Here is a 114511-nt window from a genome sequence, read left to right on the forward strand (position 1 = left end):
GGAGTGGCAGACGCCGCAGTAGAGGATTTCGATGGCGACATCATCGGCCCGTGGGCTGCGACGTTCGAACTTCATCGGGGCGAGGGGAGTGGTGGCCGATTGGGCCGCATAGCCGATGGCGGTGTACATGTGAAACCTCGCAAAAGCAGTGACAGGTGAGGCGGCGCATTTTGGGCGCCGTGCGCCGGTCCGGCCATGACGATTCCTCCGGGTCTCATGCCTAATCCTCCGGCATGCAGGTTTGATCGGTCGCATAGGCAAAAGGATCTGCGATGATGCTTTCATCCCTTTTTCCATGAATTTTGTGAAGACACTTTCGATGCAATTGACCCGTCACCTTGATGCCAATGCCAGGCTGGTTTCACTGATTGAACCGCTGGCACTGCGCGACGGTTTCTCCCGGACCGGACTGCCGGGTGTGCGGGTGTTGCGCGCCAGTTGCGACGTCGCCCGTGGCCCGCACATTTATGAGCCGAGTCTGATGATCATCGCCCAGGGCAGCAAACTGGCGTTCCTTGGGCCTCGGACGATGGAATACGGTGCCGGGCACTATTTGATTCAGGCGCTGCCGGTGCCTTTTGAATGTGAAACCTTCGCCTTGCCGGATGCGCCGTTGCTAGGGGTGTCGGTGGCGATTGATCGGGTGTTGCTGGGCGAGTTGGTGCTGGCGATGGGACTCGCGCCGGGGCGGCATATTCCGGCGCAGACGCCAGAGTCGATGACGTCGGTGGTGCTCGACGATGACATGCGCGGTTGTGTCGAACGGCTGCTGAGCTGTCTGCACGATCCGCTGGAATGCCAGATTCTCGGGCCGGCACGGGTGCGTGAATTGTTGTTCGTCGCATTGCGGGGGCCGCAGGCCGATGTGTTGCGGGCGTTGGTCGAGCAGCAGGGGCAATTTGCGAGGGTGGCGGCGTCGATCAGCCATCTGCATGCGCATTACACCGAGCCATTGAATGTCGAGACGCTGGCCAGTTGCGCGAACATGAGCGTTTCGACGTTTCACGAACACTTCAAACGCAGCACGTTGTTGTCGCCGGTGCAGTATCTCAAGCGCTTGCGGTTGTTGAAGGCGCAGACGTTGTTGGTGGCGGAGGGGTTGGGTGTGGCGCAGGTGGCGCATCGGGTGGGGTATCAGAGTACTTCGCAGTTCAGCCGCGAGTACAAACGTTATTTCGAGCGCAGCCCGGGGGACGAGCGCGTAGCCTGAGTTGCCACAGTGCCTGAGGGAGCGGGTTTCGTGGTGATGCAAATATTGCGGGCAAAAAAAAGGCCCCCATTTCGGGAGCCTCGATGTTCAGCGGTTCGGCTTACATATTCGGGTAAGTCGGGCCGCCAGCGCCTTCCGGCGTGACCCAGGTGATGTTCTGCGCAGGGTCCTTGATGTCACAGGTCTTGCAGTGCACGCAGTTCTGGGCGTTGATCTGGAAGCGTTTCTCGCCGTCTTCCTTGGTGATCACTTCGTAGACGCCGGCCGGGCAGTAGCGCTGCGCCGGTTCGTCGTACAACGGCAGGTTTTTGCTGATCGGGATGCTCGGGTCGGTCAGCTTCAGGTGGCACGGCTGTTCTTCTTCGTGGTTGGTACCGGAGATGAACACCGAACTGAGTTTGTCGAAGCTGAGTTTGCCGTCGGGTTTCGGGTAGTCGATCTTCTTGCAGTCGGCGGCGAGCTTGAGGCAGGCGTAGTCCGGCTTGGTGTCGTGCAGAGTGAACGGCAGTTTGCCGCCGAAGATGTTCTGGTCCAGCCAGTTGAAACCACCGCCGACAATGGCGCCGAACTTGTGAATCGCCGGGCCGAAGTTACGGCTGGCAAACAGTTCGTCGTACAGCCAGCTCTTCTTGAACGCGTCGACGTAAGTGCTCAGCTCTTCGGTGCCATCCTTTTCGGCGAACAGCGCGTCGGCCACCGATTCGGCGGCGAGCATGCCGGACTTCATCGCGGTGTGACTGCCCTTGATCTTGGCGAAGTTCAGGGTGCCGAGGTCGCAACCGATCAGCGCGCCACCCTTGAAGACCATCTTCGGCAGCGAATTCAAGCCGCCCTTGCAAATGGCACGAGCGCCGTAGCTGATGCGCTTGCCGCCTTCCAGGTACTGAGCCAGCACCGGGTGATGCTTGAGGCGCTGGAACTCGTCGAACGGCGACAGGTAGGTGTTGCTGTAGGACAGGTCGACGATCAGACCGACTACAACCTGGTTGTTTTCCAGGTGATAGAGGAACGAGCCGCCGGTGTTCTCGGTGCCCATGATGTCCAGCGGCCAACCAGCGGTGTGTACCACCAGGCCTGGCTGGTGTTTGGCCGGGTCGATTTCCCAGATTTCCTTGAGGCCGATGCCGTAGTGCTGGGCGTCGGCATCGCTGTCGAGGTTGTAGCGTTTGATCAGTTGCTTGCCGATGTGGCCACGGCAACCTTCGGCGAACAGCGTGTATTTGCCACGCAGTTCCATGCCGGGGGTGTACAGGCCTTCTTTCGCGTTGCCTTCGCGGTCAACGCCCAGATCACCGGTGATGATCCCGCGGACCACGCCTTGTTCGTCGATCAGCGCTTCTTGAGCTGCGAAGCCCGGGTAGATTTCCACACCCAGGTTCTCGGCCTGCTGAGCCAGCCAGCGGCACAGGTTGCCGAGGGAAATAATATAGTTGCCTTCGTTGTGCATGGTCTTGGGCACAAAGAAGTCGGGGATTTTTTGCGCGCTTTCGGCGTTTTTCAGCACGAAAATGTCATCGCGGGTCACCGGCGTGTGCAGCGGGGCGCCGAGTTCTTTCCAGTCCGGGAACAATTCGTTCAGAGCGCGGGGTTCGAATACGGCACCGGAAAGGATGTGTGCGCCGACTTCAGAGCCTTTTTCGACCACGCAGACGCTGATTTCCTTACCGGCTTCGGCGGCCTTCTGCTTCAGACGGCAGGCGGCGGACAGGCCAGCGGGGCCGGCACCGACGATGACCACGTCGAATTCCATGTATTCGCGTTCCACAGGCTATCTCCTACTCAAGGCTCAACAGTTTTTTTTCTAATTTGGAGGTTCGATGTCGCATCCGCTATTGCCTTTACGTTAACGTCAAAGGGAATATTGGAAAACCCACCTTTCTCTCTAGGGGGCGCATTATATCTACACCACTCCGAGCGTCCAATACAAACGTTTGTTTGAATTGGCTCCAGCCCAGAGAAATCAAAGAAGCGCGGCTTATGAGTGACCATTTTGCCGTATTGACCGGAATAGGCGTTCCGGTCAATATACGGGCGGTTTTGCGCTCGCCGTAGGCAGACTGGCGGTTTCAAGAGCACCTCTAAAGACAGGGCGTAGGCAATACAAGGTGATGCGCAGCGCAGGCCTGGCGCGCAGTTTACACAGCGTGAAGATCAATGACTTATCGGTCACTACTGACGAACGGTCATCGCACTCCACTTCGTGAAATCACCCCGACACAAGCCGGCGTTTTTAGAGGTGCCCTTTTAGCCCGATGAGCATCAACCGCCAGGTTCGCCTAGGCGACTTTCTTTTCACCGGAGAGTAACGAGGAATCCATGAAGGTTCTTGTAGCTGTCAAACGCGTTGTGGATTACAACGTCAAGGTTCGCGTCAAGGCGGACAATTCCGGCGTAGACCTCGCCAACGTCAAGATGTCGATGAACCCGTTCTGCGAAATCGCAGTGGAAGAAGCCGTACGCCTTAAAGAGAAAGGTGTTGCGACTGAAATCGTCGTCGTCTCCATCGGCCCGACCACCGCTCAAGAGCAACTGCGCACTGCGCTGGCTCTGGGTGCCGACCGCGCCATCCTCGTCGAATCCGCTGAAGATCTGACTTCCCTCGCCGTGGCCAAGCTGCTCAAGGCCGTGGTTGACAAGGAACAGCCTCAACTGGTGATCCTGGGCAAACAGGCCATCGACAGCGACAACAACCAGACCGGCCAGATGCTCGCGGCACTGAGCGGCTACGGTCAGGGCACTTTCGCCTCGAAAGTCGAAGTCTCTGGCGACAGCGTTGCCGTGACCCGCGAAATCGACGGCGGCGCGCAGACCGTTTCCCTGAAACTGCCAGCGATCGTCACCACTGACCTGCGTTTGAACGAGCCGCGTTATGCGTCCCTGCCAAACATCATGAAAGCCAAGAAGAAGCCTCTCGAAGTGCTGACTCCGGACGCTTTGGGCGTTTCCACCGCCTCCACCAACAAGACTCTGAAAGTCGAAGCGCCGGCTGCACGCAGCGCGGGCATCAAGGTCAAGTCGGTGGCTGAACTGGTCGAGAAACTGAAAAACGAAGCGAAGGTAATCTGATCATGACTATCTTGGTAATCGCCGAACACGACAACAAAGTGCTGGCCCCGGCCACACTGAACACCGTGGCTGCCGCTGCCAAAATCGGTGGCGACATCCACGTACTGGTCGCAGGCCAAGGCGCTGGCGCCGTGGCTGAAGCCGCTGCGAAAATCGCAGGTGTGAGCAAAGTCCTGAACGCTGACAATGCCGCTTACGCGCATCAGCTGCCGGAAAACGTCGCGCCACTGGTTGCCGAGCTTGGCGCTGGCTACAGCCATATCCTGGCTGCTGCCACCTCCAACGGCAAAAACATCCTGCCGCGCGTTGCCGCGCAGTTGGATGTTGATCAGATCTCCGAAATCATCTCGGTAGAAAGCGCTGACACCTTCAAGCGTCCGATCTACGCCGGTAACGCCATCGCTACCGTACAGTCGACCGCTGCGATCAAAGTGATCACCGTGCGTGCGACCGGTTTCGATCCGGTGGCTGCTGAAGGTGGTTCTGCGGCTGTTGAAGCCGTGGCTGCCGCGCACAACGCCGGTACTTCCAGCTTCGTCAACGAAGAACTGGCCAAGTCCGATCGTCCCGAACTGACCGCTGCCAAGATCGTCGTTTCCGGCGGCCGCGGCATGCAGAACGGCGACAACTTCAAACACCTGTACGCCCTGGCCGACAAGCTGGGCGCTGCCGTCGGTGCTTCGCGCGCTGCGGTCGACGCAGGTTTCGTACCGAACGATATGCAGGTCGGTCAGACCGGCAAGATCGTTGCGCCACAGCTGTACATTGCCGTCGGTATTTCCGGCGCGATCCAGCACCTGGCCGGCATGAAAGATTCCAAAGTGATCGTTGCGATCAACAAGGACGAGGAAGCGCCGATCTTCCAGGTGGCCGATTATGGTCTCGTGGCGGATCTGTTCGAAGCGGTGCCTGAGCTGGAGAAGCTGGTCTAATCCGGCAGCTTCACTTATAAAGAGCCCGACCTTTTGGTCGGGCTTTTTTTTGTCTCGCAATTGAGTGGGAGTGTTTTGCCATGGAACTGCGCCGCAGGTTGCACTGCTCGCTATTGTTGGGACTGGCGCTGTTGCCGGGATTGGTGGCGGCCGCCGGCAAGTGCGAACGTCTCGTCGTCACCGGCAGCCCGGATGCGCCGCCGTACCTGTGGCAAGACCCGCAGAACCCCAAGCAATTGATGGGGGCCAGTGCTGATCTTTTGCAGCAAGTGGCCAAAGAGCTGGGCATCAAAGTCCAATTGCTCTACGCCGGCAAGCGCTCGCAAGCCCTGGATGAAGTGCGCAGCGGTCGTATGGACCTGCTCGCGGATGCTCCGCTGACCTTCAATGAGCTCGAAAACCTCGACTACATCTATCCGCCGCTGCTGGAAAACGACTATCTGGTGTGGACGCGCAAAGGCTCGACCTTGTTTTACAACGCAGCGCAGGACCTGCACGGGCATACCGGTGGCTTGTCGGAAAAGTCTCGAATGAGCGAGGCATTCGTTACTTTCGCCGAGCAGCAATTGACCCTGACCCGGACAGCAAACCTCACCCAGGCCTTTCAGAAATTGCTTCTGGGTGAAGTCGAATATGTACTCGCCGGTCGCTACTCGGGCATGGCAGCCGCACAGGCATTGGGCATGGCCAATGACCTGTTGGCCTTCGAGCAACCGATCGATCGACCGGGGCTGTTCCTCGCGGTTTCCCACAACTCGGCGTGCAACGATCCGTGGTTGCGCGGACAGTTGGCCAAAAAGATGACAGAATTGCCCGCGTCCGGACTGACGGAAGCTGCGCTGCAACGCAATATCGAGCGTTGGAAGGCGCAGCAGCAACAGCCGCAACAACCTGTCAGTACCCCAAAACAGTAGGGATTCTTAGTGAGTATTCGACCTCTTTTCGCGGCTGTGGCCGTTCTGGCCATGGCCGGTTGCGCGACCGATCCGGCACCCAATGAACAAATGCGCCTGACCGAGCAGGCCATCACTCAAGCCAAGGCTGTCGGTGCCACTGGCGATGACGTGCCGGAAATGAAACTGGCCGAAACCAAATACAACCGGGCAAAGGGCAACATGGCTGATGAGTCCTACCGGAACGCGCGCATGCGTGCCGAGCAGGCCGAACTGGATGCTCGCCTGGCGGAAGCCAAAGTGCTGACCCAGAAGAGTGAAGAACAGTTGAATGTGCTCAACACCCGCATCGTCCGTCTGCGCAAGCAACTGGGAGATGCCCAATGAGCCTCAACTCCAGAGTTCTCGGCGGTTTCATTCTTGCCGGTTGCGCCAGTCTTTACGGTTGTGCGGGTCAACATAGCGAATCCGCTCTGCAAGGGGCCAGCGCCGACTTCCAGAAGGTCAAGGAAGATTCCAACGTGCTGCGCATCGCGCCGAAAGACGTGATCCGCGCCGGTGAATCGCTGGCCCGCGCCGATCGCCTGTCGACTTATTGGGGCAGCGGGGCGGATGTGGTCCATTACGCCTATCTCAGCCAGCGCTACAGTGAAATCGCCCGCGAGCACACCAATCAGGTGCTCAACGAGGAGCGTGCGGCCAAGCTCGAACTGGAGCGTCAGCGCCTGCAACTGGCCTTGCGCGAATCCAAACTGCTCAGCGTGCAGCAGCAGGGCAAGTGGCTTGAAGAACAAATAGTCGCGCTGGCGACCACGCAGACCGACCGTGGTCTGGTGATGACGCTCGGTGATGTGCTGTTCGACACTGGGGAAGCCGAGCTGAAAAACTCGGCCAACCGTGTTGTGTTGAAAATTGTCCAGTTCCTGCAACTCAACCCGAAACGCGTGGTGCGCATCGAGGGTTATGCCGACAGCACCGGTGGTAAGCAGGAAAACCTCAAACTGTCCCGCGACCGTGCGCAGTCCGTTGCCGATGTGCTGACGGGTCTGGGCATCGACGAAAAACGCATTCAGGTCGAAGGTTACGGCGACGAATACCCTGTAGACGCCAACGCTTCCGAGCGTGGGCGGGCACAGAACCGTCGTGTGGAAATTGTCTTCTCCGACGAAACAGGCCAGCTCGGCGCTGCCCGCTGAGGGCGGCGTCACTGGAAAGCCCGGGCTGTCAGGCAGCACCGGGCTTTTTTACGTCTGTCGAATAGCTCGCAAATCAATACAGTTGAGGCAGACACTGCACTGTATGGTCGACTAGAGTGACAACTGTCCCAGTACACTTCTAAACTGTTCCGGTATTGTTTCACACAAGAATAAAATGCCCGTGAAATCGAGTGCTGCGTCATGACCAATCTCTTGCTCTACCAACGTATTGCTCAGCAACTGGCCGAAGACATCCGCCGTGGGGTCTATCAACCGGGGGAGCGCGTGCCTTCGGTGCGCAAGATGAGTTCGCAACTCAACGTCAGCCATGCGACGGTGTTGCAGGCGTACGCCAACCTTGAAGATCAGGGGCTGATTCGCGCACGGCCCCAGTCCGGATATTACGTGCACCAGACCCCGGCGCTGACGGCCCCGACGCCCGACATCGCCCGCGTCGAACGGCCAGGTCTGGTGACTCGCAGCAGCATCATTCAACAAGTTCTGGTCGAGTCCCGCCGTGAAGGCGTATTCCCGTTGGGTGCCGCGGTGCCCAGTGTCGATTACTTGCCGGTGCGCGCACTTCATCAGCAATTGGCCAAGGTCACCCGGTTTCACAGTCCACGGGCGTTCAGCTACATGTTCAGCCCCGGTTTCGAACCGCTGCGCCGGCAGGTAGCGATCCGCATGCGCGATGCCGGTGTGGTGGTTGATCCCTCTGAAGTGGTGATCACCCATGGTTGTGTCGATGCCCTGCAGATGTCGTTGCGGGTGCTGACCCGACCAGGCGATCTGATCGCCGCCGAGTCGCCGACTTACTACGGCCTGCTGCAGTTGGCTGACCTGCTGGGTCTGAAGGTCATCGAAATTCCCAGCGATCCAGCCACTGGCATGAGCCTGGAGGCCCTGCAGTTGGCGGCCAACCAATGGTCGATCAAGGCGTTGGTGCTGACCACACGTCTGAGCAATCCGTTGGGCGGCACCATGCCTGAAGAGCGGCAGAAACAACTGCTGCGTCTGGCTTCGGATTTCGATATCCAGATCGTCGAAGACGATATTTATGGCGAGTTGATGTTCGAACAGGGTCGCACCAAGGCGCTCAAGGCTTATGACCGATTGGATCGGGTGATTTACTGCTCGAGTTTCTCCAAGACCTTGTCGCCCGGAGTACGCATCGGTTGGATGATCGCTGGCAAGTATCAGCAGGAAATTCAGCGTTTGCAGACCTTCAGCACCCATTCGGCGTGCAGTGTCACGCAGATGGGGATTGCGGCTTATCTGGAGAATGGCGGTTATGACCGGCATTTACGGTACATCCGCCAGGAATACCGAAAAAATCTCAGTGCTTTTCAACTGGCGGTGCAGCAGTACTTCCCCGAAGGTACGCAAATGAGCCGGCCCACGGGCGGTTTCATTCTGTGGGTGAGCCTGCCAGGCAGGGTCAATACTCAGGAGTTGCATGTTCGTGCGCTGCAACAGGGCATCAGCATCGCCCCCGGGCTGATCTTCAGTAATACCGAGCAGTTCAACCACTGCATCCGCCTGAACTGTGGCACCCCGTGGAACCGCGAGGCGGAGAGGGCGTTGATGACGCTGGGACTGCTGGCGACCCAACTGTGTCAGGAAACGGCTGGCGGATTTTGAGCCAGTGGCGGGTCAAACTTGTCTTGTGACGTCCAACAAGCGAGCATATGGCCCTCTGCCGTTAGCGTCGTTGGGTCCATGAAAGCGTTTCTTCCTGCCATGTGGGTTTTGCTGTGTTTGCTGATGATCGGTCATGCACCTGGTGTCTTGGCGGGCGCAACTTCAGAAAAACCAGCGGCTAGGAGCACAGTGAAAAAGCCGCCAGTAGTGAAAAAGGCAGTGCCTGCCGAGCACTCCCGGCAGAAAACCGTGAAAAAACGCACACCTGTGGCTTCCAGGTCGAAATCCTCCAGTGAGGTGGCTAAAACCAAGCTGCCGCCGGCAACACTGGACTTGAGCTTGCCCAAGGAGATGGTCCAGGAATTGAAGCCGAAGGGAACCGTTTCGCTGCCGAAGCACGAGGGCATCCTGCCGCAGTTTTTTGGCGAGAAAACCAGCGGCTTCCAGCTCAATGGCCGTTTGCTCAGCAACGAAATGCAGTTGCAACTGCGTAACGAAGAGCGCCGGGATATTGATGGCGCGGCGCTGGATTTCGAATTCAAGCAGTAAATACAACCCGTCTGTGACCCGCGAAGCAGGCGCTTTGTCGCAGACTGGTCAGTCACATTCACTTATCCGTAAAAACCCCGGTTCAGGGAATTTGAAACAGCCGTTTTAGCGGTTACTCTGTCCGCGTCCCTTTTACACATTGCCCGTCGCGAGGACTTGTTCGTCATGAAATGCCGTGAAGGCTGTGGCGCTTGCTGCATTGCCCCCTCCATCAGTTCGGCGATTCCCGGCATGCCTGATGGCAAACCTGCCGGCGAACGTTGCGTGCAACTCTCGGTCGAAAACCTGTGCAACATTTTCGGCCGTCCAGAGCGCCCGGCGGTCTGTTCCGGTTTCGCCGCCGATATCGAAGTCTGTGGCCGCAGCCAGGAAGAAGCGATCAGGTTGATCGGTTGGTGGGAGCAAATGACGGCGGCTTGATGTGTCAAACGAACGGAACTTCAACAATAAGGAATAAGACTATGGGTTCGCTGCATCGTATCGCTGTGTTGTGTGGTTTGACTGCCGTGCTGGTGACGTCGGTCGCGCAGGCTGAAGACTGGAAGGTCGCCAAGAACGAGGATGGCATCAAGGTTTCCCTGAGCGAAGTGCCGGGTTCGGACTACAAGTCCTATCAGGGCGTTGCTCTGATGAAGACCACCGTTGCCAAACTGCGTGCATTGCAGGAGGACGTTTCCGGCGCCTGCGCCTGGATTCACGAATGCAAGACCCAGAAACTGCTCAAGCACGAAGGTGATCAGAGCTGGACTTACACCCAGTTCAATACGCCTTGGCCGGTCACTCCGCGTGATTCGGTGCTGCACATCACGACCGTTGAAGGCGCCGACGGCAGCCTGACCCGTAACATGGAAGGTGTGCCGAAGTATGTTCCGGAGGAAAAAGGTTTTGTCCGGGTGGCTCAGGTCAAAGGCTTCTGGAAGTTTGTGCCAAAAGGCGATCAGGTCGAAGTGACCTATCAAGTGCACACCGAGCCAGGCGGCAGCGTGCCGGCGATGGTTGCCAACAAGTTTGTCGTTGATGCTCCGTTCAAGACCCTGAAAGCCCTGAAAGAGCTCGCCGAGAAGTAAACGCCCCGGATTCAGCAAAACGCCCCGATTGATTCGGGGCGTTTTGTTTTATGACTTTTTGTGTTTCCAGATAGGCGTTGAACGAAATTTTCACAAAGCGTTCAAGACAATTCGCCCGCGCTGTTTCCACGCTGTCCCTGTCTGCCGCCGCTTTGAATGAAAGTGTCTGGTGGCGGGGCACTAATCAATGGCAATGGTGCCGGTGATCGTGCAACATTTGCGCACCGCGCACGCCCCGGGGTCTGGAATGACCAATAGAGGGCATGGCGCCGCTGTATTTTGCAACTTCAACTTCCAATGGGTCCTAAAACGACATGGCAATCCCGGACGCCCTGAATCAGCAGCGAGCTTCTGCTCGTCTACTGCAACCGACCGTCAAATCGCATCTGGCCTACACGCTGCTTTGTGCGCTGGTCATGATGGTGATGTTTTCCGTGCTGCGCCTCGCGCTGCTGGTCTACAACCGCGAAATGATCCTCGATACCCCGGTTTCGACGTTCCTTGAAGCTTTCGTCAATGGGTTGCGTTTCGACTTGCGCCTGGTGGTCTACGTTTGCGTTCCGCTGGTACTGGCGCTGTTCAGTGCCCGGGCCATGGCGGCGCGCGGATTTTTCCGTCTGTGGCTGACCCTCGCTTCGAGCATCGCCCTGTTCCTCGGTCTGATGGAGATGGACTTCTACCGTGAGTTTCACCAGCGCCTTAACGGTCTGGTGTTCCAATACGTGAAAGAAGACCCGAAAACCGTGATGAGCATGCTCTGGTACGGTTTTCCGGTGGTTCGCTATTTGCTGGCGTGGGGCGTCGGCACCGTGATCCTGACGCTGGCGTTCAAAGGCGCCGACCGAGCCACGCGCCCGCGCGGGCCTTTCAGTGGTGGCAGTGTCAGCACGCGTCAGGTCGCGCCGTGGTATACGCGCCTTGCGGTGTTCGTGGTCTGTCTGCTGATTTGCGTGGTGGCCGCCCGTGGCACTCTGCGTCAGGGCCCGCCGCTGCGTTGGGGTGACGTCTACACCACCAATTCGAACTTCGCCAACCAGCTCGGCCTCAACGGCACGTTGTCGCTGATCGCGGCGGCGAAGGATCGGATGGGCGAGGATCGCAACAACATCTGGAAAGCCACGCTGCCACAAGAGCAAGCGCAGAAAGTCGTGCGTGAGATGCTGGTCATGCCGGACGACAAACTGGTCGATGCCGATATCGCTGCCGTGCGCCGTGACTACATGCCGCCGGCGGACAAGACCCTGCCGATCAAAAACGTTGTCGTGATCCTGATGGAAAGCATGGCCGGTCACTCGGTCGGCGCGTTGGGCGCACCGGGCAACATCACGCCATACCTCGACAAACTGTCGAAGGAAGGTCTGCTGTTCGATCGCTTCTTCTCCAACGGCACGCACACCCATCAGGGCATGTTTGCCACCATGGCCTGCTTCCCGAACCTGCCGGGTTTCGAATACTTGATGCAGACCCCGGAAGGCAGCCACAAACTGTCCGGCCTGCCGCAGTTGCTCAGTGCACGCAAATTTGACGATGTTTACGTCTATAACGGCGACTTCGCCTGGGACAACCAGTCGGGATTCTTCAGCAACCAGGGCATGACCAACTTCGTTGGCCGTAACGACTTCGTCAACCCGGTGTTCTCCGATCCGACGTGGGGCGTGTCCGATCAGGACATGTTTGACCGTGGTCTGCAGGAGCTCAAGGCCCGCGAAAACGGCAAGCCGTTCTACGCATTGCTGCAAACCCTGTCCAACCACACGCCTTACGCCTTGCCGACACCGTTGCCGGTTGAGCGCGTCACCGATCGGGGTTCGCTGAACGAGCATTTGACCGCCATGCGTTACTCCGACTGGGCACTGGGCCAGTTCTTCGAGAAAGCGCGCAAAGAGCCGTACTTCAAGGAAACCCTGTTCGTTATCGTCGGCGACCACGGTTTCGGTAACGAGCGTCAGATTACCGAAATGGACTTGGGCCGCTTCTATGTACCGATGCTGATGATCGCCCCGGGCATCCAGGAGAAGTTTGGTACGCGTGACCACACCGTGGGTACGCAGATTGACATCGTGCCGACCATCATGGGGCGTCTGGGTGGCGAAGTGCGCCATCAGTGCTGGGGCCGTGACTTGCTCAACCTGCCGGAAGGCGACACCGGTTTTGGTGTGATCAAGCCGTCGGGCAGCGAGCAGACCACTGCCATCGTCACGGCTGACCAGGTTCTGGTGCTGCCGAAAGAGAAAGAAATGGCGCCGAAAATCTATCAGTACCATTTGGGCGCCAACCCGGGTGGGGAGATCATTGCGAATGCTCCGCGCACTGCCGAGTTGAAACTCAAACTTGAGGCGTTCCTGCAAACGGCGACCAAGAGCCTGATGGAAAACACCGCCGGTGTGGTCAGCGGCAAACCAGACTGATGCCCGCGCAATAAAACGCCACACAAAAAAAAAAGAGGCCCTGAAAAGGGCCTCTTTTTTTTACGCTTGAATCGTTATATCCGACCGAGTAACAACAGTACCAACAGCACGACCAGCACAACGCCGATAATGCCGGATGGACCGTAACCCCAACTTCTGGAGTGCGGGAAGACCGGCAGGCCACCGATCAGCAACAGGACCAGGATAATGATAAGAATTGTGCCCATGTCGATTTCCTTGTTGATAACGTTCGAGAAGTCTTGGTGTTCTGGTCGACTGGAGACTCAGTAATTCCAGGCGGCTTATAAATTCCGACTGGTGCGAATGAAAGAAGATTCAATGTTTTTTTAATGTATTTGGATCGCTTGCTTATTTCCTTTTCCCCTTGCGAAAGTTCAGAACTTAGTCCCTCCCAACGAATCAAACGCGCCACGGTTTTTCCCTACCATTCAGCAATCTGATGGAGCGAGGCTGGCGGCACATCCTTCGCTACACTGCGCGCATCTTCCCCGGAACAACAAGGCTGTCTGCTATGCAAAATCGCATGATGATCACTGGCGCGGGCTCAGGCTTAGGTCGCGAAATCGCGCTGCGCTGGGCGCGTGAAGGCTGGCAACTGGCCTTGTCCGATGTCAGCGAACCCGGCCTGCAAGAAACCCTGAAACAGGTGCGCGAGGCCGGCGGCGACGGTTTTATTCAGCGCTGCGATGTGCGTGATTACAGCCAGCTCACCGCGTTTGCTCAGGCGTGCGAAGAGAAACTCGGCGGCATCGACATCATCGTCAATAACGCCGGTGTGGCCTCGGGTGGGTTCTTCAGCGAATTGTCGCTGGAGGACTGGGACTGGCAGATCGCAATCAACCTGATGGGCGTGGTCAAGGGCTGCAAGGCGTTTCTGCCGTTGCTTGAGCAAAGCAAGGGCAAAATCATCAACATCGCCTCCATGGCGGCGTTGATGCAAGGCCCGGCCATGAGCAACTACAACGTGGCCAAGGCCGGCGTGGTGGCGTTGTCGGAAAGCCTGTTGATTGAACTGGCGCAACAGGAAGTCGGTGTGCATGTCGTCTGCCCGTCATTCTTCCAGACCAACTTGCTTGATTCCTTCCGTGGGCCGACCCCGGCGATGAAAGCGCAGGTTGGCAAGTTGCTGGAAAGTTCGCCGATCAGCGCAGCGGACATCGCTGACTACATCTATCAACAAGTGGCCGCAGGCGAGTTCATGATCCTGCCTCACGAACAGGGCCGGATGGCCTGGGCGATCAAGCAGAAGAACCCGCAACTGCTCTACAACGAAATGATCACCATGGCCGACAAAATGCGCGCCAAGGCCAAGCAGAACAACGGGTGAAACTTGCCTGAAGGGGGGACGCGTCGTTAGGGTGGCGGCAATGGTCATCCTGTCGAGACGCGTCAATGCTCAATTACTTGTGGTTCTTGCTCGCGGCGCTGTTTGAAATCGCCGGTTGTTTCGCCTTCTTCATGTGGCTGCGTCAAGGCAAAAGCGCTCTGTGGGTGATCCCGGCGCTGCTCAGTCTGACGCTGTTCGCCCTGTTGTTGACCCGTGTCGAAGCGGCCTATGCCGGTCGCGCCTATGCCGCTTATGGCGGGATCTACATTGTGGCTTCGATTGGCTGGCTGGCCGTGGTGGAGCGGGTTCGTCCACTGGGTTCGGACTGGATTGGTGTGGCGTTGTGTGTGATCGGTGCGAGCGTGATTCTATTCGGGCCGCGGTTTTCTGCCGCTTGAACGGATGGTTTTGTGGGAAGTATCTGACAGCCCTGCGCTTGAGGGGGTGTAGGGCAAGACTGATTTGCCGATCATGCATTGTGGGGCGCAGGCAAGCCGCGCATCTTCAGCGTTCGCTAACCCTGAAGGACGAATCTCATGCTTGTACTCAGCCGTGTCGTCGGTGAGTTGATCTCAATCGGTGACGACATTTCCCTGCGCGTTCTGTCCGTGAACGGTTCCAGTGTGCGCTTTGGCGTCGAGGCGCCGCAGAACGTCAATGTGCACCGCGCGGAGGTCTACGAACGGATCCAGCGTCAGCAGGCCAGGCAAAAGGCCCGCTGAGGGTTTCAGTCGAACAGGTGCTTGGGCACGTCGTGCTTGAGCATCAACTGGCACTGCTCGCTTTCCGGATCGAAGACGATCAGCGCCTGGCCTTTGGTCAACGCCTGACGCACACGCAGCACACGGGTTTCCAGCGGCGTGTCGTCGCCATTGTCGGTACCGTCGCGGGTTACGAAATCCTCGATCAGGCGAGTGAGGGTGTCGACTTCAAGAGCGTCGTAGGGGATGAGCATGGGCACCTCGGCTAAATCAATGTCGGGATGCTACGGCGATTGATGTTTGGCTGCCAGTTTTGTGTTGCCTGCGCCGGCCCTTCGTGAGCAAGTCCGCCCCCAGAGTGAAACGTATTCCAACGGTGGGAGCGGTCCGGGCACCATGGATTTAACTGTCCGAACGTTGCCCTACCAGACTGTCCACCGACGGCACGCGCGTATCACTCTCCATTTGCGTTTCATGCTCGATCTGATGACTGAAGCGATCAAGCGACGCATTGGCCGGCGCCGCATCGCTGGCGAACACCGGAGGACTCAGAATGTAAGCCCCCAGCAGCCGACTAAGTGCCGCCAGACTGTCGATGTGCGTGCGCTCATAACCGTGCGTCGCATCGCAGCCAAAGGCGAGCAGGGCGGTCCGGATGTCATGGCCGGCGGTCACCGCCGAATGCGCGTCGCTGAAGTAATAGCGGAACAGGTCACGGCGCACCGGCAACTCGTTTTCGCTGGCCAGACGCAGCAAATGTCGTGACAGGTGATAGTCGTAAGGCCCGCCGGAATCCTGCATCGCCACACTCACTGCGTGCTCGCTGGAGTGCTGCCCCGGCGCGACCGGCGCAATGTCGATGCCGACGAATTCGCTGACGTCCCACGGCAATGCCGCCGCTGCGCCGCTGCCGGTCTCTTCGGTAATGGTGAACAGCGGGTGACAGTCGATCATCAGTTCCTGGCCGCTGTCGACGATGGCTTTGAGTGACGCCAGCAACGCCGCAACCCCCGCTTTGTCATCCAGGTGACGAGCGCTGATATGGCCGCTTTCGGTGAATTCCGGCAGCGGATCGAACGCCACCACGTCGCCGACGCAGATGCCCAGCGATTCGCAGTCAGCCTTGGTCGCGCAATAGGCGTCCAGACGCAACTCCACATGATCCCAACTGATGGGCATCTCATCCACGGCCGTGTTGAACGCGTGCCCGGAGGCCATCAGCGGCAACACGCTGCCGCGAATCACGCCGTTGTCGGTAAACAGACTGACGCGACTGCCTTCGGCGAAACGGCTAGACCAGCAACCGACCGGGGCAAGGGTCAGGCGGCCGTTGTCTTTGACGGCGCGCACAGCGGCGCCGATGGTGTCCAGGTGCGCCGAGACCGCGCGGTCAGGGCTGTTTTTCTTGCCCTTGAGCGTCGCGCGGATGGTGCCACGACGGGTCATCTCGAAGGGAATGCCGAGTTCCTCCAGACGTTCGGCGACGTACCGCACGATGGTGTCGGTGAACCCTGTTGGGCTGGGAATGGCAAGCATTTCCAGCAGGACTTTTTGCAGGTAGTTGAGGTCTGGTTCGGGAATTTGGAGGGTCATGGAAACTCCTGATGGGTTGAGCACATCGATGGTTTCGATGAGGAGAATTTGGGCTGCCTGATCTGGCCTGATCGCTGGCAGGCCAGATCCCACAGGTTGTGAGATGACCACAAAACCTGCGGGAGCGGGCTTGCTCGCGAACGCGTCAGTCGAGGCGCCGTATCATTACGAGTTGGCCGGCTGACTGTGCGGAAACAGCAAATCGACAAACCGCTCGGCTGTCGGTTGCGGCTCATGGTTGGCCAATCCGGCACGCTCGTTGGCTTCGATAAACACATACTCCGGCTGATCCGCCGCCGGCACCATCAGATCGAGGCCGACCATCGGAATGTCCAGTGCCCGCGCTGCGCGTACCGCTGCATCGACCAGCGTCGGATGCAGAATCGCCGTGACGTCTTCCAGCGTGCCACCGGTGTGCAGATTGGCCGTACGCCGCACAAACAGCGACTCGCCCGCCGCCAGGATGCTGCTGTAGTCATAACCGGCCGCGTGCAAGGTGCGCTGGGTTTCGTGGTCCAGCGGGATTTTGCTTTCGCCGCTGGTGGCCGCCTGCCGGCGCCGACTCTGGGCTTCGATCAGCGCGCCAATCGAGTGATGGCCATCACCGACCACCTCGGCCGGACGACGAATCGCCGCCGCGACGACTTCAAAACCGATCACCACAATCCGCAGATCCAACCCTTCGTGAAAGCTTTCCAGAAGCACCCGGCTATCAAACTGTTTCGCCGCTTCGATGGCCTGCTGCACCTCTTCAATGCTCTGCAAATCCACCGCCACACCTTGGCCCTGTTCACCATCAAGCGGCTTGACCACTACCCGCTGGTGCTCATCGAGAAACGCCAGGTTGTCGTCGGCGTTGCCCGCCAATTGTTGCGAAGGCAGGTTGAGCCCCGCCGCCTTCAACACTTTGTGGGTCAGGCTTTTGTCCTGGCACAGGCTCATGCTGATGGCGCTGGTCAGGTCGCTCAACGATTCGCGACAACGCACGCGGCGCCCGCCGTGACTGAGGGTGAACAGTCCGGCATCGGCGTCGTCCACCTGCACATCGATGCCGCGACGGTGCGCCTCCTCGACAATGATCCGCGCATACGGATTGAACTGCGCTTCAGGCCCAGGTCCCAGGAACAGCGGCTGATTGATGCCGTTCTTGCGCTTGATGGCGAAGGTGGAGAGATTGCGAAAACCGAGTTTGGCGTAGAGGCTTTTTGCCTGACGGTTGTCATGCAGCACCGACAGGTCCAGATAGCTCAGGCCGCGACTCATGAAGTGTTCGATCAAGTGCCGCACCAGCACTTCGCCGACGCCGGGGCGCGAGCATTGCGGATCCACCGCCAGGCACCACAGGCTGCTACCGTTTTCCGGGTCCTTGAACGCTTTGTGATGGTTCAGGCCCATGACGCTGCCGATCACGGCGCCGCTGTCTTCATCCTCGGCCAGCCAGTAAACCGGGCCGCCCTGATGATGCGGGGTTAGCCGTTGGGCATCGATCGGCAACATGCCGCGCGCCTGGTATAGCTGATTGATCGCCTGCCAGTCTGCCTCGCTTTGCGCGCGACGAATGCGGAAACCACGAAACACGCGGGTCGCTTGGCGGTAGTCGCTGAACCACAGGCGCAAGGTGTCGGAAGGGTCGAGAAACAACTGCGTCGGTTCGAGGCCGAGGATCTGTTGCGGTGCGGCAACATACAGCGCGATATCTCGCTCGCCTTGTTGCTCGTTGAGCAGCTCCTGAGCCAGCGTTGCCGAGTCAGGAAAGGTGTGGCCGATCAGCAACCGGCCCCAGCCGCAATGCACCGCAATCGGATCGGCGGCCAGTTCGCTGCCGTCCTCGGCCAGCCGCGCCTGCAAACGTTCATAGGACGGAGTCTGACCGCGCAACAGGCGCTGGCTGTAAGCCGTGGCGTGGGGTTTCATCGATCAGATTCCTTGTTCACTGAGCCACAGGTTCAGGGCCGCCAGTTGCCACAGCTTCGAACCACGCAACGGCGTCAGTTGGCCTTGTGGGTCAGTCAGCAATTTGTCGAGCATGGCCGGGTTGAACAGACCGCGATCCTGACTCGGATCAAGCAACAGTTCACGCACCCAGTTCAACGTGTCGCCTTGCAAATGCTTGAGGCCCGGCACCGGGAAGTAGCCTTTTTTGCGGTCGATCACTTCACTCGGGATGACCCGGCGTGCCGCTTCCTTGAGCACTTGTTTGCCACCGTCAGGCAGCTTGAACTGGCCGGGAACCCGCGCCGACAGTTCGACCAGTCGATAATCGAGAAACGGCGTTCGCGCCTCCAGACCCCAGGCCATGGTCATGTTGTCGACGCGTTTGACCGGGTCGTCCACCAGCATCACCGTGCTGTCCAGACGCAGGGCTTTGTCCACGGCGGCATCGGCACCGGGTTGTGCAAAATGTTCTTTCACGAAGTCACCGGCAGCGTCGTTGGCGGTCAGCCATTTCGGTTGCACGGTGGCGGCGTAGTCGTCGTAGCTGCGGTCGAAAAACGCCTCGCGATAGGCCGCGTAAGGATCGGCCGCACCGTCCACTTGCGGGTACCAGTGATAACCGGCGAACAACTCGTCGGCACCCTGGCCGCTCTGCACAACCTTGCAGTGCTTGGCCACTTCACGCGACAGCAGATAGAACGCGATGCAGTCGTGGCTGACCATCGGTTCGCTCATGGCGCGAAACGCCGCAGGCAATTGTTCGATGATCTCTTTTTCGTCGATACGCAACTGATGGTGCTGAGTGCCGTAGTGTCTGGCGATCAGATCCGAATACTGAAACTCATCCCCGCGCTCTCCACCGGCATCCTGAAAACCGATGGAGAAGGTCGACAGGTTCTCCACGCCCACTTCACGCAACAGACCGACGAGCATGCTCGAATCAACGCCGCCGGACAGCAGCACGCCGACATCCACCGCCGCACGTTGGCGGATCGCCACGGCGTCGCGGGTGCTGTCGAGTACGCGATCGGTCCAGTCTTCGAGGGTGAGGTTTTTCTCGTCCTCGTGTGGGCCGTAGGGCAAGGTCCACCAGGTTTTCTGTTCGGTGCTGCCATCGGCTTCAACGCGCATCCAGGTGGCGGGCGGCAGTTTTTCGATGCCGGCCAGCAGGGTACGTGGGGCCGGTACCACGGCGTGGAAATTCAGGTAGTGGTTGAGCGCCACCGGATCGAGAATCGGGTTGATGTCGCCGCCCTTGAGTAGCGCCGGCAAGGCCGAGGCAAAGCGCAGGCGCTGACCGGTGCGCGACAGGTACAACGGCTTTACGCCGAGACGGTCACGGGCGATGAACAAGCGCTGTGCATCGCGCTCCCAAATGGCGAAGGCAAACATGCCGTTGAGTTTGGGCAGCAGCGCTTCTCCCCAGGCGTGATAGCCCTTGAGCAGCACTTCGGTGTCGCCACCGGAATAGAAGGCATAGCCCAGCGCTTCGAGTTCGGCCCGCAGTTCGGGGAAGTTGTAGATTGCGCCGTTGAAGGCCAGAGACAGGCCTAATTGGCTGTCGATCATCGGCTGCGCCGAGCCGTCCGAAAGGTCCATGATTTTCAGGCGACGATGGCCCAGGGCAATCGGCCCTTGTGCGTGGAAGCCCCACGCGTCGGGGCCACGAGGGGCCAGGTGATGGGTGATTCGCTCAATGGCTGCAAGGTCTGCAGGTTGATGATCAAAGCGTAACTCGCCAGCTAATCCGCACATAAAGTCCTTACCGGTTTTTCCGTTGGGGAGGGGTCAAGCAGTACTACTCAATAAAACAGGGTACTCGGAAACTGACCCCCCTCGTTAAGTGGAGTTTTAGAACGATAAGTTATAAGGCTGATTTTGACGCTATCGCTGCCGCGTAATAGGCGGGCGTTGATTCTTCGCCGCTTGCGGATAATTGGACGGATTTTCGACAATTTTTTTTGAATAATTGTCAGTCGGCGTCCACCGGCAAGCCGTGTTGTTCGGCATCAGGCGGGGACAATCGCTTTTTCAGATCCAGCAGCCGTGACAGGGCGTTGTACTTCTCGATGGCGGTCCAGCTTCCCAGACCGGCGAACACGGAGGCCAGCAATTCATCCGTGGCGTAAGTGCGCAAGCGCTTGCTGAAATCATGGGTTGGGCTGACGGATAGTCGTCCTTTCTCAGGCAGGGTATGCGCTTTGCGCCTATTGGCGTAGGCGGGTTCGTTGACATTGGCGAGCGGCACCGCAATGTCCCTGGCATCCGCGGACAATTTATCCAGATAGCGATCAAAGAAATGTTTGTACAGCCCTTTCTTTAGCGGGATAAACGTTATGTCGTTGACAAACGAAATGCTATTCAGGTCCATTGCCTCTATTTCATTTTTTTCGGTATTGGTTAGTTGAGAGACGAGGCGTGTCCGGAATTCTTTATTGGTCAGGAAGTTGATGGAGAATCGGTATTTTGTCTGGTCTTCGTTGTCGTCCTGGTAAAAGCCGTCACCCGGGTCGTTGGGTATGTATACGATGTTATGGTCTATTGGTGATTGATCGGTCCGACGGCAGGTGATCAGAACGGCATCTGTGGTGTACTTGCCAAATAACTGTATCGAATGCAGTTTTATTTTACCGTTATTGATGTTGTCGCCAGTGTAAATATCCCTGTTGCCTTTTGTCAGACTCAGCACGGTGAGAAGCCGGTTCAAAGGGAAGTCGGTTTTTTTAAAGTATTTCTCATAGGCGCTGAGTTTCATGTTGAATTTGTGCAGGCGTGTGCCGATCAGCTCAATGTTTGAAACTTTAAACGTTCTGGCGATATGTTTCTGGTATTGGCCTCCCAGATCCAGATTGCGACTTAGAGCCGCAAACTCTTGTGCCGATACCCTGATCGCGTCAGGGTCGTCAACGGTTGACTGGCCAAGGATGTCCAAAATCTCGCTGTCATTCGAGAAGTAACCGGGAGCCGCTTCTTCGTCGGTGAAGTTCAGCATCGCCGCCTGCAGCAGGGTACAGGTATATGACTCACCGTCCGCAGAGTTTGCAGGCGTGAGTCTGATGTTGTCGTTGATGCCGAATCGTGTCCCATGGGTTTGTAGCAGTTCACTGCGAAGTTCGCGTCTGCAGAAACTTTCCGGTGTCTCCAGCTTGCCTGCCAATTCATCAATATAAGTCTGGTAGGGCAGCGCTTCATCGAGCGTTGCGCGCAAGGCGGCCAGCCTCGTGGGATCTTCTTTTGCCATACCGTGGGTAATGAAACGTTGCACGGCAGTTGCCTTGTCCTCAATCTGGACGGCATCGGAAATGTTTGCGCTGGCATCAACGTCCGATACCGTGGTGGGCGAGTTGTTTGTTGGTAAAGTCATGCGGGAAGTCCCTTTCGTAAATGAGATGTCATGTTAGGTGAGTTTGTCGTGATGAAAACAGTTTTATTATTGAATGGTTTTGGGTGTGTTTTCGGTTGGTATTTGAATGTTTGATATACATATGTATTGCACGATTTTGTGTGGTCTGTGTTTGCTGTAATGTGATTAACCTGCGTCGGAGTCTTCTGTTTTAATTCCAAGTGGATGTGGATAAGGTTAACGCTCAAGCCTGCAATAAAGGACTATTGCCGATGACCACCACACAGAATAAATCCGCACCGCGTGCGCCGACTCAGAATGAAGTGCTCAGCGTTTTGCTGGAAGCCACAGGAGACCTGGACAACGCCGAGGCGCTGCACAAGAGCCTGCCCGCAATGCTGCTTAACAGTGCGACCAGCACGCTGGTCGCGCTCGATCAAACCGCGCGAGACCTGCTCACGATCCAACTCAAGGTCGAGAAGGATCTGCTCAAGCTCAAACCTCTGAATGCCTTTTGTATTGCTGAGTTGACCCGCGCGCTGAAAGCCAAGTGGCCGGCGGTCTTCGATGTTGAAAAAGATCTGCTGAGTTTGCCGGGGGTTGAGTGTGGTTGCTCGCCAGCCTCGACCGACCCAGAGGGCATTCAAACCTTTCCACATGCCACGCAGACATTGCTGCAAGCGGCGATGCAGAATTTCACCGAAGACGAGGAAACCGACAACTACCCCGAAGGCAGTCAGGTGCGGGTGAGCAGCGTACCGTCGGGCGTGGCCGGATTGACGCCGGCGTCGTTCGCCAAATTCTGTCGCGAACTGGATCTGGGCAAGCGCTATCAGGCGCATTTTCAGCAGGTGTTCGGCCTGGTGGACGACGCCGGTAAAGTGACGGCCACCCGTCCGATGACCCGCGACATCGCTGCGATGAAGAAACTTCTGCTGCAACTGGACATGTATCTGGCCGCAATCAGCCAGCACATCACACCGGCTGGCCTGCAGATCGTGCAGAGGCTGATCGCCGCTGACGACGTGGTCTCGGCGAAAACCCTGCACTACAGCAATCGTCCATTAATGATGCACGGCATCGAGGTGCTCGACAGTTGCATCTGGGGGGTTGTGGTGTTTGCAGTCCGGTCGATCGAGTTATACCCAAACGAATGGTGTCTGGTGTACATGGCTAACGAGCCCGAGAGGCCGCTGTATGAGTACTCGAGTTTCACTGCGTTCAAGCAATACCTCACGCAAAAGCTGAGTGACAAGCGCTACCAGGACTACTTCGCCAACAGCATTGATGAAGATGACAAGGCAGACTTCTTCAAGACCTTCGCCGACACCGCCGATTTGGGCCACATCAGGCAGTTGCCCATTGCAGTGCCGCTGTTCGAGTTCATGGTGCAAAGCCATGTCGGCAAGATGCAGATCGACGCCCGCAAACTCGCCGTGCCGACGGCCGATATTGATGAGGATGTGCGACGCAAGCGCTTGCTGGGTTTTCTGGAACTGGGTGTGAGCATTGCGACGGTGGCGGGTTTCTTCGTGCCGGTTGTCGGTCAGTTGATGATGGGTGTCGCGGTTGGCCAACTTCTGGCGCAAGTGTATGAGGGGGTCGAGGACTGGCAGCGGGGCGACCAGCAGGAGGCGCTGTCGCATCTGCTCAGCGTGGCGCAAGACATTGCGCTGATGGGCGTGTTCGCGGGTGGACAGAAGGCGGTGGGCACGCTGGGACGCAAGCTGGTTCGGGCCCATCCGGAGTTTTTCGGGCAGTTCACCGCGATTCTGGATTCGGCCGGTAAACCGCGCCTTTGGAAGCCAGATCTCACCCCGTATGAACATCGGCTGCCAGCCGGTATCACGATGGCCGATGACTCCGTCGAGTTGCATCCGCTCAAGGAAAAAACCGTCGGCCGGGTCGACTATGGGATGTTCTCCGGGTCACTCGATCCGGACACGAAGGTCTGGCATCTGGATCATCCCGAGCGCCCGAACGCCTATGCTCCCGGGCTTGAGCAACACGTCGAGGGCGGCTGGCGACTGGCGGCTGAGGATGCCGAAACGTGGAATAGCGCTCCCTACACCCTCAAGCGTATCGATCCGCGTCTGAGTGAGTTCCCGGATACGGATCTGGACATGATTCGCCGAATCAGTGAGATCTCCCACGATCAATTGCACCGGGTTTTTAACGATAATCTGGCCTTGCCTGCCCGGTTACGCGACACCGTGGAACGCCTGCGGATCGAGCGCCAGTCAAGCCAACTCATCACTGAGCTTGAGCGTGGGGAAGTTCACGCAGGTCAACCTTCGCAGGAACAACTGCACGGCTTGCCGCAGTTGTCAGGCTGGCCGACAGGCCGGTACATCGAGGTCAGCGATAGCGAAGGAGACGTCACGGCAACCTATCCCGCGACCAACACCCGCGTCCCTGCGCTCAGTGTGCAGGTCACGCAAGAGCAATTGGCCGCAGGGCAGTTGTTGCAGTCGGTGATCGATGGCCTGTCCCTGCGCGAGGTTGAAGCCATGCTGGGGGGCAAGGTCAGTGCCGGCTCGCAAAAGCCAGCGTTGGCGAAGAAACTGGGAGCCTTGTTCAGGGCTGAGCGTCGATCGGTTTTCGATCGTATGTATCAACGCTACGACCAGAGTGAGGCTGACGAGGTCAAGACATTACGCAGCGTGTTCGCCGACATTCCTGCGCGTTATGCTCAGCGCCTGATTGACCAGGCGCCGAGTGTCGAGCGTCTGCATTTGCGCTCAACCGGGCGCGTGCCTTTGCGCCTGGCGCAGAGAGTCCGCAAGGCCTCTGCCGCCGTGCGCCTTGACCGTGCCCTGAGCGGTTTGCTCGTGTCGCAGGTCGCCAATGCCGATAGTGAAAAACTGGCGATCCAGTTACTGCCCCGTTTGAGTGGCTGGGACCCGAATCTGCGCCTGACGTTGCGGGACAAGACGCTGAACGGGCCTGTACTGGAAGCCGTAGGTAACGAAGCGGCGACGCCTTTGAAGACCTGCACACTGGTCAAGTCCAGTGGCGGCTACGAAGCCTTCACTGGCGACGGTAAATCCCTGGGGCGTGTGGCGTCGGAGCCAGACAACCTGTATGCCGCGATCCTCAAGGCACTGCCGTCGGCTCAGCGTACAACCGCAGGTTTTGCTGACCCGGTGATCGCCGACAGTGCCCGATTGCGCAGCCAGTTACTGAACATTGCGCTGGACGAACGTGAGGCCAGTGCCCGGGTATTGACCACCGGCAAGTTCGAGCCGCTGGTCTCCGACCCCCCCTGCATTCAGGGCGATCATGCAATGCCTGAATCACCTCATCCACGCGCGTTATTACGTAAGGTGAGAAGGCTCTATCCCGGCTTTACCGAGGCGCAGGCCAGTGAGTTCATTGATCGGTCGGGCAATGATCCGCTGACCCGCGCTACACGGGTGAAAGGTTTGCGCCGTGATCTGGAGCAACTGCGCAAGGTGCTCGAAGTCTGGACGCAGGATCAGGCAGGCATGACGTTGATGGGGGAGGATTTGCGTGAAGTGCGGCACAGCCGCAAGACGGCGGCAGAGATGATCGAGGATGGGTTTCGGCGGCTTTTTCTGGCCACCGATGAAAGCGGAAAATCGATCTGTGTATTGAATCTTGACGGGATGCGGGTGGGGACGTTGCCCACGCTCCCGCCGGGGTTGAACTTCGATCATATCCAGCAGTTGTCGCTCAAGAACATGGAGCAGGGCGACGACCTGGTTTATTTCCTCAAGTCATTCAAGCACGCCGAGTCTGTGGACCTCGACGGCAACGCACTCACGCGCCTGCCTGAGGTGTTGTCGCACATGCCTGATCTGACCCGGGTGAGTCTGGCGGGTAACCGGATCAAACTGACCGAACATACACTGGTGAAGCTTGCCAACCTGCGCACACTGCACTCCCTGAATCTGAACAGTAACCCGCTGGGGGCGACCCCGGAGGTGGGCAAGATGTTTGATTTGCGTTCCCTGTGTCTGCGCGACACCCGCGTCACCGAGTTGCCCAAAGGTCTTGAACGCCTGCCACATCTGGATTGGGTCGATCTGCGTGAAAATCAGATCAAGCAGCTACCGGATTGGTTATTCAAGACCTCGCGACGTTTCAGCGAGGCGCTGGACCTGCGCGGTAATCCCTTGTCGTTAGCCAGCAGGACTCACCTGGCGGACTATCGAAACAATGTGGGTGTCGGTATGGGCTATCTGGAGAACGATAACGCGCGTCTCGATGAACAGAAGGCGCGCTCGCTGTGGTTCGAGGGCGGCGCCGGAGGGGACTGGGCCCAGCGTGACCGGATCTGGACCTTATTCAAGGAGGATCCCCGGGCCGAGGGCCTGTTTCATTTACTGGCGGAGCTGGGCAATACCGCCGACTCCGAAAAAGTCGCCAAAGACACCTGTCGACGTGTCTGGGCAGTGCTTGAAGCCGCCGAAACCGATGCAATCCTGAGTGAGCAAGTGTTCGACCTGGCCGCCAACCCGATCAATTGCACGGACAGCGCAGCCGTCAACTTCAGCCAGCTCGAACTCGCTGTGGAAGTCAACAAGATCACCAGGCTTGCCGGTGGCCGAGTGACCTCTGTACACCCGTTGCTCAAACTTGGTCGAGGCCTGTTTCGGCTGGACAAGCTGGATCAGATTGCCCGTGAGCATGCGCTTAACGATACCAGTGCTGATCCGCTGGAGGTGAACCTGGCTTATCGCATCGGACTGGCCGAAGAGTTCGATCTGCCGGGACAGCCGCGTCATATGCGTTTTGCCATCCTAGGCGGGGTGACCGAAGCCAATCTGGAGACTGCCAGGAACAGGATCAGTGTCGCTGAGCTGTCGTCCGAATGGCTGACGTTCCTGCTGCGTCAGCCGTTCTGGTGCGAGTACTTGAAGCGCACGTATCCCAGGCAATTCGCGAGCCTGGAGGAAACCTTTCCGGCGCGGCTGGACGCGGTGTTCGAACAGGCGAGCAAACTCTCCACGGCCGATTACCTGAACCAGATGGACGTCATCAGGCTCGAACGGGAGCAGGCCGAAGAGGCTGTGCTCAAGCGCCTGACGGGAGAGGCCATTCGCTTGGGGGATCTGGGCCTCTGCGCAATGCCCGATGCTTGAGGTCTATTTGCCGCGAATCAGTTGGCGCAATACGAAACGGTTGGGGTGACAGGCCTCGGCCACGCTTCTTGGCAAGGGCAACGGTTCGTCGTTCAGCCAGGCGGCGAGCAGTTCGCCAGACAGCGGCGCGGTGATCAGACCGCGTGAACCGTGGCCGCTGTTGACGTATAGACCGTCGAGCCACGGGCAGGCGATGTCCGGTACTTGCCGGGCATCCTTGCTCAGCGCCGCGTACGCGTGAATGAACGCCGCGCGGTCGGCGAGCGGGCCGACAATCGGCAGGTAGTCGGGACTGGTGCAGCGCAAGGCGGCGCGGCCTTGAAGGGTTTCGACCGCCTGTTCGCTGATGTGCAGGCGAGAGACCAGATCGCTGGAAATCTCTTCTAGCATCGCCAGATTGCCTTGGTGTTCGGCGGTGGTCGGGGTCAGGTCGTCGCTGTTGAAATCGAAGCTGGCACCGAGGGTGTGTTCACCCCGTCGCGCGGGGGCGACGTAGCCTTCGGCACACACCACCGTCGTCAACGCCTGGCTTTGTTCAGTCTGCGCCAGGCGGGTGATCTGCCCGCGAATGCGCTTGAGTGGCAGCTCGGCGCTTTGCGCAAAACGCTTGATCTCGGCAGCACCGGCCAATACCACGACAGGCGCGCTGGCAAGCAAGCGGTCGCCGTCGAAGGCTTGCCACTGATCATCGACCTTGCGCAGTTCCAGCGCCTCACGGTGGCTGAGCAGTTCGATGTTCGGTTGTGTGGCCTGCGCCTGGCACAGCGCGGGCGGATGCACCCAGCCACCCTCGGGGTAGTACAAACCGCCGTGGTCCAGGCCGACACCGGCGCGGGCCTGCGCCTCGGGCTGATCGAGCCACTGCAACAGATCCTCCGGGAACGCCGCGGCCAACTGCGCGTGGCGCTCGGCTTCCTTGGCATTGAACGCCAGTTGCAGCACGCCGCAATCGTCCCAGTCGGTGCCCCGTTGCAGGCTTTCGAGCAGGCGTCGGGTGTAACCGAAGCCGCTGATGATCAGTTGCGATAACGCCGTGCCATGGGCCGACAGTTTCAGATACAGCACGCCTTGCGGATTGCCCGAGGCTTCTTGTGCCACGGCCTCGTGGCGCTCCAGCAAACTCACTTTCCAGCCGCGTGACGCGAGGCTCGCCGCGGAGGCACAACCGGCAAGGCCTGCGCCGATCACCAGTGCCCGACGTTCACCGGACGTGGGGGCGGGGCGCGCGAACCAGGGTTTTTCCGGGGCAGGCGGGGCCACCTCCGACGGCCAGCCGAGGAACTCGCCGCGCAGGATTTCCCATTTGTGCCCGATGCCCGGCGTGCGCTTCATTTTGAAGCCGGCGGCGTTGAGCAAACGCCGCACCCAACCGGTGCTGGTGAACGTGCTGATGGTCGAGCCTGGCGCCGCCAGCCGAGCCAGTTCAGCGAACAGTTCGGCGGTCCACATCTGCGGGTTTTTCGCCGGGGCGAATCCGTCGAGAAACCACGCATCGATCCGAGCGTCCAGTTGCGGCAATTGCTCCAGCGCATCGCCGATCAGCAGCGTCAATGTCACTCGGCCATTGGCCAGTGTGATGCGCTGGAAGCCCTGATGGATCGCCACGTAATGGGTCAGCAATTGATCAGCCAGCGGCTTGAGTTCTGGCCACAACGCCAGGGCGCGTTTCAGATCGGCCGGGCTCAACGGGTATTTTTCGACGCTGACAAAATGCAGTCGGGCACCGACAGGGGCGTGTTGCTCGAACAACTGCCAGGCGCAGAGAAAATTCAGCCCGGTGCCGAAGCCCGTTTCACCGATGGCCAGATGTCCATGTGCTGGCAACGCAGTAAAACGTTCGGCCAGACGGTTCTGTTCGAGGAACACATAGCGGGTTTCATCCAGACCTGACTGGTCGGAAAAATACACGTCATCAAACACTCGCGAACGCGGGCGTCCCTGTTCATCCCAGTCGAGTTGGGCGTGGGGCAATACGGCTTTCATGGCAGGCTCGGCAACGACAAGGTCGCCATTCTAGCCGATCGCGCGCAGGGTGCTTGATCCGTGGCAAGGCTTGGCGCCGACGACTCGATGACAATCCGCCGCCCGCGGGAATTTCTGCGCCGTCCTTGTGCCCAATCCGCTAGTCTTGCTCAATCCTGGAAGGAGCTGTCCTATGTTCGAATCCGCTGAAATCGGTCACGCCGTCGACAAAGAAACCTATGAGGCCGCCGTCCCGGCGCTGCGCGAAGCGTTGCTCGATGCCCAGTTCGAGTTGCAGCAGCAAAAGCGTTTCCCGGTGATTGTCTTGATCAACGGCATCGAAGGCGCGGGCAAGGGCGAGACGGTCAAGTTGCTCAACGAATGGATGGATCCACGGCTGATCGAGGTGCGTACGTTCGATCAGCAGACCGATGAAGAGCTGGCCCGACCTCCGGCGTGGCGTTACTGGCGGATGCTGCCGGCCAAGGGGCGGATGGGGATTTTCTTCGGTAACTGGTACAGCCAGATGTTGCAGGGACGGGTGCATGGCCTGTTCAAGAACCCGCGTCTGGATCAGGCGATCGGCGCCGCCGAGCGTCTGGAAAAAATGCTCTGCGATGAAGGCGCGCTGATCTTCAAGTTCTGGTTTCACCTGTCCAAGAAGCAGATGAAGGCGCGGCTCAAAGCCTTGGCCGACGACCCGTTGCACAGTTGGCGGATCAGCCCGCTGGACTGGCAGCAATCGCAAACCTACGACAAGTTCGTCAAATACGGCGAGCGCATATTGCGCCGTACCAGTCGCGACTACGCGCCATGGCATGTCATCGAAGGCATGGACGCCAACTATCGCAGTCTGGCGGTTGGCAATATTCTGCTTGAGGGGCTGCAAAACGCGTTGAAGCGTTCGCAGATTCATGCCCAGGAGGTCAACGCAGCGCCGCTGGGCGCCCCCGTCGATCATAAGGGTTTGCTCGACAGCCTCGATCTTACCCAGCGTCTGGAAAAGGAAGATTACGAGGAGCAACTGATCACCGAACAGGCGCGGCTGTCCGGGCTGATGCGTGACAAGCGTATGCGCCGCCATGCGCTGGTGGCCGTGTTCGAAGGCAACGATGCCGCGGGCAAGGGCGGGGCGATTCGGCGGGTCGCGGCAGCGCTTGATCCACGCCAGTACAACATCGTGCCGATTGCCGCACCGAGCGAAGAGGAGCGGGCGCAACCTTATTTGTGGCGTTTCTGGCGGCATTTGCCGGCGCGCGGCAAGTTCACCGTGTTCGACCGTTCCTGGTACGGCCGGGTGCTGGTGGAGCGCATCGAAGGTTTTTGTACCCCGGCCGACTGGCTGCGTGCTTACGGTGAAATCAATGACTTTGAAGAGCAGATCGCCGATGCCGGGGTGATCGTGGTCAAGTTCTGGCTGGCCATCGACAAGGACACGCAAATGGAGCGCTTCCAGGCGCGGGAAGCGATCCCGTTCAAGCGCTTCAAAATCACCGAAGACGACTGGCGCAACCGCGACAAGTGGGACGAGTACCGCACCGCAGTCGGTGACATGGTTGATCGCACCAGTACCGAGATCTCCCCATGGACGCTGGTCGAGGCCAACGACAAACGTTGGGCGCGGATCAAAGTATTGCGCACCATCAACCGTGCGCTGGAAGAAGCGTTCGAGAAATCCGACAAACACGCGAAAAAGCACAAGGACTGAGCCAATAGATCCGCATACGCGAGGTGAATGATTGTCGCGGTCGTTGATGCGGTGGACTTATGCTCAGGTCCACTCTCAACCGACCACAACAATGAGGTATGCCATGCGTGAAGTGGTGATCGTCGACAGCGTCCGGACTGGCCTGGCCAAATCCTTTCGCGGCAAGTTCAACCAGACCCGCCCCGATGACATGGCGGCCCATTGCGTCAACGCATTGCTGACGCGTAACGACGTCGACCCGGCCAGTGTCGAGGATTGCATCGTCGGCGCCGGCTCCAACGAAGGTGCCCAGGGTTACAACATCGGCCGCAACGTAGCGGTGCTCTCGCGTCTGGGCACTGGCACCGCCGGCATGACCCTCAATCGTTTCTGCTCCTCCGGGTTGCAGGCGATTGCAATGGCTGCCAACCAGATCGCTTCAGGTTGCAGCGACATCATCGTTGCCGGCGGCGTCGAGTCGATCAGCCTGACGATGAAAAGCGTCAACACCGATCACCTGATCAACCCGTTGCTCAAGCAACAAACGCCGGGCATCTATTACACGATGGGTCAGACCGCTGAGGTGGTGGCACGGCGGTATGGTGTCAGCCGTGAAGCGCAGGATCGCTATGCCCTGCAAAGCCAGTTGCGCACCGCGCAGGCTCAGGCGGCCGGGCTGTTCGACGATGAAATCGTACCGATGTCGGTCAAGTATCGCGTCGAAGACAAGAACAGCGGTGATGTGCAGATCCTCGATGGCATCGTGGATCGTGACGATTGCAACCGCCCCGACACCACCTATGAAAGCCTAGCGGGCCTCAAGCCTGTGTTTGCCGAAGACGGTTCGGTGACGGCGGGCAACTCGTCGCAACTGTCCGACGGTGCCTCGATGACGCTGGTGATGAGTCTGGAAAAAGCCCTGCAACTGGGGCTCAAGCCGAAAGCGTTTTTCCGTGGCTTCACCGTGGCCGGTTGCGAGCCCGACGAGATGGGCATTGGCCCGGTGTTCTCGGTGCCCAAACTGCTCAAAGCCAAGGGCTTGCAGGTGGCTGATATCGATTTGTGGGAACTCAACGAGGCGTTTGCGTCGCAATGCCTGTACAGCCGTGACCGGCTGGAAATCGACAACGAGAAATACAACGTCAATGGCGGCTCGATTTCCATTGGTCACCCGTTCGGCATGACCGGGTCACGGCAGGTCGGCCACCTGGTGCGTGAGTTGCAGCGGCGTGACCTGCGTTACGGCATCGTCACCATGTGCGTGGGCGGCGGGATGGGCGCGACGGGGTTGTTTGAGGCGGTGCGTTAAGACAGTTAGAGGGTGTTCACCACACAACCCTGTGGCAGGCTTGCTCGCGAATGACGTGACTCGGTTTATGTGTCTCAGCTCATAAGCTGCATTCGCGCAATGTAAGCCTGTATTTCTTTGTCTATCTGTTCAGTGCTCTCGAACGGCCCCTCAAGGGTATTTTCCCGAGTGCTGAAGAACAGTTCACCGTTGACCCGACACACCCGGTCGCTGCGAAAGTGTGTGGCAGGGGCGGGGTCTTGCCTACGCATGCCCAACATGACGGGGCTCCTTGAGGGTTCTTGTCGGCCAAGTGATTCAAAAAGCTTATGCCTGAATCACTTGGGCCGCCCGCTCAGCCGATCAACGGGGGCGCGTCAATTTATTACGGCGACCTGCACAGTTTTATTCGCGCCCAGGCCCCAACTGTCCCTGTGTCGCCGTCGGTGGCGCGCCTAGAATGAGGACTCTCGTCAGCAGGCCTTGAGGTTCGCATGCACATTTCATCCGGTCGCTGGGTTTACGGTTTATGCCTGGCGCTGCTGACTGCGTTTCTATGGGGCATCCTGCCGATCAAACTCAAACAGGTGTTGCAGGTGATGGACCCGATCACCGTGACCTGGTTTCGCTTGCTGGTGTCCGGCGGGTGTCTGTTCATTTATCTGGCCTCGGTCAAGCGGCTGCCGAGCCGCAAGGTGCTGGGCCCCAAGGGTGGCTGGTTGGTGCTCATGGCGGTACTGGGGCTGGTGGGTAACTACGTGTTGTACCTGACGGGGCTGAATCTGCTCAGTCCCGGCACGGCGCAACTGGTGGTGCAGATGGGGCCGATCATGCTGCTGATCGCCAGTCTGTTTGTGTTCAAGGAACGCTTCAGCATCGGCCAGGGGATGGGGCTGGCGGTGTTGCTGATCGGTTTTGTGTTGTTCTTCAATCAGCGATTGGCCGAACTGCTGACCTCGCTATCGGACTACACCGCTGGCGTATTGGCGGTGTTGCTGGCGTCGACCGTCTGGACTTTTTACGCGTTGGGCCAGAAGCAATTGCTGACGGTGTGGAATTCGCTGCAGGTCATGATGGTGATTTATCTGTTCTGCGCGTTGCTGCTCACCCCTTGGGTGCATCCGCTCGAGGCGCTGCAACTGAGCCCGGTGCAGCGCTGGTTATTGCTGGCGTGCTGCATGAACACGCTGATCGCTTATGGCGCGTTCGCTGAAGCGCTGGCGCACTGGGAGGCGTCGCGGGTCAGTGCGACGTTGGCGATTACACCGCTGGTGACGTTCGGGGCGGTCGCGATAGCGGCCGGGATATGGCCGCAGTATGTGCATGCCGAGCAGATCAATGCCCTGGGCTATGGCGGGGCGGTGCTGGTCGTGCTCGGTTCGGCGCTGGTGGCGTTGGGGCCTTCATTGATTGCCGGGTTCAAGGCACGGCGGATGAAGATGGCAGCCAGCTAAACGGCGTCATCGTTCTTCGCGAGCCAGCCGGCTCCCACAAGGAAATGCATTCCAATGTGGGAGTGGGCTGGCTCGCGAAGCTTATTTTTCAAACGCTACAAGGCTTAGCCCTTGGCCCCCGCCTCGATCATGTTTTCCGGCCGCACCCACGCATCGAACTCTTCATCCGTCAGATAACCCAGCGCCAGCGCCGCTTCACGCAGGGTCAGTCCCTCGTTGTAGGCCTTCTTGGCGATTTCCGCCGACTTGTCGTAACCGATGTGCGGGTTAAGCGCGGTCACCAGCATCAGCCCCCGTTCCAGATGTCTGGCCATGACCTCGGCATCCGGCTCGAGCCCGGCAATGCAATGCTGCTGGAAGTTGCTGCAGCCATCGCCCAGCAGGCGGATCGATTGCAGCAGGTTGTGGATGATCACCGGTTTGAACACGTTCAGTTGCAAGTGGCCCTGGCTGGCGGCAATGCCGATCGTCACGTCGTTGCCCAATACCTGACAGGCGAGCATCGACAACGCCTCGCACTGGGTCGGGTTAACTTTGCCGGGCATGATCGAACTGCCCGGTTCGTTGGCAGGCAAGCGCACTTCAGCCAAACCGGCACGCGGCCCTGAGCCCAGCAGACGCAGGTCATTGGCGATTTTCATCAGCGCCACGGCGAGGGTTTTCAGCGCGCCGGAAAGGCTGGTCAGTGGTTCGTGGCCAGCAAGGGCGGCAAACTTGTTTGGCGCGGTGACGAAAGGCAGACCGGACAGCGCCGCCAGTTCTGCCGCAATCGCCTCGCCAAAACCATGGGGTGAGTTGAGCCCGGTACCCACCGCAGTGCCGCCTTGCGCCAGCTCGCACACTGCCGGCAGCGCGGCGCGGATCGCCCGTTCGGCGTAATCCAATTGCGCGATAAAACCGGACAACTCCTGGCCGAAGGTGATCGGCGTGGCATCCATCATGTGCGTGCGGCCGGTTTTCACCAATTTCATGTGCCGCGCCGACAGTTCCGCAAGGCCGCCGGACAGCTCGGCAATCGCCGGCAGCAATTGCTCCTGCACGGCCTTCACCGTGGCGATGCTCATGGCGGTGGGGAAGCAGTCGTTGGAGCTTTGCGAGCGATTGACGTGATCGTTGGGGTGCACCGGCGTTTTGCCGCCGCGCGGGTTGCCAGCCAGTTCGTTGGCGCGACCGGCGATCACCTCGTTGACGTTCATGTTGCTCTGGGTGCCGCTGCCGGTCTGCCAGACCACCAAAGGAAACTGGTCATCATGCTGGCCGTCGAGCACTTCGTCGGCGGCTTGCTCAATCAAACGGGCGATGTCGGCGGGCAGGTCGCCGTTGCGGTCGTTGACGCGGGCGGCGGCTTTCTTGATCAGGGCCAGAGCGTGCAGCACTGGTAGCGGCATGCGTTCCTGACCGATGGCGAAGTTGATCAGCGAGCGTTGCGTTTGAGCACCCCAGTAGGCGTCGTCCGGGACTTCGATCTGGCCCAGGCTGTCGGTTTCGATACGGCTCATCATGCACACTCCTGTTGGTCTGTTTGCGCAGTTTAGGCTGGCTTCGGCCCCGGTGGTTCCCTCGAACCGATTGTTGACCGGTAAAACCCGGTCAATCCAGTGTGGCAAGGGCCTGGGGGTTGAGCCGCAGCGATTGTTAGGCGCAGAATGAGCGCCCTTGGGGTTTTACCTCGCTTAGCTGAAAAGGAAACTCGATGACTCGTCTTCGTGCCATCTGTACCGCGGTAGCACTGGTTTGCGCCAGCGGCCAGGTGCTTGCCGATACCGCCAGCCACAACGCCAGTGCCGAAGCTTTCCTGACCCTGGCGCACGCTGACAAACTGGGCACTCCGGTTTACATGCAGGTTCAGCAGATGTTCGCCCAGCGCTTTGAACAGACCAAGGCCCCGGAATCCAAGAAAGCCACGCTGGAAACCTACCAGGCCAAGGCCAACGCCGCCCTGGATCAAGCCATTGGCTGGAAAAAGCTCAAGCCGGACATGGTCAAGCTCTACACCAGCAACTTCAGCGAATCCGAGCTCAAAGACCTGGTAGCGTTCTATCAGTCGCCGCTGGGCAAGAAAGTCCTGGAAAAAATGCCGCAACTGACCCAGCAATCGGCCCAGATGACTCAGGCCAAACTGGAAAGCGCAGTGCCTGTCGTCAACAAACTGCTGGAAGACATGACCAGCGAGCTGGCACCGAAAGGCGCTGCTCCGGCCAAGAAAAAGCCGTAAGCGGAGTTCGCGATGACCATGCAACAACGCATCGAATCAACGCTGGGCCTGTTACAGCCTGAGCATCTGCAAGTACTGGATGAAAGCCACATGCACAGTCGCGGGTTGCAGACCCACTTCAAGGCTGTGGTGGTCAGTGCGCAGTTCGAAGGCCTGAACCGGGTCAAGCGCCACCAGAAAATCTACGGCACGCTCGGCGAGTTGATGGGCGAGTTCCATGCGTTGGCGCTGCACACCTATACCCCACAGGAATGGGCAGAGATTGGCGCCGCCCCGGCGTCGCCGACCTGTGCTGGAGGAGGGTAGCTATACGCTTCAAGCAGCAAGCTGCAAGTTAACGGCGCCTTGTTCATGGCTGGCCGCTTGAAGCTAGCCGCTCGAAGCTGCTTTTTTGCTAGAATCCGCAACGCGCCGCTCACCCGGCGCGTTTTTTTTCGCATCCGGTTCACCCTTTGCGAGGGTAGCCACCTGGAGAAATACCCATGACACAACCGATTGTCGTGGCGGCACTGTATAAGTTCGTCACCCTCGAAGATTACGTCAACCTGCGCGAGCCACTGCTGCAAGCGATGGTCGACAACGGCATCAAAGGCACACTGTTGATCGCCGAAGAAGGCATCAACGGCACGGTTTCCGGTACTCGCGAAGGCATCGACGGCCTGCTCGCCTGGCTCAAGAATGACCCGCGCATGATCGACATCGATCATAAAGAATCGTACTGCGACGAGCAGCCGTTCTACCGTACCAAGGTCAAGCTCAAGAAAGAGATCGTCACCCTCGGTGTCGAAGGCGTCGACCCGAACAAAAAAGTCGGTACTTACGTTGATCCGCAAGACTGGAACGCGTTGATCAGCGACCCTGAAGTGCTGTTGATCGACACGCGCAACGATTACGAAGTGTCGATCGGCACCTTCGAAGGTGCCATCGATCCGAAAACCACCAGTTTTCGCGAATTCCCCGACTACATCAAAGAACACTTCGACCCGGCCGTACACAAGAAGGTCGCGATGTTCTGCACCGGCGGTATCCGCTGCGAGAAAGCCTCGAGCTACATGCTCGGCGAAGGTTTCGAAGAGGTTTACCACCTCAAGGGCGGCATTTTGAAGTACCTCGAAGAGGTGCCGCAGGAAGAAACCAAGTGGCAGGGCGACTGCTTTGTATTCGACAACCGTGTGACCGTGCGTCACGACCTCAGCGAAGGCGACTACGATCAATGTCATGCCTGCCGCACCCCGGTCAGCGTTGAAGATCGCGCCAGCGAGCATTACGTCGCCGGCGTCAGTTGCCCGCATTGCTGGGACAAGCTGAGCGAGAAAACCCGCCGCAGCGCCATCGATCGGCAGAAGCAGATCGAACTGGCCAAGGCCCGCAACCAGCCGCACCCGATCGGCTACAACTACAAGCAAGCATCCACCGAGGCTTAACCATGTCTGCGCGCCTGCTCTACGTGATGGATCCGATGTGTTCCTGGTGCTGGGGGTTTGCCCCGGTGGCCAAGGCTCTGGTCGAGCAGGCCCAGGCGGCCGGGGTGGAGTTGCACCTTGTCGTTGGCGGGTTGCGTACCGGCAGCGGTTCGGCGCTGGAGCCGACCACTCGACGCTACATTCTCGAGCATTGGCAGGCAGTGACCGAGGCCACCGGCCAGCCATTCAAGTTTGAAGGCGCGTTGCCCGATGGTTTTGTCTACGACACCGAGCCTGCCTGCCGTGCGATCGTCACCGCACGCAGCCTGGCGCCGGATTGTGCGTGGACATTGGTCGGACTGATTCAGCAGGCGTTTTACACCGAAGGCCGCGACGTCACCCAAGCCAGCGTGCTGGTGGAACTGGCCGAGCAGGCTGGCGTGCCACGGATCGAATTTGCCGCACTGTTTGATCGCGCCGATCAGCACGAAGCCACGGCGGCGGATTTCAATTGGGTGCAGGATCTGGGCATCGCCGGGTTCCCGACGTTGCTGGCCGAACGCAATGGCCAACTGGCGCTGCTGACCAATGGCTATCAACCGCTCAGCGAGCTGTCGCCGTTGCTCGGTCGCTGGCTGGAGCGCGCAGCCTGTGCCTGACCTGGCCGATGACACGCCAGCCGTAAAGCGTGTCGACCGGCTGAGCTGGGCAGAAGTCCGGCGCTTGGCACTGCATCATAAAAAATCCCTGTGGATCGCCAACGGCGTGGCCGTGCTGGCGACGCTGTGCAGCGTGCCGATTCCATTATTGCTGCCCTTGCTGGTGGACGAAGTGCTGCTCGGCCACGGCGACGCCGCGCTGAAAGTCATGAATCAGGTGCTGCCGTCGATGTGGCAGCAAGCGGCGGGCTACATCGGCCTGATGCTGGTGGTCACGCTGACCCTGCGCTGCAGCGCCCTGTGTTTTGGCGTGTTGCAGGCGCGACTCTTCGCGCGTCTGGCCAAAGACATCGTCTACCGCATCCGTGTGCGGCTGATCGAACGCCTCAAACGCATTTCCCTCGGCGAATACGAAAGCCTGGGCAGCGGGACCGTGACCACGCACCTGGTCACCGATCTGGACACCCTCGACAAGTTTGTGGGCGAAACCCTCAGCCGTTTTCTGGTGGCGATGCTGACTCTGGTTGGCACAGCAAGCATTCTGATGTGGATGCACTGGAAACTGGCGCTGCTGATTCTGTTGTTCAACCCGCTGGTGATCTACGCCACGGTGCAGTTGGGCAAGCGGGTCAAACACCTGAAAAAACTCGAGAACGACAGCACCGCGCGCTTCACTCAGGCGCTGAGCGAAACCCTCGATTCGATCCAGGAAGTGCGAGCGGGTAACCGTCAGGGCTATTTCCTCGGGCGGTTGGATCTGCGGGCACAGGAAGTGCGTAACTACGCGGTCAATTCGCAGTGGAAAACCGACGCGTCCAACCGCGCCAGTGGCTTGCTGTTCCAGTTCGGCATCGACATCTTCCGCGCGGCGGCGATGCTCACCGTGTTGTTTTCCGATCTGTCGATTGGCCAGATGCTCGCGGTGTTCAGTTACCTGTGGTTCATGATTGGCCCGGTCGAACAGTTGTTGAATCTGCAATACGCCTACTACGCGGCGGGCGGTGCGCTGGCGCGGGTCAACGAATTGCTGGCGCGTGCCGATGAGCCACAATATCCGGGGGGTGTCGACCCGTTCAAAGGGCGCGAAACCGTCGGTATTGAAGTGCAGGGCCTGTGTTTCGGTTACGGCGATGAGCTGGTGCTGGATCAGATGAACCTGTCTATCGCGCCCGGCGAAAAAGTCGCGATTGTTGGCGCCAGTGGCGGTGGCAAAAGTACCTTGGTGCAATTGCTGTTGGGGTTGTACACGCCGCTCGCGGGCACCGTCCGTTTCGGTGGGTCGACCCAGCAGGAGATCGGTCTGGAGATCGTTCGGGAAAACGTTGCGGTGGTGTTGCAGCATCCGGCGCTGTTCAACGACACCGTGCGCGCCAACCTGACCATGGGGCGCACACGCAGTGACGAAGCCTGTTGGCAGGCGCTGGAAATCGCCCAGCTCGAACCCGTCATCCGTGCCTTGCCGGACGGCCTCGACAGCATCGTCGGGCGCTCCGGCGTGCGCCTGTCCGGCGGGCAGCGTCAGCGTCTGGCGATTGCGCGGATGATCCTGGCCGAGCCCAAAGTGGTGATCCTCGACGAAGCCACCTCGGCCCTCGATGCCGCCACCGAATACAACCTGCATGAAGCCATGGCGCGGTTCCTCAATGGTCGCACCACACTGATCATTGCCCACCGCTTGTCGGCGGTAAAACAGGCGGATCGGGTGGTGGTGTTCGATGGCGGACAAGTGGCCGAAGACGGCGATCATCAGCAGTTAATTGCCGATGGCGGGCTGTATGCCAAACTGTATGGCCACTTGCAGCAGATATAGTGCTCTTGAGTTTTTTGCGCGTTTGTGTGCTTAGTGTTTGAATTGCTTAAAATAAAAAACACCAAAACGCGTTGACAGGCAGCAGGTTGCGCAATCGGCAGTGAAGACGGCCGAGCAGTCGCTTCGACATGCCGAAAATTAGCCTAGGCTGAGCTGTCAGGAGCGGTATTTCCCGGTGTATATCTGGCAGTGCTTGCGCAAGGGACCTCATGAATCAGAAGCGGACTCTCGGAACGCCACGGTTGTTGGGCATCGTCTGGCCATTCATTGCTGTCGTGTTGTTTCAGGCTTTATTGGGAGGGATGAGTCTTTACGTGCTGTCGGCCGTTCGCGGTTATGTCGCGGGTGAGAGCCTCTGGTCCAAGGGGCAGAAAGACGCCATTTACTACCTCAATCTGTACGCCGACAGTCGTGACGAAACGATTTTTCTCAAGTACAAAAAGGCGATTGCCGTTCCTCAGGGCGGCCATGAGCTGCGCCTGGCACTGGATCACCAACCGCCGGACCTGACCGCTGCACGCGAAGGCATTCTCAAGGGCGGCAACCACCCGGACGACGTCCCCAGCCTGATCTGGCTGTACCTCAACTTCCGCCATTTCAGTTATCTGGAAACCGCAATCGACCGCTGGACGGTGGGTGACGCTTATCTGGTCGAACTCAATGACGTGGCGCGCGAAATGCACCAGAGCATCTTGCAGAACACTGCCAGCAGTGCCGATATCCGGCGCTGGAAGACGCGGATTCTGGCGATCAACGATGGCGTGACCCCGGCGGCGAAAGCGTTCAGTGATGCCCTGGGTGAAGGCTCGCGGATGATCTTGCGCCTGCTCTTGTTCACCAACCTGGCCACGGCGCTGGGGCTTATCGTGCTGGCTTTATGGCGCACGCACAAACTGCTCAAACAACGCCATGCTTTTGCCCAGGCCCTTCAGTTGGAGAAGGATCGGGCGCATGTCACGCTGCAGTCGATTGGCGATGGCGTCATCACCACCGACGTTTCCGGCGCCATCGATTACATGAACCCCGCCGCCGAAGCCATGACCCACTGGAAGGCCGAGCAGGCAGCCGGTCTGCCGCTGGCGGCGCTGTTCAACTTGCTTGACGACAATGCCCAGGCCGAAGGCCTGACCCTGATCGAACATATTCTTAGTGGCCATCTCAGTGGCGGCAGTGAACACTCCAAACTGATTCAGCGCCTGGATGGCAGCACGCTGTCGGTGACGCTGGTCGGTGCGCCGATTCGCAATGCCGGGAACGTCAGCGGTACCGTGCTGGTGCTGCACGACATGACCCAGGAACGGCAATACATCGCCAATCTTTCGTGGCAGGCCACCCATGATGCGCTGACCGGGCTGGCGAACCGCCGTGAGTTCGAATATCGCTTGGAGCAAGCGCTGCATAACCTTTCGCGCCAGTCCGGGCGGCATGCGCTGATGTTCCTCGATCTGGATCAGTTCAAGTTGGTCAACGACACCTGCGGCCATGCCGCGGGTGATGAACTGTTGCGGCACATTTGCACCTTGCTGCAATCGGGGCTGCGTGAGGGCGACACCCTGGCGCGGCTCGGAGGTGACGAGTTCGGCATTCTGTTGGAAAACTGCGCGCCGCAAGCGGCGGAGAAAATTGCCGAGGCGCTGCGCCAGACCGTGCAGAACCTGCATTTTGTCTGGAAAGGGCGGCCATTCCTGACCACGGTGAGTATCGGCCTGGTGCATGTCGTGCAAACCCCGGCGACGCTGGAAGCTTCGCTGCGTGCTGCTGATATGGCCTGTTACATGGCCAAGGAAAAGGGCCGCAACCGTGTGCAGGTCTACCACGCTGACGATTCCGAACTGTCGCTGCGCTTTGGTGAAATGGCCTGGGTCCAGCGTCTGCACATGGCGCTGGAAGAGAACCGTTTTTGTCTTTACGCCCAGGAAATCTCACCGCTCAAGCCGAGTGACGGCAAGGGTGGGCACATTGAAATCCTGCTGCGTCTGCATGACGAGGCCGGACGGATGATTCTGCCGGACAGTTTCATTCCCGCCGCCGAACGTTATGGCTTGATGAGCCAGTTGGATCGCTGGGTCGTGCAAAACGTATTTAAGGTAATTGCTCAATGTATTGCACAAGAGCATAAAGGCCCATTAGCGATGTGTGCGATTAATCTGTCAGGTATTACTATAGGAGATGACGCGTTTTTGCACTTTCTGCGCGAACAGTTTGTTAACTATTCGATACCGCCTGAAATGATTTGTTTTGAAATTACTGAAACCAGTGCAATTTCAAACTTGGGCAGTGCAATTAGATTTATTAATGAACTCAAAGGCTTGGGTTGTTATTTCTCGTTGGACGACTTTTGTGCCGGAATGTCTTCATTCGCTTATCTGAAACATTTGCCTGTAGACTTCCTGAAGATCGACGGGAGTTTCGTAAAAGATATGCTGGACGACCCGATTAACCGAGCAATGGTCGAAGTGATCAATCACATCGGGCATGTCATGGGTAAGCAGACAATTGCCGAGTTTGTTGAAACAACCCAGATCGAGCAGGCATTGCTTGAAATTGGAGTGGATTACGCTCAGGGTTATGTCATCGAACGACCGCAATTGTTTACCTGTGACAGTTTGCAAAGTCGGCCCGCCAGACCGCAGCCGTTGTTGTTCAAAGCGCCTGGCACGTTCCGTTGAAGTCTCTCGCCGATCCTTACAATCACAAATCAAAAGGAGCCGAACAGTGATCGACACATTCAACCGAGCCGGACCGCTCATGGAAGCTGCAAGTTATCCAGGCTGGGCACAACAGCTGATTGAGGATTGCAGCGAGAGCAAGCGCCGGGTTGTCGAACATGAGTTGTACCTGCGCATGCGTGATAACAAGCTCAGCGCCAAAACCATGCGCCAGTACCTGATCGGGGGTTGGCCGGTGGTTGAGCAATTCGCTCTTTACATGGCGCAGAACCTGACCAAGACCAAATTCGCCCGTCACCCCGGTGAAGACATGGCGCGGCGCTGGCTGATGCGCAATATCCGCGTCGAGCTGAATCACGCCGATTACTGGGTGCACTGGAGTCGTGCGCACGGTGTGAGCCTGGAAGATCTGCAGGCCCAGCATGTGCCGCCCGAGCTGCACGCCTTGAGTCATTGGTGCTGGCACACCAGTTCGGCGGACTCGCTGATCGTGGCTATCGCGGCCACCAACTATGCAATCGAGGGCGCGACCGGGGAGTGGTCGGCACTGGTTTGTTCTACTGGCGTGTATGCCGCTGCATTCCCGGAGGAAGATCGAAAGCGGGCGATGAAGTGGTTGAAGATGCACGCGCAGTATGACGATGCCCACCCTTGGGAGGCGCTGGAAATCATTTGCACCCTGGCCGGCATGAATCCGAGCAAGGCCCTGCAGGTCGAGTTGCGTCAGGCGATCTGCAAGAGCTACGACTACATGTATCTGTTTTTGGAGCGTTGCATGCAGCTCGAAACATCCGAGCGTTTGTTGGTGCGCGAACGCAGGGCAGTAGTCGAAAGCTGATGTAACTGTGGGAGCGGGCTTGCTCGCGAAAGCGGTGTCGCAGTCTAGCAACTGCTGACTGACACACCCTGTTCGCGAGCAAGCCCGCTCCCACACTGTTTGGTCGTTCGGTAGAGCTAACCCGCCATTGCCAATCGATTCCGGCCTTCACGCTTGGCCACATACAACGCACTGTCAGCGCGACGCAGTAGGCTTTCTGCCGATTCACCCGGCAGCAGGGTCGAGCAACCCAGGCTCACCGTCAGCTCGATCAACTGGCCGTCAGCGTAATATTCATTAGCCTGTGCGGCGTAGCGCAAACGCTCACCGACCAGAGCAGCCGCTTCCCGGCTGGTGTTGGACAGCAGGATCAGGAACTCTTCCCCGCCATAACGAAACACCATGTCGACGTTGCGCAATTGACCTTTGATTGAGGCGGCAACGGCTTTGAGTACGTCATCGCCAGCGCTATGCCCGTGACTGTCGTTGACCCGCTTGAAATGGTCGATATCCAGCATCAATACCGACAATGGTTGCAGATGGCGACGTGACATCTCGATTTCGCGTTGCAGGGTCTGGTCCATCGCAATACGGTTGCCGGCACCGGTGAGGGAGTCGCGCAGTGCGCTCTGGGTCGCCGCGCGGTATAACAGGGCGTTGCGCATCGGATACAGCAGCGACGACAGCAGCGATTCAAGATGCCCCTGCTCCTGATCGTTGAAGCGCTGATTACGGCGGAATACCAGTTCACCCATGTGCTCGCCTTCGTGGCTGAGGCTGTAGCTGACCGAGTGATGGCCTCGGGCGCCGAACTCCAGGCGCAGGTCACTGCCCTGATGCGTGTAGCTCAAGGCATCCAGTGGTACAAGGCGCTGAGCCTCGCGAAAGAACAGACCGAGAATGCGTTGCGGTTCAAGACTGGTTTGCAGTTGCAGGCTCAGTTGCTGGCGCAATTGCGCAAGACTGGCGGGCCGCTCCAGAAGAGGCGGCTGCTGACCGAAACCCAGGCGCTGCAATTTGGCACTGTCGAAGTCAATTGCATTGGTCTGGGAAGGTGATTTCATATGGCGTGAGCCCCTAAGCAGTAAGTCTGTCTTACAGGCTGGGTGAGAGCGGCTATGGGCTGCGTGTCGTACTGATCCATCAGTCCCGTAGGACATTTGGTGTAAGTCTAGTCTGCCTGATGACGATTAGTGAGCTATCGAATCAGGTCTTGCCCCATTGCCTTCACACGGCATGCTTTGAGGAAAATTAGAGCGAAAGTCGTGCCATTCAGTTCGGTTTTATTTAAAGCTATACGAATCAATAGCTTGGCTTTTCGGAAGACTAAGGTGTGCTGGATATTTGACTGTATTTTGACGGCCAATAACGGTTAATGCATGCCGCGACGGAAATCCGCCACGGCTACAAATGCGACGTATGGCATTACTGCGCGTTGAATGCCTGACCGTTGATGCCGGTGCTGTCCGGGCCCATCAGGTACAGGTAGACCGGCATGATTTCCTCGGGCGTCGGATTGTTCAGCGGATTTTCCCCCGGATAGGCTTGCGCGCGCATGCTGGTGCGAGTGCCGCCCGGGTTGATGCTGTTGGAGCGCACTGGCGCCACGCCGTCGACTTCATCGGCCAGGGTTTGCATCAGGCCTTCGGTGGCGAATTTCGAAACGCCATAGGCCCCCCAATAAGCACGGCCCTTGCGTCCGACGCTGCTCGAAGTGAACACCACCGAAGCATCCTGCGACAGCTTGAGCAGCGGCAGCAATGTGCTGGTCAACATGAACATGGCGTTGACGTTGACCTGCATGACACGCATGAAGTTTTCGCCGGACAACTGCTCGATGGGCGTGCGCGGGCCGATGATCGAGGCGTTATGCAGCAGGCCGTCGAGGTGGCCGAATTCAGCCTCGATCATTGCGGCCAGTTCATCGTACTGATGCGGCAGGGCGGTCTCGAGATTGAACGGAATCACCGCCGGCTGGGGGTGCCCGGCGGCTTCGATTTCGTCGTAGACCTGTGTCAGATGGGCTTCAGTCTTGCCCAGCAGCAAAACGGTTGCGCCATGGGCAGCGTAGGTTTTCGCGGCAGCCGCGCCGATGCCACGACCGGCACCGGTGACCAGAATGACCCGGTCCTTGAGCAATTCGGGACGAGCTGTGTAATCAAACATAAAAAACCTCATCAAGAGTCAGATCATTCCCACGCTCCGCATGGGAAAGCAGCCAATGACGCTCTGCGTCAAGTCTCAGCAACTGCAGAGCGCGCTATCGAGCACCTTGCGCAACTCCAGAGGATGATCCACCACCACATCCGCGCCCCAATGCCGCGGGTTGTCGTCGGGATGGATGTAGCCAAACGTCACCGCGCAAGTCTTGGTGCCAGCGTCGCGCCCGGATTCGATATCGCGCAGATCATCGCCCACAAACAAAACCGTCGACGGATCCAGATCAAGCATCTTGCACGCCAGGATCAGCGGCTCCGGATCCGGCTTGCTGTTTTTGACATGATCCGGGCAGATCAGCAGCGCCGAACGCTCGGCCAGTCCCAACTGCTGCATGATCGGCTCGGCGAAGCGCAGCGGCTTGTTGGTCACCACGCCCCAGATCAAGTTGGCCTTTTCGATATCAGCCAGCAGTTCGGCCATGCCGTCGAACAGCTTGCTGTGCACCGCGCAGCCGACGAGGTAGCGCTCGAGGAATTCCAGGCGCAACTCTTCAAACCCCGGCGATTCCGGGTCCATCGAAAACGTCACCGCAACCATGGCTTTGGCGCCGCCGGAGATCTCGTCGCGAATGTGCTTGTCGTTGATTGGCGGCAAGCCACGATCCGCGCGCATCGCCTGGCAGATGGCGATGAAGTCCGGTGCGGTGTCGAGCAGGGTGCCGTCCATGTCGAAAAGGACTGCTCTGATGACCATCGGCTTATTCCTCGCGCAGGGTCTGGATCATGTAGTTGACGTCAACGTCGTTGGCCAGCTTGTAGTGCTTGGTCAGCGGGTTGTAAGTCAGGCCGATGATGTCCTTGACGGTCAGGCCGGCCATGCGGCTCCAGGCGCCAAGCTCGGACGGGCGGATGAATTTCTTGAAGTCGTGGGTGCCACGCGGCAGCAACTTCATGATGTATTCGGCGCCGATGATGGCGAACAGGTAGGCCTTCGGGTTGCGGTTGATGGTCGAGAAGAACACCTGACCGCCGGGCTTGACCATGCGGAAGCAGGCGCGAATGACCGACGATGGATCCGGCACATGTTCGAGCATTTCCAGGCAGGTGACCACGTCGAACTGCTCGGGCATTTCTTCGGCCAGAGCTTCGGCGGTGATCTGGCGGTAATCGACGCTGACGCCGGATTCCAGTTGATGCAATTGCGCGACCGCCAGAGGCGCTTCGCCCATGTCGATGCCCATTACGGTGGCACCGCGTTGGGCCATGGCTTCGCTGAGGATGCCGCCGCCGCAACCGACGTCGAGCACTTTCTTGCCGGCCAGGTTGACCCGTTCGTCAATCCAGTTGACCCGCAGCGGGTTGATGTCGTGCAGCGGTTTGAATTCGCTTTCACGGTCCCACCAGCGATGGGCCAGGGCTTCGAATTTGGCGATTTCGGCGTGGTCGACGTTGCTCATGTTCCATTCCTCTAAAACTTGAAAAAGGTTGTAGCTGCGCAGGTTATGCGCAGTGTTTACGATTCGGTGTGGCCGCTGATGCGTTGGCCCCAGGCACGGGCGGTGGCGCCCAGTTGTGCCTCATCCAGGCGTGTCAGGCGCCGGTCGTCGAGCAGTTGCTTGCCGTCAACCCACAGGTGTTTCACGCAGTCGCGGCCGGTGGCATATATAAGCTGCGAAACCGGGTCATAGACTGGTTGCTGCGCCAGGCCCGACAGGTCGAAGGCGACGATGTCGGCGGCTTTGCCGATTTCCAGCGAGCCGACTTGCGCTTCGATCCCCAGCGCTCGGGCACCATTGAGCGTGGCCATGCGCAGGGCGCGGTGGGCGTCCAGCGCGGTGGCAGAGCCGGCGACGGCCTTGGCCAGCAGCGCGGCAGTGCGGGTTTCACCCAGCAGGTCGAGATCATTGTTGCTCGCCGCACCGTCAGTGCCGACAGCCACGTTCACACCCGCCTGCCACAATCGCTCGATCGGGCAAAAACCGCTGGCCAGTTTGAGGTTCGATTCGGGGCAGTGGATCACGCTGGTGTTGCTTTCTACCAGTAACGCCAGATCGTCATCGCTGATCTGGGTCATGTGTACGGCCTGGAAGCGCGGGCCAAGCAGGCCCAGGCGGCCGAGGCGGGCCAGTGGCCGCTCGCCGCGTTGTTCGACAGCTTGCTGCACTTCGAAGGCGGTTTCGTGGACGTGCATGTGGATCGATGCATCCAGTTCCTCGGCAATCACGCGGATCTTCTCGAGGTTCTCGTCGCTGACGGTATAGGGTGCATGGGGGCCGAAGGTGATCTTGATCCGTTCGTGGTGCTTCAGATCACCGAACAACTCGACGCCCTGACGAATGGCTTCATCAGCGTTGCTGGCGCCGGGTATCGGGAAGTCGAGGACAGGAATCGCGATCTGCGCGCGAATGCCGCTGTTGTGCACGCACTCGCTGGCAACTTTCGGGAAAAAATACATGTCCGAGAAACAGGTGATGCCGCCCTTGATCTGTTCGGCGATGGCCAGATCAGTACCGTCTCGGACAAAATCTTCATCGACCCATTTGGCTTCGGCTGGCCAGATGTGATTTTCCAGCCAGGTCATCAGCGGCAAGTCATCGGCCAGACCGCGGAACAGTGTCATTGCGGCGTGGCCGTGAGCATTGATCAGACCGGGGCTGAGCAGCATGTCCGGCAATTCGCGGATTTGTGTGGCGTTACACTTCAATGCTTCGGCGCGCGGGCCGATAAACACGATGCGACCGTCGCGGATGCCCAGACCGTGCTCCTTGAGCACAACGCCTGCAGGTTCGACGGGTACCAGCCAGGTCGGCAGCAATAGTAAGTCGAGCGCAATGGCAGGTTTCGGCATCGAGGGTCGGTTCCAGTGCTTTTGTAAAGGATGGCGAAGTATACCCGAGCGTCTTCGCGGGGGGATCGCTATAATCGGCGGCTTTTGTTCATGAGTGCGGGGTTAGGGATGCGCGATCGACTGTTGGCTGCGGAGAAAGTGAAGGCCATCGATTGGCGAGACGGCGCGCTCCACCTGCTGGATCAGCGTATTTTACCGTTCGAGGAAACCTGGATCGCCTGCACCAGCGCCGCCGGCGTGTCCGAGGCGATTCGCTCAATGGTGGTGCGTGGCGCGCCAGCCATCGGCATCAGTGCCGCCTATGGCATCGTGCTCGCGGCTCGTGCGCGGATTGTCGAGGGTGGCGATTGGCGTGCGGTGCTGGAAGAGGACTTCGCGCTGTTGGCCGGCTCTCGTCCGACCGCGGTCAACCTGTTCTGGGCGCTGGGCCGCATGCGTGATCGGCTTGAGCGCCTGAAAGACAATGCCGATCCGCTGGCGGCACTGGAAGCCGAGGCGATCTCAATTCATGAAAGTGACCGCGAAGCCAACCTGACCATGGCGCAACTGGGTGTCGACCTGATTCGTAAGCATCAGGGCAATGCTCAGGCGATTCTGACCCACTGCAACACTGGCGCGCTGGCGACGGGCGGATTCGGTACAGCGCTGGGTGTCATTCGTGCGGCGTTCCTTGAAGGTATGGTTGAGCGCGTTTACGCCGACGAAACCCGCCCGTGGCTGCAAGGCTCGCGCCTGACGGCCTGGGAGTTGGTCAATGAAGGTATCCCGGTGACCCTTAATGCCGACTCTGCCGCCGCACACATCATGAAAACCAAAGGTGTGACCTGGGTAATCGTCGGTGCTGACCGGATCACCGCCAACGGCGACGTGGCGAACAAGATCGGCACCTATCAACTGGCGGTCAATGCGATGCACCACGGCGTGCGTTTCATGGTCGTGGCGCCGAGTTCGACCATCGACATGAACCTGGCCAGTGGTGATGACATCCCGATTGAGGAACGTGACGGCGCCGAGTTGCTGGAGGTGGGCGGCAAGCGTGTCGGCGCAGATGTCGAGGCGTTCAATCCGGTGTTTGACGTGACGCCGGCGGATCTGATCGACGCGATCGTTACCGAGAAGGGCATCGTCGAGCGTCCGGATACCGCGAAAATGGCCCAGTTGATGTGTCGCAAGCGCCTGCATTAACGGGCTGTTGTGCCTCAAAGGTCCCCATCGCTGGCTTGTCAGCGATGGGGCCTTAAAAGTCAATAAACATACGTAAACAAGCCTCCGATTCTGCATTCGAAGAGGCTCTAAGCGTCTCTCGTCCCCCTTTCAGGCGATTACCGGCCAACTAACTATGCTCCATGCGCTTGTGGGGGATAGGTGCGTGGCGGCGATTGTGGTAGCATCCGGCGTTTTCCGAGGCAGTCCCACGGGGTTGTCTTCACTGCGCAAATCCAGGGTCCAACTTGTTGATTTGTCGTAAGTCGGCGCATGGCACTCAGCCTGCATCGACGAGCTTCGTGATCCCTATGGATATGACGAGGTTTCACCAGAAAAAGGAATCAGGCTTCTCATGGGCGAACTGGCCAAAGAAATCCTCCCGGTCAATATCGAAGACGAGCTGAAACAGTCCTACCTCGATTACGCGATGAGCGTGATCGTCGGCCGTGCACTGCCGGATGCGCGCGATGGCTTGAAGCCCGTGCACCGTCGCGTGCTGTTCGCGATGAGCGAGCTGGGCAACGACTTCAACAAGCCGTACAAGAAATCTGCCCGTGTTGTCGGTGACGTGATCGGTAAGTATCACCCGCACGGTGATACAGCGGTCTACGACACCATCGTCCGTATGGCGCAGCCATTCTCGCTGCGTTATCTGCTGGTCGACGGTCAGGGCAACTTCGGTTCGGTGGACGGCGACAACGCCGCGGCCATGCGATACACCGAAGTGCGCATGACCAAGCTGGCGCACGAGCTGCTGGCTGACCTGCACAAGGAAACCGTCGACTGGGTGCCGAACTACGACGGCACCGAAATGATCCCGGCGGTCATGCCGACCCGTATTCCCAACCTGCTGGTCAACGGTTCCAGCGGTATTGCCGTGGGCATGGCGACCAACATCCCGCCGCACAACCTCGGTGAAGTCATCGACGGTTGCCTGGCACTCATCGACAATCCCGAGCTGACTGTCGACGAGCTGATGCAATACATTCCCGGTCCGGACTTCCCGACCGCCGCGATCATCAACGGTCGCGCCGGTATCATCGAAGCCTACCGCACCGGTCGCGGGCGCATTTACATGCGTGCGCGTTCGATCGTTGAAGACATCGACAAGGTCGGTGGCCGTCAGCAGATCGTCATCACCGAACTCCCTTACCAGTTGAACAAGGCGCGTCTGATCGAGAAGATCGCCGAGCTGGTAAAAGAGAAGAAACTCGAAGGCATCACCGAACTGCGCGACGAGTCCGACAAGGACGGTATGCGCGTCGTGATCGAACTGCGTCGCGGCGAAGTGCCAGAGGTGATCCTCAACAACCTCTACGCCCAGACCCAACTGCAATCGGTGTTCGGCATCAACATCGTTGCGCTGATCGACGGCCGTCCGCGGATCCTCAACCTCAAGGATCTGCTGGAAGCCTTCGTTCGTCACCGTCGCGAAGTCGTCACCCGTCGCACCGTGTTCGAACTGCGTAAAGCCCGCGAGCGTGGTCACATCCTTGAAGGTCAGGCCGTTGCCCTGTCGAACATCGACCCGGTGATCGCCCTGATCAAGGCGTCGCCAACGCCGTCGGAAGCCAAGGAAGCGCTGATCAGCACGCCTTGGGAATCCTCGGCGGTGGTGGCGATGGTTGAGCGTGCCGGTGCCGATTCGTGCCGTCCGGAAAACCTTGATCCGCAATACGGTCTGCGCGAGGGCAAGTACTTCCTGTCGCCAGAACAGGCGCAAGCCATTCTGGAACTGCGTCTGCACCGCCTGACCGGCCTGGAACACGAAAAGCTGCTGGCCGAGTATCAAGAGATCCTCAACCAGATCGGCGAGCTGATCCGCATCCTCAACAGTGCCGTGCGCCTGATGGAAGTGATCCGCGAAGAGCTGGAAGTGATCCGTGCCGAATACGGCGATCAGCGTCGCACCGAGATTCTCGATGCACGCCTCGACCTGACTCTGGGCGACATGATCCCGGAAGAAGAGCGCGTTGTGACCATTTCCCACGGTGGCTACGCCAAGACCCAGCCGCTGGCTGCGTACCAGGCTCAGCGTCGTGGCGGTAAAGGCAAATCGGCGACTGGCGTCAAGGATGAGGACTACATTGCTCACCTGCTGGTTGCCAACAGTCACTCCACGCTCTTGCTGTTCTCCAGCAAAGGCAAGGTGTACTGGCTGAAGACTTACGAAATTCCTGAGGCATCGCGTGCCGCGCGGGGTCGTCCGCTGGTCAATCTGCTGCCGCTGGAAGCCGATGAAACCATCACCACGATGCTGCAGATCGACCTCGAAGCCCTGCAAAAACGCGCCGGTGCTGACGATGAAGATGATGCCGACGATGTGATCATCGAAGGCGAAGTGGTTGAAGCTGAAGAAGCTGCCGAACTGGAAGAAATCGACGGCGAAACGGCCGAACTGGTCGCTGAGCCGACTGGCGAATTCATCTTCATGGCCACGGCTTCCGGTACCGTCAAGAAGACGCCGCTGGCACGCTTCGCCCGTCCGCGCTCCAATGGTTTGATCGCCCTGAAGCTGAAGGAAGGTGACACGTTGATCGCGGCTGCCATCACCGATGGCGCGAAAGAAATCATGCTGTTCTCCGACGCTGGCAAGGTGATTCGTTTCGCTGAAGCCGCCGTGCGTGAGATGGGTCGTGGCGCTCGCGGTATCCGCGGCATGCGGATCCTCAAGGATCAGAAGCTGATCTCCATGCTGATTCCTGAGTCGGGCGCGCAGATTCTGACCGCTTCCGAGCGTGGTTTCGGCAAGCGCACCGCGCTGAGCAAATTCCCTCGCCGTGGTCGCGGTGGTCAGGGTGTGATTGCAATGGTCACCAAAGAGCGCAACGGCAAGCTCGTCGGTGCAATCCAGGTTCAGGAAGGCGAGGAAATCATGCTGATTTCCGATCAGGGCACGCTGGTGCGGACCCGCGTTGATGAAGTCTCCAGCCTGGGTCGCAACACCCAAGGGGTGACCCTGATCAAGCTGGCCACCGATGAAACGCTGGTCGGTCTGGAGCGGGTTCAGGAGCCGTCGGAAGTCGAGGGCGAAGAGCTTGAAGGTGAAGAAGGGCTGGTGTCCGGCGCGGAGGTCGTGATCGACGACGCTGTTGAAGATCAGCAACTCGACGCCGCAGCTGACGAAGAACCGCAGGAATAAGCGGACAAGCGAGGGGGCGGATGAGAATTCGCCCCCTTGTTATTTGTCCGGTATGAAAGTTTCAGAATGATCGAATTATTGTGTATCACCAAGTCAGAGCGAGATTGGATGTGAGCAAGCGAGCCTATAACTTCTGCGCCGGCCCTGCGGCGCTTCCTGAAGCTGTCCTGAAACGCGCTCAAGGTGAGCTCCTTGACTGGCACGGCAAGGGGCTGTCGGTCATGGAAATGAGCCATCGCAGCGATGAGTTCGTGTCCATTGCCAATCAGGCCGAGCAGGATCTGCGTGACCTGCTGAATATCCCTTCGAACTACAAAGTGCTGTTTCTGCAAGGTGGCGCGAGCCAGCAGTTTGCGCAGATTCCCCTGAACCTGCTGCCGGAAAATGGCTCGGCCGACTATATCGATACCGGTATCTGGTCGCAGAAAGCCATCGAAGAAGCCTCGCGCTACGGTCACGTCAACGTCGCCGCTACCGCCAAGCCTTACGATTATTTCGCCATTCCGGGCCAGAACGAGTGGAATCTGTCCAAGGACGCCGCTTACGTTCACTACGCGCCGAACGAAACCATTGGCGGTCTGGAATTCCAGTGGATCCCGGAAACCGGCGACGTGCCGTTGGTGGCCGACATGTCTTCGGACATCCTTTCGCGTCCGGTCGATATTTCGCGTTTCGGCATGATCTACGCCGGTGCGCAGAAGAACATCGGTCCGAGCGGCATCGTGGTCAACATCATCCGCGAAGACTTGCTGGGCAAGGCGCGCTCGCTGTGCCCGACCATGCTCAACTACAAAGTCGCGGCCGATAACGGCTCGATGTACAACACCCCGCCGACTCTGGCCTGGTACTTGTCTGGTCTGGTATTCCAGTGGCTGAAAGAGCAGGGCGGCGTTGAAGCCATCGCCAGGCTGAACGATGTCAAGCAGCGCACGCTGTACGACTTCATCGACGCCAGCGGCCTCTACAGCAACCCGATCAACAAATCGGATCGCTCGTGGATGAACGTGCCATTCCGTCTCGCTGATGACCGTCTGGACAAGCCGTTCCTGGCTGGCGCTGATGAGCGCGGCTTGCTCAACCTCAAGGGCCACCGCTCTGTGGGCGGTATGCGCGCCTCCATCTACAACGCCGTCGACATCACCGCCGTCAATGCGCTGGTGGCCTACATGGCTGAATTCGAGAAGGAACACGGCTGATGTCCGAGCAAGAACTCAAGGCACTGCGCGTTCGCATTGACGCTCTGGACACCAAAGTCCTCGAGCTGATCAGTGAGCGTGCGCGTTGCGCCCAGGAAGTCGCGCGAGTAAAGATGGCCTCGCTGGCCGAAGGCGAAGTGCCGGTGTTCTATCGTCCTGAGCGCGAAGCTCAGGTGCTCAAGCGTGTGATGGAGCGCAATCAAGGGCCGTTGGGCAACGAAGAGATGGCGCGGTTGTTCCGCGAAATCATGTCCTCGTGCCTGGCATTGGAGCAGCCACTGAAAGTGGCCTACCTCGGCCCTGAAGGCACCTTCACCCAAGCGGCGGCCATGAAGCACTTCGGTCACGCGGTGATCAGCAAGCCGATGGCGGCGATTGACGAAGTGTTTCGCGAAGTGGCCGCCGGTGCGGTGAACTTTGGCGTGGTGCCGGTGGAAAACTCCACCGAAGGCGCGGTCAACCACACGCTGGACAGCTTCCTCGAGCACGACATGGTCATCTGTGGCGAAGTCGAGCTGCGCATTCACCATCATCTGCTGGTCGGTGAAAACACCAAGACCGACAGCATCAGCCGCATCTATTCCCACGCGCAGTCGCTGGCCCAGTGCCGCAAGTGGCTGGACGCGCACTACCCGAATGTCGAGCGCGTGGCGGTGTCCAGCAACGCAGAAGCGGCCAAACGGGTTAAAGGTGAATGGAACTCGGCGGCGATTGCCGGTGATATGGCGGCTGGGCTCTATGGTCTGACCCGTCTGGCCGAGAAAATCGAGGATCGCCCGGACAACTCCACGCGCTTCCTGATGATCGGTAACCAGGAAGTGCCGCCGACTGGTGACGACAAGACGTCGATCATTGTGTCCATGAGCAACAAGCCTGGCGCGCTGCACGAGCTGCTGGTGCCGTTCCATGACAACGGCATTGACCTGACGCGCATTGAAACCCGTCCATCGCGCAGCGGCAAATGGACCTATGTGTTCTTTATCGACTTCGTCGGCCACCACCGTGATCCGTTGGTCAAAGGTGTACTGGAAAAGATCAGTCAGGAAGCGGTAGCACTCAAGGTGCTGGGTTCCTACCCGAAAGCAGTTCTCTAAGGGCGGTAGCAAATGAGTGGCAACTTCCTCGCTCTGGCACAGCCGGGCGTGCAACAACTCTCGCCGTACGTTCCGGGCAAGCCTGTGGACGAACTGGCGCGCGAGCTGGGTCTGGATCCGGCGAAAATCGTCAAACTGGCCAGCAACGAAAACCCGCTGGGCGCCAGTCCGAAAGCCTTGGCGGCCATCCGCGAAGAGCTGGCTGAGCTGACCCGTTACCCGGACGGCAACGGGTTTGCGTTGAAATCCCTGCTGGCCGAGCAGTGTCGTGTCGAGCTGAACCAGGTCACTCTGGGCAACGGCTCCAACGATATTCTCGAATTGGTCGCGCGCGCGTACCTGGCGCCGGGCCTTAACGCCGTGTTCAGCGAGCATGCTTTTGCGGTGTACCCGATTGCGACTCAGGCTGTTGGCGCTCAGGCCAAAGTAGTCCCGGCCAAGGATTGGGGGCATGACCTGCCTGCGATGCTCGCGGCCATTGATGCCAATACCCGTGTCGTGTTTATCGCCAACCCGAACAACCCGACCGGTACCTGGTTCGGCGCAGAGGCGCTGGACGAGTTCCTGCAGGACGTTCCGGAGCATGTGCTGGTGGTGCTCGATGAGGCTTATATCGAATACGCCGAAGGCAGTGATCTGCCGGACGGTCTGGATTTTCTCGCGGCTTACCCCAATCTGCTGGTTTCGCGTACTTTCTCCAAGGCCTATGGTCTGGCGGCGTTGCGTCTTGGCTACGGCCTGTCCACCCCGGTGGTGGCGGATGTGCTGAACCGTGTGCGCCAACCCTTCAACGTTAACAGCCTGGCCTTGGCTGCAGCCTGTGCAGCGCTGAAGGATGAGGAGTATCTGGCGCAAAGCCGTCAGCTCAATGAGGCCGGCATGCAACAACTGCAAGCAGGTTTTCGTGAGTTGGGTTTGCGCTGGATCGAATCCAAAGGCAACTTCATTTGCGTCGACCTCGGTCAGGTAGCTGCTCCGATATTTCAGGGCTTGCTGCGCGAAGGCGTGATCGTGCGTCCGGTGGCCAACTACGGCATGCCGAATCACCTGCGGGTGACCATCGGTCTGCCGGCGGAAAACAGTCGCTTGCTCGAAGCGCTGCGCAAGGTTCTGGCTCGTGGGTGATGTCACTGCGTTGCAATCTGCTGCACCTATGATCGGTCGCCTGGTGGTGGTCGGACTGGGGTTGATCGGTGGTTCATTTGCCAAAGGCTTGCGTGAAAGCGGTATCTGCCGCGAGGTGGTCGGGGTCGATCTCGACCCGCAATCGCGCAAGCTCGCGGTCGAGTTGGGTGTGGTTGATCGCTGCGAAGATGACTTGGTAGCGGCATGCCGTGGCGCTGACGTGATTCAATTGGCGGTGCCGATTCTGGCCATGGAGAAAGTGCTGGCTCGTCTGGCAGGCATGGATCTGGGGCAGGCGATCCTGACAGATGTCGGTAGCGCCAAGGGCAACGTGGTGCGTGCGGCGACCGAAGCATTCGGCGGCATGCCGGCGCGTTTCGTGCCGGGGCACCCGATTGCCGGCTCCGAGCAGAGCGGGGTGGAGGCTTCCAACGCTGGATTGTTCCGTCGTCACAAAGTAATTCTGACGCCGCTTGAGCAAACCGACCCGGCCGCGCTGGCTGTTGTTGATCGTCTATGGCGTGAATTGGGTGCCGACGTCGAGCACATGCAAGTCGAGCGCCACGACGAAGTATTGGCCGCAACCAGTCATTTGCCGCACTTGCTGGCCTTCGGTTTGGTCGATTCGTTGGCCAAGCGCAATGAAAACCTTGAGATCTTCCGTTACGCTGCGGGCGGTTTCCGCGATTTCACAAGAATCGCCGGAAGCGACCCGGTGATGTGGCACGACATCTTCCTCGCCAATCGCGAGGCTGTCCTGCGCACACTCGATACATTTCGCAGCGACCTCGACGCCTTGCGCGACGCGGTCGATGCAGGGGATGGGCACCAATTGTTGGGCGTTTTCACACGCGCCCGGGTTGCCCGCGAGCATTTCAGTAAAATCCTGGCCCGCAGGGCCTATGTGGACGCTATGAATTCCAACGATCTGATCTTCCTGGCTCAACCTGGTGGCCGCCTGTCCGGTCGGATTCGCGTACCGGGTGACAAATCGATTTCCCACCGTTCGATCATGCTCGGTTCGCTGGCCGAAGGCGTCACCGAAGTCGAAGGCTTCCTCGAGGGCGAAGACGCCCTGGCGACCTTGCAGGCATTCCGCGATATGGGTGTGGTCATTGAAGGCCCGCACCACGGTCGCGTGACCATTCACGGTGTCGGCCTGCACGGCCTGAAACCTGCGCCGGGCCCGATCTATCTGGGTAACTCCGGCACGTCGATGCGTCTGCTGTCCGGCCTGCTGGCCGCGCAGAACTTCGACAGCATCCTGACGGGCGATGCTTCGCTGTCCAAGCGTCCGATGAATCGCGTGGCCAATCCGCTGCGTGAAATGGGCGCTGTGATCGAAACTGCTGCCGAAGGTCGTCCACCAATGACCATTCGTGGCGGGCACAAGCTCAAAGGCCTGACCTACACCATGCCGATGGCCAGCGCTCAGGTGAAGTCCTGCCTGCTGCTGGCGGGTCTGTACGCTGAAGGCAAGACCACCGTCACCGAGCCTGCTCCGACCCGTGACCATACCGAGCGTATGTTGCGCGGTTTCGGTTACTCGGTGTCCGTGGATGGCGCTACGGCTTCGGTCGAGTCCGGCGGCAAACTCACCGCGACTCACATTGAAGTGCCGGGCGACATTTCGTCGTCGGCGTTCTTCCTGGTCGCGGCATCGATCGCTGAAGGTTCGGAGCTGGTGCTCGAGCACGTCGGTATCAACCCGACCCGCACTGGCGTGATCGACATCCTGCGCCTGATGGGGGCGGACATCACCCTGGAAAACCAGCGTGAAGTCGGCGGAGAGCCAGTGGCTGACCTGCGCGTGCGAGCAGCTAAACTCAAAGGTATCGATATTCCTGAAGAGCTGGTTCCGCTGGCCATCGACGAATTCCCGGTGCTGTTCGTGGCGGCGGCGTGTGCCGAAGGCCGTACCGTGCTGACCGGTGCCGAAGAGCTGCGCGTCAAGGAGTCGGATCGCATTCAAGTGATGGCGGACGGCTTGCTGGCACTGGGCGTCAAGTGCCAGCCAACACCGGACGGCATCATCATCGACGGTGGCCAGATTGGCGGCGGCGAAGTGCATGGCCACGGCGATCACCGTATCGCCATGGCTTTCAGTGTGGCCTCCCTGCGCGCCACTGCACCGATCCGCATCCATGATTGCGCCAACGTCGCGACGTCGTTCCCGAACTTCCTCGCGCTGTGCGGGCAGGTCGGTATTCGTGTGGCACAAGAGGCTCAGTCGTGAAAAACATTGCACCGGTCATCACCATCGATGGGCCAAGCGGCTCGGGCAAGGGCACGGTCGCCGGGATTCTGGCCAAGCGTCTGGGCTGGAACCTGCTGGATTCCGGTGCGCTGTATCGCCTGCTGGCGTTCGCGGCACACAACCATGGTGTAGACCTGACCAATGAGGAGCTGCTGAAGAAGCTCGCCGCTCATCTGGATGTGCAATTCATCGCAGCGACCGACGGTCAGTTGCAGCGCATCATTCTGGAAGGTGACGAAGTCAGCGATGTCATCCGCACTGAAAGCGTCGGTTCCGGCGCCTCTCAGGTGGCGGCATTGCCGGCTGTGCGCGAGGCGCTGCTGCAGCGCCAGCGTGCTTTTCAGGAGGCGCCGGGGCTGGTGGCCGATGGTCGCGACATGGGCACGGTCGTTTTTCCAAGTGCGCCGCTGAAGATTTTCCTGACCGCCAGTGCCGAGGAGCGGGCGCGCCGCCGATATTTGCAGTTGAAGGGCAAAGTCGAGGGTGTTAGTCTGTCGAGTCTGCTAGATGAGATCCGTGCACGCGACGAGCGTGATACCCAGCGAGCGGTAGCCCCGCTAAAACCGGCGGCTGACGCAATACAGCTGGATTCCACGGAGTTGTCCATCGATCAGGTGCTTGAACGCATCATGAGCGAGATCGCCATTCGCGATATCGCCGGGTGACCAAGAAGGTTGCAGGGGACCAGTCATAGTCCTGCGGCGCTTCTTCTATATGAAACTAACCCACACCGTCTGGGGTGTGGAGATGGGCGTATCCTTCGCCCTCATTTACAGGAATTAAAATGAGCGAAAGCTTTGCGGAACTCTTTGAAGAAAGCCTAAAAACCCTGAACCTTCAGGCAGGCTCCATCATCACCGGTGTTATCGTTGATATCGATTACCAAGCTCGCTGGGTAACCGTTCACGCTGGCCTGAAGTCTGAAGCACTCATCCCGCTTGAGCAGTTCTACAACGACGCTGGCGATCTGACTATCAATGTCGGTGACGAAGTTCACGTTGCGCTGGACTCGGTTGAAGACGGTTTCGGTGAAACCAAGCTGTCCCGTGAAAAAGCCAAGCGCGCTGAATGCTGGATCGTTCTGGAAGCAGCCTTCGCAGCTGAGGAAGTGGTCAAGGGCGTTATCAACGGTAAGGTTAAAGGCGGCTTCACTGTCGACGTTAACGGCATCCGTGCGTTCCTGCCAGGTTCCCTGGTTGACGTCCGTCCAGTGCGCGACACCACGCACCTGGAAGGCAAAGAGCTGGAATTCAAGGTCATCAAGCTGGACCAGAAGCGCAACAACGTTGTCGTTTCCCGTCGCAGCGTCCTGGAAGCCGAGAACTCCGCCGAGCGTGAAGCTCTGCTGGAATCCCTGCAGGAAGGCCAGCAAGTCAAAGGTATCGTCAAAAACCTCACCGATTACGGCGCATTCGTCGATCTGGGTGGCGTGGACGGCCTGCTGCACATCACCGACATGGCTTGGAAGCGCATCAAGCATCCTTCCGAGATCGTCAACGTTGGTGACGAAATCGACGTTAAGGTTCTGAAATACGATCGCGAACGCAACCGTGTTTCCCTGGGCCTGAAGCAACTGGGCGAAGATCCATGGGTTGCTATCAAAGCCCGTTACCCAGAAAGCACTCGCGTTACCGCTCGTGTAACCAACCTGACCGACTACGGCTGCTTCGCTGAGCTGGAAGAAGGCGTTGAAGGTCTGGTACACGTTTCGGAAATGGACTGGACCAACAAAAACATCCACCCTTCGAAAGTCGTACAAGTCGGCGACGAAGTGGAAGTTATGGTTCTGGACATCGACGAAGAGCGTCGTCGTATCTCCCTGGGCATCAAGCAGTGCAAATCTAACCCATGGGAAGATTTCTCTGGCCAGTTCAACAAGGGCGATAAAATCTCCGGCACCATCAAGTCGATCACCGATTTCGGTATCTTCATTGGTCTGGACGGCGGCATCGACGGTCTGGTTCATCTGTCCGACATCTCCTGGAACGAAGTGGGCGAAGAAGCCGTACGTCGTTTCAAGAAGGGCGACGAACTGGACACCGTTATCCTGTCGGTTGACCCAGAGCGCGAGCGTATCTCCCTGGGTATCAAGCAACTGGAAAGCGATCCGTTCTCCGAGTACGTCTCGGTTAACGACAAAGGCGCAATCGTTACTGGCACCGTGAAAGAAGTTGACGCCAAAGGCGCCATCATCGTTCTGGCTGACGACATCGAAGCGACCCTGAAAGCCTCCGAAATCAGCCGTGACCGCGTTGAAGACGCGCGCAACGTGCTGAAAGAAGGCCAGGAAGTTGAAGCCAAGATCATCAGCGTTGACCGCAAGAGCCGCGTAATCCAGCTCTCGATCAAGTCGAAAGACGACGCTGAAGAGAAAGAAGCAATCCAGAGCCTGAAAGAGACTCCGGAAGCTGCTACCGGCGAAACCACCATGGCGGCACTGCTGCGCCAGGCAATGGCCAAACAGAACTAAGTTCTGCTTGATCATTAAAAAGGGCGACTTCGGTCGCCCTTTTTTGTGCCTGCGATTTGATGAGTCCTGGTTTTCTTCTGCGCGAATCAGTGCTGCCTGTGAAACCAATCCAATCGCCTGATTGTCTGTTTCTTTAATGGGATCAATCGCCTATTCGCGACTAAGCTTGGTCTTAAGCGTGTAGTAGTCGGGCGTTGCCTGGCATAAGGAAGTGGATGAACAAGTTTATTGTCCTCATAGCGGTACTGGTTTTTGCAGGCTGTACTACAAATGCCAAGACCCATGCGGTGCGTGGTGTCAGCGGCATTGAAGTTGATTGCTCTGGGCTGGGCTCTGGCTGGGAGAGGTGTCAAAAGCGAGCGGCGAAGGAGTGTAAGGGGGCGGGTTACAAGGTGATCACTCGATCTGATGATGCCAAAGACGAAGATGAGTTTCCGTTTGGTTTCAATCCTGCTGGGTACGTGACCCGGACCATGCTGGTGATATGCCGTTGAGCGTGGGGTGATCCTGGCGAGTGAGTTTATGCCCTGAAAGCGGGCGTTTCAGCGCTGAAGAAGATATGTCAATCCCTGGGCTGTTCAAAATCTTCCGGGCATGCTAAAACCTTTCAAGCGCTGATCTAGCTGCTTGAAAAAGAAGGGAAAAATATGACGAAGTCGGAGTTGATCGAACGAATTGTCACCCATCAAGGGCTGCTCTCATCCAAGGATGTGGAGTTGGCCATCAAGACCATGCTTGAACAAATGTCCCAATGTCTGGCCACTGGTGATCGCATCGAGATCCGTGGGTTCGGCAGCTTCTCCCTGCACTACCGTGCGCCGCGCGTTGGTCGCAATCCAAAGACCGGCCAGTCTGTAAGTCTGGATGGAAAATTCGTTCCGCATTTCAAGCCGGGTAAAGAATTGCGTGATCGAGTGAACGAGGAAGAGGAGGAGGGGGTTTGACAGTCGCTATCTCTCAAGGAGTTACTCATGCGTAACCTCAAGCGCATACTTCTTGGCGTTTTTATTCTTTTGCTGGTGTTGGTGATTCTGGCGTTTGTTCTGGAAAATCAGCAATCGGTGTCGTTATTGTTTCTAGGCTTTTCCGGGCCTCAATTGCCGGTCTCGCTGGTAGTGGTTTTGGCATTGCTCATCGGTATGTTGATTGGCCCGATACTAGGCTGGTTTCTGGGACGTTCGTCCAAGGCGGCACGCAAGCGAATTGTCTGAAAACGACAGGTGCATGGCATCTGTCGAAATTGCGCCTCAGCCTGTCTATATCCATTAGTAAAACGTTCATTAAGCTGTAAAATGCAGCCCTTGTTCGATAGTGGCACATTCCCACATCGATTCAGACTGACTCTGACAGAAGCCACAGGTTTTGATGGCTTCTGCATTCATGGATTAGGCGGTGATCGTTGGTGTCACTGTCCGCAGCTCAAGGGTATGGTTTCGCGTGAAAATTCTAGTTACCGGCGGCGCCGGGTTCATTGGCTCGGCAGTGATTCGCCATATTATCTCCAATACCGCCGATTCTGTCGTTAACGTCGACAAACTGACTTACGCCGGTAACCTCGAGTCCTTGGCTGAAGTCAGTCAGGATTCGCGTTATGCGTTTGAGCGAGTTGATATCTGTGATCGTGATCAGGTCGACCGTGTTCTGCGTGAGCACCAACCAGATGCAATCATGCATCTGGCCGCAGAGTCCCATGTTGATCGTTCGATCTCTGGTCCGTCCGAGTTCATTCAGACCAATATCATAGGCACTTACACTCTGCTCGAAGCGGCGCGTCATTACTGGGCGGCGCTTGATGACAGCCGTAAGGCCAAATTCCGGTTTCACCACATTTCGACTGACGAAGTGTATGGCGATCTGGAAGGTCCGGAAGACCTGTTTACCGAAACCACACCGTATCAGCCAAGCTCGCCTTACTCGGCCAGTAAAGCCAGTTCCGATCATCTGGTTCGTGCCTGGGCTCGTACCTACGGTCTGCCGACGCTGGTCACCAACTGCTCGAACAACTACGGCCCTTGCCACTTCCCCGAGAAGTTGATCCCGCTGATCATCCTCAATGCTCTGGAAGGCAAGCCGCTGCCGGTCTATGGCAAAGGCAATCAGGTTCGCGACTGGCTGTTTGTCGAAGACCACGCCCGCGCACTGTATAAAGTCGTGACCGAGGGTGTTATCGGCGAGACCTACAACATCGGTGGGCACAACGAGAAACAAAACATCGAAGTGGTGAATACCCTCTGCGCACTTCTGGATGAGCTGCGTCCTGACTCCGCCCATCGTCCGCATGCAAGCCTGATCACCTATGTACAGGATCGCCCGGGCCATGATCAGCGCTACGCGATCGATGCCAGCAAGATCCAGCGCGAGTTGGGCTGGACCCCAGAGGAAACCTTCGAGACGGGTATTCGCAAGACTGTCGAGTGGTACCTCAGCAACTCTGAATGGGTTGCTCATGTGAAGAGCGGCAGTTACCAGCAGTGGATCGACCAAAACTACACCGGTCGTTCGGATAAGGCATGAAGATTCTCCTGCTGGGAAAAAACGGCCAGGTCGGCTGGGAGCTGCAGCGCTCCCTTGCACCGCTAGGGGAATTGGTTGCCCTCGATCGGCACCTAGTCGATGGTTTGAGTGGTGATCTGTCTGACCTCGATGCACTGCGCGCCACGATCCGCAAAGTAAGGCCCGACGTTATCGTCAACGCTGCGGCCTACACGGCGGTCGATAAAGCCGAGTCCGAAACCGAACTGGCTGACCGTGTAAACAGTGAGGCCAGTCGAGTCATGGCGCAGGAGGCCGCATCCCTGGATGCCTGGCTGATTCACTATTCGACCGATTACGTATTCAGCGGCGAAGGCTCGACGCCTTGGCAAGAGTCGGATGCTGTCGCTCCGGTGAACCATTACGGCGCCAGCAAGCTGGCAGGTGAGCAGGCAATTGCAGCCTCGGGCTGTAAGCATCTGATCTTTCGTACCAGTTGGGTCTATGGCGCTCGTGGCAACAACTTTGCCAAAACCATGTTACGCCTGGCCAAGGATCGTGAATCACTGGGCGTCATTGCCGATCAGGTAGGTGCCCCGACGGGTGCGGATCTCATTGCTGATGTTACTGCTCTGGCGATCCAGCAGGTCGTGCATCGCCCGGCACTTTCGGGCATCTACCATCTGGCGGCTGCCGGCGAAGTGTCATGGCACGGATACGCGAGCCTGGTGATCAGTTTTGCCAAAGCTCATGGTGAACAGCTTGCTGTCACGGCAGTCAATCCGATTGATACCACTGCCTATCCAACTCCGGCGCGCCGCCCGTTGAATTCACGTTTGAAAACACAGAAGCTGCGCGACAATTTTTCTCTACACTTGCCGGATTGGCAAAGTGGTGTAACCCGAATGCTTAGGGAAGTTCTGAATAAATGACCACGACAAATCGTAAAGGCATCATTCTCGCCGGTGGCTCGGGCACGCGCCTGCACCCGTTGACCCTTGGCGTCTCGAAGCAGATGTTGCCGATCTACGACAAGCCGATGATCTTTTATCCGCTGTCGGTTTTGATGCTGGCTGGGATGCGCGAAATTCTGATTATTTCCACCCCGGAAGATTTGCCTTGTTTCCGCAAGTTGCTGGGCGACGGCAGCGTTTATGGCATCAAGCTCAGTTACGCCGAGCAGCCGAGCCCAGATGGTCTGGCGCAAGCCTTTATCATCGGCGAAGAGTTCATTGGTAAGGATCCGTGCTGTCTGATCTTGGGTGACAACATCTTCTACGGTCAGCACTTCTCCGACAATCTGCGCGCAGCGACTGTACAGGAGCAAGGTGCCACGGTATTTGGCTACCACGTTTCCGATCCCGAACGTTTCGGCGTGGTTGAGTTCGATGCCACGGGCCGGGCGCTAAGCATTGAAGAGAAGCCGCTGAAGCCGAAGTCCAACTATGCGGTGACCGGGTTGTATTTCTATGACAACCAAGTGGTCGATATTGCCAAGAGCATCAAGCCTTCACCACGCGGCGAACTGGAAATCACTGATGTCAATCAGGCTTACCTGGCGCAGAAGTCGTTGAATGTTGAAATGCTTGGGCGTGGATTCGCCTGGCTCGATACCGGCACCCACGATTCCCTGCTGGAAGCCAGTCACTTCGTGCACACCATTGAGCAGCGTCAAGGCTTGAAAGTCGCATGCCTGGAAGAAATCGCCTTCAATAACGGCTGGATTGACGCCAAGCAGTTGGCAAAACAGGCCGAAAGCCTTAAGAAAACCGGCTATGGACAGTATTTGCAGAAACTCCTTGATTCCAGCACTCGCTGAAAACCCGTTGTCTCGCTCACTTTGTCAGAACCGTGCAAGCAGGAATGGAATGCCAGTAACAACTCCTCAGGTTGCGGTTTTGCTGGCTGCCTACAACGGAATGCAGTGGATCGAAGAGCAATTGGCTTCGATCCTCGGACAATCGATGGTGCAGGTCACCGTTCATATCAGTGTTGATGCCTCCACCGATGGTACGGAAGCTTGGTGCACGGATTTTGCAGCCAGGCATTCGAATGTCTTCCTTTTGCCCTCGGGTACTCGCTTCGGCGGAGCATCGCGCAACTTTTTTCGCCTGATCCGCGATGTCGATTTGCAGGCCTATGATTACGTCTCCTTTGCCGATCAGGACGATGTCTGGCATCAGGACAAACTGCAGCGCGCGATCACTTCTATTCGCGAGCGGGGAGTCGATGCGTGTTCCAGTAACGTGACTGCGTTCTGGGAGTGCGGCAGGACTCAACTGCTGAACAAGGCGCAACCGCAGACAAGCTGGGATTTCCTGTTTGAGGCTGCTGGCCCCGGCTGTACCTACGTGCTGAGTAGGGCTTTGGTGCAAGCGATGAAACAGTCGATGTTGGCTCAATGGGGAAACCTGCAAAATGTCAGCCTGCACGATTGGTACTGTTATGCCTTCGCTCGCAGCCATGGTTTTCGTTGGTATATCGATCCGCGCCCTTCGATGGATTATCGGCAGCACGAAAGTAATCAGGTCGGGGCGAACACAGGCCTCAGCCCGATGATTGCCCGCTATAAAACCATTCACGATGGCTGGTGGTTTAACCAGGTGGCGTTAATCGCGCGTCTGACGGGGCAGGCTGGTGATCCCTTCGTCGGGTCCTGGCTTGCGTTGCGTCGCTGGCAATTGATCAAACTTTCGTTTTCCGCTTGGCGCTGTCGGCGCCGAGTCAGAGATCGTGTCTTGTTTTTCCTGATCTGCTGGGCGACTGCCTTTGTCGGGAAGTCTGCCCAATGAATGTGCCAAAAGTATGGATCACCGGGGCGAGCGGTTTTGTCGGTGAGGCGCTGGTCTTGCGTTTGCTGCTTGGGCGAAAGTTTGCACCTGTAGCTGCTGTACGGAGCGCCACTCGACTTCTGGGATTGTGTCCTGTTGCCCGTTTTGAATTGGGAACAAACTCGGCCTTGCAGTTGGCTGGCGTGCAGATTGTCGTGCACGCGGCGGCCCGGGTGCATGTCATGCGCGAGACGGCGCAGGACGCTCTGGCCGAATTTCGTCGTGTGAATGTCGACGGCACATTGCAGTTGGCTCGCTCGGCTGCACAGGTCGGGGTCAAGCGCTTCGTTTTCATCAGCTCAATTAAGGTCAATGGCGAAAGCACGCCTTTCGGGCGTCCTTTTACGGCGCATGACGTACCGGCACCACAAGATCCTTACGGGATCTCCAAGCACGAAGCGGAGCAGGCGCTGCGCTTGCTTGGCAGTGAAACAGGCATGGAAATCGTGATTATTCGCCCGCCGCTGGTTTATGGGCCGGGCGTAAAGGCCAACTTTCTTAGCCTGCTCAAATGGCTGGAAAAAGGTGTGGTGTTGCCGTTGGGCGCCATTCGCAACCAGCGCAGCATGGTCGCAATCGGCAACCTCGTCGATTTGATCGAAACCTGTCTGGAACATCCGGCAGCGGCAGGGCAAACCTTTCTGGTCAGCGACGGCGATGATCTGTCGACACCTCGCTTGCTGCGTCGTTTGGCCTCGGCGCTGGGGAAAAAAGCGCGGTTGCTGCCCGTTCCTTCGAAACTGCTGCTGATCTGTGCGGCTGTTGCCGGTAAGCGCGCGGTGGCTCAGCGAGTCTGTGAGTCGTTGCAGGTCGATATCAGCAAAAACCGCGAAGTGCTGGGTTGGGTTCCTCCGATTGATGTAGACACCGCCATGCGTCGTACCGCAGGCCATTTTCTGGATACGCAAAAATCATGATTGCTGGTGGGTTGCTTCTTACCGTTTTTCTGTTGTCCTGGGCTTTGACTTGGGGGGGGCGTCACTACGCGCTCTCCAAAAGCTTGATGGATATTCCCAATGAGCGCAGTTCGCACTCGGTGCCAACGCCTCGCGGTGGCGGTGTGGCGATCGTTATCGGTTTTTTGTTGGCCCTGCCTGTTTTGGGTTGGCTTGGGCTGATGGATCGCTCTGCACTGTTCGCGCTGTCTGGCAGCGGAATGTTGGTGGCGCTGATCGGATTTGCCGATGATCACGGGCACATCGCCGCGAGATGGCGTCTGCTGGGGCATTTCGCTGCGGCCATTTGGGCGTTGTTCTGGTTGGATGGGCTGGCCCCGATTGCCCTGTTCAATGGCACCCTTGATCTTGGCTGGCTGGGTCATGCGCTTGCGGCGGTGTATCTGGTATGGATGCTCAATCTTTATAATTTTATGGACGGCATTGACGGGTTGGCGAGCGCTGAAGCTCTCTGTGCCTGCCTGGGCATCACGCTGATTTACTTGTTGGTGCGTCAGATTGAGCCTGTCTGGGGCGTGTTGGCGCTGAGTGCTGCGGTTGGCGGTTTCCTTTGCTGGAACTATCCCCCGGCACGAATCTTCATGGGTGACGCCGGCAGCGGTTTTCTGGGTATTGCGTTGGGCATTCTGTCGCTGGACGCGGCGACCCATTCACCAAAGCTGTTGTGGAGTTGGGTCATTCTCCTTGGCGCGTTTGTGGTTGATGCAACGTGGACACTGTGCCGGCGACTGCTCAACGGTGAAAAGGTCTATCAGGCCCATCGCAGTCACGCTTATCAGTACGCATCGCGACAATTCAAAAGCCACAAGGCTGTCACGCTCGCGGTGGTCGGTTTGAATCTTTTCTGGTTATTGCCTTGGGCCGCCGTGGTTGCCTTGGGCGTTGTACCGGGAGTCGTCGGACTGATCGTCGCTTATGTTCCGTTGCTCTGGCTGGCCGCGAGGTTCAAGGCCGGTACCCGGGAAGCGCCGCCAATCCCTTGAGGCTTGGCCAAGCGTGGGAGGCGGTATCGGATAATGCTATGATTCGCGACCCCGCGCGCGCGTTACGCGTCGGGAGCGAAGTTGTCGGGCATCGTGAATGTCGATGTCTGAATCCGCATCCGGTGTCTTTCGTAGCAACCCGGTCAATTTTATTGTGATCAGTTCAATCAGCGTTGGAGCGCTATTACATGCAGCATAGGGATAACAATTTAAACCTGCTTCGGCTGATTGCTGCGCTGATGGTTCTTTACGCTCACTCGTTTGCTTTTTATGGCAATCCACCAGCCGGCTTCCTGGGATTGACCTCCTATGGAGGGCTAGGTATCGATATCTTCTTCATCATCAGCGGTTATCTGATCGTCAAGAGCTGGGATTTCACTCCCTCAGCTGCCAACTTTCTGATCAAGCGGTCCTTGAGGATTTTTCCAGCGCTGATCGTGGTTGTTCTGATCTGTATGTTTATTCTTGGGCCGATGTTTACGACTTTGACGGTAAGCGATTACTTTGCGCATCCGCAATTCTGGCCTTATCTGAAAAATATCATCTTGAGCCCGGTGTTCTATCTGCCCGGTGTGCTTGAGCATGCCAGGGTGGCCAACGCTGTCAACGGTTCGTTGTGGAGCCTGCCCGTCGAATTCTTTATGTACCTTGTGGTCATTGGGCTGGGGCTGCTCTTTCGGAGTGGGCGCTGGGTCTATGCCGCCGCGGCGGCATTTTTCGCTCTGACGGTGATTTTCTGGTGTTGGCGCGATGCTCCTGTGACGGTTGTTTATGGCACTGATGTGCGACAAATTTTCCTTACAGGCATCTACTTCATGATTGGCGCCTGCTTCGCGAAATGGCGGCTCGAACGCTGGTTCAGTCTGTCGGGTGTTTGCGTATTGATTGTCGCAACTATCCTGGTGGTTCCATACGCACCGATTTCCAAAGTAGTGTTGTGGTTCACCTTGCCTTATGTCGTTCTTGCCTACGGTCTGTCCAGTAGTCGCTTGGGGCGTTGGATCAATCGTGTCGGTGACTGTTCCTACGGTGTTTACATCTATGCCTTTCCGGTGCAGCAGTTTGTTCTGCTCAAGTTTCCGGAAATCTCGTACCCGGTATACCTGTTCGTCACGATTGCTATCACGCTGGTGCTCGGATATGCGTCCTGGCATCTGGTCGAAAAACGTGTGCTGAAGTACAAACCCAAGGATAAGTCCAAGGCTCAGGCTAGCATCGAAGAAGCCAAACCAGTGTTTGTGTCTGAAGCTAGTGAACGTCTCAAGTCGATGAGCCCGGATCGTTAAATGGAATTCATGATGTCGTGCGGTGGTTTTAAAGCGGTGGTGAATGTGGTTGTGATTTTTGGAGATATGCGATGAGTTGGCTCAGGGGAATGCTGGCGGATCGCAGGATTCTGTTGAGTCTGGTTTCAAATGATCTTCGAGCCCGTTATTTGACCAACTATCTTGGTTTTCTGTGGGTCTTTATCCAGCCTTGCGCAACCACATTGATTTTATGGTTCGTATTTCAGTTCGGCTTCAAAGCGGCGCCTCACGGGGACTTTCCCTTCGTTCTGTGGCTGGTTTGTGGGCTGGTGCCGTGGTTCTTCACGGTTGAGGCACTTAACTCAGGCTGCACGGCGGTCAAGGAAAACAGCTTTTTGGTGAAGAAGATCGTCTTCAAGGTTTCCTTGTTGCCACTGGTCAAGCTCACCTCGGCTGTACTCGTTCACGTGTTCTTTGTGTTCATTCTCCTGCTGTTGTTCGTCATCTATGGCTACGAACCGAACCTTTACTGGTTGCAGGTTGGTTATTACATCGCATGCCTGTTCATGTTGTTGCTCGCGATTGCCTGGATTACCAGTTCGGTGGTGATCTTCTTTCCCGATCTGAGTCAATTGGTGAGCATGGCCACACAGTTCGGTTTCTGGCTGACCCCGGTGTTCTGGGACATTGATGCAATCCACGGCCGTGCGGCTTCCTACCTGCGTCTGAACCCGTTTACCTACATTGTCGAGGGATTCAGGGATTCGCTGATTCGCGGAATCTGGTTCTGGGAACGCCCCACGCAAACCCTGATCTTTTGGGGAGTATTGATAGTCCTCGCGCTGGTGGGCTGGCGCACATTCAAAAAACTGAGACCCCACTTTGCGGATGTTTTGTAATGAATGCAGTGAATGAGAGCGCAATCAGCGTCCGTAATGTCAGCAAGGTGTATCGGCTTTACAACAAGCCGGTTGACAGGCTGGTCGAAGCTCTTTCGCTATTCGGCAAGCACCGGCACCATGATTTTCACGCGCTGACGGATGTTTCCTTCTCTGTTGAGAAAGGCCAGACAGTGGGGATTCTGGGCAAGAACGGTGCCGGCAAAAGCACCCTGCTGAAAATCCTCACCGGGGTACTGACGCCATCCAGTGGCGAGGTCACCGTCGTGGGTCGGGTCGCCTCATTGTTGGAGTTGGGTGCCGGCTTCAACCCGGATTACACCGGTGTGGAAAATATCTATTTCCAGGGTTCCCTGATGGGGTACTCCCATGCCGAAATGCAAACCCGTATTGCGGCCATCCTCGAGTTCGCAGACATCGGCGATTTTGTCAATCAGCCGGTTCGGATGTACAGCAGCGGGATGTTTGCGCGTCTGGCGTTTTCCGTGGCAATCAACGTCGAGCCTGACGTTCTGATCGTGGACGAAGCGTTGAGCGTGGGCGATGCCGGGTTTCAGCTCAAGTGCATGCTCAAGATGAAACACATGCAGGAGCGCGGCACCACGATCCTGTTCGTCTCTCACGATACCCAATCGGTTATTCGCTTTTGCCAAGCGGTCATCGTGATGCAGAACGGCCAGATCATCGACTACAGCACCGATGTTCTGACCGCGACCAAAAATTACGAAAAAAAGGTCCGTAACAGCAGTGCCGCGGCGGCGCCAGCAGTAGAGGAACTGCACGTCGACATGTCTTATGAGACGGAACTCGGTGACATCTCGGAAGTTCGATTCGGTTCCGGCGCAGCGAAGATCAATGCCGTGGATTTTTACAGTGCCGACGGCACGCAGACCAATCACTTCGAACCGACCGAAGACGTCAATATGCATTGCTACGTCCAGTCCGCCTCGGCGCTCAAGGAAGTGGTCATGGGGTACTCGTTACGCGACGCCAAAGGTGTCGACGTGGCAGGGGATAACACGTTACTGGCCGGGTGCAAGTTCGATCTTGATGCTGGCGCCTACAAAATCAGCTTTTCCTTCCCGCTCAATGTCGCTCCAGGCGAATATTTCCTGTTTATCGGAATGGCCAGTCTGGACGGCGAGCGCGTTGAACTGGATCAACGTTGGCCAATGCGAAAAATCAGCGTATCGGGCGGGCGTCAGATCGTGGGAGTCGCTTATTGCCCGTCTACAGTCAACGTTGTAAAGGTTGCTTGAATCATGCTTAAGATCGGTAATGCGGTTGTTGCAGACACAGTCAGATTTCACGTTGACGACACGGCTGAATGCGTCATCGAGGACGGTGTCCAGTTGCGCGACAACGTCGTCATCGAGTGCGGTGCCGGCGGCTACCTGAGCATCGCCTCGGGTACGGTCGTCAATTACGGAACGTGGATCAACGGTAGTGGCAAGGTCACCATCGGCAAAGATGTGTTGATCGCTCCCAATGTCTCCATCACCTCATCGACTCATCGTTATGACTTGCATGTGCCCATCAAGGATCAGGGATTACGCTTGGCAAACGTGAGCATTGGTGACGACGTCTGGATCGGCGCCAACGCATCGGTGTTGGCCGGCTCTGACGTCGGTCGGGGCTCAATCATTGCCGCGAACTCGGTGGTGAAATTCAGCGTGCCGGCGCAAAGCATTGCGGCGGGGGATCCGGCTGTCAAAGTGGCTTCACGCAAATACAAACACGTGGTTTTTTACACCTTGCCGTTGGTTTTGCGCGAGCGTCCTACGCTGTTCAGCAGCATTGTTGATGTGTATCTGCCGTTGGCCAACAAGTTCGCTGACGAAGGCTGGGAGTGTTTTTTTGTCGGCTCCGACGAACTGAAAAGCGAGTATCCCGACTTCAGGCATACTTGGATCAGCCCGGCTACTTACGAATGTGAATATCCGCAACCTGGCAATCCAGGCTGGTTGAACGACTGGAAGCGCTTGCTCAACGGAGAGCCCCTGGCGTTTCATGACCGGTTTGTTGCGTCCCTGATCGATAATGTTGACCCTGATCTGGTGTTCTGCTGGAACCATGATGGCAGTCTCGAGACGGCCTGTGCGTCGAAGGATATTCCGCTGATCTTCAATGAGTTGGGCATGTTGCGCGCGCCTAATCCCATGGCTTATTACTCGGACGTCCGTGGCGTGAATGTGCGCAGCGGCTTCAGCGCCGAGTTTGCCGAGTATCAGCAACAGTCAGCCGGTCTGCCGACAGAGGTCGCGAAGGCAAGACTTGCGCAAATGGAAGAGAGTTACCACTTCAAAGGTGTCAACCGAACCCCGACTGTGCTGATCCTGCTCCAGGTACAGGATGACTCCAACATCATCATGGGATCGCCTTTCGCCAGCATGTCCGAGTATGTCAAGCATGTGCTCGCTGCCGTCGAAGGCGGGTCCTTCACAGTCATCGTCAAACCTCATCCTCTGGATGAAGTGCCGGATCTTCCCGAGCACGTTCAGGTGGCAGGCAAGGAAGACAGCATTGCCGATCTGATCGCTGGCGCCGATGTGGTGTTCACCCTCAATTCCTCGGCCGGTTTCGAAGCGGCGCTGGCAGGTAAGACCGTCTATGCACTGGGCAAGGCGCCTTTCTGGGGTACAGGGCTGACCATTGATGTCGAGCAACCGCACGATCTTGACGCGTTGTGGCAAGCGCATGGTGCGGTAACGCCATGCTCGGCGGAGTTGCGCGCGCAGGTTCTGGATTTTGCACAGTCGCGCTACTTCTTGAGCGAGGCGCAGTTCAGCGAGCCTTCGGCGCACCTTGCCCGATTGGCACGCACGACGCCCGTTGATCCCCTGAGAAACGGCTTTGATCCGGATCTGGAAAGTTACCGCCAGCAGTCCTATATCGCTTGGCTGGAAGGAAAAGTTCAGGAGGCCCAGGATGAGTTGACATCAATCAATGACATCTTTTTGGCCTCGAGAAACGAGTTGTCAACTGTTAGGGAAGAGCTGCTTTTGACCAAGGATCAACTTTCGGATGTGAACGACAAATTCACAGCAGTGTTGGACGACAGGTATCTGCAAGATAATGATGAGTTGGTGCAGATTCAAAACCGCCTGCTAGTGGAGCAGGAGCAACTGAATCTCGAGATAGCCGCACTCAAGCAAGATCTGCAAAACGTCTATGCCTCGAAATCCTGGCGCATGACCCGACCTGTGCGCTGGGGAATGCGGGTGCTGTTTCGTGGCTACTGGAAGCTTCGTAGCCTCTTCACGAACCCGCGTGCCGTGCTGCGGCCGATTTATCAGAAGCTGCCATTTCTGATCGGTATGCGCATGCGCCTGCGGCATTTGGTGACTGCGGCGCGAGCCCAAGTGATGCGCGCCATCAATTCCCGGAACAACCTCAAGGCTCTACAGAGCATCGCCGATCGGCGTTTTGGTTACGCGCCGAGTGCACCGGTGTTCGACGTGCAGCCAGTCGTCGATGTTTCGATTGTGACCTACAACAGCAGTAAGTGGGCCGATGGGTTCTTTGCTTCTTTGAAAGCGCAAGATTATCCGCTGCACAAACTTAACCTGTGCTTTGTCGACAATGGCTCCAGGGATAGCACTGTTGAGGATCTGCAGCGCTGGAAAACTCAGATGGACGCCGAACTGGCAGGTTTTGAGATCATCCAGGGCGAGAACGTCGGTTTTGGTCTGGGCCATGACAGGGCGATAAAGACCGGGCATTCGGAATTCGTGTTGATCAGCAACATCGACATTGTCTTCGCACGTGACTCGATCTCCCGAGTGGTGGCAGCGGCTCATGCGGATACTTCGGGTGCTTTTGCCTCATGGGAATTGCGCCAGGCGCCGTATGAACATCCGAAATATTATGATCCGGTAACCCAAGAAACCAACTGGTCTTCCCATGCATGCATTCTGGTTCGACGTTCCGCTTACGCCAAAGTAGGTGGTTATGAACATGAAATCTTCATGTACGGCGAAGACGTCGAGTTGTCCTACCGGTTCCGTTCCTATGGTTATCAGTTGAAATACTGCCCGTCTGCGGTGGTGTATCACTACACCTATGAACACGAAAACCATGTCAAGCCGATCCAGTTTACCGGCAGCACGCTGGCGAATGCCTACCTCCGCCTGCGTTACGGGAGCTTTAGCGACAAATTAGGTGCACTCATACTGCAAACGGCCCTGTTGTTCCGGCCCGAAGTGTATGCGGGTGCTCGCCGAGACCTGATCGGCAACATGGGCAAGATACTGCGCAAGGCACCTCACTTTCTGTCGGGCAAGGGCTCCAGCATAGAGGCGGCTTATCCTTTCCGTGGTTTTGATTACGAGATGATCCGTGACGGTGCGTTCTGGAGCGTAGGCGAGCCGCTGGCTGAAGCGCCATTGGTGACGATTGTCACCCGTACCTACCGCAACCGGAACGAATTCCTGCGCCAGGCGATCATGTCTGTCCTGAATCAGACTTATCCGAATGTGGAACTGGTGGTCGTGGAGGATGGCGGCGAAACCATGAAAGATCTGGTAGCTGAGTTCCAGTCCCCGGAAGGTCGCCAGATCCGCTTTTACGGAATGGACAAGGTGGGGCGCTCGGTGACGGGCAACTATGGTCTTGAAATGGCCAAGGGCACCTATTGCATGTTCTTGGACGACGATGATCTGTTGTTCTCCGATCACGTCGAAGTGCTGGTCGCGGCATTGGCGAAAAACCGTGAATCGGTAGCGGCTTATTCGCTGGCCATGGAAGTCGGGACAAACACTAAAGAGGATGGCCGTTACACAGAGGTCACCCATGAAACGCCGTCGTACTACAAGCACGAGTATGACTACGATATTCTGCTGGATCACAATTTCATCCCGATCCAGTCACTGCTCTTTCAACGTGCTCTGTACTTGCAACGGGGCGGTTTTGAGACGGATATGAGCAATCTGGAAGACTGGAACCTGTGGCTCAGATACGGTTATGGCAATACGTTTACGTATGTGGCCAAGACCACGTCTCTGTTCCGTACTCCGGCTGATCCAAATGTCCGTCTGGGGCGGCACAAGTTGTTGCACGAGGCTTACAACATGGCCAAGGACAGGGCGGCAAAATCCTGCGAAAGTTACAGCCCGTTGAACTGAAAGCTGATCGCAAATTGATCATCGACGGAAAGAGAGCCATTTCAATATGGCTCTTTTTTTCGGGGGGCTTCATGGACGAACGGGTTTTAAGCGGTAGCCTCGATTAGCGGTTTTTTTGGGATTTACCGGGGTTAGAAGCCGGGCCGGTTCGTCGGAACATCGTATTCATTGTCGTAACCACGCCCAAGCTATACCGGTTAGGTTTAAAGTGTGGGGGACGAAGGTAAAATTCGTCCGGATCTTGTTGCCCGCTGAAGGGAGTTCTCGTAGGTGCTAGATATCAATATGGGCAGGATGAGGCTGTTTTTGCTGGGGCTGCCGCGCCGGCAAAAAAGAATGCTGCAAGTTATCACGGACATCGTCCTTGTTTGGGCTGCCTTGTGGATGGCTTTTGTGGTGCGACTGGGTGTGGACGAAATGGTCAACCCCTTCAAAGTTCATCTGTGGCTGTTTGTCTGCGCACCTTGCGTCGCCATCCCCCTGTTCGTGCGTTTTGGCATGTATCGTGCGGTCATGCGCTATTTCGGCAATGACGCCCTAGTTGCGATCATCAAGGCTGTCAGTCTTTCGTCTCTGGTATTGGCGCTGGTTGTCTATTGGTACAGCAATCACGAAGCCGTCGTACCGCGTTCGATCATTTTCAATTACTGGTGGTTGAGTCTCGTCATTATTGGCGGTTTGCGCCTTTGCATGCGTCAGTACTTCATGGGCGACTGGTTCACTGCAGCGCAACATGTTCCCTTCACCAGTCGCGACGACGGTTTGACCAAAGTAGCGATCTATGGCGCCGGCGTGGCTGGCAATCAACTGGTGGCGGCGCTGCGCATGGGACGCGTGATGCGTCCGGTTGCCTTCATCGATGACGACCCGGGGATTTCGGATCGCTCGATATCCGGCCTTCAGGTTTATAAGCCTAAACATATTCAGCAAATGATCGATGTGACAGGCGCGCAGGAAATCCTTCTCGCATTGCCATCGTCGACCCGTGCCCGGCGCCGGGAAATTCTCAATTTGCTTGAAGGGTTTCCGCTGCATGTTCGCAGTGTTCCGAACTTTACCGATCTAGCCAGCGGACGGGTCCGGGTGGAAGACATCCAGGAGGTCGATATTGCCGACTTGCTGGGGCGTGACTCGGTTCCGGCTCAACCTGACCTGCTGGCCCGGTGTATCAAGGGCCGGGTAGTGATGGTGACTGGCGCTGGCGGGTCCATCGGCTCGGAGTTGTGCCGGCAGATTTTTGCCCTGGGTCCGACCACGCTGATTCTGTTCGAACATAGCGAGTTCAATCTCTACAGCATTCTTTCGGAGCTTGAGCAGCGCGGTAATAGGGAGTCGGTATCAGTGCGGCTGTTGCCGATTCTCGGATCAATCCGCCATCAGGATAAACTCCTTGATGTGATGAAAACATGGAAAGTCGAGACTGTTTATCATGCGGCAGCTTACAAACACGTGCCGATGGTAGAGCACAACATTGCCGAGGGCGTGCTGAATAATGTAATTGGTACACTCAACACTGCTCAGGCTGCCCTGCAGTCTGGTGTTTCAAATTTTGTGCTGATTTCTACTGATAAAGCCGTTCGTCCAACAAACATCATGGGCAGTACCAAGCGTCTTGCGGAATTGACGTTGCAAGCTCTGAGTCGCGAACTTGCCCCAGTTCTGTTCGGTGACAAGGCAAATGTTTCCCGAGTCAATAAAACCCGTTTCACCATGGTTCGTTTCGGTAACGTTTTAGGTTCGTCCGGTTCGGTGATTCCGTTGTTTCACAGCCAGATCAAGTCCGGCGGGCCGCTAACGGTCACTCATCCCAAGATAACCCGCTACTTCATGACCATTCCCGAAGCGGCACAGTTGGTCATTCAGGCAGGTTCTATGGGGCAGGGCGGTGATGTGTTCGTCCTCGACATGGGCGAGCCGGTGAAGATCGTAGAACTGGCAGAGAAAATGATTCATCTCTCGGGGTTGAGTATTCGTTCGGAGCGTAATCCGCAAGGTGACATTTCCATCGAGTTCACCGGCTTGCGTCCTGGCGAAAAGCTCTACGAAGAGTTGCTGATAGGCGACAATGTTGCTGCGACTCCGCATCCGATGATCATGACGGCCAATGAGGATCACCTGGCTTGGGACGTCTTGAAGTCACGGCTGGTTGAGTTGCTCGCGGCCGTCGAAACTGATGACTACTCCCGAGTCCGCCAACTCCTCCGAGAAACCGTCAGCGGCTACACCCCCGACGGCGAGATCGTTGACTGGATCTACCAACAACGTCGCCTCGAACCCTGATTGTTTCACATTCTGTAACGCTCGAATTTTTGACTTGTTCCTATCGTGATCTATTTTTGAGGAGCAGCTTCGGAAAAGCTGCTTTCTCAAATGATGATGGAGCGTCACTTTATGCGTACCGGTTACTTCTACTCGCTGATTTTTGCCCTGCTTACCAGCGCCTCTATTTTGGCGGTTGCCGCGCCGGCTGAAAGGCCGGAAATGCCTAAGACGCCGATCGTGATGGACGCGGCGGCATCTTCCCAGAGCGCAAAAATCGATCTCAATGAAGCCGACTCGGCGACGCTGCAAAAAGAACTTGCGGGAGTCGGCGAGGCCAAGGCCAAGGCGATTGTTACATATCGCGAAACAAATGGGCCGTTCGCGTCAGTGGATGAGTTGTTGGAAGTGAAGGGGATCGGCAAGGCGATTCTGGATCGCAATCGCGAGAAGCTGGAAGTGAACTAAGCTGATTGTTCAACGCCAAGGGGCCGGTCATTGACCGGCCTTTTTGTTTTCTGTTCGCGGGTTTGGCAGGGAAGGCGAAGGGGACGCTCGTCGGATAGCAAAAAATTACGGCTATCATATTAGTATTGGATTATGCCTATAATAATTTCCGTGCGATCTGCATCATCGAGATCCGGATAGCGATCCCTCAAGCATTTAAGGAGTACGGTCATGAATTCTTTTGCAGCCCAAGGTACGGCTCTTGTCACCGGTGCGTCGTCCGGTATCGGTGCGATTTACGCTGAGCGGTTGGCAGCGCGCGGGTTCGATTTGTTGTTGGTCGCCCGTGATCAGGAGCGGCTGGAGAGCTCCGCCAACCAATTGCGCGAGGCCCATGGCGTTCAGGTGGAAGTGATGAAGGCGGATCTGACGCAAAAGGATGATGTGCTCAAACTTGAGCAGCGCCTGCGCAGTGATTCAAGCATCACCCTTTTGGTCAACAACGCTGGTGTTGCTGCCGACGGTCTTTTGGCCAATGCCGATCTGGATAAGCTGGAGCGTTTGATCCAGCTCAATATCACCACGGTCACCCGACTGGCCTCCGCCGCTGCCGCAAGTTTTGCCAAGGCAGGTCGCGGCACGATCATCAACATCGCCTCGGTGGTGGCGTTGTTCCCGGAACGTTTCAACGCCACTTACAGCGCCAGCAAGGCTTACGTGTTGAGCCTGACCCAATCGCTGAATGCCGAACTCGACGGTACCGGGGTCAAGGTGCAAGCGGTACTGCCCGGCGTTACCCGCACGGAAATCTGGGAACGCTCGGGTATTGACGCCAGCGGCATCCCGGCAGAAATGGTGATGGAGGCCGGCGAAATGGTCGATGCCGCGCTGGCAGGTCTGGATCAGGGCGAACTCATCACCATCCCTTCGTTGCCGGATGCGGGCGAATGGCAGGCGTTTGTGGCCGCGCGTCATGTGATGGCACCGAACCTGTCGCGCAGTTCGGCAGCGAGTCGTTACAAGTAAGCTTTTCTGAATCGGTCAGAGGTACACGCGGTATGAATCAGCGTCGAGTAGTCGTCACGGGCATGGGCCTGGTTTCACCTTTGGGCAGCGGAGTCGAAGTTGTCTGGCAGCGCCTGCTGGCCGGGCGTTCGGGATTGCGCAGCTTGCCAGAAGCGGTCGTCGCTGATTTGCCGGCAAAAATCGGTGGGGCTGTGCCGTCTCTGGAGGATGACGCCGAGGCCGGGTTCGATCCGGATCGCGCCACGCCCCCCAAGGAACAGAAGAAGATGGACCGCTTCATCATGTTCGCCATGGAGGCTGCACGGCAGGCATTGGAGCAGGCCGGTTGGCATCCGGCGGAGGAAAAGGATCAGGAGCGCACCGCGACCATTATCGGTTCCGGTGTCGGCGGATTCGGTGCCATTGCCGACGCGGTACGCACAACCGACAGTCGTGGCCCGCGCCGGCTGTCGCCGTTCACCATTCCTTCCTTTCTGGTCAATCTGGCTGCCGGTCATGTATCGATCCAGCATGGTTTGAAAGGTCCATTGGGCGCTCCGGTGACAGCGTGCGCCGCCGGAGTTCAAGCGATTGGTGACGCCGCTCGATTGATCCGAGCCGGTGAGGCCGATATTGCCGTTTGCGGTGGGGCAGAGGCGGCGATTGATCGGGTCAGCCTTGCGGGTTTCGCAGCGGCGCGGGCGTTGTCCAGTGGCTATAACGACACACCTGAACGCGCCTCACGTCCATTTGATAGCGGTCGTGATGGTTTTGTCATGGGTGAGGGGGCCGGACTGCTGGTGATCGAGTCTCTGGAACACGCCTTGGCTCGCGGTGCGAAACCCTTGGCCGAACTGGTCGGTTACGGCACGACTGCCGATGCTTATCATCTGACGGCCGGGCCTGAAGATGGCAGTGGTGCGCGGAGGGCGATGGCGTTGGCAATGGCTCAGGCTGGCGTCACGCCCGATCAGATCCAGCATCTGAACGCTCACGCTACCTCCACGCCGGTCGGCGATCTAGGCGAGTTGGCAGCAATTAAAGCGCTGTTCGGTGTGCAGAATAAAATCGCCGTGACCTCGACCAAATCCGCCACGGGCCATTTGCTGGGCGCTGCGGGCGGGCTTGAAGCGATCTTCACGCTGTTGGCCATTCGTGATCAAGTGGTACCGCCCACCCTCAACTTCGACAATCCCGATCCTGCCAGCGAAGGGGTCGACATCGTCCATGGTCAGGCGCGCTCGATGCCGATCGAGTATGCATTGTCCAACGGGTTTGGCTTTGGTGGGGTGAATGCGAGCGTGCTGTTCAAACGCTGGCAGGGCTAATGTCGTCGGGAAACCAATGAAAAAGGTGGCTGGAGCTCTGCGTCTATCAAACCGGCAGACAGGTTCAGTGCAGAGCTGAAAAACCAACCCCGCCAATCAGGCGGGGTTTTTGTCAGCGGTCTTGCGCTTCTTTAGCGTCCGCTTCGGCATTGCGCTCAGCAACACGTTTACGCTCTTCATCGGTCAGTTCGACCTTGTTGGCGGTGTCGCGCAACATCATCAATCCGCCAACGATCGAGCCGATTGCAACCACCAGAATCAACCAGGCATACCAAGGCATAACGGCTCTCCTTAAGGGCAGATCGACAGGCGAGGACTTCGCCGTGCGATGCTGCATACCACATTGGAGCGAAGCGACTTCGCAGTGGTTCCATTCTAGGCCTGTTATGCCCGGTGTACCCGAAGTCCCTTAATGCCCGGTCAACATCGCATCGGCTGGCGCGTTGGCACGCAACTGTCCGGTGAGCAGAAAGTAGCCGAAACCCACCGCCATAAAGCCGAGGAAAATCAGTCCGATCAGCGCGTTGAACCACGCCATGGCTACCAGGCACACCACCGCGAGTACCAGTGCGATCATTGGCACCAGCGGATAGCATGGCGCGCGAAAGGTGCGCTCCAAATTCGGCTCGGATTTACGCAACTTGAACAGGCTGAGCATGCTCATGATGTACATCACGATGGCGCCGAACACGGCCATGGTGATCATCGCCGCCGTGAGGGTCATGCCGCCGAGGTTGATCAGGCCGTCGCTGTAAATCGCGGCGATGCCAATGATGCCGCCGACAATGATGGCGCGGTGCGGGGTCTGGAAACGCGACAGTTTGGCTAGTGAAGCAGGCAGATAACCGGCGCGGGCGAGGGCGAAGAACTGGCGCGAATAGCCAAGAATGATCCCGTGGAAACTCGCCACCAACCCGAACAGGCCAATCCACACCAGCATGTGCAGCCAGCCTGAATTGTCGCCGACCACGGCTTTCATCGCTTGCGGCAGCGGATCGTTGATATTCGCCAAAGTGCGCCAGTCACCCACGCCACCCGCGAAGAACATCACGCCCATGGCCAATAACACCAGGGTCAGAATGCCGCTGATGTAGGCCTTTGGAATCGTGCGTTTCGGATCCTTGGCTTCTTCGGCCGCCATCGCCGCGCCTTCAATGGCGAGGAAGAACCAGATCGCGAACGGGATGGCAGCGAACATGCCGGCAATCGCGGGCGCACCAAACACATCCGAGCCGGCCCAGCCATTGAGCGCGAAATTACTGAAGCTGAACGCTGGCGCGACCACGCCCATGAACACCAGCAATTCGGCCACTGCCAGTACACAAACAATCAGCTCGAACGTTGCCGCCAGTTTCACGCCGAGAATGTTCAGGCCCATAAACACAATGTACGCGCCAACCGCCGCGTGTTTCGGATCGAGCGCCGGAAACTGCACATTCAGATAAGCGCCAATCGCCAAGGCGATCGCCGGCGGCGCGAAGACGAATTCGATCAGCGTGGCCAGCCCGGCGATCAGCCCTCCTTTCTCACCGAATGCCCGGCGACTGTAGGCAAACGGTCCGCCCGCGTGAGGGATTGCGGTAGTGAGTTCGGTGAAGCTGAAGATAAAGCAGGTGTACATGGTGGCGACCATGAACGAGGTCACCAGAAAGCCCAGCGTACCGGCCACGCCCCAGCCGTAACTCCAGCCGAAATACTCGCCGGAAATCACCAGCCCGACGGCGATGCCCCACAGGTGCAAGGTGCCCAGCGTGGGTTTGAGTTGTGTGTTCATACGCATGCTCCCTGAACGGTTTGTAAAGCTCGGGGGAGGGTGTGTGCAGTGGGCGTGCCAGTCTTTGAGAACAGGTCGTAATGGGCTGAAAGCTGTCGTATCGGGGATGTTCGCTGCTCGATGGGCGCATTTTTGTGCGCCAGTTGGGTGCGATGGTGGCTGTGCTGCCGTCTTCGTGAGCAAGCCCGCTCCCACAGGGGGACGCGAAGGCGCCGGCCCTGCTGGTGCAAAAACCTCCTGTAACGCCCGCATAAACCCACTCTTTACGCTTTCTTTATGCCCAGCCAACCCCCTCGCTCTCGTTCCTTTACAGCCTCCTTTCCGACAATGCCTGCACACACGGCAATACGCCGTAACACGGAGATCTTCCATGAGCGTTCTGGACGGGGTGTCACTGTTTTTGGCAGTGGGGCTGTTCACTTATCTGTTGGTTGCGCTGTTGCGCGCGGATCGGAACTAGGAGCGGCTATGCACAGTTATGACTATTGGCTGATCCTCGCGTTTTTCGCGGTGGTCTTGCTGCCGGCGCCGTTTCTCGGGCGCTTCTACTACAAAGTGATGGAAGGCCAGCGCACCTGGTTGACGCCGATTCTTGGCCCGGTCGAGCGCGGCTGTTTTCGCGTGGCCGGGGTCGATCCGCAGGCTGAACAGAGCTGGCAGAAGTACGCGCTGGCGCTGCTGGCGTTCAACCTGGCCGGTTTCCTTGTGCTGTTCTCGCTCCTGTTGTTCCAGGATCATCTGCCGCTGAACCCGCAGAACCTGCCGGGCATGGAATGGACGCAAGCGTTCAACACCGCGGTCAGTTTCATGACCAACACCAACTGGCAGTCCTACAGCGGCGAAGCGTCTCTGAGCTACCTGAGCCAGATGGTCGGCCTCACCGTGCAGAACTTTGTCAGCGCCGCTACCGGCCTCGCCGTGCTGGTTGCGTTGTGCCGTGGTATCGGTCGCAAGTCGGCGAAAACCCTCGGCAACTTCTGGGTCGACATGACCCGCGCCACCCTCTACGGCCTGCTGCCGCTGTGCCTGCTGCTGGCACTGTTTCTGGTCTGGCAGGGCGTGCCGCAGACCTTCGCGCATTATGTGAATGCGGTGACGATGCAGGGCGTTGATCAAGTGATCCCGCTCGGCCCGGCCGCCAGCCAGATTGCGATCAAGCAACTGGGCACCAACGGTGGCGGTTTCTTCGGCGTCAACTCGGCGCACCCGTTCGAGAACCCGAGCGCCTGGAGCAACTTGTTCGAGGTGTCTTCGATCATTTTGATTCCGGCAGCGCTGGTCTTTACCTTCGGCCACTACGTCAAAGACCTGCGTCAGAGCCGCGCGATCATCGCCTGCATGCTCGCTCTGTTTCTGATCGGCGGCGCGACTTCGCTGTGGGCCGAGTACCAACCCAATCCTGCGCTGAACAACGTCGCCGTCGAACAGACCGCACCACTGGAAGGCAAGGAAGCGCGCTTTGGCACCACCGCCACGGTGCTGTGGTCGGTAACCACCACCGCCGCGTCCAACGGTTCGGTCAACGGTATGCATGACAGCCTCAGTCCGCTCAGCGGCATGGTTGCGCTGGTCAACATGATGGTCGGCGAAGTGATCTTCGGCGGTGTCGGTGCGGGTCTCTACGGCATGTTGCTCAACGTGCTGATCGCGGTGTTCCTCGCCGGCCTGATGATCGGGCGCACGCCGGAATACCTGGGCAAGAAACTCCAGGCGCGCGAAGTGCAGTTGTTGGTGGTCACGTTGCTGGTGATGCCGATTGGCGTGCTGGTGCTCGGTGCGATTGCCGCGAGCCTGCCAGGTCCGGTGGCCGCAGTGACGAACCCCGGGCCACACGGTTTCAGCCAGTTGCTCTACGCCTACACCTCGGCCAGCGCGAACAACGGTTCGGCGTTCGCCGGCTTCGGTGCCAACACCCCGTATCACAACCTGATGCTGGGCTTTGGCATGTTGCTCGGCCGCTTCGGTTACATCCTCCCGGTGCTGGCACTGGCTGGCAGCCTGGCGATGAAGAAGACCGCACCGATTAGCCAGAACAGCTTCCCGACTCATGGCCCGCTGTTCGTGACCCTGTTGACCGTGACCATTTTGCTGGTGGGCGGCCTGACCTTCTTGCCGACCCTCGCATTGGGCCCAATCGCCGAACATTTGAGCATGGCTGCCTTTGGTATAGGGAGCTGAGGAGTCAATGATGAATATGCCCGCAATCAAACCCGTTGCCGTCAAAGCACCGGAACAAGCGAAAACCGCGATCTCGGCCCTGTGGCGCCCGGCGCTGGTGCAAGCTTTCGTCAAGCTCGACCCTCGGCAGTTGGCGCGTTCGCCGGTGATGCTGGTGGTCGAACTGACCGCCATTTTCACCACCGTGCTGTGCTTCATTCCAGACAGTCAGGTGCCGACCTTCGTTGCCGCGCAGATCGCCCTGTGGCTGTGGTTCACCGTGCTGTTCGCCAACTTCGCCGAAGCCTTGGCTGAAGGTCGCGGCAAGGCCCGCGCCGACAGCCTCAAGGCGGGCAGCGAAGGCCTCAGTGCCCGGCGCAAACAGGCCGATGGCAGCTTTCAGGTCGTCCCGGCCACCAGCCTGCGCAAAGGCGATGTGGTGCGCGTCGAAGCCGGGGAGATGATCCCCGGCGACGGCGAAGTCATCGAAGGGATCGCCGCGGTCAACGAAGCGGCAATTACCGGTGAATCGGCCCCGGTGATTCGCGAGTCCGGCGGCGACCGCTCAGCCGTCACCGGCAACACTCGCCTGGTGTCCGACTGGCTGCTGGTAGAGATCACCGCCAACCCCGGTGAATCGACCCTCGACCGCATGATCGCACTGGTCGAAGGCGCCAAGCGCCAGAAGACGCCGAACGAAGTGGCGTTGGACATCCTGCTGATCGGCCTCACCCTGATCTTCCTGTTGGTGGTGGTGACCCTGCAGCCGTTCGCTCACTTCGCCCACGGCAGCCTGCCACTGGTGTTCCTGGTGGCGCTGCTGGTCACATTGATTCCGACCACCATCGGCGGTTTGCTCTCGGCCATCGGTATCGCCGGGATGGATCGTCTGGTGCGGTTGAACGTGATCGCCAAGTCCGGCCGTGCAGTCGAAGCGGCAGGTGATGTGCATGTGCTGCTGCTCGACAAGACCGGCACCATCACCTTCGGTAACCGTCGTTGCAGCGCGGTGTATGCAGCGCCAGGCGTCAGTGCTCGCGATCTGGCTGAGGGCGCTTTGTTTGCCTCGCTGGCGGACGAAACCGCCGAAGGCAAGTCCATCGTTGAGTACCTGCGTGGTCTGCATCCGCAGCCTGAGCCGGCGCCGGAAACCCTGACCGCCGTGCCGTTCAGCGCCGAAACCCGCTTGTCCGGTGTCGATTATCAGGGCCGCGTGTATCGCAAAGGTGCGGTCGATTCGCTGCTGAGTTTCCTCGGGCAACCACGCGCCGATCTGGCCCCGGCCCTGTCGCGGGAAATCGACAGGATCGCCCAGAGCGGCGGCACGCCGTTGCTGGTCTGTGTCGACGGCAAATTGCTTGGCGCGATTCATCTCAAGGACGTGGTCAAGCCAGGCATTCGCGAGCGCTTTGCCGAGTTGCGCAAACTGGGGATTCGCACGGTGATGGTCACCGGTGACAACCCGTTGACCGCTGCGGCCATCGCCGCTGAAGCGGGCGTTGATGACGTGCTCGCCGAAGCCACCCCGGAGAAGAAACTCGCACGTATCCGCCTTGAGCAGAACGACGGTCGTCTGGTCGCGATGTGCGGCGACGGCGCCAACGACGCCCCGGCGCTGGCCCAGGCTGACGTCGGCATGGCGATGAACGACGGCACGCAAGCCGCACGCGAAGCAGCCAACATGGTCGATCTCGACAGCGACCCGACCAAGCTCTTGGACGTGGTGCAGATCGGCAAGGAATTGCTGGTGACACGCGGTGCGCTGACGACCTTTTCCATCGCCAATGACGTGGCCAAGTACTTCGCGATCCTGCCGGCGCTGTTCGCCTCGATCTACCCGCAACTGGGCGTGCTGAACATCATGCACCTGACCAGTCCGCAGAGCGCGATTCTGTCGGCCATTGTGTTTAACGCCTTGATCATTGTGGTGCTGATTCCGCTGGCCTTGCGTGGCGTTCGCGTGCAGGCGGCGAGTGCGGCGGCGTTGCTGCGGCGCAATCTGTTGATCTATGGATTGGGCGGGATTGTGGTGCCGTTCGTGGCGATCAAAGCCATCGACATGCTGTTGACGGCGCTGCATCTGGTTTGACCCCTTGGCCAGCAGGCAGGCTCCCGCCTATGCGATGCATTCCCTGTGGGAGCCCGCCCGCTGGCGATGAGGTCAACGTGTTCCACCTGACTTAACGCGGTATCTGCTGTTTGAATTCGAGGAATTTGAAATGTCCACAATGATACGTCCGGCCCTGAGCCTGCTGGTGCTGATGACCCTGGTTACCGGCGTTGCCTATCCGCTGGTGGTGACCGGTGTCGCGCACGTTGCCTTCCCCGATCAGGCCAACGGCAGTCTGGTGCACGATGCCGATGGCAAGGTGCGCGGCTCGTCACTGATCGCCCAGGATTTCGTCGGTGATGCCTGGTTCCATCCACGTCCTTCGGCGGGCGCGTTTGCGACCGTGTCCAGCAGCGCCAGCAACCTCGCGCCGAGCAATCCGGCGCTGGCCACGCGGGTGATCGACGACGCCAACAAACTGCAAGTTCCAGGGCAAGGCCCGGTGCCGCTGGCGCTGCTGACCACCTCCGGCAGCGGCCTCGATCCGCACTTGCCACCGGCGGCAATTGCCTATCAACTGGCGCGTGTCGCGGCAGCCCGCAACCTGCCGGTAGTGACCGTGCAGCAACTGCTCGATGCGCACATCGAACAGCCGCTGGTGGGGCCGCCGGTGGTGAACGTGCTGGAACTGAACATGGCGCTGGAAAAACTCTGAACCGGCGGCGCGGCCATTCGCGAGCAGGCCACAACTGGCAACACATAAACATCTGACTGAAGAGATCAAGCATGAGCGACTCCGGCCGCGCCGACGCGCTGTTAGCAGACCTGCCCCGCGACGGCCGTGGCCGGCTCAAGGTTTTCCTCGGCGCCGCCCCCGGCGTTGGCAAGACCTACGCCATGCTCCAGGCCGCCCACACCCAACTGCGCCAAGGCGTGAAAGTCATTGCCGGTGTCGTCGAGACCCACGGTCGCGCTGAAACCGAAGCGCTGCTCGGCGGCCTGCCGCAGCAACCGTTGGTGCGCTCGGAATACCGTGGCGTGATGCTCGAAGAAATGGACCTCGATGGCCTGCTTGCGGCCAAACCGAAACTGGTGCTGGTCGATGAACTGGCCCACAGCAACGCCCCCGGCAGCCGTCATACCAAACGCTGGCAAGACATCCAGGAACTGCTCGCCGCCGGCATCGACGTGTTCACCACGGTCAACGTCCAGCATCTGGAAAGCCTTAACGATCAGGTGCGAGGCATCACCGGCGTGCAGGTGCGTGAAACCTTGCCGGACTGGGTGCTGCAAGAGGCCTACGAACTGCTGCTGATCGACTTGCCGCCGCGTGAGTTGCTCGAGCGTCTGCGCGAAGGCAAGGTCTACGTGCCGGAGCAGGCGCGGGCCGCCATCGATGCCTTTTTCACCCAGACCAACCTCACCGCGTTGCGCGAATTGGCCATGCAAACCGCGGCGGCGCAAGTCGATAACGATCTTGCCCAAGGCTATCGCCAACTCGGCCAGGCCGCCCCGGCGGTTCGCGGTCGTTTGCTGGTGGGCGTCGATGGCGATACGCAGGCTGAACGCTTGGTGCGTCACGCCAGTCGGGTCGCGCAACGTCGGCATTTGCCGTGGAGTCTGGTGCACATCGACAACGGCGGTGTGCGCGACGAGCAATCGCGCTTGCGCCTGCAAAGTGCTCAGCAATTGGCCGAACGTCTGGGCGGTGAAGTGGTGTTGCTGCGTGCCGGTGAGGTGGCGAAAACCCTGATCCAGCATGCCGCCGAACGGCGTGCGAGTCTGTTGCTGGTTGGCCAGTCCCGCCCGCGTCTGCGTCGTCGTTTATTCGGGGGAGGGCTGGCCGCACGGTTGTTGCGTCAGGCCCCTGGCCTGGAAATCAACGTCCTCGACAGCGATCAGCAACAGCATCAACCACGCTTGCGATCAGCGCCGACATGGGTCTGGTTCGACTATGCGCTGGCGCTGTTGGCGACGGTGTTGGCCAGTGCCTTGGCGTGGGCGGTGTCGAGTGTGTTGGCGCTGCCGAACATCTCGCTGGTGTTCCTCGCGGCGGTGTTGTTGGTGGCGGTGCGTAGCAGCCTCGGCCCGGCGCTGGCCTGTGCGGCGCTGTCGTTTCTGACCTATGACTTTCTATTCATACCGCCGAATTTCTCTTTCAGTATTCAGCGTGAAGAAGACGTCCTGACGTTGCTGTTCTTCTTGTTGATGGCGGCGCTCACCGGCAACCTCGCGGCGCGTCAGCGTCGACAGTTGCAGGCGTTGCGCGACACGCAGGAAGAGACCAGCGAGCTGCTCGACCTGTCGCGCAAACTGACCGCCGCCACCGATCGCCAAGCGGTGGTTAACGCCGCCGCGCAGCACCTCAATGGCTGGAGCGATTTGCAACTGTGCCTGCTCAATCGCGACGGGCAGGGCGTCTGGACAGTCGAAACCGGCGCCCCGCTCGAATTGACCGAGTCCGAACGCGCTGCCGCCGATTGGGCCTGGCAGCACGATCAACCGGCCGGCATGGGCACCGGCACCCTGCCGCTCGGGCGTTGGTGGTGGTGGCCGCTTTCCGTCGAGGACGGCCCCTTGGCGTTGCTCGGTGTCTGTGCCAAAGAAGGCCAAACGTTGAGCGGGCAGCGGCGGCGCTTGCTGACGGCGTTGAGTCAACCGCTGGCGCAAGCGTTGGCCCGGGCGCAATTGGCCGACGATCTTGAAGCGGCGCGCTTGCACGGCGAAACCGAACAATTGCGCAGCGCCTTGCTGGCCTCGGTGTCCCACGACCTGCGCACGCCGCTGACGTCCATGCGCGGCAGCATCGACAGCCTGCTGGCACTGGGCGAAGCGATCCCGCTGGAGGATCGCCGCGAACTGCTCGAAGGCACCCGCGATGAAGCCGAACGCCTCGACCGCTACATCCAGAACCTGCTGGACATGACCCGCCTCGGCCACGGTGCGTTGAAGCTGGCGCGGGATTGGGTGTCGCCGGCCGACATCGTCGGCAGTTCGCTCAATCGTCTGCGCGCCGTGCTGGCGCCGTTGCAGGTCAGCACCGATGTGCCGTCCGAGTTGCCGCTGCTGTTTGTGCATGCCGCGCTGATCGAGCAGGCACTGGTCAATGTGCTGGAAAACGCCGCACGGTTCTCGCCAAGCCACGGTCGCTTGCAACTGAGTGCGGGAGCGAATGACGACGAGATTTTCTTCTCGGTCAGCGATGAAGGGCCGGGTATTCCCGAAGACGAGCGGGCGAAGATTTTCGACATGTTCTACACCGCCGCCCGCGGTGATCGGGGCGGGCAGGGCACCGGTCTGGGATTGGCGATTTGTCAGGGCATGGTCGGCGCTCATGGCGGGCGCATCAGCGTTGCCGACGGTATCGACGGACGCGGCACCTGCATCACCTTGCACCTGCCGTTGCAGACGCAACCGGGGATGGACAGTGAAGCCTGAATCCGACTGCGCTACTCTCTTGCCAATCCTTTGTGTTGATGTGAATTCATGAGCCAGACCGCGACCATTTTGGTCATCGACGACGAACCGCAGATCCGCAAATTCCTGCGCATCAGCCTGGCTTCCCAAGGCTACAAAGTGCTGGAGGCCGGCACCGGCGCCGAGGGGTTGGCGCAGGCGGCGCTGAACAAACCCGATCTGCTGGTGCTCGACCTCGGCCTGCCGGACATGGACGGCCAGCAAGTGCTGTGCGAGTTTCGTGAGTGGGCGACGACGCCGGTGCTGGTGCTGTCGGTGCGCGCCAGTGAAGGGCAGAAAGTCCAGGCGCTGGATGGTGGCGCCAATGACTACGTGACCAAGCCGTTCGGCATTCAGGAGTTTCTCGCCCGGGTGCGTGCATTGTTGCGTCAGGCGCCAGCGGGAGAGGTGCAGCAGGCCGCGCTGAGTTTCGGCCCGCTGACGGTGGATCTGGCCTACCGGCGCGTATTGCTCGACGGCGTCGAAGTGGCGCTGACCCGCAAGGAATACGCGGTGCTGGCGCAACTGGCGCGGCATCCGGGGCGGGTGATCACCCAGCAGCAATTGCTCAAGGACATCTGGGGGCCGACGCATACCGAGGACAGTCATTATCTGCGGATTGTCGTTGGGCATTTACGCCAGAAACTGGCAGATGATCCGACGCGGCCGCGGTTTATTGTGACGGAGGCGGGGGTGGGTTATCGGTTGCTGGAGCCGGAGGGCTCAATTGCTAGTGAAGGTTGCTGAGTAAAAGCTGAGCGTATTCTCCCCTATGCCATTCATCGGGACTGTCATTTCTATCAGGTGCCAATTGTCCATTGCCGGTTGTAGGTTCTTCTTGTCGAACTCGCCACACTCAAACAGTGTGCGAATCGGTGATGAACTCAACCAGCGTAAAGCGGAGCACCTATGGACGGCCTAAAAAATTTTGAAATGGATGTATCTGATGCTTTCATAACAGGATCAGCTCACTCTTTGCAGGCTCATTCTGGTTTGATGCCTCAAGCATCTCCGGATACGATTTTTCAGCGCAAGCCTACCGGCGGCAAAGAACCGTACACCTACAAGGTTAGCGATCCACGCATTGCACATGTTGATGATCAGGGGCTTGTCACCGCACTCAGTTCGGGTCAGGTCAGAGTGACGGCTTCAGATGCGACAGGGCAGGAGAAAAGCTACGTATTGAGCATTCCTAACGGTTATCGCTATTTCTCTTTTGGCGCGGGGCGATTGAGCAACTTACAAAGCGATGCGAACCGCGAAAGAGTCAGGTTGGCAGATATTTATGAGTTGAGGATTCTTTATCAGCGCTTTGGCTATGCGTGGCCGTTGAACGATGGACAGTTCTGGTCGACGACGGGATCTGCTGATACGCCAGAGCCTGCGCCTCCATATCCCATTGAAACGGGGAACAATGTGTACACGAAAAACATGAAAACCGGTGTCGAGCAGACAAATGACACGGGTCATGTTTTTGATTCCCTGGGCAGAAACCTGTAACGGTTTGCTTTCGGTGAGTGAACGCTGTTCAGGGAGCTGGTAACCAGTCCCCTGAACCATGCATTGCAGCTGCGTCGGTGCGCTCATCCCTGCTCGCTGTCATACCGATCCAGCGTATCCCGAGCAATTTCCCTGCCCAGTGCGATCAGCTCCGGCGCCTTGTAGAACTCGAAAAACCGGCAAACCCGCTTCGGTACGTTGATCAGGATATCCGGCGGGTACCCGGCGATCTTGTACTGCGCCAGCGAGGTCTGCATCACCTCGAAGCTCTGGTTGATCAAGTCCAGCAATGATGCCGGTCCGACGTTATCGATGATGAACGAGCCAGTTGCGGATTTCGGTGCGCCTTCGCGTTCGGGCGCGGCAGCGGGTTGTTGGGCTTCGGGTTCGGCACCTTCGAGCCACGGATTGATGTCCGCCGCTTCGGCCCTCAGGGCTTCCTGTTCCAGGCGCAGTAATTGTTCGGCCTGGGTGCGACGGAACGGCATCTTCGAACCCAGCGAACTGATCAAACTGTCGAAGCGCGAGCGAAACGCCGGCGGACGCTGGATCACCGGCAGTTTGTAATGCCCCTGGTTGGTCGAGTTGAGATTGACCGCGATGATCAGATCACAGTGGCTGGACACCACCGGCACGATCGGCAGCGGATTGAGAATCCCGCCATCGACCAGCATGCGGTTGCCCTGCATCACTGGAGTGAACAGGCTGGGAATCGCCGCTGAGGCGCGCATGGCCTGGTGCAGGCAGCCTTCCTGGAACCAGATTTCCTGTTGATTGGTGAGGTCGGCGGCGACGGCGGTGTAGGGGATGCGCAGGTCTTCGATGTTGATTTCGCCGACGATCTTGCGGATCTGGCCGAAGACTTTCTCGCCACGAATCGCTCCCAGGCGAAAACTCACATCCACGAGCCGCAGCACGTCGAGGTAATCCAGCCTTTCGATCCAGTTGCGATATTCGTCGAGTTTGCCGGCGGCGTAGATACCGCCGACCACGGCCCCCATCGAACATCCAGCAATGCAGGCGATTTCGTAGCCGCGCTTTTCGATTTCTTCAATGACGCCGATATGGGCATAGCCCCGGGCACCACCGGAGCCCAGCACGAGTGCGACACGCTTTTTCATCAAACTTCCTCCCGACAAGGGGCCACAATGCACTTATCGAGCGGGCGGCTCAATCGCCAGGGTCGTTCAGGGCGCCGGGAGCGTCGTTTTTTGCGGCGGCGTGTTCCTCTGGCGCTATTCTCTTTACCCGCGCGGTTTCATATGCAGGTCAGGCACTTTTTCGCGGCCTGACCGTCTTAACTGCACGACTGTTGACCTAACCTTGAGGTGTGAGTGATGAAAGCCTGGATCTGTGTGCCGTTGATTGCATTGGCATTGGCCGGTTGCGCCGGTAAAACCGCTTACCGCGACAGTTGCGGCAGCCAACTCGACACCGCTTGGCATGAGCTGGACCTGGCCAAGGCTGAAGGCTTTGCCGGTACCGTCAGTTATTCCAAAGCCTTGTCGCTCCTGACAGCCGCCAAGACCCAGCAACAATTCGAGGGTTTCGAGGGTTGCAGCAAGAAAGCCGAGAAGGCGCGTTTCTATATTCGCGAATCCCGTGCCGGACGCTAAGCTGCTGACATAGCGCAGGGAGGCGGTTTTGCCATGTCGGCAGACGCTTCCCCCGAGCCATTTGAATCAGGAGCAAGTGATGTCAGCGTTGGTTGACCGGTTGGTGGCCCATGTTCTGAGCCTGGAAGTGCGACTGCTGGCCTGTCAGGCGCGGTTGACTGCCCGGACCGACCCCGAGGCGTTGCACGATTTGCGCACGACGGTGCGCCGCTTGCGCAGTCTGTTGCGGCCCTTGCGTGGCTTGCCGGGTGTGGAGCAACTTGAGGGCGCCGCTTCGGCCGTCGGTCAATTGACCACGCCGTGGCGTGACCGTGAGGTGCTGGCGGCGTACTTGCTCCAGCACGATCAACCCGAAGCCGCGCAACGGCGCATGGCAAAGATGGCCGAGGCCTATCCGACGCTGGCGGCGAGCAGCGAGGTGGCTTCGCTGTTGATGATTCTCGACGCGTTCCCGCGTTTTCTGCGTGCGTCCCAGCGGCAGGGGTTGCTCAAGGGGCTGGAAAAACGCATCGAAAAACGCCTCGGCAAGCAATGGAAAAAACTCGATGAGGCGCTGCACGATCCGGCCCACGACCGTCATCGCCTGCGCTTGCTGATCAAGCGTGTGCGTTATGGCATCGAGGCCTACCCTGAACTGGACCGTTTGCCGCAAGCGGCGCTGGCGCGCTTGAAGTCGGCGCAAGGCGCCTTGGGCGATTGGCACGATTGCTGGCAGTGGCTGGCAAAAGCCGAACAGGAAGCGGATCTGCAGCCCTGCGTCGCGACGTGGCGGGCGACCATGATCAAAGCCGAGAGCAAGGCCGATCGCGTACTCGAAAAACTCAGTTCAACCTGCTTCAAATAATCCTCAAACCTGCCTGCATCCACTGTCACTGTGTGGGCGGGCTTCATCCTGTCCGAGATGTCAGTCTATTTGACCGGAATAGACGCTGCGGCGCTCTGCCTGGCTGGTTAAGATCCCTGCATTCACTTTTCGTTTTCTGAGGTTGCCATGCGCTTTTGCGATTTGCTCGAAGCGGTCCGCCGCGAACCGGAACTGACCATCCCTGCCGAATGGGCACAGGGCCGCGCCAGTTTCGGTGGCCTGGTGGCTGCGCTGCAATACGAAGCCATGCGCGCGAAGGTGCCTGCCGATCGCCCGGTGCGTTCGCTGGCGATCACGTTTGTCGGTCCGGTCGAGCCCGAAGTCCCGGTGACTTTTCAAGTCGATGTGCTGCGTGAAGGCAAAGCCGTCAGCCAGGTGTTGGGCCGGGCCATGCAGAACGGTCAGGTGGTGACGCTGGTGCAAGGCAGCTTCGGCGCCTCGCGAGCGTCGGAAGTGGCCGTGCCAGCCCTTCCTGCCCCCGAGATGAAGCCTTTGGACGACTGCCAGGAACTGCCGTACATCAAAGGTGTGACCCCTGAGTTCATGCGCCACCTGGCGATGCGCTGGAGTGTCGGTGGCCTGCCATTCACGGGCAATACATCGCGAGACATGGGCGGTTGGGTGCGTTTGCGTGGCGATGTGAAGGACGAACCTGTCACTGAATCGCACATTCTGGCGCTGGTGGACGCATGGCCGCCGTCATTGTTACCGCACCTGAAGAAAGTGGCGGCGGGCAGTACGCTGACCTGGACCGTCGAATTCGTGCAGCCGTTGCGCGATGTAAGCACGCTGGACTGGTGCAAATATCGGGTGGAAACCGAGTACGCCGCCGACGGTTACGGGCATGCCGCCGCCAAGCTCTGGAGTGCTGGAGGGGAACTGATCGCGATGAGCCGCCAGACCGTCACGATTTTTGCCTGAAGCCCGCAACGCGGGCTTACGCCTCCAGGTTGTGGTTACGGCGCTGCAAACCCAGTGCCGCAACGACGCCAACCACGCCAATGGCCACGTTGGCCAGGCTCAAGCTGAACACCCCGGACACGATCAAAAGAAACGCAACGATAAACAAAGGTACGGCAATCAGTTGCAGCGCCTGGTGGGTCGATTGCTGCTGATTGGTCGGGTACACGCGCCATTGCCACGCGGGAAGGTTGGGATGACGTTTGCCCATGTTGACTACTCCTCGATCCATGTTGAACACATGGGTTGAAGCATAGGCCGGAGTGGGAAGGTCGGCGAATCAAGCTTGGCTATGGACGCGATAGGGACGACGCCGGGATGCGATGTTGGCCGATCTGACGCCTTCGCGAGCAAACCCGCTCCCGCAGGGAGCTGTGTCGTTCACAAGTCCAATGTGGAAGCGAGCTTGCTCGCGAAGAGGCCCTCAGAGTTTCAACTGCCCAATCGCCTTGCTCAGCTCTCCAGCCAGTTTCGCCAACTCATTACTGGTCGTCGCTGAATCCACGGTCTGCTGCACGGTGTTTTCGGTCACATCACGGATACTCACCACCGCGCGATTCATGTCCTCGGCCACTTGGCTCTGTTGCTCCGCCGCCACGGCGATCTGCGTATTGCTTTCACGCATCTGCGCCACTGCGCCGGTGATATGCGCCAGTGCTTCGCCAGCCTCCTGCGCTTGCTGCACACAGTCGTCGGCCTTGTACGAACTCTCCTGCATGAAATCCACCGCATCGCGCGTGCCGGCCTGCAAAGCGCAAACCATGGTGGTGATCTCGTCGGTCGAGGTCTGCACCCGTTTGGCGAGGTTGCGAACTTCATCGGCCACCACGGCAAAACCACGGCCCATTTCGCCGGCCCGTGCAGCCTCAATGGCGGCGTTGAGCGCCAGCAAATTGGTTTGCTCGGCGATGCTGTGAATCACGCTGACCACGCCGTTGATCTTTTGACTGTCCTCGGCCAGGCGCTGGATCATCTCGGCGGTCTGTTGTACACCGCTGGACAGGCCGGCAATCGAATGCTGCACCCGTGCAACCACTTGCTGACCGCTACCAGCCAGGCCGTCGGCGGTCTGCGACAGATCGCGAGTGGCACCCGCGTGCTGGGCGATGTGATAAACCGTGGCAGTCATCTCGTTGATCGCGGTGGCCGCCTGATCGGTTTCGCTTTGCTGGCCGAGCATGCCGTGGCGCACTTCGTTCATGCTCGACGCCAGACGCGCAGCGCCGACATCCAGTTGCTGCGCAGTGTTGGCAACGGTGGTGACGACGCGCTGATAACCGGCCTGCATCGCGTTGAACGCGTTGGCCATCTGCCCGACCTCATCCTTTCCGGCCAGCGGTACACGGGCTGAAAGATCGCCGCTTTTTTCAACGTGCAACATCACGTCTTTCAACGTGTTGAGCTGGCTGAGCAGGAAGCGGATCAACAACTGCGAAGCGCCGAGCATCGCCAGCATCAGGATGAACACCGCCACGGCATAGTTGGCGAAGCGCTCGCCGAACACTTGCGTCAGGCTTGGGCCGTAGGCGATGACTGCTACTTGCTGGCCGTCGGCACGGCTGAACACTTCGGCGCCCATCAGCGGGTTGTCGCCGAACAGTGGCAGGTGGTTGATCTCGTTCCAGCCGTTGTTGTCGGTGATCTCCAGCAGCGGTTGATCGTGGAGGCGTGGCGCCTCCCCGCGTTTGAAGGTCAGCACTTGATCGGCCTGGGGCAGCACCTGCCCGGCCGGCCAGGCCTTGAGCAAGTGCGCCTGGGCTTGCGCCGACGCTTGTAACGCGAGACTGCGGGCCTGTTGTTCGAGCTGTACGGCGTACAACACCAGCAACAGGGTGGTGACGAAGGCGACCGCGTTGACCGCCCAGAATTTGTATTTCAGCGAGATATTGCTAAGCCAGGCACCCATGGAGGTTTTCTCTGATAGCGGAAACAGCATTGGCAAGGTGCCAGCATTGTGCCGCTATGCAGCTCTGGAAATCTTGATGTGTGTCAACAGCCGATGCTGTCCGGCTGTGCTCGCAAAAGCGTTGTGTCAGTCGCTATTTATTTATCTGACTCAGCGCTCTCGCGAGCAAGCCCGCTCCCACAATGGTTGTTGTGTGTGTCAGGGGAGGGAGGGGAGGTTGAAGAATGCCCGGGCACAAGCGGTCGAGTGCGCGGCGAGGTCTTCCTCGGTTTCACCCCGGTGCAACGCCACTTCGCGCAGCACTTCGGTCAGGTACGCCGGTTCATTGCGGCCATTCTTCGGTTTCGGGCGCAGGGTGCGCGGTAACAAGTAAGGCGCATCGCTTTCCAGCATCAGCCGGCCGCGCTTGATCTCTTTGACTAATGGATGCAAGTGCGTGCCCCGGCGCTCGTCGCAAATCCAGCCCGTGATGCCAATATGCAGATCCAGATCGAGGTAGCTGTACAACGCCTTCTGCTCGCCGGTAAAGCAATGCACCACGGCCGCAGGAAGTTGATCGCGGAAGTCCTTGAGTATCTCCAGCAGGCGCACACTGGCGTCGCGCTCATGCAGGAACACCGGCAATTGCAGCTCAACGGCCATTGCCAGATGTTCTTCGAGGACTTTTTCCTGTTGGGTGCGCGGTGAGAAATCGCGGTTGAAATCCAGTCCGCATTCGCCCACGGCGACCACGTTGGCTTCTTTGAGCAGGCTGCGCAGGCGCCGGGCGCTGTCGGCATTCCAGTCACTGGCTGAGTGCGGGTGAATCCCGGCCGTTGCAAACAGCCGTTGCCCACTGTCATCCAGTTGCTGGCACAGTTCCAGTGCCTGTTCGCTCCCCTCGACACTGGTGCCGGTCAGCACCAGTTGGCTGACCCCGGCGGTGTAGGCGCGGTCGAGTACGGCCTGGTGTTTGTCGGCGAAACTTGGGTTGGTCAGGTTGACGCCGATATCGATGAGTTGCATGGTTGCTACCTCGGGCCGAAGGCCGGAAAGCATACCAGAGCTGTAGATTCATCATAAAAGCCAAGAACTACAACGGCTTATGACTGTCTGTTGAGGCCGCTAGACGGCTTGTGTTGGTATGGTGGCCACTACTGTGCCACTCTCTCGCACTTTGCCAGCGCTCCTGGCGCTCTGTTTTCGTCGGCGATTTTGACCTCTCAGCGGTGAAATCGCCCCGTATTCTTTTCGGAGAGTGGATGATTCGTCCCTCGGTTTTGCTGCTGTTGTGTGGATCGTTACTGCTGCCGATGGCGGCGGTAGCGCGCCTGCCCGGGCCGCTGCAAGCCGTGCCGGCCGCCAAGGTGCGTGACTTGTCCGAGATCCGCGGCAGTCGCGTGCTGCGGGTGCTGGTCAACCAGAGTCGGAACAGCTCCGGCGAAGTCCAGGGGCAGGCCATCGGCGTCGAATACCATCGCCTGCGCGCCTTCGAGCAATACCTCAACGGCCATGCGCGTGACGGCCAGGAAATCACCCTCAAGATCATTCCCAAAGCCAAGGATCAACTGCTCGGTGCCTTGCAGCGCGGTGAGGGTGATCTGGTGGCGCCCGGTGAATTGCTTGATTTGCAAGCCGGCCGTGCGGTCGCCAGCAGTGAGCCGATAGCCAGCGACGTGCCGCTGGTGCTGGTCGGCATCAAGGGCGAGCGGCGCTACACCAGGCTTGAGCAACTCGCCGGCAAAACCCTCGCCTTGCCCACCGGCAGTGCGGCCGGGGAAGCGGTCAGCCAACTCAATCAGAAGCTGGCGCTGCATAAGCTGGCGCCGATCAAGATTGAATGGGTCGATCCGACACTGGCGGTCGAGGATGTACTGGAAATGGTCCAGGGCGGCATCTTTCACCTGACCATCGTCGAACAACCGATTGCCGAGCGCTGGGGCAAGATCCTGCCCAAGCTGCGTGTTGAGCGGCAACTGAGGATCGGCGATCCCGGCGAGGAATACTGGTTCGTGCGCCGGGATGCATCGATGCTGCGGGCGAGCATTGATCGCTTCCTCAGCGGTTACAAGAAGCCGTCGAACGAAGATGTAGCGTTTCTGCGCATCTATCGCCGTCTGTATAAAGTCCACTATCCATTGGCCAAGGCCGACCGTCAGCGTCTGGAGAAACTGCGCCCCGTGCTGCAAAAGCATGCCACGGCGCAGAACATGGACTGGCTGAACCTGGCAGCGTTGGCATTCAAAGAGTCGCGCTTGCAGCCCAGTGCCCGCAGCGGCAGTGGCCCGACCGGGCTGATGCAGATCACCCCGTCCGCAGCGCGGCGGGTCGGTGTGAACAATATTCAGAATCTCGATGCGAATGTGCAGGCTGGGGCCAAATACCTGGCGATGATCCGCCGCAAGTTCTTCGCCAGCCCCAAGCTCAATGAGCGCGAGCGCATGGCGTTCACGCTGGCGGCTTACAACATCGGGCCGGAGCGGGTCCAGGGTATGCGTGCCGAGGCCCGGCGGCGGGGGCTAAATCCTGATCAGTGGTTCTTCCAGGTCGAGCGCATTGCCATGGAGCAGGTGGGAATGGGGCCGGTCAGCTATGTTAATAGCGTGAACAAGTATTACTTGGCCTTCGACCGGGAGCGGGAATCATTGGAGCCCGGTGGGCCGAAAGTTGTCTCACGCAAATAATCTAATAAATCGATTGTTATGGCGAAATATTTGCGCTTTTAACATAGAATTTACTGATTAATATAGCGGCCAATCCACACACACTTCTCGCAAAACAAGGAATGCCCCATGAGCTCTCTGATCAATAAGGTTCTGTTCACCCGCGCAGGCTACGGCTTGACCCTTCTGCGCATCGCTGTCGGCGTGATCTTCGCTGCCCACGGCTCGCAGAAACTCTTCGGTCTGTTCGGCGGTTACGGTCTGGCTGGCACTGCGCAGTACATGGAAAGCCTGGGTCTGACGCCTGGGTATGTGATGGCCACGCTGGCCGGCGGTACCGAGTTCTTCGCCGGTCTGGCCTTGATCATCGGCCTGCTGGTTCGTCCGGCGGCGCTGGGCCTGACGTTCCTGTCGCTGGTTGCGATCTTCACCGTGCACATCAGCAACGGTCTGTTCATGGCCAACAACGGTTACGAGTTCGCTCTGGCGTTGCTCGGTGGCAGCCTTGCCGTTCTGATCGAAGGTGCTGGCAAGCTCTCGGTGGATCGCGCCATCGCCGGTTGAGCGCTCTGACTCACGCCTAAGGCTCGCATTGTGCGAGCCTTTTTTGTTGCGGCTGATTCTTGACACTGATCGGTCACGTTCTCTAGGATGCTGCTCATGCGCCGATTTAAACAGCTACTTGCGGGGCGCCAGGTGACTACAACAGTTGCCGTCAGAAGCCGGAACAGGGCTTCGAAATACCGCTAAAGCGCTGGTTCGGTGTTGCCTCTCACCTGCCACGCAGACTTTTGAGGCAGAGACACGACACGATGAATGCACTACGCCCTCCAGCACGTCCCGCGCCGATCACGGCACATATCACCCAACGCAATCCAAAAATCCTGCTTGGCGGCAAACATCAGCCGACGCTGTTGCGTTATCTCGATGGCTGGCCACGTCGCAGCGGCGGCCCCGCCGCGTTCCTGATCCAGTTTGTCGAGGACGGCGAGTCGCTGGCACGGTTTGCCACTGACAGTTTTGATCTGGCCGTGATTCAGGCGCCGAGCCAGGAAGACGTGCCGCACATGATCACGCAACTGGTTCGCGTCGCACGGCAAGGCTTGATTACCCGTCGCTAGGGTTTTCAGGGGTAGTCGATGGCCACGATGTACACGAACTGTTCGCCAGTCGGTGTCTGTACCCGCACTTCTGCGTCGAGCGCCTTGCCGATCAGGGCGCGGGCCAGCGGCGAGTCGATGCTGATCAGGCCCAGTTTCAAATCCAGTTCATCCGGGCCGACGATGCGGTAGCGCGATGGCTTGCCGTCTTCGTCTTCGATGGTCACCCAGGCGCCGAAGTAGACCTTGTTCGGGTCGCTGGGCTTTTCGCTGACAACCTTCAACGCTTCCAGCCGTTTGGTGAGGAAGCGCACACGGCTGTCGATCTCGCGCAGCATCTTTTTGCCGTAGGTGTATTCAGCGTTCTCCGAGCGATCACCCTGAGCCGCCGCCTCGCTGACCGACTGCGTGACCTGTGGACGGCGCACATGCCACAGTTCATGGAATTCAGCGCGCATCCGCGCTTCACCTTCGGGGGTAATCAGCGCGGTGCCGGCGGTACGGGGAGGGCGATAACGGCTCATGGCAATTTCTTGTGAGTTAGACGGCTGGAGTCTATCAACCCTCGCGCAACACTGTCAGCGGACTTGCGTTGAGTGCCCGACGTGTACCGAAGACGCCCGCGCCCCCGATCAGCGCCGCGCCAATCAGCGGTAGCACCAGCAGCCACGGGTGCGGATGCCACGGCAGATCGAAGGCGTATCGATACAGCACCAGGCTCACCGCTTCCGAACCAATGGCCGCGAGCAGTCCGCTGACCGCGCCGAGCAAACCGAACTCAATGCGACGTGCCTTGATCAGCAACTGCCGCTCCGCGCCCAGTGCTCTTAGCAATGCACCTTGGCGAATACGATCATCCAGCGTTGCCTGCAACCCGGAAAACAGCACTGCCATTCCCGCCGCCAACACAAACAACAACACGTACTCCACAGCCAGCGTGACCTGGGCGAGAATGCTGCGCAGTTGTTCGAGCAGGGCTTCGACCTGAAGAATGGTCACAGCCGGGAAGGCCCGCGACAGATCGACGATCTGCTGGTCGTGTCCAGGCGCCAGATAGAAGCTGGTCAGGTAGGTCGCCGGCAGATCCTTCAATGTGCCGGGCTGGAAGATCATGAAGAAGTTCGGCTGGAAATTGTCCCAGTTGATCTCGCGCAGGCTGGTGACCTTCGCTTCTCGATTGACCCCGCCAACGCTGAACACCATGTGATCGCCGAGTTTGAGCTTGAGGCTCTCGGCGACCTTGCCTTCCACCGACACCCCGGGAACATCGTCAGTGGGCTGTTCAGTCCACCACGACCCGGCGGTGAGCTTATTGCCGGGCGGCAAGTCGGCGGCCCAGGTCAGGCTCAAGTCGCGTTGAATGGCGCGGTCGCCAGCAGAGTCCTTGCTGACGATCTGCTGCACCGCTTCGCCATTGATGCTGATCAGGCGCCCCGGCACCACCGGATACAGCGGCGCCGCTTGCGCTGACACGTTGATCAGGTGATCGGTAAAGGCCTGTTTGTCGGCTGGCAAAATATTCAGGGCAAAATAGTTGGGGGCATTTTTCGGCAGTTGATTTTGCCAGGTGTCGAGCAGTTCGCCGCGCAGCAGGGCGATCAAGGCCATGGACAGCAGGATCAGCCCGAATGCCAGCGATTGGCCGGCTGCTGCGAGCGGATGACGCAGCAATTGACCCAGGCCCAGACGCCACGGCAAAGAAGCACGGGCGAGCATGCGCCGCAGGCTTTTGAGCAACAACAGAAGCAAGCCACCCAACACCAATGCGGCGACCACGCCACCGCCGAGCAAGGCAAACGTCAGCAACAGATCAAGGCTCAGGCGCCACATGATCAGGCCCAGCGCGCCGAGCGCCGCGCCATAGACCATCCAGGTGCTCGACGGGATCGGGAGCATGTCGCGGCGCAAGACTCGCAACGGCGGCACTCGCCCCAACGCCGCCAGTGGCGGCAGCGCGAACCCGGCCAGTGCCACCAGCCCGGTCGCGATCCCGGCAAGGGCCGGAAACAGGCCACCTGGCGGAACATCACTCGGCAGCAGATCATGCAACAGCGCGAACAAGCCCAGTTGCGCCAGCCAACCGAGTAACGCACCACTGAGGGCGGCGAACAGCCCAAGTGCCGTCAGTTGAATACTGAACAGCAACATGGTTTCCCGTCGCGACAAGCCGAGGCAGCGCAGTAATGCACTGGCATCGAAACGGCGACTGGCAAAACGGTTTGCCGACAACGCCACCGCCACGCCAGCCAGCAGCACCGCGACCAGGCTGGCCATGTTCAGATAGCGCTCGGCCTTGCCCAGCGCGCCGCCAATCTGCCGATTGCCGTCGCGGGCATCTTGAATCCGCTGATTCGCTGCTAGCCCTGGCTTGATCAGTTGTCGATAGGTTTGCAGTGCTTGCGGTTCGCCGCGCCACAGTTCGCGATAGCTCACTCGGCTACCGGGCTGCACCACGCCGGTCGCGGCGAGATCGTCGAGGTTGATCAGCACGCGTGGCGTCAGGCTATAAAAGTTACCGGCTCTGTCCGGTTCGTAAGTCAGTACCCGTGTCAGCTTCAGGGGCTTCATGCCGACGTCGATGCTGTCGCCGATCTTCAGGTCCAGCGCGGTCAGCAGGCGTGACTCGACCCAGGCTTCGCCGGGCTGGGGTTCGCCTCCGGGCTCTTCAGTTGCGAAGGGGACCGGGGCGCTTTTCAGTTCACCGCGCAATGGATAGGCGCGGTCTACCGCTTTGATGCTCGACAACTGAATGCCGTTGTCGGTCGCGATGACACTGGAAAATTCCACGACCTGCGCGTGATCAAGGCGTAATTCGGTGCCGATTCTGATTTGTTCCTGACGGGCCGGTGAGCTGCCTTCCAGTACCAGGTCGGCGCCGAGAAACTCGGTAGCGCGCAGCATCATGGCGCCATTGAGGCGGGCACCGAAATAGCCGATGGCGGTACTTGCCGCTACGGCGACCACCAAGGCGAAGAACAACACCCGCAGTTCTCCGGCGCGGGCATCGCGCATGAGTTGACGGATGGCGAGACTCAACAGACGCAACAGCGGCAGGCGTGCCATCAAGGCTCCAGAGGGGCGACCAACAGCCCGGCTTCAAGTCGGATCAGGCGCCGGCATCGATGGGCCAGGCGTTCGTCGTGGGTCACCAGCACCAGTGTGGTGCCGCGCTCCTTGTTCAATTCGAACAGCAAATCGCTGATGCGCTCGCCGGTGTGGCTGTCGAGGTTGCCGGTGGGTTCGTCAGCGAACAGCACGTCAGGCTCGGCGGCAAAGGCTCGGGCAATCGCCACGCGCTGTTGTTCGCCGCCCGAGAGCTGGCGCGGCGAGTGAGTCAGACGCTGGCCGAGGCCGACCCGTTGCAGCAATTCAGTGGCGCGCTCGCGGGCGTCTTTACGGCCATCAAGCTCAAGCGGCAGCATGACGTTTTCCAGCGCGTTGAGACTGTCGAGCAATTGAAACGATTGAAAGACGAAACCCACATGTTCGGCACGCACCCGAGCGCGCTGGTCTTCGTCGAGATTACCCAGACTCTGGCCGGCGAGGGTGACTTCGCCGCGGCTCGGTAAATCGAGACCGGCAAGCAGGCCGAGGAGGGTGGATTTGCCGGAACCGGACGCGCCGACGATGGCCAGGCTGTCGCCCTTGTTCAGTTCCAGGCTGAGTTCGTGCAGGATAGTCAGTTCACCTTCCGCGCTGGGAACCACTTTGCTGAGGTTCTTCGCGGTGAGAATGCTTGCGCCCATGGAGAATCCGATGCGTGTGTGGTTTTTGAGTGCTGGCCTGGCCTTGATGTGCATGGCCCAGAACGCAGCGGCGGGTACTGTCCTGATCGTTGGGGATAGTATCAGCGCCGGTTTCGGGCTGGATACCCGCTTGGGATGGGTCTCGTTGCTCGAGCAACGGCTCAAACAGGAGGGTTTCGACGACAAAGTAGTGAATGCCTCCATCAGTGGTGACACCAGTGCCGGAGGCCAGGCGCGGCTGCCCGCGCTGCTTGCAGAGCATAAGCCCGACCTGGTGATCCTCGAACTGGGTGGCAACGATGGCTTGCGCGGAATGCCGCCAATTCAATTGCAACAAAATCTTGCTTCGATGATCGACAGCTCCCGCCAGAGCGGTGCCAAGGTGCTGTTGCTCGGCATGCAACTGCCGCCCAATTATGGCAAGCGTTACACCGACGCTTTTGCCCAGGTGTACGGCAAACTCGCCGACGCAAAAAAGATCCCGCTGGTACCGTTTTTCCTCGACGGCGTGGGCGGTCATCCAGACTTGATGCAGGCTGATGGTTTGCACCCGGCAGTCGGGGCTCAGGGCAAGTTGCTGGAAAATGTCTGGCCTACGCTAAAACCGTTGTTATGAGGCTTTTCTAGCGGCAGGCTTTCGGCTAATGTGGCGCCCCCTTATTCGGAGCCCCCAATGCCACGTTCTGCCTGGTCTCTTTTTGCCTACCAACTGATCGAGCCTGACGAACAGCTGGATCTGTTCGCCTGCCAGGAAGTGCGGGTGCATCTGGTGACCCGTCAACTGGAACTCGGTGGTTCTGCGGATCGGACCCTGTGTGGCAGCCTGCTACCGGCGCAGCCGCGCTGGTCGAGCGTAGATCGTCGGGTGTTTCAGGATCAGCGCCTGTGCTCGCTGTGCCGGGCGATTCTGGAGTCGCAGAAGCGCGGCACCTCACCGATCTGGCCTGAGTTGCGCTTCGAACTCTAAAATCTTGAGTCAATAGGTTGACCGCGTCTTGAGAGCCAGCCTCCTCGCCGCAGGTCTTGTGGCTCCCCGAATTCCCGAGGTGCGGTGTACAATCGCGCGCTCATACCCTTGTTGATCATGCGAAGGATGTTCCGGATGTTGCCGCGCTTTCCTGCCGTCGCCCGCTGCCTGTCTCTTGCCGCCCTGTGTGTGGCCGGTCCCGTTGCTGCATTGGAGTTTCCCCTGCCACCGCCTGGTGAAGACATCATTGGTCAGGTGCAGGTGATCAAAGCCAAGTACGAAGACACTTTCGCTGATCTGGGCACCGCCTACGATCTGGGCTATTCGGAAATGCTCGCGGCCAACCCGGGTGTCGATGCCTGGTTGCCCGGCGCCGGCACCGAGATCGTTCTGCCAACCCGTTTCATTCTGCCGCCGGGTCCGCGTGAAGGCATTGTCATCAATCTGGCCGAATACCGTCTCTACTATTACCCGAAAGGCCGGAACGTGGTGTACACGTTCCCGCTGGGGATCGGTCGTGAGGGCTGGGGTTCGCCAATCGCGCACACATCGATCATTGCCAAGACGCCGAACCCGACCTGGACGCCTCCAGCCTCGATCAAGGCTGAACACGCTGCTGATGGTGATCCGCTGCCCAACGTGGTGCCGGCCGGTCCGGACAACCCGCTGGGACCTTTCAAATTCACCCTCGGCACGCCGGGCTATCTGATCCACGGATCGAACAAGAAATTCGGCATCGGCATGCGTACCAGTCACGGCTGTTTCCGCATGTTCAACAATAACGTGCTCGAGATGGCCAGCATGGTGCCGGTCGGTACCTCGGTGCGTATCCTCAATGAGGCCTACAAGTTCGGGAGCAGTGGCGGCAAGGTTTACCTTGAGGCGCACACGCCGATCGACGACAAGGGCGATCCGTCGGTGGTCGACAAGCACACAGCGGTGATCAACGCGATGCTCAAGCGTGATGACATTACTAACAACCTGCGCGTGAACTGGGATGTGGTGCGTGATGTGGTAGCGGCCGAGGATGGTCTGCCAACCGAAATCGGTACGCCAAACACGTCGGCGCCGATTGTTTCGAACACGCCGATCGACCCGCTGCAGTAAGGTCGGATCCGAACCCGTCGAGCCTTGAGGCATCGACGGGTTTTTTATTGCCAGGACAAAAGTACCGGCAATAAAAAAGCCGACCCAAAAAATGGGTCGGCTTGATAATAATCCCGAAGGACTATTACTTGCGGCTAGCCTTGTCGAGCATGCGCAGAGCGCGCTCGTTAGCTTCGTCAGCAGTCTGTTGTGCTTTTTGAGCAGCAGCCAGAGCTTCATCAGCTTTACGGTAAGCTTCGTCTGCACGAGCCTGGGAGCGAGCAGCTGCGTCTTCAGTAGCGGTCAGACGTGCTTCGGTTTCTTTCGATACGCTGCTGCAACCGGTAGCCAGAACTGCGGCCAGAGCCAGAGCAGAGAATTTCAGAACGTTGTTCATCGTGTTCCCCTTCAAGGACTTTCAATTAAGTGGCTGTCTCCTCGGATTGAGGAAATAGCCGGCGTACATACTACCCATTACTTGTAGTAAGTAAACTGACGTAGCGCAAGAAGCAAAAAAAATTGTAGGCGCTGATTCTTTTTCGAGCAACTTTTAACTGCCCTGTATAAAAAACATCCAGCTACAGGCCCCGCGCTGAGCGAGTCAATGAGAAAAAGTTCCCGTTGTCATGTGCTGTTTTTGCAGAGTTGTCTAAAGTCTTTCTAGATGAATTCGTCCATACTTTTGTTCCGATTCTGCGTGCTGCTTCGCTTATCTTTGTTCATGTTGAGGTGACTTTATAAAAGGCGGCACGTCTTAAGTCTCAACATCCGGCAATGTTCAGGTGAGCGGCCCGGGAGATATCGTCTCCAGGCCATCCCTGCGTCCATCGGAGCAGCCCCCCCGTCAAGCCGCTTGATGACGAGCGTACCTTGAGCATTTTTGCCAATGGTGCCTACTATTTACAGGTGCTCGATTGCGTGGGATCGGTGTGGCTCTTCTCGTTGTCCATCAGGCACGGGGTGGCGTAGATGTTCCTTCGCCGGAAAAACATCGGTAAGGTAGGGGTCAAAATTCAAGACCCGCGAGGAGTAGTGATGAGCGAGGCGTTGTCCATCCACCATGACCAGGCTGGTCATCAGTTCGAGACCAATGTGGACGGTCATCGTGCCTACCTGACCTACATGGATCTGGGTAAACAGACCCTGGATATCTATCGCACGTTTGTGCCCAACGCCCTGCGTGGCCGTGGCATTGCCGCAGCGCTGACAGAAAGCGCGTTGCAATACGCCGAGGAAATGGGCTACACGGTCATCCCCTCGTGCTCCTACGTCGAGCGCTACATGGAGCGTCATCAGCGCCGCGCTGCGAAAATCTGAACAGCACACACAAAAACGCCGGGCAATGAATGCCCGGCGTTTTTTTATGCCTGTAAAACGCGGATCAACTGCGCTCGCGTTTGGGCAACACATCCTTGAGCTTGGCGTGCATGCTGCGCAGGGTACTCTCGGTGGCGGACCAGTCGATGCAGGCATCGGTGATCGACACGCCGTATTGCAGGTCGGCGAGGTCTTTTGGAATCGCCTGGCAGCCCCAATTCAGATGACTCTCGACCATCAGACCGATAATCGACTGGTTGCCTTCGAGGATCTGGTTGGCCACGTTCTCCATCACCAGCGGTTGCAGGGCCGGATCCTTGTTGGAGTTGGCGTGGCTGCAATCGACCATGATGTTCGGCTTGATCTTGGCCTTGTTCAGCGCCTGCTCGCACAGGGCGACGCTGACCGAATCGTAGTTCGGCTTGCCGTTGCCGCCGCGCAATACCACATGACCGTAGGCGTTGCCTTTGGTGGTGACGATCGATACGCCACCTTCCTGATTGATCCCGAGGAAACGATGCGGGCTGGACACCGACTGCAGGGCGTTGATCGCTACCGTCAGGCCGCCGTCTGTGCCGTTCTTGAAGCCGACGGCCGAAGACAGGCCCGAAGCCATTTCACGGTGCGTCTGGGATTCGGTGGTGCGCGCGCCGATAGCCGACCAACTGATCAGGTCCTGCAGATATTGCGGGGAGATCGGGTCGAGGGCTTCGGTGGCAGTCGGCAGGCCTTTCTCGGCCAGATCCAGCAGCAATTGACGACCGATGTGCAGACCGTCCTGGATCTTGAACGAGTCGTCCAGATACGGATCGTTGATCAGGCCTTTCCAGCCGACGGTGGTGCGCGGTTTTTCGAAATACACGCGCATGACCAGGTACAAGGTGTCGCAGACTTCCTCGGCCAGCACCTTCAGGCGTTCGGCGTATTCGTGGGCAGCCTTGATGTCGTGGATCGAGCACGGACCGATCACTACGAACAGGCGGTGGTCGGTGCCATCAAGAATGTTGCGAATGACTTCGCGACCCTTGGTGACGGTGCGCAGGGCCGCGTCGCTCAGAGGGATATCACGCTTGAGCTGATCAGGAGTGATCAGGGTCTCGTTAGAGGCGACGTTTAGGTCGTTGATCGGTAAATCAGCCATCGTTTACTCGTCAGGTCACGGGTGCCGGCCGCCAGCGATCCCCGCGCGGCGGAACACAGCAGATTTAAGCGCGTCGGGGAGCTGAACCTTAGCGCGTTAGACGCCTGCTCGACAATGGGCACGTCACTGTTTAAAACAGAGCCTAATCCAGCAATGGCTGCGCGAAAGCCTTGCGAACGCTGTCGTGGGAGAACTCGTCGGCATGTTGCTCGACCCAGTGCAGGGCCAACGCCTGAATATCCTGCAGGGCATCGTGAGCATCGTTTATTCGGCAATAGCGTTCGATCTGACACACTTGCTCACCCATTCGCGCACTGAACAGCGCCTGTTCATCGGTGAAGGCGATGCCCACCAGATACCCCTTTTTACGCCGCAGACACCACGCCACATAGCCCGGATAACAGATATCGGCATTGAGCGTCGGCATGCGGATTTGCAGCGCCGTGCCATGGCGCCAGGCGCGGTGATAATTGCAAGCGATCCCGCCGAGGCTGATAGTGTGCAGCTGTTGTCTGGAAATACACTCAGGCTTGAGCAAGGTTAATTCAACCGGCACTTCGTCCGGATGAGGAATGAAACGTCCCATGAGCACAGACTCCCTGTGTCGGCCATTTGACATTGTTTCCCCCAGTATAGTGGTCGAATCGCAGCTGACCGATTTCGACGCTGACCAGCGGCTGTTGGCGATGAACGGCGTTTCGCTGGTGATTTTTACCAGCGTCGGTTGCGCCAGTTGCCGGTATGCCCGTGAGGTCTTGCCCGGTTTGGATCTGACGGTGGATCGCTTGTGCTGGATCGACGCCGGCGAAAACGGTGGCCTGGTGGCGCGGTATCAGGTCTTTCATTTGCCGGCGTTGTTTGTCGTGCGTGACGGCGAGTTCTTTGGGGCATTGCACACGCGCCTGACGGTCGATGCGCTCAACGAGGCATTGGCGCAGGCCTTGGTTCGAATAGCAGAGGAGTTGCCATAAATGGGGACAATCAGCAAACCGGTGGTGGGGATTATCGGCACCGGCGCAATAGGTGGTTTCTACGGTTTGATGTTGGCGCGCGCTGGGTTCGATGTGCATTTTCTGTTGCGCAGCGAGTTCTCGTCGGTCGCCGAACGGGGCTTGCACGTTAACAGTGCGGTGCATGGCCCGCTGACGTTGAGCCCTGTGCAGGCTTATTCTTCGGCCCAGGACATGCCGCCGTGTGACTGGTTGTTGGTCGGCGCCAAGACCACCAGCAATGTGGGTCTTGCCCCCTCGATCATTCAAGCCTCGAAGCCCGGCGCGAAAGTGCTGCTATTGCAGAATGGTCTGGACGTCGAGGACAGCCTGCGTGAACAGTTGCCCGATTCGCTGCACCTGCTCGGAGGTCTGTGCCTTATCTGTGTACACCGCGAAGGGCCTGGGCAAATAACCCATCAAGCTTTGGGTGCTGTGAATGTCGGTTACCACAGCGGCCCGGCCATCGATGATGCCGGACGCATGGCGATTGTCGAAGAGGGCTGCACTTTGTTCCGCGCCGCGGGTATCGACTCGCAGGCGATGCCCGATCTGCAGCAGGCACGCTGGCAGAAACTGGTCTGGAATATCCCCTACAACGGTCTTTCGGTGTTGCTCGGCGCGAGTACCACGCCGCTGATGGCCGACGCCGACAGCCGCGCGTTGATCCAGGCGTTGATGACCGAAGTGGTGCAGGGGGCCAAGGCCTGTGGGCACGACATGCCGCCCGGTTACGCCGAGTACCTGTTCATGATGACCGAGAAAATGCCGGACTACTGGCCGAGCATGCACCACGACTTTTTGCACAAGCGTGCGCTGGAACTCGAGGCGATTTATGCCCGGCCACTGTCGGCCGCGAAAGCGATGGGCTGCGAGCTGCCACGTATCGAAGCGTTGTATCGCACGTTGGGTTTTATCGACCGCCGCAACGTTTAAGTTTTTTTGTGAAAGGGCGGGTAGGCATGGCCAAGAACATCGATGACAAACTGGTGCTGGCGATTTCATCGCGCGCCTTGTTCGACCTGAGCGAAAGCCACAAGGTCTACCTGTCGAGCGGCGTTGAAGCCTATCGGCAATATCAGATCGAGCACGAAGACGAGATTCTCGCACCCGGTGATGCCTTCCCGTTGGTGGAAAAACTCCTGAGTCTTAACAGTCGCCTCGGTCGTGCTCGGGTCGAGGTGATTCTGGTGTCACGCAACAGCGCCGATACCGGCCTGCGAGTGTTCAACTCGATTCACCATTACGGTCTGGCGATTTCCCGTGCGGCGTTTGTCGGCGGGCGCAGTCCTTATCCGTATCTGAAAGCGTTCGGCTGCGATCTGTTTCTCTCCACCCATGCCGAGGATGTGCGTGCGGCACTGGATGCCGGTTTCGCCGCCGCGACGATTCTATCCGGGGGCGCCAGCCGTGCGGCCAGCGATGAGTTGCGCATCGCCTTCGACGGTGACGCGGTGATCTTTTCCGACGAGTCTGAACGCGTCTATCAGTCCGGCGGGCTGGAGGCGTTTCAAGCCAAGGAACGTGAGTCGGCCCGCGAGCCTTTGCGCGGAGGGCCGTTCAAGGGCTTTCTCGCCGCGCTCAATTTGCTGCAGCGCGAGTTCCCTGACGACGACTGCCCGATCCGCACGGCGTTGGTGACGGCGCGTTCGGCGCCGGCGCATGAACGGGTGATTCGCACGTTGCGCGAGTGGGATATCCGCCTCGACGAATCGCTGTTCCTCGGCGGCCTGACCAAGTCGGCGTTTCTTGAGGCCTTTGCTGCCGATGTGTTCTTTGATGATCAGACCGGCCATTGCGAACTGGCCCGCGAAGTCGTCGCTACTGGCCACGTGCCTCATGGCATCAGCAACGAACCGTCGATCTAAAGCCCCGGTGCTTCAAGAAGTTGCGTCACACGTCGTACTCGCCAAGGCACTGCTAAGCTGAATCAAATCTGCGCCATGTTGGCTTGCGAGGGGGTCATATGATTCGTTCGATGCTGTATGCCACTGACCTCGGTCTGTACGCACCGTTAGTGATGCAGCACGCCTTGGCTTTGGCGCGAACGTTCGATGCCGACCTGTACGTCGTGCATGCGGTGGAGCCGATGGGGTTGTTTGCCGAATCGGTGTTGCAGAGTTATCTCGACGAGCAGGCGTTGAACGAATTCCACAGCCAGGGTTTGAAAACAGTCATCGCCAATATCGAGCAGCGGGTACTGGAAAGTTTTCGCGAAGAACTGGGGGACGAGGGCGAGCTGGATCTGCAGCGCATTCGAGCGGTGCGCGTGCTGCAGGGCGATCCGTCGCAGGTGATTCTTGATCAGGTACAGAAACTCTCTGTCGATTTGCTGATCGTAGGAAGTCACAGCCACGGGGTGGGCGCGGAAACGCCGTTGGGGCGCACGGCCGCTCGAGTCCTGCAATTGGCCAAGGTGCCGGTGTATCTGGTGCCACTGGTGGAGCGTCGGCGGCGGGAGGATCGCTAAAGCAGGAATAATGGCGCTTTGATAAAAAAGTTCTAGATTTATTATTCTAACCATTAATATAGTTATATATCGTCGCTGATGCCCGTGGCGTCTACCTGCTTTGAGGGATACATATGAAGCTTCAACAATTGCGCTACATCTGGGAAGTGGCGCACCACGACCTCAACGTTTCCGCTACAGCCCAAAGCCTCTACACCTCGCAACCGGGCATCAGTAAACAAATCCGTCTGCTGGAAGACGAACTCGGCGTCGAAGTGTTTGCCCGCAGCGGCAAGCACCTGACCCGCGTGACGCCGGCCGGCGAGCGCATCATCACCACCGCTGGTGAGATTCTGCGCAAAGTCGAAAGCATCAAGCAGATCGCCCAGGAATTCTCCAACGAGAAGAAAGGCACCCTGTCGATCGCCACGACTCACACCCAGGCGCGTTATGCACTACCGCCGGTGATCAGCAATTTCATCAAGCAATACCCGGACGTGGCGCTGCACATGCACCAGGGTTCGCCGATGCAGATCGCCGAAATGGCTGCTGACGGCACCGTCGACTTCGCTATTGCCACCGAAGCGCTGGAGTTGTTCGGCGATCTGGTGATGATGCCGTGCTACCGCTGGAACCGCTGCGTGGTGGTGCCGCAGGGCCACCCGCTGACCAAGCTGCCGAAGCTGACCCTCGAAGCGCTGGCTGAATACCCGATCGTGACTTATGTGTTCGGTTTTACGGGACGTTCGAAACTCGACGAAGCCTTCAGCCATCGTGGCCTGTCGCCGAAAGTGGTATTCACCGCCGCCGACGCCGACGTGATCAAAACCTACGTGCGCCTGGGGCTGGGCGTAGGCATCGTGGCGAAGATGGCGGTCGACACCAAACTCGACAACGACTTGGTGGTGCTCGATGCCAGCGAGCTGTTCGAATCGAGCGTGACCAAGATCGGTTTCCGTCGTGGTACTTTCCTGCGCGGGTTCATGTGCGACTTCATCGAGAAGTTCGCGCCACACCTGACCCGCGAAGTGATGGCCAAAGCTATCCAGTGTCACAACAAGCAGGAACTGGAAGATCTGTTCGACGGCGTCGAACTGCCCGTTCACTAAGCGCCCGCCTCAGAGCACCTCGGTGACAGTGAACTGTTGCCGGGTGCCCGCCACCAGAATCTCGACCTCATCACCTTCCAGCTTGCCTAGCAGGCTCTTGCCCAGTGGCGAGCGTGGGGTTATGACAGTAATTGGCTGACCCACCACATCGACTTTCAGGCCCGCCGCATCCGGGGCCAGAAACAGCCACTGCTCGCGCCCCTTTTCATCTTCCAGGCCGAGCAGGGCGCCCACTTCTATACCTCGGTTTTCGTCGTGCGCGCGCAGCGTCAGGTTCTGGCACAGCGCCAGTGACTGGCGAATTTCCTCGATCCGTTTCGCTTGCCCTGCCGCCAGATACGATGCCTCAAGCCCGAGGGTGTCGTACTTGTTTTCGGCGATGTTTTCTTCGTGGGTGGCGGTTTCGTAAGCGGTTTGCGCAGCGCGTTCGGCGATGTCGAGGTCGATGCGCAGTTTGTCGAGAATCAATTGGTGGACAGTGTGCTTGTTCATGATCAATCGCAGAATTGTAAAACGTTGGCGCGGCTTTTTTCGCTTGGCGCGGTCTGGTCCTGTTGCAGCCAGAACTGGCATTTCGGGTTTGACTGGTTGCGGCCGCTGCTGCGTGCCTGATCAAGGCGATTTTGCTGCTCGTTCTTGCGCAGGTTTTCTTCGTACTGCTCGAACAGCGGACTCTGCGGTGCAATGTCCGGTTGTGTCCGGACGGCTGGCGGGTTGGCCAATTGCTGTACAGCCTGGGCGACCGGCGCCAGTTGTTCGTTGAACAGAACGCGTGAAGCCAGCCAGCACGTCAGCGCAATGGCAAGAAAACCCAGCCATATGCCCAGGGCAATGCTGCCGGTCAAATGCAGCGCGCTCAGTTGAACCGGCAAGGGGCGACGCGGGTTAGGACGGTAGGGCATGGCTGCCTCCTGGCGGATGGGTGCGGGCAAATGGTGATTGTCGCACGAAGATTAATCGCCGTCGGCTCTTCTGCATGAGGTCATTTATGCGGACAATCGGTGTTTTGCCAACGGGAGTCTTGAATGCCGGAACCGAAAACCCGCTGGGATATTTTTTGCACCGTGGTCGATAACTACGGCGACATTGGCGTGACCTGGCGCCTGGCCCGGCAACTGGTGGCCGAGCATTCGCTGACAGTGCGGTTGTGGGTCGATGACTTGCGCGCATTCGAACGCATTTGTCCGCCAATCGATATCAACGCCGCGCAACAATGGCAGCAAGGTGTGGAGGTTCGACACTGGCCAGGCGAATGGCCAGAGACGGACGCCGCTGACGTGGTGATCGCCGCGTTCGCCTGCCAACTGCCGAGTGATTACATGAGCGCCATGGCCGAGCGGGAAAAACCGCCGTTGTGGATGAATCTCGACTATCTCAGCGCCGAAGACTGGGTCGTGGGTTGCCACGGCCTGCCATCGGTGAAGTATAAGTCGGTGCAGAAGATATTCTTCTTTCCGGGATTCCGTCCAGGAACGGGCGGATTGTTGCGTGAGCGAGGTTTGCTCGAACAGCGTCGGCAGTTTCAGCAAGATCCCCAGGTGCAGCGAAAATTCCTGCACGGTCTTGGGATCGACCGCGTGCCTGAAGCCCAACTGATTTCGCTGTTTGCCTATGAGAACGCTGGTTTGGCCAGTTGGCTCGATGTGCTGGCAACCGATGCAAAGCCAACCCATCTGCTGG

At 58.6% G+C, this 114511-nt stretch carries 102 protein-coding genes and 1 pseudogene (2 of these 103 running past the window's edge); 73 read left to right on the forward strand and 30 right to left on the reverse strand.

All coding sequences use genetic code 11. The features are described 5' to 3' along the window. Positions 1–129, reverse strand: the start of a protein-coding gene (locus AACY02_RS05635) for an NAD(P)-dependent alcohol dehydrogenase (protein WP_339431113.1). The gene continues 924 nt to the left of window position 1, outside the view; the window shows 129 of its 1053 coding nt (coding positions 1–129); its start codon is at positions 127–129; its stop codon lies off the left edge, out of view. Positions 130–319: 190 nt separating this feature from the next. Here AACY02_RS05635 and AACY02_RS05640 point away from each other — a divergent pair, with 190 nt between their 5' ends. Beyond that, positions 320–1210, forward strand: a complete 891-nt coding sequence (locus AACY02_RS05640; protein ID WP_339431114.1) for an AraC family transcriptional regulator — start codon at positions 320–322, stop codon at positions 1208–1210. A gap of 100 nt (positions 1211–1310) precedes the next feature. On the opposite strand, the gene AACY02_RS05645 is transcribed toward AACY02_RS05640, so the two are convergent. After that, a complete protein-coding gene (locus tag AACY02_RS05645) occupies positions 1311–2975 on the reverse strand; it encodes an electron transfer flavoprotein-ubiquinone oxidoreductase (protein WP_339431115.1) in 1665 nt (554 codons plus the stop codon). A 551-nt stretch (positions 2976–3526) separates the two neighbouring features. On the opposite strand from AACY02_RS05645, the gene AACY02_RS05650 reads away from it, so the two are divergent. The 10 genes from AACY02_RS05650 (at position 3527) to AACY02_RS05695 (ending at position 12962) form a co-directional block, all read left to right on the forward strand. Beyond that, positions 3527–4276: an electron transfer flavoprotein subunit beta/FixA family protein gene (locus tag AACY02_RS05650; RefSeq protein WP_007908338.1), complete on the forward strand. Its 750-nt coding sequence runs from the start codon at positions 3527–3529 to the stop codon at positions 4274–4276. A gap of 2 nt (positions 4277–4278) precedes the next feature. Then, positions 4279–5208: an electron transfer flavoprotein subunit alpha/FixB family protein gene (locus AACY02_RS05655; RefSeq protein WP_311997938.1), complete on the forward strand. Its 930-nt coding sequence runs from the start codon at positions 4279–4281 to the stop codon at positions 5206–5208. Between the two features lie 80 nt (positions 5209–5288). After that, positions 5289–6122 (forward strand): substrate-binding periplasmic protein, encoded by an 834-nt coding sequence (locus AACY02_RS05660; protein WP_339431116.1) that lies wholly within the window; start codon positions 5289–5291, stop codon positions 6120–6122. Positions 6123–6131: 9 nt separating this feature from the next. Next, positions 6132–6488 carry a DUF4398 domain-containing protein gene (locus AACY02_RS05665; protein ID WP_339431117.1) on the forward strand — a complete coding sequence of 119 codons (357 nt, stop codon included), beginning with the start codon at positions 6132–6134 and terminating at the stop codon, positions 6486–6488. Next, complete coding sequence (locus AACY02_RS05670) at positions 6485–7297, forward strand: OmpA family protein (protein WP_339431118.1); 813 nt, start codon at positions 6485–6487, stop codon at positions 7295–7297. The genes AACY02_RS05665 and AACY02_RS05670 overlap by 4 nt, the downstream gene beginning before the upstream one ends. A 201-nt stretch (positions 7298–7498) precedes the next feature. Then, positions 7499–8938 carry an aminotransferase-like domain-containing protein gene (locus tag AACY02_RS05675; RefSeq protein WP_221729294.1) on the forward strand — a complete coding sequence of 480 codons (1440 nt, stop codon included), beginning with the start codon at positions 7499–7501 and terminating at the stop codon, positions 8936–8938. Positions 8939–9016: 78 nt separating this feature from the next. Further along, entirely contained in the window at positions 9017–9487 is a 471-nt protein-coding gene (locus AACY02_RS05680; RefSeq protein ID WP_339431119.1) for a translation initiation factor 2, read from the forward strand. A 165-nt stretch (positions 9488–9652) separates the two neighbouring features. Further along, positions 9653–9907 carry a YkgJ family cysteine cluster protein gene (locus AACY02_RS05685; protein WP_339431120.1) on the forward strand — a complete coding sequence of 85 codons (255 nt, stop codon included), beginning with the start codon at positions 9653–9655 and terminating at the stop codon, positions 9905–9907. 41 nt (positions 9908–9948) lie between these two features. Then, the gene (locus AACY02_RS05690) at positions 9949–10554 is read left to right on the forward strand and encodes an START domain-containing protein (protein WP_221729291.1); all 606 of its coding nucleotides are present in this window, start codon (positions 9949–9951) and stop codon (positions 10552–10554) included. Between the two features lie 314 nt (positions 10555–10868). Then, complete coding sequence (locus AACY02_RS05695; protein WP_339431121.1) at positions 10869–12962, forward strand: LTA synthase family protein; 2094 nt, start codon at positions 10869–10871, stop codon at positions 12960–12962. Positions 12963–13036: 74 nt separating this feature from the next. Here the strand turns inward: AACY02_RS05695 and AACY02_RS05700 are convergent, their stop codons facing one another. Continuing rightward, entirely contained in the window at positions 13037–13195 is a 159-nt protein-coding gene (locus tag AACY02_RS05700; RefSeq protein ID WP_339431268.1) for a DUF3309 family protein, read from the reverse strand. A 299-nt stretch (positions 13196–13494) separates the two neighbouring features. On the opposite strand from AACY02_RS05700, the gene AACY02_RS05705 reads away from it, so the two are divergent. The 3 genes from AACY02_RS05705 (at position 13495) to csrA (ending at position 15032) form a co-directional block, all read left to right on the forward strand. After that, positions 13495–14310 (forward strand): SDR family oxidoreductase, encoded by an 816-nt coding sequence (locus AACY02_RS05705; RefSeq protein WP_339431122.1) that lies wholly within the window; start codon positions 13495–13497, stop codon positions 14308–14310. A gap of 65 nt (positions 14311–14375) precedes the next feature. Further along, positions 14376–14708, forward strand: coding sequence for a YnfA family protein (locus tag AACY02_RS05710; protein ID WP_339431123.1), 333 nt, complete (start codon positions 14376–14378; stop codon positions 14706–14708). 138 nt (positions 14709–14846) lie between these two features. Next, entirely contained in the window at positions 14847–15032 is a 186-nt protein-coding gene (gene csrA, locus AACY02_RS05715; protein WP_221729287.1) for a carbon storage regulator CsrA, read from the forward strand. A gap of 5 nt (positions 15033–15037) precedes the next feature. Here the strand turns inward: csrA and AACY02_RS05720 are convergent, their stop codons facing one another. The 5 genes from AACY02_RS05720 to AACY02_RS05740 form a co-directional block, all read right to left on the reverse strand. Next, positions 15038–15265: a YheU family protein gene (locus AACY02_RS05720; protein WP_003192759.1), complete on the reverse strand. Its 228-nt coding sequence runs from the start codon at positions 15263–15265 to the stop codon at positions 15038–15040. A 148-nt stretch (positions 15266–15413) separates the two neighbouring features. Next, positions 15414–16604: an osmoprotectant NAGGN system M42 family peptidase gene (locus AACY02_RS05725; RefSeq protein WP_339431124.1), complete on the reverse strand. Its 1191-nt coding sequence runs from the start codon at positions 16602–16604 to the stop codon at positions 15414–15416. A 165-nt stretch (positions 16605–16769) separates the two neighbouring features. After that, complete coding sequence (gene ngg / locus AACY02_RS05730) at positions 16770–18518, reverse strand: N-acetylglutaminylglutamine synthetase (protein ID WP_339431125.1); 1749 nt, start codon at positions 18516–18518, stop codon at positions 16770–16772. A 3-nt stretch (positions 18519–18521) separates the two neighbouring features. Then, entirely contained in the window at positions 18522–20294 is a 1773-nt protein-coding gene (locus tag AACY02_RS05735) for an N-acetylglutaminylglutamine amidotransferase (protein WP_339431126.1), read from the reverse strand. A gap of 217 nt (positions 20295–20511) precedes the next feature. Further along, the gene (locus AACY02_RS05740; protein WP_339431127.1) at positions 20512–21903 is read right to left on the reverse strand and encodes a dermonecrotic toxin domain-containing protein; all 1392 of its coding nucleotides are present in this window, start codon (positions 21901–21903) and stop codon (positions 20512–20514) included. 251 nt (positions 21904–22154) lie between these two features. Here AACY02_RS05740 and AACY02_RS05745 point away from each other — a divergent pair, with 251 nt between their 5' ends. Then, positions 22155–26990, forward strand: a complete 4836-nt coding sequence (locus AACY02_RS05745) for an NEL-type E3 ubiquitin ligase domain-containing protein (protein WP_339431128.1) — start codon at positions 22155–22157, stop codon at positions 26988–26990. A gap of 3 nt (positions 26991–26993) precedes the next feature. Here AACY02_RS05745 and mnmC read toward each other — a convergent pair whose 3' ends face one another. Beyond that, complete coding sequence (gene mnmC, locus AACY02_RS05750; RefSeq protein WP_339431129.1) at positions 26994–28973, reverse strand: bifunctional tRNA (5-methylaminomethyl-2-thiouridine)(34)-methyltransferase MnmD/FAD-dependent 5-carboxymethylaminomethyl-2-thiouridine(34) oxidoreductase MnmC; 1980 nt, start codon at positions 28971–28973, stop codon at positions 26994–26996. A 172-nt stretch (positions 28974–29145) separates the two neighbouring features. Here mnmC and pap point away from each other — a divergent pair, with 172 nt between their 5' ends. After that, positions 29146–30660, forward strand: coding sequence for a polyphosphate:AMP phosphotransferase (gene pap / locus AACY02_RS05755; protein WP_339431130.1), 1515 nt, complete (start codon positions 29146–29148; stop codon positions 30658–30660). A gap of 103 nt (positions 30661–30763) precedes the next feature. Next, complete coding sequence (locus tag AACY02_RS05760) at positions 30764–31948, forward strand: thiolase family protein (RefSeq protein ID WP_339431131.1); 1185 nt, start codon at positions 30764–30766, stop codon at positions 31946–31948. 74 nt (positions 31949–32022) lie between these two features. Here the strand turns inward: AACY02_RS05760 and AACY02_RS05765 are convergent, their stop codons facing one another. After that, the gene (locus tag AACY02_RS05765) at positions 32023–32208 is read right to left on the reverse strand and encodes a DUF6316 family protein (protein ID WP_339431132.1); all 186 of its coding nucleotides are present in this window, start codon (positions 32206–32208) and stop codon (positions 32023–32025) included. A 213-nt stretch (positions 32209–32421) separates the two neighbouring features. Here AACY02_RS05765 and AACY02_RS05770 point away from each other — a divergent pair, with 213 nt between their 5' ends. Then, positions 32422–33381, forward strand: a complete 960-nt coding sequence (locus AACY02_RS05770) for a DMT family transporter (RefSeq protein ID WP_339431133.1) — start codon at positions 32422–32424, stop codon at positions 33379–33381. Positions 33382–33485: 104 nt separating this feature from the next. On the opposite strand, the gene AACY02_RS05775 is transcribed toward AACY02_RS05770, so the two are convergent. Further along, the gene (locus AACY02_RS05775; protein WP_339431134.1) at positions 33486–34880 is read right to left on the reverse strand and encodes a class II fumarate hydratase; all 1395 of its coding nucleotides are present in this window, start codon (positions 34878–34880) and stop codon (positions 33486–33488) included. Between the two features lie 194 nt (positions 34881–35074). On the opposite strand from AACY02_RS05775, the gene AACY02_RS05780 reads away from it, so the two are divergent. The 7 genes from AACY02_RS05780 to AACY02_RS05810 all read left to right on the forward strand — a co-directional run bounded on the left by AACY02_RS05780 (position 35075) and on the right by AACY02_RS05810 (position 42975). Then, positions 35075–35596 carry a DUF2059 domain-containing protein gene (locus AACY02_RS05780; protein WP_339431135.1) on the forward strand — a complete coding sequence of 174 codons (522 nt, stop codon included), beginning with the start codon at positions 35075–35077 and terminating at the stop codon, positions 35594–35596. A 12-nt stretch (positions 35597–35608) separates the two neighbouring features. After that, positions 35609–35902: a BolA family protein gene (locus AACY02_RS05785; RefSeq protein WP_339431136.1), complete on the forward strand. Its 294-nt coding sequence runs from the start codon at positions 35609–35611 to the stop codon at positions 35900–35902. A 176-nt stretch (positions 35903–36078) separates the two neighbouring features. Beyond that, a complete protein-coding gene (gene trhO, locus AACY02_RS05790) occupies positions 36079–37020 on the forward strand; it encodes an oxygen-dependent tRNA uridine(34) hydroxylase TrhO (protein WP_339431137.1) in 942 nt (313 codons plus the stop codon). A 35-nt stretch (positions 37021–37055) separates the two neighbouring features. Beyond that, positions 37056–37658 carry a DsbA family protein gene (locus tag AACY02_RS05795; protein ID WP_339431269.1) on the forward strand — a complete coding sequence of 201 codons (603 nt, stop codon included), beginning with the start codon at positions 37056–37058 and terminating at the stop codon, positions 37656–37658. Next, on the forward strand, positions 37651–39468 hold the full coding sequence (locus tag AACY02_RS05800; RefSeq protein WP_339431138.1) for an ABC transporter ATP-binding protein: 1818 nt from the start codon (positions 37651–37653) through the stop codon (positions 39466–39468). Before AACY02_RS05795 ends, AACY02_RS05800 begins: the two co-directional genes overlap by 8 nt. Positions 39469–39677: 209 nt before the next feature. Next, complete coding sequence (locus tag AACY02_RS05805) at positions 39678–42137, forward strand: EAL domain-containing protein (protein WP_339431139.1); 2460 nt, start codon at positions 39678–39680, stop codon at positions 42135–42137. Positions 42138–42216: 79 nt separating this feature from the next. After that, positions 42217–42975, forward strand: a complete 759-nt coding sequence (locus AACY02_RS05810) for a TenA family transcriptional regulator (protein ID WP_260455454.1) — start codon at positions 42217–42219, stop codon at positions 42973–42975. Between the two features lie 116 nt (positions 42976–43091). Here the strand turns inward: AACY02_RS05810 and AACY02_RS05815 are convergent, their stop codons facing one another. The 5 genes from AACY02_RS05815 to AACY02_RS05835 all read right to left on the reverse strand — a co-directional run bounded on the left by AACY02_RS05815 (position 43092) and on the right by AACY02_RS05835 (position 47961). After that, positions 43092–44018, reverse strand: a complete 927-nt coding sequence (locus AACY02_RS05815) for a GGDEF domain-containing protein (protein WP_339431140.1) — start codon at positions 44016–44018, stop codon at positions 43092–43094. A 361-nt stretch (positions 44019–44379) separates the two neighbouring features. Next, a complete protein-coding gene (locus AACY02_RS05820) occupies positions 44380–45120 on the reverse strand; it encodes a YciK family oxidoreductase (protein ID WP_339431141.1) in 741 nt (246 codons plus the stop codon). A gap of 75 nt (positions 45121–45195) precedes the next feature. Continuing rightward, complete coding sequence (gene mupP, locus AACY02_RS05825; protein WP_339431142.1) at positions 45196–45867, reverse strand: N-acetylmuramic acid 6-phosphate phosphatase MupP; 672 nt, start codon at positions 45865–45867, stop codon at positions 45196–45198. A 4-nt stretch (positions 45868–45871) separates the two neighbouring features. Beyond that, positions 45872–46570, reverse strand: a complete 699-nt coding sequence (gene ubiG / locus AACY02_RS05830) for a bifunctional 2-polyprenyl-6-hydroxyphenol methylase/3-demethylubiquinol 3-O-methyltransferase UbiG (RefSeq protein ID WP_339431143.1) — start codon at positions 46568–46570, stop codon at positions 45872–45874. A gap of 56 nt (positions 46571–46626) precedes the next feature. Beyond that, positions 46627–47961: a TRZ/ATZ family hydrolase gene (locus tag AACY02_RS05835; protein WP_339431144.1), complete on the reverse strand. Its 1335-nt coding sequence runs from the start codon at positions 47959–47961 to the stop codon at positions 46627–46629. 108 nt (positions 47962–48069) lie between these two features. On the opposite strand from AACY02_RS05835, the gene mtnA reads away from it, so the two are divergent. The 25 genes from mtnA to fabF all read left to right on the forward strand — a co-directional run bounded on the left by mtnA (position 48070) and on the right by fabF (position 80001). Beyond that, positions 48070–49146, forward strand: a complete 1077-nt coding sequence (mtnA, locus tag AACY02_RS05840; protein WP_339431145.1) for an S-methyl-5-thioribose-1-phosphate isomerase — start codon at positions 48070–48072, stop codon at positions 49144–49146. Positions 49147–49519: 373 nt separating this feature from the next. Continuing rightward, positions 49520–52309, forward strand: coding sequence for a DNA gyrase subunit A (gyrA, locus tag AACY02_RS05845; protein ID WP_221729263.1), 2790 nt, complete (start codon positions 49520–49522; stop codon positions 52307–52309). Between the two features lie 110 nt (positions 52310–52419). Beyond that, positions 52420–53505: a 3-phosphoserine/phosphohydroxythreonine transaminase gene (serC, locus tag AACY02_RS05850; RefSeq protein ID WP_339431146.1), complete on the forward strand. Its 1086-nt coding sequence runs from the start codon at positions 52420–52422 to the stop codon at positions 53503–53505. Next, on the forward strand, positions 53505–54599 hold the full coding sequence (gene pheA / locus AACY02_RS05855) for a prephenate dehydratase (RefSeq protein ID WP_027620100.1): 1095 nt from the start codon (positions 53505–53507) through the stop codon (positions 54597–54599). The genes serC and pheA overlap by 1 nt, the downstream gene beginning before the upstream one ends. Positions 54600–54611: 12 nt before the next feature. Then, entirely contained in the window at positions 54612–55724 is a 1113-nt protein-coding gene (gene hisC / locus AACY02_RS05860; protein WP_339431147.1) for a histidinol-phosphate transaminase, read from the forward strand. A 28-nt stretch (positions 55725–55752) separates the two neighbouring features. Further along, the gene (locus tag AACY02_RS05865; protein WP_339431270.1) at positions 55753–57960 is read left to right on the forward strand and encodes a bifunctional prephenate dehydrogenase/3-phosphoshikimate 1-carboxyvinyltransferase; all 2208 of its coding nucleotides are present in this window, start codon (positions 55753–55755) and stop codon (positions 57958–57960) included. Further along, a complete protein-coding gene (gene cmk / locus AACY02_RS05870; protein WP_339431148.1) occupies positions 57957–58646 on the forward strand; it encodes a (d)CMP kinase in 690 nt (229 codons plus the stop codon). The genes AACY02_RS05865 and cmk overlap by 4 nt, the downstream gene beginning before the upstream one ends. A 119-nt stretch (positions 58647–58765) precedes the next feature. After that, entirely contained in the window at positions 58766–60451 is a 1686-nt protein-coding gene (gene rpsA / locus AACY02_RS05875) for a 30S ribosomal protein S1 (RefSeq protein ID WP_221729258.1), read from the forward strand. A 215-nt stretch (positions 60452–60666) separates the two neighbouring features. After that, complete coding sequence (locus AACY02_RS05880) at positions 60667–60945, forward strand: hypothetical protein (protein WP_339431149.1); 279 nt, start codon at positions 60667–60669, stop codon at positions 60943–60945. Positions 60946–61098: 153 nt separating this feature from the next. Beyond that, positions 61099–61395, forward strand: coding sequence for an integration host factor subunit beta (gene ihfB, locus AACY02_RS05885; protein ID WP_003189779.1), 297 nt, complete (start codon positions 61099–61101; stop codon positions 61393–61395). 27 nt (positions 61396–61422) lie between these two features. Beyond that, complete coding sequence (locus tag AACY02_RS05890; RefSeq protein ID WP_339431150.1) at positions 61423–61662, forward strand: lipopolysaccharide assembly protein LapA domain-containing protein; 240 nt, start codon at positions 61423–61425, stop codon at positions 61660–61662. A gap of 226 nt (positions 61663–61888) precedes the next feature. Beyond that, complete coding sequence (gene rfbB / locus AACY02_RS05895) at positions 61889–62965, forward strand: dTDP-glucose 4,6-dehydratase (RefSeq protein WP_339431151.1); 1077 nt, start codon at positions 61889–61891, stop codon at positions 62963–62965. After that, complete coding sequence (gene rfbD, locus AACY02_RS05900) at positions 62962–63855, forward strand: dTDP-4-dehydrorhamnose reductase (protein ID WP_339431152.1); 894 nt, start codon at positions 62962–62964, stop codon at positions 63853–63855. Before rfbB ends, rfbD begins: the two co-directional genes overlap by 4 nt. Beyond that, the gene (rfbA, locus tag AACY02_RS05905) at positions 63852–64742 is read left to right on the forward strand and encodes a glucose-1-phosphate thymidylyltransferase RfbA (protein ID WP_339431153.1); all 891 of its coding nucleotides are present in this window, start codon (positions 63852–63854) and stop codon (positions 64740–64742) included. The genes rfbD and rfbA overlap by 4 nt, the downstream gene beginning before the upstream one ends. Before the next feature lie 49 nt (positions 64743–64791). Continuing rightward, positions 64792–65715 carry a glycosyltransferase gene (locus AACY02_RS05910; protein WP_339431154.1) on the forward strand — a complete coding sequence of 308 codons (924 nt, stop codon included), beginning with the start codon at positions 64792–64794 and terminating at the stop codon, positions 65713–65715. After that, a complete protein-coding gene (locus tag AACY02_RS05915; protein WP_339431155.1) occupies positions 65712–66671 on the forward strand; it encodes a UDP-glucose 4-epimerase family protein in 960 nt (319 codons plus the stop codon). The genes AACY02_RS05910 and AACY02_RS05915 overlap by 4 nt, the downstream gene beginning before the upstream one ends. Then, complete coding sequence (locus tag AACY02_RS05920) at positions 66668–67693, forward strand: MraY family glycosyltransferase (RefSeq protein WP_339431156.1); 1026 nt, start codon at positions 66668–66670, stop codon at positions 67691–67693. The genes AACY02_RS05915 and AACY02_RS05920 overlap by 4 nt, the downstream gene beginning before the upstream one ends. Positions 67694–67881: 188 nt before the next feature. Beyond that, positions 67882–68979, forward strand: coding sequence for an acyltransferase family protein (locus AACY02_RS05925; RefSeq protein WP_339431157.1), 1098 nt, complete (start codon positions 67882–67884; stop codon positions 68977–68979). Between the two features lie 89 nt (positions 68980–69068). Next, a complete protein-coding gene (locus tag AACY02_RS05930; protein WP_339431158.1) occupies positions 69069–69839 on the forward strand; it encodes an ABC transporter permease in 771 nt (256 codons plus the stop codon). Further along, positions 69839–71098, forward strand: coding sequence for an ABC transporter ATP-binding protein (locus tag AACY02_RS05935; RefSeq protein ID WP_339431159.1), 1260 nt, complete (start codon positions 69839–69841; stop codon positions 71096–71098). Before AACY02_RS05930 ends, AACY02_RS05935 begins: the two co-directional genes overlap by 1 nt. A gap of 3 nt (positions 71099–71101) precedes the next feature. Then, positions 71102–74962: a glycosyltransferase gene (locus AACY02_RS05940; RefSeq protein ID WP_339431160.1), complete on the forward strand. Its 3861-nt coding sequence runs from the start codon at positions 71102–71104 to the stop codon at positions 74960–74962. Between the two features lie 285 nt (positions 74963–75247). After that, the gene (locus AACY02_RS05945; protein WP_339431271.1) at positions 75248–77242 is read left to right on the forward strand and encodes a polysaccharide biosynthesis protein; all 1995 of its coding nucleotides are present in this window, start codon (positions 75248–75250) and stop codon (positions 77240–77242) included. A gap of 111 nt (positions 77243–77353) precedes the next feature. Then, positions 77354–77689, forward strand: a complete 336-nt coding sequence (locus AACY02_RS05950; RefSeq protein WP_339431161.1) for a ComEA family DNA-binding protein — start codon at positions 77354–77356, stop codon at positions 77687–77689. Positions 77690–77899: 210 nt separating this feature from the next. Next, positions 77900–78694: an SDR family NAD(P)-dependent oxidoreductase gene (locus AACY02_RS05955; RefSeq protein ID WP_339431162.1), complete on the forward strand. Its 795-nt coding sequence runs from the start codon at positions 77900–77902 to the stop codon at positions 78692–78694. A 32-nt stretch (positions 78695–78726) separates the two neighbouring features. After that, on the forward strand, positions 78727–80001 hold the full coding sequence (gene fabF / locus AACY02_RS05960) for a beta-ketoacyl-ACP synthase II (RefSeq protein ID WP_339431163.1): 1275 nt from the start codon (positions 78727–78729) through the stop codon (positions 79999–80001). A 112-nt stretch (positions 80002–80113) separates the two neighbouring features. On the opposite strand, the gene AACY02_RS05965 is transcribed toward fabF, so the two are convergent. Both AACY02_RS05965 and eat read right to left on the reverse strand, forming a co-directional pair. Further along, positions 80114–80281, reverse strand: coding sequence for a DUF2897 family protein (locus AACY02_RS05965; RefSeq protein WP_064503201.1), 168 nt, complete (start codon positions 80279–80281; stop codon positions 80114–80116). Positions 80282–80410: 129 nt separating this feature from the next. Next, a complete protein-coding gene (gene eat, locus AACY02_RS05970; RefSeq protein WP_339431164.1) occupies positions 80411–81775 on the reverse strand; it encodes an ethanolamine permease in 1365 nt (454 codons plus the stop codon). Positions 81776–82145: 370 nt separating this feature from the next. Here eat and kdpF point away from each other — a divergent pair, with 370 nt between their 5' ends. The 7 genes from kdpF (at position 82146) to AACY02_RS06005 (ending at position 90938) form a co-directional block, all read left to right on the forward strand. Continuing rightward, entirely contained in the window at positions 82146–82235 is a 90-nt protein-coding gene (gene kdpF / locus AACY02_RS05975) for a K(+)-transporting ATPase subunit F (protein ID WP_221729235.1), read from the forward strand. Positions 82236–82243: 8 nt separating this feature from the next. Next, positions 82244–83953 carry a potassium-transporting ATPase subunit KdpA gene (gene kdpA / locus AACY02_RS05980; protein WP_339431165.1) on the forward strand — a complete coding sequence of 570 codons (1710 nt, stop codon included), beginning with the start codon at positions 82244–82246 and terminating at the stop codon, positions 83951–83953. Positions 83954–83963: 10 nt separating this feature from the next. Then, on the forward strand, positions 83964–86021 hold the full coding sequence (gene kdpB / locus AACY02_RS05985) for a potassium-transporting ATPase subunit KdpB (protein ID WP_339431166.1): 2058 nt from the start codon (positions 83964–83966) through the stop codon (positions 86019–86021). Between the two features lie 130 nt (positions 86022–86151). Continuing rightward, entirely contained in the window at positions 86152–86697 is a 546-nt protein-coding gene (kdpC, locus tag AACY02_RS05990; protein WP_339431167.1) for a potassium-transporting ATPase subunit KdpC, read from the forward strand. A gap of 71 nt (positions 86698–86768) precedes the next feature. Beyond that, positions 86769–89420: a sensor histidine kinase KdpD gene (locus AACY02_RS05995; RefSeq protein WP_339431168.1), complete on the forward strand. Its 2652-nt coding sequence runs from the start codon at positions 86769–86771 to the stop codon at positions 89418–89420. A 48-nt stretch (positions 89421–89468) separates the two neighbouring features. After that, a complete protein-coding gene (locus tag AACY02_RS06000; RefSeq protein WP_339431169.1) occupies positions 89469–90185 on the forward strand; it encodes a response regulator in 717 nt (238 codons plus the stop codon). 162 nt (positions 90186–90347) lie between these two features. Continuing rightward, positions 90348–90938 (forward strand): Ig-like domain-containing protein, encoded by a 591-nt coding sequence (locus AACY02_RS06005; protein WP_339431170.1) that lies wholly within the window; start codon positions 90348–90350, stop codon positions 90936–90938. Between the two features lie 83 nt (positions 90939–91021). Here AACY02_RS06005 and AACY02_RS06010 read toward each other — a convergent pair whose 3' ends face one another. Then, positions 91022–92059, reverse strand: a complete 1038-nt coding sequence (locus tag AACY02_RS06010) for a patatin-like phospholipase family protein (RefSeq protein ID WP_339431171.1) — start codon at positions 92057–92059, stop codon at positions 91022–91024. Positions 92060–92275: 216 nt separating this feature from the next. Between AACY02_RS06010 and AACY02_RS06015 the strand changes: the two genes are divergently transcribed. From AACY02_RS06015 to AACY02_RS06025, 3 genes are all read left to right on the forward strand, one after another. Then, complete coding sequence (locus AACY02_RS06015) at positions 92276–92554, forward strand: hypothetical protein (protein ID WP_221729228.1); 279 nt, start codon at positions 92276–92278, stop codon at positions 92552–92554. 79 nt (positions 92555–92633) lie between these two features. Beyond that, positions 92634–93398, forward strand: coding sequence for a CHAD domain-containing protein (locus AACY02_RS06020; protein WP_339431172.1), 765 nt, complete (start codon positions 92634–92636; stop codon positions 93396–93398). Positions 93399–93545: 147 nt separating this feature from the next. Then, entirely contained in the window at positions 93546–94340 is a 795-nt protein-coding gene (locus tag AACY02_RS06025) for an acyl-CoA thioesterase (RefSeq protein WP_339431173.1), read from the forward strand. A 19-nt stretch (positions 94341–94359) separates the two neighbouring features. On the opposite strand, the pseudogene AACY02_RS06030 reads toward AACY02_RS06025, so the two are convergent. The 3 genes and pseudogenes from AACY02_RS06030 to AACY02_RS06040 all read right to left on the reverse strand — a co-directional run. After that, positions 94360–94590, reverse strand: a pseudogene (locus AACY02_RS06030) (terminase); the annotation flags it as partial. A 213-nt stretch (positions 94591–94803) separates the two neighbouring features. After that, the gene (locus AACY02_RS06035; protein WP_339431174.1) at positions 94804–96285 is read right to left on the reverse strand and encodes a methyl-accepting chemotaxis protein; all 1482 of its coding nucleotides are present in this window, start codon (positions 96283–96285) and stop codon (positions 94804–94806) included. Between the two features lie 198 nt (positions 96286–96483). After that, positions 96484–97290: a TatD family hydrolase gene (locus tag AACY02_RS06040; RefSeq protein ID WP_339431175.1), complete on the reverse strand. Its 807-nt coding sequence runs from the start codon at positions 97288–97290 to the stop codon at positions 96484–96486. Between the two features lie 236 nt (positions 97291–97526). On the opposite strand from AACY02_RS06040, the gene AACY02_RS06045 reads away from it, so the two are divergent. From AACY02_RS06045 to AACY02_RS06055, 3 genes are all read left to right on the forward strand, one after another. Beyond that, positions 97527–98948, forward strand: coding sequence for a transglycosylase SLT domain-containing protein (locus tag AACY02_RS06045; RefSeq protein WP_339431176.1), 1422 nt, complete (start codon positions 97527–97529; stop codon positions 98946–98948). Between the two features lie 108 nt (positions 98949–99056). After that, a complete protein-coding gene (locus AACY02_RS06050) occupies positions 99057–99491 on the forward strand; it encodes a DoxX family protein (RefSeq protein ID WP_221729222.1) in 435 nt (144 codons plus the stop codon). A 248-nt stretch (positions 99492–99739) separates the two neighbouring features. Continuing rightward, the gene (locus AACY02_RS06055) at positions 99740–100048 is read left to right on the forward strand and encodes a class I SAM-dependent methyltransferase (protein WP_339431177.1); all 309 of its coding nucleotides are present in this window, start codon (positions 99740–99742) and stop codon (positions 100046–100048) included. Between the two features lie 5 nt (positions 100049–100053). Here AACY02_RS06055 and greB read toward each other — a convergent pair whose 3' ends face one another. Genes greB through AACY02_RS06070 form a run of 3 tightly spaced genes read right to left on the reverse strand, consistent with a single transcriptional unit; the run spans position 100054 to position 103773 of the window. Next, a complete protein-coding gene (gene greB / locus AACY02_RS06060; RefSeq protein WP_339431178.1) occupies positions 100054–100551 on the reverse strand; it encodes a transcription elongation factor GreB in 498 nt (165 codons plus the stop codon). Positions 100552–100585: 34 nt separating this feature from the next. Further along, positions 100586–103090, reverse strand: coding sequence for an ABC transporter permease (locus AACY02_RS06065; protein WP_339431179.1), 2505 nt, complete (start codon positions 103088–103090; stop codon positions 100586–100588). Beyond that, positions 103090–103773 carry an ABC transporter ATP-binding protein gene (locus AACY02_RS06070; RefSeq protein ID WP_339431180.1) on the reverse strand — a complete coding sequence of 228 codons (684 nt, stop codon included), beginning with the start codon at positions 103771–103773 and terminating at the stop codon, positions 103090–103092. Before AACY02_RS06070 ends, AACY02_RS06065 begins: the two co-directional genes overlap by 1 nt. Positions 103774–103783: 10 nt before the next feature. Here AACY02_RS06070 and AACY02_RS06075 point away from each other — a divergent pair, with 10 nt between their 5' ends. From AACY02_RS06075 to AACY02_RS06085, 3 genes are all read left to right on the forward strand, one after another. After that, entirely contained in the window at positions 103784–104389 is a 606-nt protein-coding gene (locus tag AACY02_RS06075; protein ID WP_339431181.1) for an arylesterase, read from the forward strand. Between the two features lie 57 nt (positions 104390–104446). After that, positions 104447–104740, forward strand: coding sequence for a hypothetical protein (locus AACY02_RS06080; RefSeq protein ID WP_007955656.1), 294 nt, complete (start codon positions 104447–104449; stop codon positions 104738–104740). Between the two features lie 135 nt (positions 104741–104875). Next, a complete protein-coding gene (locus AACY02_RS06085) occupies positions 104876–105847 on the forward strand; it encodes a L,D-transpeptidase family protein (protein ID WP_339431182.1) in 972 nt (323 codons plus the stop codon). 124 nt (positions 105848–105971) lie between these two features. On the opposite strand, the gene oprI is transcribed toward AACY02_RS06085, so the two are convergent. After that, positions 105972–106223, reverse strand: a complete 252-nt coding sequence (gene oprI, locus AACY02_RS06090; RefSeq protein ID WP_002553018.1) for an outer membrane lipoprotei OprI — start codon at positions 106221–106223, stop codon at positions 105972–105974. Between the two features lie 638 nt (positions 106224–106861). On the opposite strand from oprI, the gene AACY02_RS06095 reads away from it, so the two are divergent. Further along, complete coding sequence (locus AACY02_RS06095; RefSeq protein ID WP_003226804.1) at positions 106862–107143, forward strand: GNAT family N-acetyltransferase; 282 nt, start codon at positions 106862–106864, stop codon at positions 107141–107143. Between the two features lie 64 nt (positions 107144–107207). Here AACY02_RS06095 and AACY02_RS06100 read toward each other — a convergent pair whose 3' ends face one another. Then, on the reverse strand, positions 107208–108284 hold the full coding sequence (locus AACY02_RS06100) for a 3-deoxy-7-phosphoheptulonate synthase (protein ID WP_339431183.1): 1077 nt from the start codon (positions 108282–108284) through the stop codon (positions 107208–107210). A 142-nt stretch (positions 108285–108426) separates the two neighbouring features. Next, the gene (locus AACY02_RS06105; protein ID WP_339431184.1) at positions 108427–108870 is read right to left on the reverse strand and encodes a PilZ domain-containing protein; all 444 of its coding nucleotides are present in this window, start codon (positions 108868–108870) and stop codon (positions 108427–108429) included. Here AACY02_RS06105 and AACY02_RS06110 point away from each other — a divergent pair. The 5 genes from AACY02_RS06110 (at position 108869) to cysB (ending at position 112831) form a co-directional block, all read left to right on the forward strand. After that, positions 108869–109255 carry a thioredoxin family protein gene (locus AACY02_RS06110; protein ID WP_339431185.1) on the forward strand — a complete coding sequence of 129 codons (387 nt, stop codon included), beginning with the start codon at positions 108869–108871 and terminating at the stop codon, positions 109253–109255. The two genes, AACY02_RS06105 and AACY02_RS06110, sit on opposite strands and share 2 nt — an antisense overlap. Beyond that, on the forward strand, positions 109256–110209 hold the full coding sequence (locus AACY02_RS06115) for a putative 2-dehydropantoate 2-reductase (protein ID WP_339431186.1): 954 nt from the start codon (positions 109256–109258) through the stop codon (positions 110207–110209). Between the two features lie 26 nt (positions 110210–110235). Then, the gene (locus AACY02_RS06120) at positions 110236–111141 is read left to right on the forward strand and encodes a 5'-nucleotidase (RefSeq protein WP_339431187.1); all 906 of its coding nucleotides are present in this window, start codon (positions 110236–110238) and stop codon (positions 111139–111141) included. A 98-nt stretch (positions 111142–111239) separates the two neighbouring features. After that, complete coding sequence (locus AACY02_RS06125) at positions 111240–111743, forward strand: universal stress protein (RefSeq protein WP_221729210.1); 504 nt, start codon at positions 111240–111242, stop codon at positions 111741–111743. A gap of 113 nt (positions 111744–111856) precedes the next feature. Next, entirely contained in the window at positions 111857–112831 is a 975-nt protein-coding gene (gene cysB, locus AACY02_RS06130) for an HTH-type transcriptional regulator CysB (protein ID WP_221729209.1), read from the forward strand. 9 nt (positions 112832–112840) lie between these two features. Here cysB and AACY02_RS06135 read toward each other — a convergent pair whose 3' ends face one another. Then, complete coding sequence (locus AACY02_RS06135) at positions 112841–113323, reverse strand: GreA/GreB family elongation factor (protein ID WP_339431188.1); 483 nt, start codon at positions 113321–113323, stop codon at positions 112841–112843. Positions 113324–113325: 2 nt separating this feature from the next. Next, complete coding sequence (locus tag AACY02_RS06140; protein WP_339431189.1) at positions 113326–113733, reverse strand: hypothetical protein; 408 nt, start codon at positions 113731–113733, stop codon at positions 113326–113328. A 123-nt stretch (positions 113734–113856) separates the two neighbouring features. Here AACY02_RS06140 and earP point away from each other — a divergent pair, with 123 nt between their 5' ends. Further along, on the forward strand, positions 113857–114511 hold the 5' portion of the coding sequence (gene earP / locus AACY02_RS06145; protein ID WP_339431190.1) for an elongation factor P maturation arginine rhamnosyltransferase EarP. Its footprint extends 488 nt past the window's final position; the window shows 655 of its 1143 coding nt (coding positions 1–655); the start codon lies at positions 113857–113859; the stop codon falls past the right edge of the window.

Origin of the sequence: Pseudomonas sp. EA_65y_Pfl2_P78 (assembly GCF_963970495.1) — a bacterium.
GTDB classification, from domain to species: domain Bacteria; phylum Pseudomonadota; class Gammaproteobacteria; order Pseudomonadales; family Pseudomonadaceae; genus Aquipseudomonas; species Aquipseudomonas baetica_A.

Bases quoted from the DNA above. Each gene is read 5' to 3' on its own strand.
- AACY02_RS05770 (WP_339431133.1), top strand. From the start codon at position 32,422: ATGCACATTTCATCCGGTCGCTGGGTTTACGGTTTATGCCTGGCGCTG.
- AACY02_RS06080 (WP_007955656.1), top strand. From the start codon at position 104,447: ATGCCACGTTCTGCCTGGTCTCTTTTTGCCTACCAACTGATCGAGCCT.
- ihfB (WP_003189779.1), top strand. From the start codon at position 61,099: ATGACGAAGTCGGAGTTGATCGAACGAATTGTCACCCATCAAGGGCTG.
- AACY02_RS05690 (WP_221729291.1), top strand. From the start codon at position 9,949: ATGGGTTCGCTGCATCGTATCGCTGTGTTGTGTGGTTTGACTGCCGTG.
- trhO (WP_339431137.1), top strand. From the start codon at position 36,079: ATGACACAACCGATTGTCGTGGCGGCACTGTATAAGTTCGTCACCCTC.
- AACY02_RS05775 (WP_339431134.1), bottom strand. From the start codon at position 34,880: ATGAGCCGTATCGAAACCGACAGCCTGGGCCAGATCGAAGTCCCGGAC.
- AACY02_RS05735 (WP_339431126.1), bottom strand. From the start codon at position 20,294: ATGTGCGGATTAGCTGGCGAGTTACGCTTTGATCATCAACCTGCAGAC.
- AACY02_RS05965 (WP_064503201.1), bottom strand. From the start codon at position 80,281: ATGCCTTGGTATGCCTGGTTGATTCTGGTGGTTGCAATCGGCTCGATC.
- AACY02_RS05995 (WP_339431168.1), top strand. From the start codon at position 86,769: ATGAGCGACTCCGGCCGCGCCGACGCGCTGTTAGCAGACCTGCCCCGC.
- AACY02_RS06055 (WP_339431177.1), top strand. From the start codon at position 99,740: ATGAATGCACTACGCCCTCCAGCACGTCCCGCGCCGATCACGGCACAT.
- AACY02_RS06050 (WP_221729222.1), top strand. From the start codon at position 99,057: ATGAGCTCTCTGATCAATAAGGTTCTGTTCACCCGCGCAGGCTACGGC.
- AACY02_RS06000 (WP_339431169.1), top strand. From the start codon at position 89,469: ATGAGCCAGACCGCGACCATTTTGGTCATCGACGACGAACCGCAGATC.
- AACY02_RS05650 (WP_007908338.1), top strand. From the start codon at position 3,527: ATGAAGGTTCTTGTAGCTGTCAAACGCGTTGTGGATTACAACGTCAAG.
- rfbD (WP_339431152.1), top strand. From the start codon at position 62,962: ATGAAGATTCTCCTGCTGGGAAAAAACGGCCAGGTCGGCTGGGAGCTG.
- AACY02_RS05935 (WP_339431159.1), top strand. From the start codon at position 69,839: ATGAATGCAGTGAATGAGAGCGCAATCAGCGTCCGTAATGTCAGCAAG.
- AACY02_RS05655 (WP_311997938.1), top strand. From the start codon at position 4,279: ATGACTATCTTGGTAATCGCCGAACACGACAACAAAGTGCTGGCCCCG.
- AACY02_RS06140 (WP_339431189.1), bottom strand. From the start codon at position 113,733: ATGCCCTACCGTCCTAACCCGCGTCGCCCCTTGCCGGTTCAACTGAGC.
- AACY02_RS05680 (WP_339431119.1), top strand. From the start codon at position 9,017: ATGAAAGCGTTTCTTCCTGCCATGTGGGTTTTGCTGTGTTTGCTGATG.
- cysB (WP_221729209.1), top strand. From the start codon at position 111,857: ATGAAGCTTCAACAATTGCGCTACATCTGGGAAGTGGCGCACCACGAC.
- AACY02_RS05765 (WP_339431132.1), bottom strand. From the start codon at position 32,208: ATGTTGGGCATGCGTAGGCAAGACCCCGCCCCTGCCACACACTTTCGC.
- AACY02_RS05890 (WP_339431150.1), top strand. From the start codon at position 61,423: ATGCGTAACCTCAAGCGCATACTTCTTGGCGTTTTTATTCTTTTGCTG.
- hisC (WP_339431147.1), top strand. From the start codon at position 54,612: ATGAGTGGCAACTTCCTCGCTCTGGCACAGCCGGGCGTGCAACAACTC.
- kdpC (WP_339431167.1), top strand. From the start codon at position 86,152: ATGTCCACAATGATACGTCCGGCCCTGAGCCTGCTGGTGCTGATGACC.
- AACY02_RS05705 (WP_339431122.1), top strand. From the start codon at position 13,495: ATGCAAAATCGCATGATGATCACTGGCGCGGGCTCAGGCTTAGGTCGC.
- AACY02_RS06120 (WP_339431187.1), top strand. From the start codon at position 110,236: ATGGCCAAGAACATCGATGACAAACTGGTGCTGGCGATTTCATCGCGC.
- AACY02_RS05710 (WP_339431123.1), top strand. From the start codon at position 14,376: ATGCTCAATTACTTGTGGTTCTTGCTCGCGGCGCTGTTTGAAATCGCC.
- AACY02_RS06070 (WP_339431180.1), bottom strand. From the start codon at position 103,773: ATGGGCGCAAGCATTCTCACCGCGAAGAACCTCAGCAAAGTGGTTCCC.
- eat (WP_339431164.1), bottom strand. From the start codon at position 81,775: ATGAACACACAACTCAAACCCACGCTGGGCACCTTGCACCTGTGGGGC.
- AACY02_RS06105 (WP_339431184.1), bottom strand. From the start codon at position 108,870: ATGGGACGTTTCATTCCTCATCCGGACGAAGTGCCGGTTGAATTAACC.
- AACY02_RS05740 (WP_339431127.1), bottom strand. From the start codon at position 21,903: ATGACTTTACCAACAAACAACTCGCCCACCACGGTATCGGACGTTGAT.
- mnmC (WP_339431129.1), bottom strand. From the start codon at position 28,973: ATGAAAGCCGTATTGCCCCACGCCCAACTCGACTGGGATGAACAGGGA.
- AACY02_RS05930 (WP_339431158.1), top strand. From the start codon at position 69,069: ATGCTGGCGGATCGCAGGATTCTGTTGAGTCTGGTTTCAAATGATCTT.
- AACY02_RS06085 (WP_339431182.1), top strand. From the start codon at position 104,876: ATGTTGCCGCGCTTTCCTGCCGTCGCCCGCTGCCTGTCTCTTGCCGCC.
- mtnA (WP_339431145.1), top strand. From the start codon at position 48,070: ATGCGCGATCGACTGTTGGCTGCGGAGAAAGTGAAGGCCATCGATTGG.
- AACY02_RS05940 (WP_339431160.1), top strand. From the start codon at position 71,102: ATGCTTAAGATCGGTAATGCGGTTGTTGCAGACACAGTCAGATTTCAC.
- AACY02_RS05720 (WP_003192759.1), bottom strand. From the start codon at position 15,265: ATGCTCATCCCCTACGACGCTCTTGAAGTCGACACCCTCACTCGCCTG.
- csrA (WP_221729287.1), top strand. From the start codon at position 14,847: ATGCTTGTACTCAGCCGTGTCGTCGGTGAGTTGATCTCAATCGGTGAC.
- oprI (WP_002553018.1), bottom strand. From the start codon at position 106,223: ATGAACAACGTTCTGAAATTCTCTGCTCTGGCTCTGGCCGCAGTTCTG.
- AACY02_RS05640 (WP_339431114.1), top strand. From the start codon at position 320: ATGCAATTGACCCGTCACCTTGATGCCAATGCCAGGCTGGTTTCACTG.
- AACY02_RS05695 (WP_339431121.1), top strand. From the start codon at position 10,869: ATGGCAATCCCGGACGCCCTGAATCAGCAGCGAGCTTCTGCTCGTCTA.
- gyrA (WP_221729263.1), top strand. From the start codon at position 49,520: ATGGGCGAACTGGCCAAAGAAATCCTCCCGGTCAATATCGAAGACGAG.
- AACY02_RS05820 (WP_339431141.1), bottom strand. From the start codon at position 45,120: ATGTTTGATTACACAGCTCGTCCCGAATTGCTCAAGGACCGGGTCATT.
- AACY02_RS05835 (WP_339431144.1), bottom strand. From the start codon at position 47,961: ATGCCGAAACCTGCCATTGCGCTCGACTTACTATTGCTGCCGACCTGG.
- AACY02_RS05955 (WP_339431162.1), top strand. From the start codon at position 77,900: ATGAATTCTTTTGCAGCCCAAGGTACGGCTCTTGTCACCGGTGCGTCG.
- rfbA (WP_339431153.1), top strand. From the start codon at position 63,852: ATGACCACGACAAATCGTAAAGGCATCATTCTCGCCGGTGGCTCGGGC.
- AACY02_RS06045 (WP_339431176.1), top strand. From the start codon at position 97,527: ATGATTCGTCCCTCGGTTTTGCTGCTGTTGTGTGGATCGTTACTGCTG.
- greB (WP_339431178.1), bottom strand. From the start codon at position 100,551: ATGAGCCGTTATCGCCCTCCCCGTACCGCCGGCACCGCGCTGATTACC.
- AACY02_RS05950 (WP_339431161.1), top strand. From the start codon at position 77,354: ATGCGTACCGGTTACTTCTACTCGCTGATTTTTGCCCTGCTTACCAGC.
- AACY02_RS06020 (WP_339431172.1), top strand. From the start codon at position 92,634: ATGTCAGCGTTGGTTGACCGGTTGGTGGCCCATGTTCTGAGCCTGGAA.
- AACY02_RS06110 (WP_339431185.1), top strand. From the start codon at position 108,869: ATGAGCACAGACTCCCTGTGTCGGCCATTTGACATTGTTTCCCCCAGT.
- AACY02_RS05785 (WP_339431136.1), top strand. From the start codon at position 35,609: ATGACCATGCAACAACGCATCGAATCAACGCTGGGCCTGTTACAGCCT.
- AACY02_RS06125 (WP_221729210.1), top strand. From the start codon at position 111,240: ATGATTCGTTCGATGCTGTATGCCACTGACCTCGGTCTGTACGCACCG.
- AACY02_RS06135 (WP_339431188.1), bottom strand. From the start codon at position 113,323: ATGAACAAGCACACTGTCCACCAATTGATTCTCGACAAACTGCGCATC.
- AACY02_RS05880 (WP_339431149.1), top strand. From the start codon at position 60,667: ATGAACAAGTTTATTGTCCTCATAGCGGTACTGGTTTTTGCAGGCTGT.
- AACY02_RS05675 (WP_221729294.1), top strand. From the start codon at position 7,499: ATGACCAATCTCTTGCTCTACCAACGTATTGCTCAGCAACTGGCCGAA.
- kdpB (WP_339431166.1), top strand. From the start codon at position 83,964: ATGAATATGCCCGCAATCAAACCCGTTGCCGTCAAAGCACCGGAACAA.
- AACY02_RS05805 (WP_339431139.1), top strand. From the start codon at position 39,678: ATGAATCAGAAGCGGACTCTCGGAACGCCACGGTTGTTGGGCATCGTC.
- pap (WP_339431130.1), top strand. From the start codon at position 29,146: ATGTTCGAATCCGCTGAAATCGGTCACGCCGTCGACAAAGAAACCTAT.
- ubiG (WP_339431143.1), bottom strand. From the start codon at position 46,570: ATGAGCAACGTCGACCACGCCGAAATCGCCAAATTCGAAGCCCTGGCC.
- AACY02_RS05915 (WP_339431155.1), top strand. From the start codon at position 65,712: ATGAATGTGCCAAAAGTATGGATCACCGGGGCGAGCGGTTTTGTCGGT.
- AACY02_RS06035 (WP_339431174.1), bottom strand. From the start codon at position 96,285: ATGGGTGCCTGGCTTAGCAATATCTCGCTGAAATACAAATTCTGGGCG.
- AACY02_RS06040 (WP_339431175.1), bottom strand. From the start codon at position 97,290: ATGCAACTCATCGATATCGGCGTCAACCTGACCAACCCAAGTTTCGCC.
- kdpF (WP_221729235.1), top strand. From the start codon at position 82,146: ATGAGCGTTCTGGACGGGGTGTCACTGTTTTTGGCAGTGGGGCTGTTC.
- AACY02_RS05945 (WP_339431271.1), top strand. From the start codon at position 75,248: ATGGGCAGGATGAGGCTGTTTTTGCTGGGGCTGCCGCGCCGGCAAAAA.
- AACY02_RS05780 (WP_339431135.1), top strand. From the start codon at position 35,075: ATGACTCGTCTTCGTGCCATCTGTACCGCGGTAGCACTGGTTTGCGCC.
- AACY02_RS06100 (WP_339431183.1), bottom strand. From the start codon at position 108,284: ATGGCTGATTTACCGATCAACGACCTAAACGTCGCCTCTAACGAGACC.
- AACY02_RS05685 (WP_339431120.1), top strand. From the start codon at position 9,653: ATGAAATGCCGTGAAGGCTGTGGCGCTTGCTGCATTGCCCCCTCCATC.
- AACY02_RS06025 (WP_339431173.1), top strand. From the start codon at position 93,546: ATGCGCTTTTGCGATTTGCTCGAAGCGGTCCGCCGCGAACCGGAACTG.
- AACY02_RS05760 (WP_339431131.1), top strand. From the start codon at position 30,764: ATGCGTGAAGTGGTGATCGTCGACAGCGTCCGGACTGGCCTGGCCAAA.
- AACY02_RS06095 (WP_003226804.1), top strand. From the start codon at position 106,862: ATGAGCGAGGCGTTGTCCATCCACCATGACCAGGCTGGTCATCAGTTC.
- AACY02_RS06010 (WP_339431171.1), bottom strand. From the start codon at position 92,059: ATGAAAAAGCGTGTCGCACTCGTGCTGGGCTCCGGTGGTGCCCGGGGC.
- AACY02_RS05910 (WP_339431154.1), top strand. From the start codon at position 64,792: ATGCCAGTAACAACTCCTCAGGTTGCGGTTTTGCTGGCTGCCTACAAC.
- ngg (WP_339431125.1), bottom strand. From the start codon at position 18,518: ATGAAACCCCACGCCACGGCTTACAGCCAGCGCCTGTTGCGCGGTCAG.
- AACY02_RS05815 (WP_339431140.1), bottom strand. From the start codon at position 44,018: ATGAAATCACCTTCCCAGACCAATGCAATTGACTTCGACAGTGCCAAA.
- AACY02_RS06015 (WP_221729228.1), top strand. From the start codon at position 92,276: ATGAAAGCCTGGATCTGTGTGCCGTTGATTGCATTGGCATTGGCCGGT.
- AACY02_RS05810 (WP_260455454.1), top strand. From the start codon at position 42,217: ATGGAAGCTGCAAGTTATCCAGGCTGGGCACAACAGCTGATTGAGGAT.
- AACY02_RS05865 (WP_339431270.1), top strand. From the start codon at position 55,753: ATGATCGGTCGCCTGGTGGTGGTCGGACTGGGGTTGATCGGTGGTTCA.
- AACY02_RS05670 (WP_339431118.1), top strand. From the start codon at position 6,485: ATGAGCCTCAACTCCAGAGTTCTCGGCGGTTTCATTCTTGCCGGTTGC.
- AACY02_RS05660 (WP_339431116.1), top strand. From the start codon at position 5,289: ATGGAACTGCGCCGCAGGTTGCACTGCTCGCTATTGTTGGGACTGGCG.
- AACY02_RS05795 (WP_339431269.1), top strand. From the start codon at position 37,056: ATGTGTTCCTGGTGCTGGGGGTTTGCCCCGGTGGCCAAGGCTCTGGTC.
- AACY02_RS05745 (WP_339431128.1), top strand. From the start codon at position 22,155: ATGACCACCACACAGAATAAATCCGCACCGCGTGCGCCGACTCAGAAT.
- fabF (WP_339431163.1), top strand. From the start codon at position 78,727: ATGAATCAGCGTCGAGTAGTCGTCACGGGCATGGGCCTGGTTTCACCT.
- AACY02_RS05920 (WP_339431156.1), top strand. From the start codon at position 66,668: ATGATTGCTGGTGGGTTGCTTCTTACCGTTTTTCTGTTGTCCTGGGCT.
- AACY02_RS06075 (WP_339431181.1), top strand. From the start codon at position 103,784: ATGCGTGTGTGGTTTTTGAGTGCTGGCCTGGCCTTGATGTGCATGGCC.
- rpsA (WP_221729258.1), top strand. From the start codon at position 58,766: ATGAGCGAAAGCTTTGCGGAACTCTTTGAAGAAAGCCTAAAAACCCTG.
- AACY02_RS06115 (WP_339431186.1), top strand. From the start codon at position 109,256: ATGGGGACAATCAGCAAACCGGTGGTGGGGATTATCGGCACCGGCGCA.
- pheA (WP_027620100.1), top strand. From the start codon at position 53,505: ATGTCCGAGCAAGAACTCAAGGCACTGCGCGTTCGCATTGACGCTCTG.
- AACY02_RS06065 (WP_339431179.1), bottom strand. From the start codon at position 103,090: ATGGCACGCCTGCCGCTGTTGCGTCTGTTGAGTCTCGCCATCCGTCAA.
- AACY02_RS06005 (WP_339431170.1), top strand. From the start codon at position 90,348: ATGGACGGCCTAAAAAATTTTGAAATGGATGTATCTGATGCTTTCATA.
- kdpA (WP_339431165.1), top strand. From the start codon at position 82,244: ATGCACAGTTATGACTATTGGCTGATCCTCGCGTTTTTCGCGGTGGTC.
- AACY02_RS05925 (WP_339431157.1), top strand. From the start codon at position 67,882: ATGCAGCATAGGGATAACAATTTAAACCTGCTTCGGCTGATTGCTGCG.
- mupP (WP_339431142.1), bottom strand. From the start codon at position 45,867: ATGGTCATCAGAGCAGTCCTTTTCGACATGGACGGCACCCTGCTCGAC.
- AACY02_RS05725 (WP_339431124.1), bottom strand. From the start codon at position 16,604: ATGACCCTCCAAATTCCCGAACCAGACCTCAACTACCTGCAAAAAGTC.